Origin of the sequence: Burkholderia sp. COPS, assembly GCF_019425585.1 — a bacterium.
GTDB classification, from domain to species: domain Bacteria; phylum Pseudomonadota; class Gammaproteobacteria; order Burkholderiales; family Burkholderiaceae; genus Burkholderia; species Burkholderia cepacia.
This window is the reverse complement of record NZ_WIXR01000015.1, coordinates 57672-170611: the sequence shown is the minus strand read 5'-3', so window position 1 is coordinate 170611 and position 112940 is coordinate 57672. Positions and strand designations below refer to the sequence as shown.

Sequence of the window (112940 nt, the reverse complement as noted above, 5' to 3'; positions counted from 1 at the left end):
GCGGCAGCACCGGAAGCAGCGCGTCGACACGGTCGAGCACGCCGCCATGGCCAGGCAGCAGTCCGCTCGAATCCTTCACGCCCGCCTGCCGCTTCAGCAGCGACTCGAACAGGTCGCCGATCACGCTGTACGCGACCAGCAGCGTCAGTGCGGCCCACGCGCCGGGCATCCCGTAACGCACGGCGAACGCGGAAAACAGGGTCGGCTCGAACGCGTGCACGACCATCGCGACACCGGCGACGACCATCACGGCGAGCCAGCCCCCGATCGCGCCTTCCCAGCTCTTGCCGGGACTGATCGTGACGGCCAGTTTACGCTTTCCGAAGGCCTTGCCCGCGAAGTATGCGCCGATATCGGCCAGCCAGACGACCAGAAGCAGCGACAGCACGAACGGCACGCCCAGCGCGCGCGCCGCGACGAGCGCATGCCAGCAGGCCGCAAAGACCACGAGGCCGGCCGCCAGCAGGAACGGCCGCCAGACGCCGCCCGCGAGTTCGGGCTTGCGCCGCAACGCGAACGGGCCGACCAGCAGCCAGAACACGCCGGCTGCCATGAAAAGGGGACGGGACAAAGCCGCATCGACGCCGAGCGGCACCGTTGCCGCGAGCGCAAGCGCCGCGACGACGGCATAGACGACCGGGCCGGCGCCGCCGAGCTTGAGCAGGCGCGCCCATTCCCACGCGGCGAACACGAGCACGACGCCGATCAGCGCGCCGAACGCGGTGAGCGGCGCGAACAGCGTCACCGGCAGCAATACCGCCAGCATCACGATCGCCGTGATCACACGGGTTTTCAGCATGAAAGGGAGTCGGCGTTCTGCGATTGCGGTTCGAGCTGTGCGCTCGTGCGGCCGAAACGACGTTCGCGCTCCGTATACGACGCCATGGCGTCGGCCAGTGCCGCGCCGTCGAAATCCGGCCAGTATTTGTCGGTGAAATAGAATTCGGCGTACGCGAGCTGCCACAGCAGGAAGTTGCTGACGCGCTGCTCGCCACCGGTACGGATGAAGAGATCGGGCTCCGGCGCATAGGCCATCGCCAGGTGCGGCGCGAACGCGTCCTCGGTCACTTCGACCTCGCGCCCTTCGCGCACGGCCTGCTCGACGAGCTTCTTCGTCGCCTGCAGGATGTCCCACCGGCCGCCGTAGTTGGCCGCGATGGTGAGCGTAAGACGGGTATTGCGCGCCGTCTTGGTTTCGGCGCGGCGAATCAGTTCGCGGATGCGCGGCTCGAAACGGTCGAGATCGCCGACGACACGCAGGCGGATCCCGTTCGCATGGAGCTTGCCGACCTCGCGCTCGAGCGCGGTGATGAAGAGCCGCATCAGGAACGACACTTCGTCGTTCGGCCGGCGCCAGTTTTCCGAACTGAACGCGAACAGCGTCAGGTATTCGACGCCGGCGCGCGCGCAGCCTTCGACCACCGCCCGCACGGCATCGACGCCGCGGGTATGCCCCGCGACGCGCGGCAAGCGGCGTTCGGTCGCCCAACGGCCGTTGCCGTCCATGATGATCGCGATGTGACGCGGCACGACACCGACGTCAGGCACGCGAACGGTAGAGCTGGTATAGGTCATGGCCGTTGAGACAGTTGCGGGAAGAAGGCGGCGCGCGAGGACGGTCGTCAGACCGTCATGATCTCGGCTTCCTTGGTCTGCACGAGCTTGTCGATTTCGGCGACGTGCTTGTCGGTCAGCTTCTGCACGTCGTCGCTCGCACGGCGCTCGTCGTCTTCCGAGATTTCCTTGTCCTTCACGAGCTTCTTGAGCGCTTCGTTCGCGTCGCGGCGCAGGTTGCGGATCGCGACCTTGGCCGTTTCGCCTTCGCTCTTGACGACCTTGGTCAGTTCGCGGCGGCGCTCTTCCGTCAGCGCGGGCATCGGCACGCGGATCAGGTCGCCGGCCGTCGCCGGGTTCAGGCCCAGGTCGGCTTCGCGAATGGCCTTCTCGACCTTCGCGACCATGTTCTTTTCCCACGGCTGCACGCCGATCGTGCGCGCATCGACGAGCGTCAGGTTAGCGACCTGCGAGATCGGCACCATCGACCCGTAGTAGTCGACCTGCACGTGATCGAGCAGACCGGTGTGTGCACGGCCCGTACGGATCTTTGCCAGATCGTTCTTGAACGCCTCGATCGAGCGCTGCATCTTTTGCTCGACGCCCTTCTTGGTATCAGCGACACTCATTTCAACCTCCGAACCTTCTAACCTTCAAAGAACGCGGGCCCTGCCCGGCGCGTCCGGCGCGCCGCGGCCGATGGCCCGCATCCGCGGGAGTTTACACGTGGACGAGCGTACCTTCGTCCTCGCCCAGCACGATGCGCTTGAGCGCGCCCGGCTTGTTGATCGAAAACACGCGAATCGGCAGCTTCTGGTCGCGGCACAGCGCGAAGGCCGTCGCGTCCATCACCTGCAGGTTGCGGCTGATCGCCTCGTCGAACGTGATCGTCGTATAGCGCGTGGCCGACGGATCCTTCTTCGGATCGGCAGAATATACGCCATCGACCTTGGTCGCCTTCAGCACCACCTCGGCGCCCACTTCCGAACCGCGCAGCGCGGCGGCCGTGTCGGTCGTGAAGAACGGGTTGCCCGTACCGGCCGCGAAGATCACGACGCGGCCTTCCTCGAGCTGGCGAATCGCGCGGGGCCGGATGTACGGCTCGACGACCTGGTCCATGCGCAGCGCAGACTGCACGCGCGCCTCGATGCCGGCGTGGCGCATCGCGTCCTGCAGCGCCAGCGCGTTCATCATCGTCGCGAGCATCCCCATGTAGTCCGCCGTCGCGCGATCCATGCCGGCCGCGCCACCCGCGACACCGCGGAAAATATTACCGCCACCGATCACGACCGCGAGCTGCGTACCGAGACGCACGACTTCGGCGATATCGGCCACCATCCGTTCGATCGTCGCGCGATTGATGCCGAAGGCATCGTCGCCCATCAGCGCTTCGCCGGAGAGTTTGAGGAGGACGCGTTTATAGGCATTGGACATAGGGGCTTCCGAGCGACGAGAGGATGACAACCACGAACTGTAGGGGCGAAATACTGATTCGGGCAAGCGCCGACGGTCGAACCGGGTTTCCCGGCCGGCCGGCGGCGGCGCCGACCGCGGCGGAGCGGACGCCCGCCGCGGATACTGCCTGACTGCTTACGGCTTACTGCTGCTTTGCTGCTGCGACTTGCGCGGCCACTTCGGCGGCGAAGTCGTCCTGGCGCTTCTCGATGCCTTCGCCGACGACGAACAGCGCGAACTTCTGCACTGCCGCATTCGCTGCCTTCAGCATCTGCTCGATCGTCTGCTTGTCGTTCTTCACGAACGTCTGGTTCAGCAGCGACACTTCCTTCAGGTACTTCTGGACGCTGCCGTCGACCATCTTCGCGACGATCTCGGCCGGCTTGCCCGATTCCGCAGCCTTCTGCTCGGCCACGCGGCGTTCCGTCTCGATCAGTTCCGCCGGCACGTCAGCCGACGACAGCGCGACCGGCTTCATTGCCGCGATGTGCATCGCGACGTCCTTGCCGACCTGCTCTTCCGCGCCCGTGTACTCGACGATCACGCCGATACGCGCGCCGTGCAGGTACGTTGCGATCTTGTTCGCGGTTTCGAAACGGACGAAACGGCGGATCGACACGTTCTCGCCGATCTTGCCGATCAGGGCCAGACGCACTGCGTCGACCGTCGAGCCTTCGAGCGGCAGTGCCGACAGCGCTGCCACGTCGGCCGGGTTCTGCGTCGCGACGAGTTCTGCAACCGTCTTCGAGAATGCGAGGAAGTCGTCGTTCTTCGCGACGAAGTCGGTTTCGCAGTTCAGCTCGACCAGCGCGCCTGCGTTGCCGCCGACGAACGATGCGACGACGCCTTCTGCCGTCACGCGCGATGCCGCCTTGCTTGCCTTGTTGCCGAGCTTGACGCGCAGCAGCTCTTCAGCCTTGGCCAGATCGCCGTCGGCTTCCGTCAGCGCCTTCTTGCACTCCATCATCGGTGCGTCGGTCTTCGCGCGCAGTTCTGCCACCATGCTTGCGGTAATTGCCGCCATCATTCGCTCCTTGAGTCTGTATTCACAACGCCGCCCGCTTGGACGCGAACGGCCGAAAATCGTTTCCGGACCCGCGCCGATTCGGCGCGATCAGGTCCGGCGCACAAGCTTAAAAAAAGGGGGCCTGTTGAGAGCCCCCTTTTTGCGCCGGCTCGGGGCCAGTTACGCGTTTTCCTCGACGTACTCGTCGTCGCCGCGTGCGGCCTGGACCACTTCGTTGACCGCGTTCGCACGGCCTTCGAGGATCGCGTCGGCCACGCCTTCGGCGTACAGCGCGACTGCCTTGCTCGAGTCGTCGTTACCCGGGATCACGTAATCCACACCTTCCGGCGAGTGGTTCGTATCGACCACGGCGATGACCGGCACGCCCAGCTTGTTCGCCTCCGTGACGGCAATCTTGTGGTAGCCGACGTCGACGACGAAGATTGCGTCCGGAATGCCGCCCATGTCCTTCACGCCGCCGATCGACTTCTGCAGCTTCGCGATTTCGCGTTCGAACAGCAGCGCTTCCTTCTTGCTCATCTTCTCGAGCTCGCCTGCCTCGACTGCCGCTTCCATGTCCTTCAGGCGCTTGATCGATACCTTCAGCGTCTTGAAGTTGGTCATCATGCCGCCGAGCCAGCGTGCGTTGACGTACGGCATGCCTGCGCGCTGCGCTTCCTGGGCGATCGTGTCACGCGATTGACGCTTCGTGCCGACGAACAGGATCGTGCCGCGGTTCGCTGCCAGCTGGCGCACGTACTTCTGTGCGTCCGTGAACATCGGCAGCGTCTTTTCGAGGTTGATGATGTGAATCTTGTTGCGGTGACCGAAAATGAACGGAGCCATCTTCGGGTTCCAGAAGCGCGTCTGGTGACCGAAGTGGACACCCGCTTCCAGCATTTGGCGCATCGTAACTGCCATGTAAATTCTCCACGAGGGTTGGGTCTTAAGCCGGCCGCCGTACCGCCGCACGAACCTGCCCCGAAAGGCACGATTTCCGCGCGGCCGGCACCCTGGTTGCGCCGGCTTGCGATTCGGCACGTGCAAAACGCCCGTGCCGTAAGCCTTTCACCGCGATGCCGCCCCGCAATGGGGCACTACGGCATTTGGATGTCGACTTAGCCAAAGAGTATAGCACGCCGATTTGTCCGCTCTCAAGTCGCTCACCACTTTCGCTTGCCGCGCGGCAGCCGGCCGGACAATCCGCGAAAACCCGCATCCGCACCGCCGGCAGGGGCTGCGACGCCTGCCAGAAGGTGCGATAATCCGTCAATTCACCGCATTCCAGGCATACCTCGATGGCTATTACGCTCAAAAACGAACACGATATCGCCGAGATGCGCGTCGCCTGCCGTCTCGCGAGCGAAGTGCTCGACTTCATCACGCCGCACGTCGTCGCCGGCATCACGACCGCCGAACTCGACCGCCTCTGCCACGAGTTCATGCTCAACGAACAGGGCACGATCCCGGCACCGCTGAACTACCAGCCGCCCGGCTATCCGCCGTACCCGAAGGCCACCTGCATTTCGGTCAACGACGTGATCTGCCACGGCATTCCCGGCGAGAAGGTGATCAAGAACGGCGACGCGCTGAACATCGACATCACCGTGATCAAGAACGGCTACTTCGGCGACACCAGCCGGATGTTCATCGTCGGCGAGGGCTCGATCCTCGCGAAGCGCCTCGTGCAGACCACCTACGAATGCATGTGGCTCGGCATCGACCAGGTCAAGCCCGGCGCGCACCTCGGCGACATCGGCTACGCGATCCAGAAGCACGCGGAAGCGCAAGGCTACAGCGTCGTGCGCGAATACTGCGGCCACGGCATCGGCACGGTGTTCCACGAGGATCCGCAGGTCGTCCACTACGGCCGCCCGGGCACCGGCATCGAACTGAAGGCCGGGATGATCTTCACGATCGAGCCGATGATCAACGCCGGCAAGCGCGACATCCGCACGATGCCCGACCAGTGGACCGTCAAGACGCGCGACCGCAGCCTGTCGGCGCAGTGGGAGCACACGGTGCTCGTCACCGAAACCGGCTACGAGGTGCTGACCGTGTCGGCCGGCACGCCGGCGCGCCCCGTGTTCGCGCAACCGGCCGCCGCGGTCTGAGCGCCGTCGCGCCAGCCCGCACCACCCGCACCTGACCGGCTGCCCATGAGCGCTCACGCCGCCCCCTCGCCCGACGCGCTGTCGCGGCGCGCCGAATTCAAGGCCGCCAAGACGGAGATGCTCGAGCGCTTTCGCCGCGCGACGAACGTCGCGTCCCTGATGCACGCGCTGTCGAAACTCACCGACGATGCGCTCAAGCGCGTGTGGGACGATTGCGGGCTGCCCGCGACGCTCGCACTCGTCGCCGTCGGCGGCTACGGGCGCGGCGAGCTCGCGCCCTATTCCGACGTCGACATCCTCGTGCTGCTGCCCGATGCGCACGACCCGGCGCTCGACGCGCGCATCGAGCGCTTCATCGGGATGGCGTGGGATCTCGGCCTCGAGATCGGCAGCAGCGTGCGCACGGTCGCGCAGTGCATCGAGGAGGCGTCGCAGGACGTCACGGTGCAAACGTCCCTGCTGGAAGCGCGGCGCATCGTCGGCAGCACCGCGCTGTTCGAGCGCTTCACGGTGCGCTACCACGAGGCGCTCGACGCCCGCGCGTTCTTCACCGCGAAGGTGCTCGAGATGCGCCAGCGCCACGCGAAGTTCCAGGACACGCCGTACAGCCTCGAGCCGAACGTGAAGGAAAGCCCCGGCGGCCTGCGCGACCTGCAGACGATCCTGTGGATCGCGCGCGCGGCGGGCTTCGGCAGCAGCTGGCGCGAACTCGACACGCGCGGCCTCATCACCGATCGCGAAGCGCGCGAGCTGCGCCGCAACGAAGGTTTCCTGAAGACGCTGCGCGCGCGGCTGCACGTGATCGCCGGCCGCCGCCAGGACATGCTCGTGTTCGACCTGCAGACGCAGGCGGCCGAGAGCTTCGGCTACCAGCCGACGCAGACCAAGCGCGCGAGCGAGCAGCTGATGCGCCGCTATTACTGGGCCGCGAAAGCCGTCACGCAGCTCGCGACGATCCTGATCCAGAACATCGAGGCGCAGCTCTTTCCCGCGACGAGCGGCATCACGCGCGTGCTGTCGCCCGACCGCTTCGTCGAGAAACAGGGGATGCTCGAGATCGTCGACGACGGCGTGTTCGAGCGCCATCCCGACGCGATCCTCGAAGCGTTCCTGCTGTACGAGACGACCCGCGGCGTGAAGGGCCTGTCCGCCCGCACGCTGCGCGCGCTGTACAACTCGCGCGAGATCATGAACAACGCGTGGCGCCGCGATCCGCAGAACCGCGACACGTTCATGCGGATCCTGCAGCAGCCCGAAGGGATCACGCACGCGTTCCGGCTGATGAACCAGACGAGCGTGCTCGGCCGCTATCTGCTGAACTTCCGCCGCATCGTCGGCCAGATGCAGCACGACCTGTACCACGTGTACACGGTCGACCAGCACATCCTGATGGTGTTGCGCAACATCCGCCGCTTCGCGGTGGCCGAGCACGCGCACGAATATCCGTTCTGCAGCCAGTTGATCGGCAACTTCGAGCGTCCGTGGGTGCTGTATGTCGCCGCGCTGTTCCACGACATCGCGAAAGGCCGCGGCGGCGATCACTCGACGCTCGGGATGGCCGATGCGCGGCGCTTCTGCCGCGAGCACGGCATCGCCGGCGACGACGCGTCGTTGATCGTGTGGCTCGTCCAGCATCACCTGACGATGAGCCAGGTCGCGCAGAAGCAGGACACGAGCGACCCGGAGGTCATCAAGCGCTTTGCCGAAGTCGTCGGCAACGAACGCTACCTCACCGCGCTGTACCTGCTGACCGTCGCCGATATCCGCGGCACGAGCCCGAAGGTGTGGAACACGTGGAAAGGCAAGCTGCTCGAGGACCTGTACCGCATCACGCTCGCGGTGCTCGGCGGGGCCAACCCCGACGCGCATTCGGAGCTGAAGTCGCGGCAGGAGCAGGCGCTCGCGCTGCTGCGCCTCGAGACCGTGCCCGACGACGCCCATCGCGCACTGTGGGACCAGCTCGACGTCGGCTTCTTCCTGCGTCACGACGCAGCCGACATCGCGTGGCAGACACGCGTGCTGTACCGGCACGTGAACGCCGAAACCGCGATCGTCCGCGCGCGGCCGTCGCCGATCGGCGACGCGCTTCAGGTGCTCGTGTACGTGAAGGATCGGCCCGACCTGTTCGCGGGCATCTGCGCGTATTTCGACCGCAACGGGCTGTCGGTGCTCGACGCGCGCGTCAGCACGACGCGGCACGGCTACGCGCTCGACAACTTCATCGTCACGCAGACCGAACGCGACGTGCGCTACCGCGACATCGCGAATCTCGTCGAACAACAGCTCGCGTCGCGGCTCACCGAAACCGCATCGCTGCCGGAGCCGTCCAAGGGCCGCCTGTCGAGGCTGTCCCGGACGTTTCCGATCACGCCGCGCGTCGACCTGCGGGCCGACGAACGCGGCCAGTACTACATCCTGTCCGTGTCGGCCAACGACCGGCCGGGCCTTCTCTATTCGATCGCGCGCGTACTCGCCGAGCATCGGATCGGCGTCCATGCGGCGCGGATCAATACGCTCGGCGAACGCGTCGAGGACATCTTCCTGCTCGCGGGTGCCGGCCTGTCCGACAACCGCCTGCAGATCCAGCTTGAAACCGAGTTGCTGCGTGCGATCGCAGTCTGAATGAATTCCAGCGTTTATGCGCACCAAACTAACCGTCAAGAATCCGAAGCCGGCGTCGCCGACCCGCGCCCCTGTCCGCTCCGGCAGCCTCGTCGCCCGCAAGGCGGTGCGTCCCGCTGCGCCGCCCGCAGGGGACAAGCCGGCCCGCCCGAAGAAGGCGTCCCCGGCCGCCGCCGGCGAACGCTCGTTCAAGCCGCGCGGCGCGGCAGGCGCCGAGCGCCCGGGCGCGGATCGCGCACCGGCCAAGCGTGCGCCGCGTGACGGCGGTGCCGAACGCGGCACGCGCGCGCCGTATCGCGACAACGCGGCCGGCGAAGGGGCGAAGCGTAGCTTCGGCGACCGCCGCACGTCGTCCGATCGACCGCCGCGCCGTGATGACGACGCACGTCCGCGTCGCGCGGGTGGTGAAGGCGGCGCGCGCGCGCCGTACCGCGACAATGCATCCGGCGAAGGCGCAAAGCGCAGCTTCGGCGACCGTCGCACGTCGTCCGATCGACCGCCGCGCCGTGATGAAGATGCCCGTCCGCGCCGCGCAGGTGGCGACGACGACAAACGCTCGTCCTATCGCGACAAGGCAGCCGGTGAAGGCGCAAAGCGCAGCTTCGGCGACCGCCGCACGTCGTCCGACCGTCCGCCGCGCCGTGATGACGATGCCCGTCCGCGCCGCGCAGGTGGCGACGACGACAAACGCCCGTCCTATCGCGACAAGGCATCCGGCGAAGGCGCAAAGCGCAGCTTCGGCGACCGCCGCACGTCGTCCGATCGTCCGCCGCGTCGTGATGACGATGCCCGTCCGCGCCGCGCAGGTGCCGACGACGGCAAACGCCCGTCCTATCGCGACAAGGCGCCCGCCGAAGGCGCAAAGCGCAGCTTCGGCGACCGCCCGGCTCGCCCCGCACGCGACGGCGAACGCCGCTCGTTCGGTGCGGTCAAGACCGCGCAACCGGTCAAGCGCGCGGCGGCCGACGTCGACTACGGCGACGAAACGGGCCTGATGCGCCTGTCGAAGCGGATGTCCGAGCTCGGCATGTGCTCGCGCCGCGAAGCCGACGAATGGATCGAGAAGGGTTGGGTACTTGTCGACGGCGAACGCATCGACACGCTCGGCACCAAGGTCCGCGCCGACCAGAAGATCGAGATCGACGAGCGCGCGAGCGCCGCGCAGGCCGCGCAAGTGACGATCCTGCTGCACAAGCCCGTCGGTTATGTGTCGGGCCAGGCGGAAGACGGCTACGAGCCGGCAGCCGTGCTGATCACGCGCGCGAACCGCTGGAGCGGCGACCATTCGCCGGTCCGCTTCTCGCCGCAGCACCTGCACGCGCTCGCACCGGCCGGCCGCCTGGACATCGATTCGACCGGCCTGCTCGTGCTGACGCAGAACGGCGTGATCGCGAAGCAGCTGATCGGCGAGCAGTCGGATATCGACAAGGAGTACCTGGTGCGCGTGCGCTTCGGCGAACGGCTGATCGACATCGACCAGCACTTCCCGGCGGAATCGCTCGCGAAGCTGCGCCACGGCCTCGAGCTCGACGGCGTCGCGCTGAAGCCCGCGATGGTGAGCTGGCAGAACGGCGAGCAGTTGCGCTTCGTGCTGCGCGAAGGCAAGAAGCGCCAGATCCGCCGCATGTGCGAACTGGTGGGCCTCGACGTGATCGGCCTGAAACGCGTCCGGATGGGCCGCGTGATGCTCGGCGCACTGCCGCAGGGGCAATGGCGCTATCTGTCGGCCGACGAGACGTTCTGACCGCCGGCGCGCCACACGTGGCCATGCAATGAAAAAGCCCGCGCAAGCGGGCTTTTTCTTGTCTGCGAGAAACCGGGAAAGCAGAGGGATCAGTCGTCGGAAGCCGGATCGAGCCCCGGGAACAGCACCTCCGTGAAGCCGAAGCGCGTGAAATCGGTGATCCGCATCGGATACAGCTTGCCGATCAGGTGGTCGTATTCGTGCTGGACGACGCGTGCGTGGAATCCCTCGGCGACACGATCGATCTTCTCGCCGAACTGGTCGAAGCCGCTGTAGCGCACCTTCGCGTAGCGGCTGACGACGCCGCGCATGCCCGGCACCGACAGGCAGCCTTCCCAGCCCTCTTCCATGTCCGGCGGCAGGTACTCGACCTTCGGGTTGATCAGCACGGTCTCGGGCACCGGCGGCGCTTCCGGGTAGCGGTTGTTGTTGCCGAAGCCGAAGATGATGATCTGCAGCCCGATGCCGATCTGCGGCGCGGCCAGGCCGGCGCCGTTCGCATGGTGCATCGTCTCGAACATGTCCGCGACGATCTCGTGCAGCTCGGGTGTATCGAACCGCTCGACCGGCTTGGCGACTTCGAGCAGGCGCGGATCGCCCATCTTCAGGATCTCGCGAATCATGGCGTATTGCCCTCCAGGAGTTGGTGCAGGCCGTCTTCGTCCAGCACTGGGATGCCGAGTTCCTCGGCCTTCGCGAGCTTGCTGCCGGCTTCGGCGCCCGCGACCACGTAATCCGTCTTCTTCGATACCGAACCGGCCACTTTCGCGCCCGCCGCTTCGAGCATTTCCTTCGCGGCATCGCGCGTGAGCGTCGGCAGCGTGCCCGTCAGCACGACGGTCTTGCCGGCCAGCACGCCCTGCGGCGCCTTCGGCGCGGGCGGCCCTTCCGGCCACGTCACCTTGCCCGGCGCGCGCAACTGCTCGATCACGGTCCGGTTGTGCTCTTCCGCGAAAAACTGGTGGAGCGACTCGGCGACGATCGGCCCGACGTCGTTGACTTCGAGCAGCTCTTCGATCGACGCGTCCATGATCGGCGTGAGCGAGCCGAAATGCTTCGCGAGATCCTTCGCGGTCGATTCGCCCACGTGACGGATACCGAGCCCGTAGATGAAGCGCGCGAGCGTCGTGTGCTTCGCCTTCTCGAGCGAGTCGAGCAGGTTCTGTGCGGACTTCTCGGCAAACCGGTCGAGCTCGGCGAGCGTCGCAAAGCCGAGATTGAACAGATCGGCCGGCGTGCGCACGAGATTCAGCTCGACGAGCTGGTCGATGATCTTCTCGCCGAGACCGTCGATGTCGAGCGCGCGGCGCTGCGCGAAGTGCCACAGCGCCTGCTTGCGTTGCGCCGGGCAGAACAGGCCGCCCGTGCAGCGCGCGATCGCCTCGTCCGGCAGGCGCTCGATCTTCGAGCCACACACCGGGCATTCGGTCGGCATCACGAATTCGGCCGCATCGGCCGGGCGCCGGTCGAGCAGCGCACCGACCACTTCGGGGATCACGTCGCCGGCGCGGCGCACGATCACGGTATCGCCGATCCGGATGTCCTTGCGGCGCACCTCGTCCTCGTTGTGCAGCGTCGCGTTGGTCACCGTCGCACCGCCGACGAACACCGGCTCGAGGCGCGCGACCGGTGTGATCGCACCGGTGCGCCCGACCTGCACGTCGATCGCGACGAGCTTCGTCAGCGCTTCCTGCGCGGGGAACTTGTGAGCGAGCGCAAAGCGCGGCGCACGCGACACGAAGCCGAGGCGCTCCTGCTCGTCACGCCGGTTGACCTTGTAGACGACACCGTCGATGTCGTAGGGCAGCGACTCGCGCTTCTCGCCGATCTTGCGGAAGAAGTCGAGCAAACCCTGGGCGCCCTGCACGACCGCGCGCTCGCGGTTCACGGGCAGGCCGAGCGACTCGTACCAGTCGAGCAGCGCGCTGTGCGTATCGGGCATCGGCATCCCGTCGAGCACGCCGATCCCGTACGCGAAAAACGACAGCGGACGCTGCGCGGTGATCTTCGAGTCGAGCTGGCGCAGGCTGCCGGCCGCCGCGTTGCGCGGGTTCGCGAATTCGCGCTGCTCGGCCGCGCGCTGGCGTTCGTTCAGGCGTGCGAAATCGCGCTTGAACATCAGCACCTCGCCGCGCACGTCGAGCACGGCCGGCACGTTCTTGCCCTTCAGCTTCAGCGGAATCGAGCGGATCGTGCGCACGTTCTCGGTCACGTCCTCGCCGGTCGTGCCGTCGCCGCGCGTCGACGCCTGCACGAATACGCCCTGCTCGTAACGCAGCGAGATCGCGAGACCGTCGAACTTCAGTTCGCACGCGTAGTCGACCGGCTCCGTCACCGAACCGGCGAGATCGGTCGCCTTGTCGAGCGCATCGGCGACGCGCTTGTCGAACGCGACGATGTCCTCGTCGGTAAAACCGTTGTTCAGCGACAGCATCGGCGCGTCGTGAACGACCGGCGTGAAGCCGCCGGCCGCCTCGCCGCCTACGCGCTGCGTCGGCGAATCGGGCGTCACGAGTTCGGGATGATCGGTTTCGAGCTGCTGCAGTTCGCGAAACAGTCGGTCGTACTCGGCGTCGGGCAGATCCGGCTGATCGAGCACGTAGTAGGCGTAATTCGCCCGCTCGAGTTGGTCGCGCAGCCACGCGGCGCGCACGTCGGGCTGGCTGGCTGGCGGTTCGGCTTGGGTTCGGGCCATGCTGGCGGCAGATTCGTTCTGAGAAAATCGGATGCCCGATTATCTCAGTTTGCCGCCGTGGCGGGGCGCGCAAAACGCGCCCGGTGCGCGTGCTGCAGCGCAAACAGCGAGGTGTGCGCCGCAGCGACGAACGGCGGCGCCGAAGCCCGCCGCCCGTGCGTTCGCGTTACTGGCTGAAGAGGCGGCGCGTGACCGGCGAACCGGCCGGGATGCCGGCTTCCTCGAGCTTCGCGTACAGCTTCATCAGTTGCTGGTCGATCGCGACGAGCGTCGATTCCGGCAGCGGCCGGCGCGAATCGTCGACGACCCGCGCACCGATCCGTTCGGACAGCGACTTCGCGTAGTCGCACATCAGCCGGAACGGCAGGATGTCCTCTTCGGCGACCGGCACGTCGAGCACCAGCGTGATCATGTTGCCGCCCTTGTACGTGAGGTCGTCACGCAGGAAGTTCGTGTCGCCGAACTGCAGCATGAACACTGGGTTCTGCTTCGCGTCGAGCTTCACGAAACGCGTGCCGTCGCGCGACAGCAGCAGCCCGTCCTGCGACGCGACCGCCTGCACGTAGTTCGCCGACCAAGGCGCGCCGTCCGACATCACGTTGATCGACAGTTGCGCGTCGCACTGCGCGGCAAACGCGTCGAGCTCGCGCGCCATCGCGACCGTTTCCATCATGTCCGGGAATTCCGGCGCGCCGTCGATCGCGTCGGCGAACTGCTGGACGCCCGTCACGAATTCGGAGAACTCGAGCTCGTTCAGCGCGCCGCTGCGGTTCGCGAGCTGCGCGGCCGCGCGCAGTTCCTCGTAGCGCACGCCGTTCTGCAGCAGCTCCCACTGGCCGCCTTCGGGCTTGCCTTCGATATGCACGGGCTTGCTGCCCGCGCGGCGCAGCCGCTGCGCGGCCGGCAGGATCTTGTCGCCCGGCAGCAAACCGTTGAGCCGGATCGGCACGATGCAGTCGATCCGGCGGTCGACGATCGCCGGCGGTGCCGACGAGATCGTCGTCGCAGCCGGCAGCACGGGTTCGACCGGCTCGGCCGCTTCAGCGTGCGTGTCGTGCGCGGCGGCCGGCACGGTGTCTTCTCCGGCAACCGCGTCGACCGGCTCGGCCGGCTCTGCCGACGGCTCGACACCGGTCGCCTCGGCCTGCAGGTCGGCCGGCATGTCGGCAGGCGCCGCACCGCCGAAGGTCGGCTCGACGCGCGCGACTTCCGCCGACGTGGCGGCCGCAGCAGCAGTCGCAGCCGGCGCCGCAGGCTCGCGCCGCACCGGCTGACGCACCGGCTCGATGAACGGCAACTCTTCGTCGCGCTCGGGGCGGTTCATCGCCTCGGCCGCTTCCTCCGGCATCGGGCGCGGCATCCTGCGCCGCACCTTCGCGCCCTGCCATGCGTTGTAGACCACGACGCCGCCCACCACGACGGCGCCCGCGCCGATCAAACCGAGTGTCAACTCGTCCATGCACGCTCCATCAGCAATTCTTGTTCGTCGGAACCGCGAACGGGCGCCCATGCGCCGCGCGAACGCGGTCCGGTTTCGTCAAACGTCAATTCTGGGCAAAACCCGCGGCGGTTTCCATGTCCACCGCGACGATCCGCGACACGCCCTGCTCCTGCATCGTCACGCCGATCAGCTGCTGCGCCATCTCCATCGCGATCTTGTTGTGCGAGATGAACAGGAACTGCGTCTTGTCGGACATCGCGCGCACGAGATTCGCGAAACGCTCGGTGTTCGCGTCGTCGAGCGGCGCGTCGACCTCGTCGAGCAGACAGAACGGCGCCGGATTGAGCTGGAACATCGCGAACACCAGTGCGGTCGCGGTCAGCGCCTTCTCGCCGCCCGACAGCAGGTGAATCGTCGCGTTCTTCTTGCCCGGCGGCTGCGCCATCACCTGCACGCCGGCATCGAGGATCTCGTCGCCCGTCATGATCAGCTTCGCCTGGCCGCCGCCGAACAGGCGCGGGAACAGGTCGCTGAAGTGACGGTTGACCTCGTCGAAAGTACCTTGCAGCAGCGTGCGGGTTTCCTGGTCGATCTTGTGGATCGCGTCCTCGAGCGTCGTGATCGCGTCGATCAGGTCGGCCGACTGCGCATCGAGGAACACCTTGCGCTCGCTCGCGGCCTTCAGCTCGTCGAGCGCGGCCATGTTCACCGGGCCGAGCGCGTTGATCGCGTTGTTCAGGCGCGTGACCTCGCCTTGCAGGTACGACGGCTTCAGATCCGGCGTGAGCTTCGCGCTCAGCGCTTCCTCGTCGACCTCGGCCGCGGTCAGTTGCTCGGCGAACTGCTCGACCGCCAGGCGCGCGGCCTGCTCCTTCAACTGCAATTCGGTGATGCGGTCGCGCAGCGGCTGCAGCGAGCGCTCGGCGACGAGCCGCTGCTCGTCCGACGCGCGCAGCTTCGCGGTCAGGTCGTCGAGTTCGATCCGCGCGGCCTGCAGCGCCTCTTCCTTCACCGCACGCACTTCGAGCGCATCCTGCAGGCCCGTGTGCGCGGTCTGCTCGTTGATCGTCTCGAGTTCGGCGCGTGCGTCTTCCAGCGATCCGGCAACACGTTCGCTCTGCTCGTGCGCGACCTGGATGCTGCGCTTGAGTTCGTCGATCCGCGTGACCGCGTTGCGCGCGGCGAAGCGCGCGTCGTTCGCGCCGCGCTCCAGGTCGCGCGCTTCCTGACGCGCCTGCGTCAGCGATTCGTCGAGTGCTTCGAATGCGAGCTGGTTGTCCTCGAAGCGCGCCTGCAGCTCCGCGAGTTCGCCGTCGAAACGCTCGAAATTCGCTTCAGATTCAGCGCGCATCGCGCGCTGCTCTTCGATCTGCGCGCCGATTTCCTCGAGTTCCTCGCGGATCTGCGTGCTGCGCTGCGTGTAACGTTCGTGCGCCTGCGCGAGCTTCAGCACGTCCATCTGCAGCGCGTGCACGCGTTGCGTCGCACGCTCGGCCTGTGCGCGCACGTCGCCGAGCGCCTGCGTGGCCTGCGTGTGCGCGGCTTCCGCGCGCACCGCTGCCGTGCGCGCCTCGTCGGCGAGCAGCGCCTGCGCACGCACCTGGCGCGTCAGGTTTTCGATTTCCTGCTGGCGGGCCAGCATCCCGGCCTGCTCCGAATCGGCGGCATAGAGCTGCACGCCGACGCGCGTGACGACATGGCCGGCCTTGACGACGAACGCGCCGCCTGCCGGCAGCTGCGTGCGCGTCGCGAGCGCCTGTGCGACGTCGTCGGCGACATACACGTTGCCGAGCCAGTCGTTCAGCACCGCACGGATGCCCGCATCGTCGATGCGCACGAGCGACAGCACCGGGCGCAGGCCCGCCACGGCCGCGGGCGGTTCGCCGGCCGCGGGCGGCGCATAGAACGCGAGCTTCGCCGGCGGCGCATCGGTCGCGAATGCCTTCACCCAGTCGAGATTCGACACTTCGAGCGCGGCGAGACGCTCGCGCAGCACGGCCTCGAGTGCCGCTTCCCAGCCGGCTTCGACGTGCAGCTTCTTCCACAGGCGCGGCAGCGCGCCGAGCTCGTGCTTGTCGAGCCATGGCTGCACCTTGCCTTCGGTCTGCACGTTTTCCTGCAGTTGCTTCAACGCGGCGAGACGCGCCTCGAGCTGGTGGATCTGCGCGGCCTCGGCCTGCACGCGCTCCTGCGCGGCACGGCGTTCGCCATCGAGGCGCGGCACCGTTTCCTGCGCGTCGGCGAGGCGCGCCTGCGCTTCGGCAAGGATCTCTTCCTGCTCGGCCAGCTGCATGCGCAGCTCCTCGAGCTGGGCCTCGTCCGGCGCGTCGAGCCCGCCCGCTTCGCTCTTCAGGCGCTCATGGCGTTGCTGAAGCTGCTGAAGCTGCTGGTCGGCGTTGCGCTGGTGCGCGGCCTCGAGTTTCAGCGACTGTTCGGTCTGCGCGATCCGCGCGCGCTCGTCGTTGAGCTGCGCCTGCGCATCGCGCCATTTCGCTTCGAGCGCCGGCAGCGCGTCGTGCTTCGCGGCGGCGTTGTCTTCGGCGAGCGCGGCCTTCTCGTCGGCCATCGCGCGCGCTTCCTCGGCTTCCTCGAGCTCGTCCTGCGCCTTCTCGGCCTGCGCGCGCCATTGCTCACGCTGCGCATTCAGCGCGGCGATCTGCGCCTGCACGCGATTGCGCGATTCGACGATGAACTTGATCTCGGCTTCGAGGCGGCTCACCTCGGCATTCGCCTCGTAGAGCGAACCCTGCGCGCCCTGCATCGCGTCGCTCGCCGAGTAATGCGCGACACGCAGCGTCTCGAGCTGCGCCTCGACCTCGCGCAGCTTCGCCGTCTGCGCCTCGAGGTCGATCTGCGCCTGTTCGATCGCGCGCTGCTGCTTCTGCTGCTCGCCGGCGGCCTCGTTCTTGCGCAGCAGCCACAGCAGGCGCTGCTTCTCCTCGCCGTCGGCGACGAGTTCCTTGTACCTGGTCGCGACCACCGCCTGCGCCTCGAGCTTTTCGAGGTTCGCACCGAGTTCGCGGACGATGTCCTCGACGCGCGTCAGGTTCTCGCGCGTGTCGTGCAGGCGGTTCTCGGTTTCGCGGCGGCGCTCCTTGTACTTCGATACGCCCGCGGCTTCCTCGAGGAACACGCGCAGCTCTTCCGGCTTCGCCTCGATGATCCGCGCGATCATGCCCTGCCCGATGATCGCGTATGCACGCGGCCCGAGGCCCGTGCCGAGGAAGATGTCCTGGATGTCGCGGCGGCGCGCCGGCAGGTTGTTGATGTAGTAACTCGACGTGCCGTCGCGCGTGAGCACGCGCTTCACGGCGATCTCGCCGTACTGGCCCCACTGGCCGGCCGCGCGGCCGTCGGAGTTGTCGAAGATCAGTTCGACGCTGGCCCGGCTGCCGGGCTTGCGGGCGGTCGAGCCGTTGAAGATCACGTCCTGCATCGACTCGCCGCGCAGCTCGGAAGCGCGCGACTCGCCGAGCACCCAGCGCACGGCGTCGATGATGTTGGACTTGCCGCACCCGTTCGGGCCCACCACGCCGACAAGCTGGCCCGGAACCTGGAAATGCGTGGGATCGACAAAGGATTTGAAGCCAGCGAGTTTGATCGAGCTCAGACGCACGGCGGTATCGGATGTGAAGAAGGTGTGAAACGGACGGAGCCGCACTGCGCGAGGCCGGACGGCCCATGCGCGCGACGCGCCCCGGAATTCAAAAGCGGGGCCGCGCGCATCCAGCGTTGGGCCCCGCAAACGGCTTCCATCATACCATCGCGCGTGCACCGTCCCGACCGTCGCCGGGTTTGTCCGGTGCCGGCGCGGCACGATGCACCCGGCTCGACAGCAGCGTGGCCAGCACGATGCATGCGCCGCCCGCCCACTCGCGCGCGGTCGGCAGCTCGTTCGCGAACACCCACGCCGACAGCGCGGTGATCACGATCTCGAACAGCATGATGATCGACGCGCGGTTCGCCGGCACGCGCGCGAGGCCGTACTGGACGAGCAGGTTGTTCGACGCCATCGTCACGCCGATCGCCGCGATGATCAGCGCGGCCACGCCCAGCTGGCCGCCCGCCGGCGCGGCCGGCAGCCCTTCGAACAGCGACGCGATCGCGCCGAACACGGCCGCGCCGCCGAACAACGTCGCGGTGCGCATTTCGGCGCGCATCTCCGGCAGCTCGCGGCTCGCCTTGATCACCAGCACGTTGCTCATCGCGAAGCTCAGCCCGGCAGCGAGGCCGGCCCATTCGGCCGGGCTGGCCGGCAGCGGCAGGCCGAGCGCCGGCGACCACAGCATCAGCATCGCGCCGCCGATCGACAGCGCCGCGAGCCCCGCGCCGGCCCAGGTCAGCCGCTCGCGCAGCAGGAAGTGCGCGTAGATCGCGGTCCACGCGGGGGTCAGGTAGAACAGCAGCATCACACGCAGCACTTCGCCGTGGATCGTGCCCCACACGAACCCGAGGTTCGTCACGCCGGCCGTCACCGCGATGCCGGCCAGCACCCAGTGCCAGCGCAGCGTCGCGATCGTGCGGTGCCGCGCGACGATCACGAACAGGAACGCGACGAGGCTCGTCAGCGCGCTCGCGAGCGTGCCCGTCACGCCGAGCGACGCAAGGATCCGCAGCGGATACCAGATCAGGCCCCATACCGATGCGCCGATCAGGATGGCCAGCGTCGGCAGGCTGCCGCGTACCGCGTTATTCATTTGGTTCGATACCCTTTATTCGACCGGCCCGGCCGCCGTTCCGGCAGGCCGTGACCGCGTTCCGTCACGCTATAATCGTCCGTTGCGACCCGTGCGCCCGCGGCGCCCGTTCGCAGTCGCGCGGCGCGCCCGCCGCTTCTTTCGCTCCAACCGGCCGCGATGGCCGCTTCGCCCGTGAACCCTCGACTCGACTCGCTCCAGCCCTATCCCTTCGAAAAGCTGCGCGCCCTGTTCAAGGACGTGACGCCCTCCGGCGCCCTCAAACCGATCAGCTTCGGCATCGGCGAGCCCAAACATGCGACCCCGGCGCTGATCCGCGACGCCGTGGTGGCCGCGCTCGACGGTCTCGCGTCGTACCCGGCCACCGCCGGCTCGGACGCGCTGCGTACGTCGATCGCGCACTGGCTCGAGCGCCGCTACGGGCTGCCGGCCATCGATCCGGCCACGCAGGTGCTGCCCGTGTCGGGCTCGCGCGAGGCGCTGTTCTCGCTCGCCCAGACGGTGATCGACGCACGCCCGTCCGAAACGGGCGAGAAGGCGATCGTACTCTGTCCGAATCCTTTCTATCAAATTTACGAAGGCGCGGCGCTGCTGGCCGGTGCCGAACCCTATTTCGCGAACAGCGACCCGGCCCGCAACTTCGCGTGCGACTACGCGTCGGTGCCCGACGCGGTCTGGGCGCGCACGCAGCTGCTGTACGTGTGCTCGCCGGGCAACCCGACGGGCGCCGTGCTGACGCTCGACGACTGGCGCGAGCTGTTCGCGCTGTCCGACCGCCACGGTTTCGTGATCGCGTCCGACGAGTGCTATTCGGAAATCTATTTCGACGAAGCGGCACCGCCGCTCGGCGGCCTCGAGGCCGCGCACCGCCTCGGCCGCGGCTTCGAGCGGCTCGTGATGCTGTCCAGTCTGTCGAAGCGCTCGAACGTGCCGGGCATGCGCTCGGGTTTCGTCGCCGGCGACGCCGCGCTGCTGAAGCAATTCCTGCTGTACCGCACGTACCACGGCGCGGCGCTGTCGCCGGTCTGGCAGCACGCGAGCATCGCCGCGTGGAACGACGAGGCGCACGTGCGCGAGAACCGCGCGCTGTACCTGCAGAAGTTCAGCACGGTCACGCCGATGCTCGCCGACGTGATCGACGTGAAACTGCCCGACGCGGCGTTCTACCTGTGGGCCAACGTGTCGCGCACCGGCCTGTCGGACACCGAGTTCGCCCGTCGCCTGTACGCCGACTATAATGTGACGGTTCTGCCCGGCTCGTACCTGGCGCGCGATGCGCACGGCACGAATCCGGGCCGCGATTTCATCCGGATCGCGCTCGTCGCGGGCACCCCCGAATGCGTCGAGGGCGCGCAACGCATCGTCGATTTCTGCCGGTCTCTCGCGCGGTAATCGTCCATCCGATCAATTCCATCCAATCTCCTGCGAAAACGAACATGTCGCAACAACTTCAGCAAATCATCGATACCGCCTGGGACAACCGCGCCGAGCTGTCGCCGAAGGCCGCACCGGCCGACGTCCGCGAAGCCGTCGCGCACGCGATCGAGCAGCTCGACAAAGGCGCGCTGCGCGTTGCCGAGAAGATCGACGGCAACTGGACCGTGCACCAGTGGCTGAAGAAGGCCGTGCTGCTGTCGTTCCGCCTGGAGGACAACGCGCCGATGCCCGCCGGCGGCTACTCGCAGTTCTACGACAAGGTGCCGTCGAAGTTCGCGAACTACACGGCCGAAGATTTCGCCGCAGGCGGCTTCCGCGTCGTCCCGCCGGCCATCGCGCGCCGCGGCTCGTTCATCGCGAAGAACGTCGTGCTGATGCCGTCGTACACCAACATCGGCGCGTACGTCGACGAAGGCACGATGGTCGACACGTGGGCAACGGTCGGTTCGTGCGCGCAGATCGGCAAGAACGTGCACCTGTCGGGCGGCGTCGGCATCGGCGGCGTGCTCGAGCCGCTGCAGGCGAACCCGGTCATCATCGAAGACAACTGCTTCATCGGCGCCCGCTCGGAAGTCGTCGAAGGCGTGATCGTCGAGGAAAACTCGGTGATCTCGATGGGCGTGTACCTCGGCCAGAGCACGAAGATCTACGATCGCGAGACGGGCGAAGTCAGCTACGGCCGCATCCCGGCCGGTTCGGTCGTCGTCGCCGGCAACCTGCCGTCGAAGGATGGCTCGCACAGCCTGTATTGCGCGGTGATCGTCAAGAAGGTCGACGCGAAGACGCGCGCGAAGGTCGGCCTGAACGAGCTGCTGCGAGGCGACTGATGGCGAAGCCGCACACCGTGGTCGTCTACGGCATTCCGAACTGCGACACCGTGAAGAAGGCCCGCGTGTGGCTCGACGATCACGGCGTCGAATTCGAGTTCCACGACTTCAAGAAGCTCGGCGTCAGCGCGCCGCTGATCGAAGACTGGCTGAAGGACGTGTCGCTCGACGCACTCGTCAACAAGCGCGGCACCACGTGGCGCGGCCTCGACGACGCAATGAAGGCGGCCGCCGAAACGAAGACCGGCGCGGTCGCGCTGATGATCCACAAGCCGTCGGTCATCAAGCGCCCCGTGCTGGTGGTCAACGGTCGCGTGAAATCGCTCGGCTTCGTGGCCGATCAATACGCGGCGCTGTTTGCCGCATAGGGCTGCCCGTGCTGCGCCTGTCGGCGCAGCCCGACGTCTTGTCGCTGCCGGCCACCGCGCCGGCATTTTTTATCGAAAGTGGTCCGAACCATGTCCGCCACCCTAGCCCTTACCGAACAGCTGATCGCCCGTGCGTCCGTGACGCCCGACGACCAGCACTGCCAGCAGATCATGACCGAGCGCCTCGCCGCACTCGGCTTCGAATGCGAGACCATCGCGTCGCACGGCGTGACCAACCTGTGGGCCGTCAAGCGCGGCGCCGACGGCCGCGACGGCAAGCTGCTCGCCTTCGCGGGCCACACGGACGTCGTACCGACCGGCCCGCTCGAGCAATGGAGCTCGCCGCCGTTCATCCCCGCGCATCGGGACGGCAAGCTGTACGGCCGCGGCGCAGCCGACATGAAGACGTCGCTCGCGGCGTTCGTCGTCGCGTCCGAGGAATTCGTCGCGGCACACCCCGGCCACCGCGGCGCGATCGCATTCCTGATCACGAGCGACGAGGAAGGCCCCGCCACCGATGGCACCGTGAAGGTCGTCGAGCTGCTCGAAGCGCGCGGCGAACGCATGGACTACTGCATCGTCGGCGAACCGACGTCGACCCACGAACTCGGCGACGTCGTCAAGAACGGCCGCCGCGGCTCGATGTCGGGCGAACTGGTCGTCAAGGGCGTGCAGGGCCACATCGCCTATCCGCACCTCGCGAAGAACCCGATCCACCTGCTCGCGCCGGCGCTCGCCGAGCTCGCCGCCGAGCAATGGGACGAAGGCAACGAATACTTCCCGCCGACCACCTGGCAGGTATCGAACCTGCACGCCGGCACCGGCGCGACCAACGTGATCCCCGGCCACGCCGACCTGCTGTTCAACTTCCGCTTCTCGACCGCGAGCACCGTCGAGGGCCTGCAGGCGCGCGTGCACGCGATCCTCGACAAGCACGGCCTCGAATACACGCTGAAATGGTCGGTGAGCGGCCTGCCGTTCCTCACGCCGCGCGGCGAGCTGTCGGGCGCGCTGGAAAACGCGATCCGCACCGAGACCGGCATCACGACCGAGCTGTCGACCACGGGCGGCACGTCGGACGGCCGTTTCATCGCGCGCATCTGCCCGCAGGTGATCGAGTTCGGCCCGCCGAACGGCAGCATCCACAAGATCGACGAGCACATCGAAGTGCGCTTCATCGATCCGCTGAAGAACGTGTACCGCCGCGTGCTCGAACAACTGATCGCCTGATGGAGCCTCGCATGACGACACCTTTTGCCACAGTCCGCGACCTGCTGCGCTACGCGGTCACGCGCTTCTCGAAGGCGAAGCTCGCGTTCGGCCACGGCTCCGACAATGCGTACGACGAAGCGGCCTACCTGGTGCTGCGCACGCTCGACCTGCCGCTCGACACGCTCGAGCCGTTCCTCGACGCACGGCTCCTGCCCGACGAAATCGCGGCCGTGCTCGCCGTGATCGAACGGCGCGCGACCGACCGCGTGCCGGCCGCGTACCTCACGCATGAAGCCTGGATGCATGGCCACCGCTTCTACGTCGACGAACGCGTGATCGTGCCGCGCTCGTTCATCGGCGAACTGCTCGACGACGGGCTGCAGCCGTACGTCGCCGATCCCGAACAGGTCGGCGCCGTGCTCGAGCTGTGCACGGGCTCGGGCTGCCTCGCGATCCTCGCGGCGAGCGCGTTCCCGAATGCCGAGATCGACGCGGTCGACCTGTCCGACAAGGCCCTCGAAGTCGCCGAGATCAACGTGCGCGACTACGGCCTCGAAGACCGCATCGGGCTGCACCGCGGCGACCTCTACGCGCCGCTGCCCGCATTCCGCACGGACCCGGACTCGCGCTACGACGTGATCCTGACGAACCCGCCGTACGTGAATGCGTCGTCGATGGCCGCACTGCCGCCCGAGTACCGGCACGAGCCGGAGATGGCGCTCGCGGGTGGCGACGACGGGATGGACATCGTGCGACGCATCGTCGCCGAAGCCCATCGCTGGCTGCACGACGACGGCGTGCTCGTCGTCGAGATCGGCAATGAGCGCGAGAACGTCGAAGCCGCGTTCGGCGGCCTCGAACTCACGTGGCTGCCGACCAGCGCGGGCGACGACGCCGTGTTCCTGATCCAGGCGTCGGACCTGCCGCGCAAGGCCTGAGCCTTTTCGGCTCGCCCACCGTGCGGTGCACCGTTGCGCCGCACGGTTGGGTAAGATGCGCGTAGGCGGCCGCCCGGCCGCGCGACCTCAGGAGTCCGTCACGCGCCCATGACCCTCGACTGGCTACATCTCGGCACCCTGATCCTGACCATCCATGTGCTCGGGATCGTCGCTGCGTGCCACGCGATCATGAACACGCGCACGTCGCAAGGTGCGATCGCATGGGCCGTCTCGCTTGCGGCCATGCCGTACCTGACGCTCGTTCCGTACCTGTTCCTCGGTCGCAGCAAGTTCTCCGGCTACGTCGACGCCCGGCGCCACGAGCTGGAAATGTTGCGCATGCACACACCCCGCTCGCCCTGGCTCAGCACCGACGCGACCGACGGGCCGGCCGCCGACGCGATCGGCCAGGCCGCGGTGCTCGCGCTTACGCGTCTCGGCGGCATGCCGTTCCTCGGCGGCAATTCGGTGCGCACGCTCGTGAACGGCGATGCGACGTTCTCGGCGATCCTCGCCGCAATCGACGCCGCGCGCGATTACGTGGTGGTGCAGTTCTTCATCGTGCGCGACGATGCGCTCGGCCGGATGCTGCGCGACTCGCTGCTCGCGCGTGCGGCAGCCGGCGTGCGCTGCTGCCTCCTGTACGACAGCATCGGCAGCTTCGACTTGCCGCACAGCTACGTCGACACATTGCGCCGGGGCGGCGTCGAGGTGCATCCGTTCGCGACCAACCGGAAGTTCGTCAACCGTTTCCAGCTCAACTTCCGCAACCACCGCAAGATCGTCGTGGTCGACGGCAATCGCGCGTTCGTCGGCGGCCACAACGTCGGCGTCGAATATCTCGGCGCGAAGCCGCGCCTGTCGCCGTGGCGCGACACGCACATCGAGATACGCGGCCCCGTGGTCGCGAGCATCCAGTACGTGTTCGCCGAAGACTGGCACTGGGCGACGCAGAAGCTGCCGCCGCTCGCGATGCCGCCACCCGCGCAGCCGGGCGACAACATGCATTGCCTCGCCGTGCCGATGGGGCCGGCCGACAAGCAGGAGACGGGCTCGCTGTTCTTCGTCGAGGCGATCAACGCCGCGCGCGAACGGGTCTGGATCACCACGCCGTACCTCGTCCCCGACGAAGCCGTGATCTCCGCGCTGAAGCTCGCCGTCATGCGCGGCGTCGACGTGCGCATCCTGATTCCGAGCCGGCGCGATCACTACGTGGTATTCGAGGCGTCGAAGCTGTACGCGCGCGACCTGGTCGATGCGGGCGTGAAGGTATTCCGCTACCGGCCCGGCTTCCTGCACCAGAAGGTCGTGCTGATCGACCGCATCGCGGCGGCGATCGGCAGCGCGAATCTCGACAACCGTTCGTTCCGCCTCAATTTCGAGATCATGGTGCTGACCGTCGACCGCGCATTCGCCGACGAGGTCGAGACGATGCTCGCTGCCGACTTCGCACAGGCGTACGAGGTCGACGCGAACGAATACCGCCGATCGCCTGCCTGGCGACGCATCGCGATGCACGTCGCGCGGCTGTTCGCACCGATCCTCTGACGGCCGGGACCGCGGCGGGCAGGCGACCCGCACCGGCGCCGCGAATGCCGCCGGCAGCCGTCACAGCAGCTTGTCGATATCCGCGGCGATTTCGTCCGGCTTGGTGGACGGCGCATAGCGCTTGACGATGCGCCCTTCGCGATCGATCAGGAATTTCGTGAAGTTCCACTTGATCGCCTTGAGGCCGAGAATGCCGGGCGCCTCGTCGGTCAGGTAGCGGTACAGCGGATGCGCATGGTCGCCCTTCACGTCGATCTTCGCGAACATCGGGAACGTGACGCCGTAATTGCGCTCGCAGAACGCGCCGATCTGCGCGGCGTCGCCGGGCTCCTGCTTGCCGAACTGGTTGCACGGGAAGCCGAGCACATAGAAGCCGCGCGCCGCGTACTGGTCGTACAGCTTCTGCAGGCCGGCGTACTGCGGCGTGAAACCACACTCGCTCGCGGTGTTGACGATCAGCAGCACCTTGCCGCGATACGCGTCGAGCGAGGCCGGCGCGCCGGCAAGCGTCTCTGCACTGAACGAATACAGGGTGGACATCGGGCACTCCTTTTACGAAACCGGATCGACGTGGAGTCTAGGCGAAATTGCACCATTGCGGCATCCGCCGAACGGCCAATGCCCGGCGCAAGCGGCGCGCAGTCTAGAATAGCGGTTTTGGCCAGTCATTTCCGCCGTGATCCGTTTCAATCAGTTCAGCCTTGCGCGCGGCACCAAGCCGCTGTTCGAGTCGACCTCCTTCGTGCTCAATCCCGGCGAGAAAGCCGGCCTGATCGGCGCGAACGGCGCCGGCAAGTCGACGCTGTTCTCGGTCCTGCGCGGCGAGCTGCACTCCGACGGCGGCGATTTCTCGATGCCGCCGTCGTGGCGGATCGCCCACGTGTCGCAGGAAACGCCCGCCGTCGACCGCTCGGCACTCGACTACACGCTCGACGGCGACGCCGCGCTGCGCGAGATCGAGGCGCGCATCGCCGCCGCGTCCGCCGCGCATGACGGCGCCGCCGAAGCCGACGCGCACGCGGCATTCGCCGACGCCGACGGCTACACCGCGCCGGCCCGTGCCGAGGCGCTGCTGCTCGGTCTCGGCTTCACGCTCGCGCAGACGCGCGAATCCGTCGCCAGCTTCTCCGGCGGCTGGCGCATGCGCCTGAATCTCGCGCAGGCGCTGATGTGCCGCTCCGACCTGCTGCTGCTCGACGAACCGACGAACCACCTCGACCTCGACGCGATCGTCTGGCTCGAAGACTGGCTGCACCGCTACCCCGGCACGCTCGTCGTGATTTCGCACGACCGCGAATTCCTCGATTCGATCTGCAATGTCACGCTGCACCTGGAAAACCGCCAGGTGAAGCGCTACGGCGGCAACTACTCGCAGTTCGAAGTGCTGCGCGCGCAGCAACTGGCGCTGCAGCAAAGCGCCTACGAAAAGCAGCAGAAGACGATCGAGCACCTGCAGAGCTTCGTCGACCGCTTCAAGGCCAAGGCGACCAAGGCCAAGCAGGCGCAGAGCCGGATGAAGGCGCTCGAGAAGATGGAGCTGATCGCGCCCGCGCACATCGCATCGCCGTTCACGTTCGAATTCCGCACGCCCGACGCCGCGCCGAACCCGATGATGGTGATGGAAGACGTCCGCTGCGGCTACCACGCCGACGGCGGAGCGGAGATCCCGATCGTCGAGCGCGTCGCGCTGTCGATCCAGAACGGCCAGCGCATCGGCCTGCTCGGCGCGAACGGCCAGGGCAAGTCGACGCTGATCAAGACGCTGGCCGGCACGCTCGCGCCGCTGTCGGGGCACGTCCGCGACGGCAAGGGGCTGACGATCGGCTATTTCGCGCAGCACCAGCTCGAAACGCTGCGTGAGGACGATTCACCGCTGGCGCATCTGGCGCGGCTCGCGCCCGACACGCGCGAGCAGGAACTGCGCGACTTCCTCGGCGGCTTCAACTTCTCGGGCGACATGGCAACCAGCCCGGTCGGGCCGTTTTCGGGCGGCGAAAAGGCACGCCTCGCGCTCGCGCTGATCATCTGGCAAAAGCCGAACCTGCTGCTGCTCGACGAACCGACCAACCACCTCGACCTCGAAACGCGCCATGCGCTGACGATGGCGCTCGCGCAGTTCGAGGGCACGCTGATCCTCGTCTCGCACGACCGCCACCTGCTGCGCGCGACGACCGACCAGTTCATGCTGGTCGCGAAGCACCGGCTGCAGCCGTTCGACGGCGACCTCGACGACTACCGCGACTGGCTGCTGCAGCACGCGGCCGAGCAGCGCGCCGCCGCGAAGGCGGACAGCGCAGCTTCGTCGGGCGCGGGTGCCGCGGCCAACCGCAAGGACCAGAAACGTCAGGCCGCCGAGGAACGGCAGCGCCTGTCGGTGCTGAAGAAGCCGCTGCAGACGCGCATCACCAAGCTCGAAAAGGAAATGGAGACGCTGCACGCGGAGAAGGCCCGCCTCGACGCATTCGTCGCCGATCCGGCGAGCTACGAAGCCGAGCGCAAGACGGAGCTGACCGATGCGATCCGCAAGCTCGGGGACGTCAACACGCGTCTCGAGACGGTCGAGGCCGACTGGCTTGCCGCGCAGGAAGAGCTCGAGCAGATCGGCTGACCGCTGTCGCGGCGCACCCGGCCGGTATGCCAGCCCGGCGTGCCGGCTGCCTCGGCACCTTGATATCGCGGCATCTCTACAGGCACATCCGTCCTTCTTCGGGCCCGGATACGACAAGGCCGGGCGCACGGTCCCGGCCTGTTCATTCACTACCGTCGTCACCCGGTGGTTCGCCGGCCATCCGCCAGGCTGCCGGCTCAGCGGCGCGGCAGCGTATCGCGCGGCATCTGCTCGTCGTCGCCCATCAGGTACCGGCGCCCTTCGGTCGGCCGCCGGATCGCGGCAGCGACTTCCGCTTCCGTCACGTCCTCGGACACGACCTTGCGCGCGAGTCGCCCCTCTTCGTCGATCCACTCGACGATCCGGCATCCCCCACCCCAGGGCTGGCGAATCGGCTCCGACACGCGGCAGCCGCGCAGGTTGTAAAGGCGTCCGCCCGGCGCTTCCCCATAGGATTTCAACATAGGTTCCCTTCGCATTGCGCGGTTCGACAATCCGGCCAAGGATAGGGAAAAGCGATGTCCGGCGGGTTACAGAAGCCTACATATTCTTTACAACGAATTACGCGCCAGATCGCCGACAGGCCCGGCCCGCGTGCCGGTGCAGCCGGTCACTCGAGATCGCGCACGCGGTCGATCGCCTGCTCGAGCCGATCGACGGCCATCACGTTCAGCCCTTCGATCGGCTGCTTCGGCGCGTTCGCCTTCGGGATCAGCGCGGACGTGAAACCGAGCTTCGCGGCCTCGCGCAGCCGCTCCTGCCCGCGCGGCGACGGCCGGATCTCGCCCGCCAGCCCCACTTCGCCGAACACGATCAGCCCCTTCGGGAGCGCCTTGTTGCGCATCGACGAATGGATCGCGAGCAGCACCGCGAGGTCGGCGGCCGGCTCGGTGATCTTCACACCGCCCACCGCATTGAGGAACACGTCCTGGTCGAAGCACGCGATGCCCGCATGACGGTGCAGCACCGCGAGCAGCATCGCGAGCCGGTTCTGTTCGAGGCCGACCGCGAGCCGGCGCGGGTTCGGCACGTGCGCGGTGTCGACGAGCGCCTGGACTTCGACGAGCAGCGGGCGCGTGCCCTCCTGTGTAACGAGCACGCACGAGCCGGGCACGACCTGCTCGTGCTGCGACAGGAACAGTGCGGACGGATTCGCGACGCCGCGCAGCCCGCGCTCAGTCATCGCGAACACGCCGAGTTCGTTGACCGCGCCGAAGCGGTTCTTGAACGCGCGCACGAGCCGGAACGACGAGTGCGTGTCGCCTTCGAAGTACAGCACCGTGTCGACGATGTGCTCGAGCACGCGCGGGCCGGCCAGGTTGCCTTCCTTCGTCACGTGCCCGACCATGATGATCGCGGTGCCCGACTGCTTCGCGATGCGCGTGAGCTGCGCCGCGCATTCGCGCACCTGCGCGACGGAGCCGGGGGCCGACGTGAGCGCTTCCGAATAGACGGTCTGGATCGAGTCGATCACGGCCACGTCCGGCCGTTCCGTGTCGATCGCGGCCTGGATCTTCTCGAGCTGGATCTCGGCGAGCAGCTTCAGTTCGTCCGCCGGCGCACCGCCGTCGAGCAGCGCAAGCCGTTGCGCGCGCAACGCGATCTGCGCGGCCGATTCCTCGCCGCTGATATAGAGCGCGCGCCGCTCGCTCGCGATGTCCGCAAGCGACTGCAGCAGCAGCGTCGATTTGCCGATACCCGGGTCGCCGCCGATCAGTACGACGCCGCCCGGCACGAGCCCGCCGCCGAGCACGCGGTCGAATTCGCCGATGCCGGTGGAGAAGCGCGGCACGTCGGCTGCTTCGATGTCGACGAGACGCTGCACGGGCGCACGCTTGGCGAGCGACTGGAAACGATGGGCCGACGGCGCCTCAGGAACCGATTCGACGAGCGTATTCCAGGCCTGGCACGACGGGCATTGCCCTTGCCACTTCGGGGTCTGTCCGCCGCACTCGCTGCAGACGTATACGGTTTTCTGTTTGGCCACGCGCGACGCCCTTATTCTGCGCGCACGGGCACGCGGCCGGCGACTGCACACATCAGCTCGTAACCGATCGTGCCGCAATGGCGGGCGACGTCGTCGATCGGCAATGCATTGCCCCACAGCTCGACCCGCGCGCCGACGCCGGCTTGCGGGCACGGGGTCAGGTCGACGGTAATCATGTCCATCGACACGCGGCCGACGATCCGCGTGCGGATGCCGTCGACGATCACGGGCGTGCCTTCGGGCGCGACCCGCGGATAACCGTCCGCATAACCGCATGCGACCACGCCGATCCGCATCGGCGCCTGCGCGGAAAACGTCGAGCCGTAGCCGATCGCCTGGCCCTTCGCGATCGTCTGCACCGCGATCAGTTCGGACGCGAGCGTCATCGCCGGCTTCAGCCCCGTGTCGGCGATGTCGGACGACAGGCCCGACGGCGACGCGCCGTACAGCACGATCCCCGGGCGCACCCAGTCGAAATGCGTGTCCGGATGCCACAGCACGGCGGCCGAGTTCGCGAGACTGCGCGCGCCGGCGATGTTTTCCGCGCCGCGCTCGAACGTCGCGAGCTGCTCGGCGACGCCGCGCTCGTTGTCCGCATCCGAAAAATGGGTCATCAACGTGATCTGGCCGATGCCGGGGCACGCGCGGGCGCGCTCCCACGCGGCGCGGTATTTCTCCGGCAGGTAGCCGAGCCGGTTCATCCCGCTGTTCATCTTCAGCTGCACGTTGACGGGTTTCGACAGCCGCGCCGTTTCCAGCATCCGCATCTGCTCGTCGTTGTGGACGGTCGTCGTCAGGCTGTAGCGGTCGATCACGTCGATGTCGGTCGAGCGGAAGAACCCCTCCAGCAGCAGGATCGGGCCGGCCCAGCCGAGCTCGCGCAGCTTGACTGCCTCGTCGAGGTCGAGCAGGCCGAAGCCGTCGGTGCCGCGCAGGCCCGGAAACGCGCGGGCGAGACCGTGCCCGTACGCGTTCGCCTTGACGACCGCCCAGACCTTGGACGGGCCGGCAAAGCGGCGGACGACGGAGAGATTGTTCGCGAGAGCGGCGGTGTGGATGGTGGCGGAGATCGGGCGCGGCATGGGAAATTTACGTAAAGACGCTTGCGAATCATCAGCTTACCGCGCCTTTTGAGCACTGAAGCCGACAACTTGCGGAACGATCGGGGAATCTTGCTAGTCCGAACTGGCGTATTTTCATGTTATAAAGCCGTGCGCACAACCCATTTCGAACGGAATAAGCCGATCGCATACCAGGCGGCCTACGCGGCCCTGCCGCAGCGACGAAAGCATCGCATCAGATGAAAAAAGGTTTTTACACCATCATGGCCGCGCAGTTTTTCTCGTCGCTGGCCGACAATGCGCTCCTCATCGCCGCCATCGCCCTGCTGAAAGACCTCCATGCCCCCAACTGGATGACACCGCTGCTGAAGCTGTTCTTCGTGTTGTCCTATGTGGTGCTGGCGGCGTATGTCGGTGCGTTCGCGGATTCGCGACCGAAGGGCCGCGTGATGTTCATCACCAACTCGATCAAGGTGATCGGCTGCATGATCATGCTGCTCGGCGCCCACCCGCTGATCGCGTACGGGATCGTCGGCTTCGGCGCGGCAGCCTACTCGCCCGCGAAATACGGCATTCTCACCGAGCTGCTGCCGGCCGACCGGCTGGTTGCCGCCAACGGCTGGATCGAAGGCACGACCGTCAGCTCGATCATCCTCGGCACCGTGCTCGGCGGTGCGCTGATCAGCCCGCACATCGCGTCGCACGTGATCGCGCATACCCCCGCCTGGATCGGCACGCCCGCCGAAGCGGCGATGGCGATCATCATGGCGATCTACGTGGTCGCCGCGCTGTTCAACCTGCGCATTCCCGATACCGGCGCCCGCTACCCGAAGCAGGAACGCGGCCCGGTCAAGCTCCTCACCGATTTCGCCGACTGTTTCATGGTGCTGTGGCGCGACAAGCTCGGCCAGATCTCGCTGGCGGTCACGACGCTGTTCTGGGGTGCGGGCGCGACGCTGCAGTTCATCGTGCTGAAGTGGGCTGAAGTCTCGCTCGGCATGTCGCTGTCGGAAGGCGCAATCCTCCAGGCCGTGGTCGCGGTCGGCGTCGCGGCCGGCGCAATCGCCGCCGCGGCCCGGATCCCGTTGAAGAAGTCGCTGACCGTGCTGCCCGTCGGCATCGTCATGGGCATCGCGGTGATGCTGATGGCGTTCTACACGCGCGACCTGTTCCCGCCGCACTGGGCCGTGCATTTCGGCCACCTGCGCATGCCCGTGTACCTGATCATCGCGTACATCTTCCTGATGTGCGTGGGCGCGCTGTCCGGTTACTTCGTCGTTCCGATGAATGCGCTGCTGCAGCATCGCGGCCACGTGCTCCTGTCGGCCGGCCACTCGATCGCGGTGCAGAACTTCAACGAGAACCTGTCGGTGCTCGTGATGCTGTGCCTGTATGCGGTGCTCGTGTGGCTCGACGTGCCGGTCGGCGTCGTGATCGTCCTGTTCGGCACGTTCGTCTGCCTGACGATGTGGCTCGTGATGCGCCGCCACCAGGCGAACCAGCGCCAGTTCGACTCGGTCGCGCTGATCGGCGAATCGCGGCACTGACGCTACACTCCTCGTTTCCGTCCGCCGGCGCCGGTCTTTGAACCGGCGCATTGCCCCGATGACGCACCCGATACCCAACATTCTGACGATCGCCGGCTCCGATTCGGGCGGCGGCGCAGGCATCCAGGCCGACCTGAAGACGTTCTCCGCACTCGGCGCCTACGGCGCCAGCGCGATCACCGCGTTGACCGCCCAGAACACCCGCGGCGTAACGGGCGTGCATGCGCCGGACGCGGCGTTCGTGACCGCACAGCTCGACGCGGTGTTCAGCGACATCCGTATCGATGCGGTCAAGATCGGGATGCTCGCGAATGCGGCGATCGTGCACGCGGTCGCCGACGCGCTGCGGCGTTATGCGCCACGCTTCGTCGTACTCGACACGGTGATGATCTCGAAGAGCTCGCACGCGCTGCTGGCGCCCGATGCCGTCGACGCGTTGCGCGATGCGCTGCTGCCGCTCGCGACGGTCGTGACGCCGAACCTGCCCGAAGCGGCCGCGCTGCTGAACGACGTGCCCGCCACCACGGAAGACGACATGGTCCGGCAAGGCCGGGCCCTGCTACGGACGGGCGCGCGTGCCGTGCTGATGAAAGGCGGTCACCTGCCGGACGCGTCTGCGAGCCCCGACTGGCTCGTCGAAGCGGCGCGCACCGTGCGGCTCGACGGTGCACGCGTGCCGGTCAGCAACACGCACGGCACCGGCTGCACGCTGTCGTCGGCGATCGCCGCGCTGCTGCCGCAACAGCCCGACCTCGAAAGCGCGGTGCGCGAAGCCAAGACCTACCTGACCGGCGCGATCGCCGCGAGCGGCCACCTCGACGTCGGCCACGGCGTCGGCCCCGTCCATCACTTCCATCGCTGGTGGTGAGCGCCGGCTGACGCGGCGTCAGTGATCCTGCGCCGCGAACGCCTGCGCGCGCACCGGCCAGTCGTCCGGCACGACGAACCCACGCGCCCGTTCGCGCCAGGTGCCGTCACCGTCCTGTTCATGTATGCCGATCAGCGCGGGGGCCTCGCGCGTCGTCAACACGGGCGGCAGCTCCAGAGCGGCCGCCAGCGGTTCCGGCTCGAATCCGGTATCGGCGGCGGCACGTCGCGGCGCGAGCCACGCGAGCCTCGGCAACACACTCCATGCGGCGCCGGCGGGCTGCGCGGCCGCCCACGCCGGCCACTGGGCGTGCGTCAGCCAGAATCCGCGCGGGTGATCCGGCGCGATTTCGGCGGACACCGGCGGCAACGGCGCGCCGTGCGGATAGAACAACCAGCCCTTGATGAACATCTGTGCGTCGGACGGTGCGCCATAGCCGAGCCGCGCGAACCCGTCGTGTTCGCCGAGGCGCAACTGGTGCTCGAGCAGCCGGCTGCGCTTGCGGTCGAACCGGTCGACGAGATTGGGGCCGACGAAGTCGGCAAGCGATGCACCGTCGCGTACCGGCGCGCACAAATAGCACTTCACCGCGAGCTCCCAATGCAGGCGCTGACCGCCCGGCGCGTCGACGAGAAAATCGACTTCGCCGAGCGTCTTGCCGTTGCTGCGCAGCGGCAGATTGGCCGCGACGAGCCGCAGCGACGGGCCGTGCGTCAGGAAATACTCGAGCAGGCATTCCGCGTAGCGGCCGAGCCGGGTGGGCCGGAACCCGTCGAGCGCGCGATGCAGCGGCCCGGGCTGCGCATCGAGCGCGGCGAGCCATGCGTGGACGGCCGACTGCCCGGCCGCATCCGGCCACGGGCGCGCAAGCGGCGCTCCCGGTACCGCGGTGAGGAGGCTCGGGCTGGCAAGCAACCAGCCCAGATCGCGAACCGCGGCGTCATGCAGCGTGTCGACGAGTGCGCACGCCGCGCCCGTCGTCATTGCCCGGCCGGCCCGTTCACGTCGGCGCCTTCCGCGCGCCGGAACGTGTCGCGTGCGAGGCACAGGTCGGCCCATGCCTTCGACTTGTCCTGCAGGCTGCGCAACAGGTATGCCGGGTGGTAGGTCACGATCACCGGCACGCCCTCGTACGCATGCACGCGGCCGCGCAGCGACGCGATGCTCGCATCCGTCTTCAGCAGGGTTTGCGCGGCGAAACGGCCGAGCGCGACGATCAGCTTCGGCTTCACGAGCGCGACCTGACGCTGCAGATAAGGCTCGCAGCGCGCGACCTCGTCCGGCTCCGGGTTGCGGTTGCCGGGCGGCCGGCACTTGATCACGTTCGCGATGTACACGTTGTCGCCGCGCTGGAGCGACAGCGACTGCAGCATGTTGTCGAGCAGCTTGCCGGCCTGGCCGACGAACGGCTCGCCCTGCTTGTCCTCGTTCTCACCCGGCGCTTCGCCGATCAGCATCCAGTCCGCTTCGCGGTCGCCGACACCGAACACGGTGTTGGTCCGCTTCTCGCACAACCGGCAGAGCGTGCAGTCGGCCACGCGCGCGGCCAGCGCGTCCCAGTCGAGTGTCGCAACCGGGGTTTCGGCGCGTCGCAATGGGGCCGTCGGCGCGGGATCGCCCGGCGGCGCCGCATCGAACCACGCAAAATCGTCGGCTCCGGCAGGCGGCGCATCATCCATCGGCAGCATCGTGTCGGTCGATGCGACCGGCGCGGCGCGTGCGGGCACGCGATCGTCGTCGACGCGGTGCGCCGGGGCGGCAGGCTCGCGAACCGGCGGAACATCGACGCTCCGCGCCACTGCCGGCGTCGCCTCGTCTTGCGCCGGCGTGCGCGCGGTGCGCGCAGGTCGCTCGGCCGCAACGACGGCAGGTGCGGCGTTCGCCGCCCCCGTTTGCGCCGCGGCGGGCGCTTCGACTGCCGCGCCCGCGTCCGCGCCTTCATTCGCGCCCTGCCCGCGCCGCACCCAGATCTGCGCGAGACCCATTTCCTCGAGCGCCGCTTCAGCCCATGCCATGCGCGTCCCCCTCATCCTTGTTCAGCGTCAGACGCATCACGATCGCGTCTTCCCGGCTGTGGTGCTTCGCCGGGTAGTAATTCTTGCGCCGGCCGATCGTTACGAAGCCGAAGCGCTCGTACAGATGGATCGCGCGCGGATTGGACGGCCGCACCTCGAGCAGCACGCCGTCGAGCCGCTCCGCACGCGAAATGCGCACGGCCTCGCGCAGCAGCGCAAGGCCCGCACCCGCGCGCTGCGCGGCCGGCGCGACGCACAGGTTCAGCAGGTGCATCTCGTCGACCACCGGCATCAGCACGCAATAGCCGACGAGCGAACCCGTCACGTGCCGCAGGCACACGCCCAGGTAGCCGTTGCGCAACGAATCCTCGAAGTTGCCGCGGCTCCACGGGAACTCGTACGCGACGTGCTCGATCGCGACGACCTCGTCGAGATCGGCATCCGTCATCGGCGCCAGGTAGCGGTCGCTCAGCAGTACGCCCGTCATCCCTTCGCTCCGCCTGCCTGAGCGGCGCGTGCCGCGACGCGCTCGGCGGTCGTCTGTGCCACCTTGTCGCGCACGTACTCCGGTGCAGCCTGGTCGGCCGGCACCGCACGGCCGGCACGGAACGCGCGCAGCGCGGCATGGGCGACCGCCAGCGCGTGCGGCATCGCGTCGCCGTCGATCACGGCCGCGTGCGCCGCGGCCGGCAACTGCGCGCCGAATGCGGCGGCCGCGTTGCCCGCGAGCGTGAAGGGCGTATCGGGCACGCCGACCGCACCCGGCGCATCGAGCGAAGCCGGATGCAGCGTGAGCCAGTCGCCGGCGCTTTCGTCCCACGCGAAGTCCGCCCAGTAGGCTTCGTCCATCCGCGCATCCAGCGCGGCGAGGACGCGGGTCGTACCGGGGGCGCGCAGCCGCGCGTGCTCGGCACACGCGAGCAGTGTGCCGATCGGCACGACCGGCAGCCCGCGCCCGAACGCGAGCCCCTGGGTGATGCCCGTCGCGGTGCGCAGGCCCGTGAACGACCCGGGGCCCGCGCCGAACGCGATCGCGTCGCAATCGGCGAGCGTCAGCCCCGATTCGGCGAAGAGTTCCTGGATTGCCGGCAGCACGCGCGTGCTCGACACGGCGCCCGTCAGTTCGTGGCGGACCCAGGTTTGCGGGATGGAAACGGCGTCATCGGCGTGGGCCGAGCGCAGCAGCGCGACCGAGCAGTATTCGGTCGACGTATCGATGGCGAGGAGCACTGTTTGCGTCATGGGCGACATTGTAATGCGGCACCCCGCTCCCACGGGCGATCGGGCCCGATCCGTGCGCACGCGCACGCCCGGCGGCGGTTTGGAAGGATCGCTCGACCCCGCGCGGCGGTCCGCTTGTTAAGATCGCCCGACCTGAAACCCTTACGGAGACACCCGATGAGCGAACTCACCGCCCAATTCGACCAGGCCCAGATCGACGTCAAGCAACTGACCGAACGGCCGGGCAACCTGACCCTGCTGCGCCTGTACGCGCTCTTCAAGCAGGCGACCGACGGCGACGCCCATGGCGACAAGCCCGGCTTCACCGACATCGTCGGCAAATACAAGTACGACGCATGGGATGCGCTGAAGGGCACGTCGCAGGATGCGGCAAAGCAGCAGTACATCGAACTCGTCGAATCGCTGAAGAACGGCACGGCATCCTGACCGAATAGCCTCCGGCCGTCCCCGGCCGCCCCCCGGTTGCAATAGGCAATCAAATCAGTGGCGCAGCGCAGCAAATCTCTTTATAATGCTGGCTGCGTCATCTCCGCGCTCGGCTCGCAAGCCGTTCCGGCCCGACGCCTCGTAGCGTTAAGCTCCAATCCGGTTTAGAACCTGTCCCCTCCTGCTTCGACCTTCGCGGTCGTCACTTATCAGGCTGGCGGCCCCGCTCCTGAAGCGCGCCGCACCCAAAACAGCTTCTAATGCCTCATCCGCCGACGGTTCGGCGGATTGCACCCGTTTCCCGATTTGCTCGCTGAATCCGACGACTTGGGTATGCGCGATTGGCGCCGACGTTTCACCCACTGTGTTTCAAGGATTGTTATGACTTCGAGCATCAACTCCAGCCCGCTCAACGCGATCGCCGACCAGGCGCTCGGTCTCGACGACGCCGCCGCACCGGCCGCGGTCGAACCGGCGTCGGACGAGCCGAGCTTCGCGTCGCTCGGGTTGTCGCCGGAGATCGTCTCCGCGCTGCAGGCCGCCGGCTATGTGAAGCCGACGCCGGTCCAGCAGCGCGCGATTCCGGCCGGCATCGCCGGCCGTGACCTGCTGGTCTCGAGCCCGACCGGTTCGGGCAAGACCGCTGCATTCATGCTGCCCGCGATCGAACGTTTCGCGCAGCTCCAGAAGGCACAGGCGCAGCAACCGCGCGCGCCGCGTGAACCGAACCAGGGCGACCGCCGTGCGCGCCGCCCGCAACCCGTCGCGCGCCCGGGCCTGCTCGTGCTGACGCCGACCCGCGAACTCGCGATGCAGGTCACCACCGCCGCGTCGACCTACGGCAAGCACCTGAAGCGCCTGCGCACGGTCAGCATCCTCGGCGGCGTCGCCTACGGCCAGCAGCTGATGCTGCTCGCGAAGAACCCCGAAATCCTGGTCGCCACGCCGGGCCGTCTGCTCGATCACCTCGAACGCGGCCGTATCGACCTGTCCGAGCTGAAGATGCTCGTGCTCGACGAAGCCGACCGCATGCTCGACATGGGCTTCATCGACGACATCGAAACGATCGTCGCCGCGACGCCCGCGACGCGCCAGACGATGCTGTTCTCGGCCACGCTCGACGGCAAGATCGGTTCGCTGACGAGCCGCCTGCTGAAGGATCCCGAGCGTATCGAGATCCAGCAGCGCCTCGAGTCGCGCGCAAACATCGCGCAGACCGTGCATTACGTCGACGACCGCGACCACAAGGATCGCCTGCTCGATCACCTGCTGCGCGACGACGCGCTCGACCAGGCGATCATCTTCACGGCGACCAAGATCGATGCCGACCAGCTCGCCGGCCGTCTCGCCGACGCAGGCTTCGAATCGGCCGCGCTGCACGGCGACCTGCCGCAGGGCGCGCGTAACCGCACGATCCGTGCGCTGCGCGAGCGCCGTGTGCGCGTGCTGGTCGCGACCGACGTCGCGGCGCGCGGCATCGACATCCCGGGCATCACGCACGTGTTCAACTACGACCTGCCGAAGTTCGCGGAAGACTACGTGCACCGTATCGGCCGTACGGGCCGTGCGGGCCGTTCGGGCACCGCGGTGAGCCTCGTGCACCACGCCGAACAGGGCGCGCTCAAGCGCATCGAACGCTTCGTGCGCTCGCCGCTGCCGGTCAACGTGATCGAAGGTTTCGAGCCGCGCAAGGCACCCCCGCGCAACGGCGGCACCGGCGGCCGCGGCCGTCCGGGCGGCGGTAACGGCGGCGGTCGGCGTTTCGGCGGCAAGCCGGGCGGCGGTCATGGCGGCAACGGCCGCAGCTACGGCGGCGGCAATGGCGGCGGCTGGAGCGGCAAGCCGGGCGGCAGCCGTGACGGCGGCCCGCGCCGCGACGGTCAACGCAGCGGCGGCCCGCGTCGCAGCAACTCCGCGTCGTAAGCACGCACGGGCGGCCACTGGCCGCCCAACGGATGGCACTGCCCATTCAGCCAACCGGCGCATCTGCGCCGGTTTTTTTTCGCCCCGCCCCACATTTCACGATGCGGAAAATTTTTTTGTGTCGTAAAAAATCATGCTGCGTGGCACAACCCGAGCGATTGCAGGATGGGAAAGAGCGTTTCTTATCTCGAAATCACAACTTCAAGCCATTGATTAAAAACAACTAAAAAATTGACTGCCGCCCCACAAAGCCCCCTGTCCCGCCCCGGTCGATTTGCCTAGACTCTTATACAAGACCTCACGAACCGGAACACAACGCTCCCGGCTTCGAGAACAGCCTCACCATCGTCAGATTCAACCCATCAGGCATCGCACCGCATCAAGGAGCTCATCATGTCGCGTCAGCAACAGGCACAGGAACTGCAAAAGCAATGGGAAACCGATCCGCGCTGGAAAGGCATCAAGCGCAGCTATTCGGCTGAGGACGTGGTCCGCCTGCGCGGTTCGGTGCCGATCGAGCACACGCTCGCCAGGCGCGGCGCGGAAAAGCTGTGGAGCCTCGTCAACAACGAGCCGTTCGTCAACGCACTCGGCGCGCTGACCGGCAACCAGGCGATGCAGCAGGTGAAGGCCGGCCTGAAGGCCATCTACCTGTCCGGCTGGCAAGTGGCCGGCGACGCGAACGTCGCGGGCGAAATGTACCCGGACCAGTCGCTGTACCCGGCGAACTCGGTGCCGCTCGTCGTGAAGCGCATCAACAACACGCTGACGCGCGCCGACCAGATCCAGTGGTCGGAAGGCAAGAATCCGGGCGACGAAGGTTATGTCGACTTCTTCGCACCGATCGTCGCCGACGCGGAAGCCGGTTTCGGCGGCGTGCTGAACGCGTTCGAGCTGATGAAGGCGATGATCGAAGCCGGCGCCTCGGGCGTCCACTTCGAGGATCAGCTCGCGTCGGTGAAGAAGTGCGGCCACATGGGCGGCAAGGTGCTCGTGCCGACCCGCGAAGCCGTCGCGAAGCTGTCGGCAGCGCGCCTCGCGGCCGACGTGATGGGCACGCCGACCGTGCTGGTCGCCCGCACCGACGCGGAAGCCGCCGACCTGATCACGTCCGACGTCGACGACAACGACAAGCCGTTCCTCACGGGCGAGCGCACGGTGGAAGGCTTCTTCCGCACGAAGCCGGGCATCGGGCAGGCGATCTCGCGCGGTCTTGCCTACGCACCGTACGCCGACCTGGTCTGGTGCGAAACCGGCAAGCCGGATCTCGAGTACGCGAAGAAGTTCGCGGAAGCGATCCACAAGCAGTTCCCGGGCAAGCTGCTGTCGTACAACTGCTCGCCGTCGTTCAACTGGAAGAAGAACCTCGACGACGCGACGATCGCGAAGTTCCAGAAGGAGCTCGGCGCGATGGGCTACAAGTTCCAGTTCATCACGCTGGCCGGCTTCCATGCGCTGAACTACTCGATGTTCAACCTCGCGCACGGCTATGCCCGCACGCAGATGAGCGCCTTCGTCGAACTGCAGCAGGCCGAGTTCGCGGCCGCGGACAAGGGCTTCACGGCCGTCAAGCACCAGCGCGAAGTCGGCACCGGCTACTTCGACGCCGTGACGCAGACGGTCGAACGCGAAGCGTCGACGACCGCACTGCACGGCTCGACCGAGGACGAGCAGTTCTTCGACGGCAAGAAGGTCGCGTAACACGCGCCAGGCGTGTCATGCCGATGCCCGCCTCCGTCTCGCGACGGCGCGGCATCGGCCACCGAACAAAAATCAGGGAGGAGACGGCAGGCGCGCGATACCGATCGCGCGACCGGCCGCGCGGCCTGCGTGCCGCCAGCAACGACGCGCGCCGGCTTCGTCCGGCGCGCCCTTTTTCCAGGGCACGGCCCTACCGATAGACGATCACCGGAATTTTCGTATGGGTCAGCACGCGCTGCGTCTCGCTGCCGATCAGCAAGCTGCCGAGCCCGCGGCGTCCGTGGGACGCCATGAAGATCACGTCGCAGCCGCCGCGTTCGGCCGCCTCGATGATGCCGAGATACGGCGACGGATGGACGCTCGTCCAGGTGTCGCAGTCGACGCCGGCCGCCTTCGCGGCCGATTCGACCTCGTCGAGATGCGCGCGCGCCTCGCGCTCGCTGCGAGCCCGGAAATCGGCGGGCGGCTCGATGATCACTTCGGAAAACGGCGAGTACGGATACTGCGGCAGGCACGCGTACGCCGTGACGCGCGCACCGACCGCCCGGGCCAGGTCGATCGCGCCGTCGATCGCCTTCTGCGACAGTTCGGAACCGTCGGTTGGAACGAGGATGTGCCGGAACATCGCGCCCTCCTTCGTCAAGTACACGCCGCAAGCCGCGATCCCATCCGTGCCGGCCGTGGCGCGTCGGACATGCCTCTTACGAGTGTAGTGCGCGAAACCGCCCAACCGGCCCCGGCAACGGGTTCGCCCTCATATCGGAAACACGCGGGCGAACGCGACCGGCTCCCGCTGCTACTCGCCCCAATATCCGGGCCGCTCGTAAGTGTGCTTCAGGTAGTCGAGAAACAGCCGCACGCGCAGCGGCAGGTGCCGGCGTTGCGGGAACACCGCGTGGATGCCGATCGGCGGGGCGGCAAATGCGTCGAGCACGCTGACGAGCCGGCCGGCCGCGATGTCCTCGCCGACCTCCCACCACGAGCGCCACGCCAGGCCATGTCCGGCGAGGCACCATTCGTGCAGCACCGCGCCGTCCGAGCATTCCATCGTGCCGTTCACGCGGATCGACACGACCTTGCCGTCCTCCTGGAACGCCCAGCCGCGCTGCTGGTTCGCGTTTGCCGCAAGCGCGAGGCAGTTGTGCCGCGCCAGTTCCGCGAGCGTCGCGGGCGTGCCGCGCCGTACGAGGTACGCGGGAGCCGCGACGCACACGCGGCGGTTCTCGCCGAGCTTCAGCGACACGAGCGACGAATCGGGCAGCTCGCCGAGCCGCACCGCGCAATCGAACCCCTCGTTGACGAGGTCGACCATGCGGTCGGACAGGTCGAGCGTGACCGAGACGTCGGGATGCCCGACGCTGAATTCGGGCACGAGCGGCGCGACGTGCCGCCGGCCGAAGCCGGCCGGCGCGGAAATACGCAGGTGGCCGCTCGCCTTGACGCCGCCGGCGGACACGCTCGCCTCGGCGTTCTGCATGTCGTTGATGATCCGCTGGCAATCCTCGAGAAACGCCGAGCCCTCGAACGTCAGCGTGAGCTTGCGCGTCGTGCGCACCAGCAGCTTGACGCCGAGCCGCTCCTCGAGCGCGTCGAGGCGTCGGCCGATGATCGCCGGGGCGACGCCTTCCGCATGCGCAGCCGCCGACAGGCTGCCCTTCGCCGCGACCGCAGCGAACGTTTCGATCTGCTTGAACCGGTCCATGACTCGCCGGGGCGGTGCCGCCGCCCTTCAAATAGCTTAAACGGCTCAAGATTAGGTATATGAAAGTAAAAGATCAAGTGATGAATAGCGTCTTTTTTAGCGCATACGATCACGAATAGAATTCACTCGACCTCTGAAACCGGAGCGCAAGGCTATGTCGGCCACAACGACACTCTCCTCTCCCGACGCAATCCTCTTCGACGCATTCGGCACGTTGTTCGACGTGCGCGCGGTGCTGGCCGCGGCAGAGCAGATGTTTCCGGGTCACGGGGAACGGTTGTCGCAGCTGTGGCGACGCAAGCAAATCGAATACTCGCAACTGCGCACGCTCGCCGATCCGGCCGGCGCCCGCTATCGCCCGTTCCGGGACATCACGCTCGATGCGCTGCGGTTCGCCGCGCGCCGGCTCGGGCTCGCGCTGAACAGCGCGGCCGAGAAGCGACTGATGGACGAATACGCGTGCCTGTCCACCTATCCCGATACGGTGCCCGCGCTGCGCAAGCTGCGCGCGCTCGACCCGCGCCCGCCGCTCGCGATCCTGTCGAACGGCACGCCGCAGATGCTCGACATCGCGATCAAGAGCGCCGGCATGTCCGGGCTGTTCGATCGCGTGCTGTCGGCCGACACCGTGCGCGCGTACAAGCCGAGTCCGGCGGCCTATGCGCTCGGCACCGCCGCGTTCGGACCGAACCGGCGCGGCATCGTGTTCGTGTCGTCGAACGCGTGGGACGTCGCCGGCGCCGTCTGGTTCGGCTACACCACGTTCTGGCTCAACCGCACGGGCGCGCCCGCCGAGGAACTCGGCGCGCCACCGGACGGTACGGGCACCGGCATGGCCGACCTGCTCGCATTCCTCGCCACCCCGGCTCCGTCCGGCAGACCCGCAAACCGCACGCGCCCCGGCCCGGGTGCATGACGATTGCAGCTGCCGCCTCCCCCCTTTACCGAAACCGCAACTGACCGACCAAGGAGATGAGACTCATGAGCACCCCGATCACGCTGCCGCAAGGCATGGCGATCACCGGCGAAATCAAGCCGGGTTACGAAGCAATCCTGACGCCCGACGCGCTCGCACTCGTCGCGGCGCTGCACCGCACGTTCGAACCGCGCCGCCAGGCGCTGCTGCAGGCGCGCGTGGAGCGCACGAAACGCCTCGACGCGGGCGAGCGCCCCGACTTCCTGGCCGAGACGAAGGCGATCCGCGAAGGCGACTGGAAGGTCGCGCCGCTGCCGGCCGACCTGCAATGCCGCCGCGTCGAGATCACGGGCCCCGTCGAGCGCAAGATGATCATCAACGCGCTGAACTCGGGCGCCGACTCGTACATGACGGACTTCGAGGATTCGAACGCACCGAGCTGGACGAACCAGATCGACGGCCAGATCAACCTGAAGGACGCAGTGCGCCGGACGATCTCGCTCGAGCAGAACGGCAAGTCCTACCAGTTGAACGACAAGGTCGCGACGCTGATCGTGCGTCCGCGCGGCTGGCACCTCGACGAGAAGCACGTGACCGTCGACGGCCAGCGCGTGTCCGGCGGCATCTTCGATTTCGCGCTGTTCCTGTTCCACAACGCGAAGGAACTGCTTGCGCGCGGCTCGGGCCCGTACTTCTACCTGCCGAAGATGGAAAGCCATCTCGAGGCACGGCTGTGGAACGACATCTTCGTCGCGGCGCAGGAAGCCGTCGGCGTGCCGCGCGGCACGATCCGCGCGACGGTGCTGATCGAGACGATCCTCGCCGCGTTCGAGATGGACGAGATCCTGTACGAACTGCGCGAACACAGCTCGGGCCTGAACGCGGGCCGCTGGGACTACATCTTCTCGGCGATCAAGAAGTTCAAGAACGACCGCGACTTCTGCCTGGCCGAGCGTTCGAAGATCACGATGACGGTGCCGTTCATGCGCGCGTACGCGCTGCTGCTGCTGAAGACCTGTCACAAGCGCAACGCGCCGGCGATCGGCGGGATGAGCGCGCTGATCCCGATCAAGAACGATCCGGAAGCGAACGACAAGGCGATGGGCGGCGTGCGTTCGGACAAGCAGCGCGACGCGACCGACGGCTACGACGGCGGCTGGGTCGCGCACCCGGGCCTCGTGCCGATCGCGATGGAAGAGTTCGTCAAGGTGCTCGGCGACAAGCCGAACCAGATCGCGAAGCAGCGCGACGACGTGCAGGTCGAAGGCAGGAACCTGCTCGACTTCCAGCCTGAAACGCCGATCACCGAAGCCGGCCTGCGCAACAATATCAACGTCGGCATCCATTACCTCGGCGCCTGGCTCGACGGCAACGGCTGCGTACCGATCCACAACCTGATGGAAGATGCGGCCACGGCCGAGATTTCCCGTTCGCAGGTGTGGCAATGGATCCGCTCGCCGAAGGGCGTGCTCGACGACGGCCGCAAGGTCACGGCCGAACTCGTGCGGGAATTCTCGAAGGCCGAGCTCGACAACGTGAAGCGCTCGGTCGGCGGCAACACGCAGCCGTACGAGCGCGCCGCCGCGATCTTCGAGCAGATGTCGACGTCGGAAGGCTTCACCGAATTCCTGACGCTGCCGCTGTACGAGGAAATCTGACGAAGCCGCCCGTCCCGATCGGGGCCGCCCCTGCGTCGGCGCCGGTCGCACGCGAATGACGGCACGAACGAAAGCGCCCCTCGGGGCGCTTTTTCCTTTGCGGTCGAAGCGGCTGCCGCGCGGCCGGTCAGACGGCTTCCCGCTCGCGCCGGTGCTGAACCCAGTCGCCCGACGCAATGCGCGGACGCCCGGCGGTCGCGTGCGCGGCGACCGGATAGTAAAGGCACGCGTACTGCCGACCGCCGAGTTCGACGGTCACGTCGTCCGGCTTGAACAGCGAGTCGACACCCGGATAGACGCGCTCGATCTCGTCGAGCACGGGAACGAGCCGGTCGTCGACTTCGTAGACGTCGCCCCAGACCAGCGACTTGCCGGCCGACCCGGCAACCATCCCCGGATACGTGCCGAAATCGTACAGTTCTCCCGGCAGCGCGGCGGCACCGAGCAGCGTCGGCGCGGCGATTCCGTGCCTGGCGGCCGCGTGGCCGATGTCGTTGGCCTCCCCGTTTCTCAAGGTGCCGTAGACGAAGACGTAACGCATCGTGGTTCTCCTCTTTGATTCGTGTGTTGCCCTGTTCACGGGCGATTCATGCGCGATCCGTGCGCAATTCTTGCGCAATCCCCCGCGCATCGATAGACCACGATACCGGCCCGATGGTTCGAACGCGCAAGCGCCTCTCGTCGCGGGCGGCCCTGAAATCGCCGGGCCACACACAACATTCATTTGAGCGCGGCATGATCGCCCGACAAACCGTCACATGCGCTTTCGCGGCGCCTTCTACAATAACGGCATCGCCGCAGCGTTGCCCGAATCGTTCATGAATCCGCCCGCCCAAGCCGACGTACCGAACCTGTACGTCATCGACATTCCGCCCGAATTCGCGCCGACCGCCGTCCATCCGATGCGCGTGCGCGCACGGCAGCTCGACGCCGGACGCCGCATCCCGCTGCATACGCATGCATGGGCACAGCTCGCGTACGCATCGCGCGGCGTGCTGCGCGTCGCGACGACCGGCACGACATGGATGGTGCCGCCGTCCCGTGCGATCTGGGTACCGCCGCACGTGACGCACGAGGTCGTGATCGTCGAAGAGGCGTTCTTGCGCACGCTGTACATCGACGAGTCGATCGTGCCGGAAGGGCTTGACGCGTGCCGTGTCGTCGAAGTGACGGGGCTCCTGCGCGAACTGATCGTCGCGCTCGACGCGCGCGACCTGAGCACCGCGCGCGAGCGCCTGCTGTGCGGGCTCGTGCTCGACGAGCTGAGTCGCGCCGAACCGCTGCCGCTCGCGGTACCGATGCCCGACGAAAAACGGCTGCGCATGCTGTGCGAGTCGGTACTCGCGCATCCGGCGCATGCGGAATCGCTCGAGCACTGGGCAAGCGAGGTCGGCGCGAGCACGCGCACGATTTCCCGGCTCTTCAAGCAGGAACTGGGCGTGAGTTTTTCGCAGTGGCGTCAGCAGGCACTGCTGGCACGGGCCATTCCGCTGCTGAACCAGGGGCGCCCGCTGTCGCATATCGCGCGCGAGCTCGGCTACCAGAGCCAGAGCGCCTTTTCGGCGATGTTCCGGCGCGCATTCGGCGAAAGCCCGCGCGCATTCATGCTGCGCGGCTACGAACACCGCGGCCCGGAAGGCAGCCTCGCGGACGACGAAACCCCGGACGACGACGCTGTCGGCGCTGTCCGCTGAACGCGTCGTTCGGGGCCATCAGCGCGTCAGACCGGCCGCACCATGTGACGGATCGAGCCAAGTTGCGCGAGCCGCGACCCGGCAACCCGATAGCCCATGCGCAAATAAAGACGCGCGGCAGGATTGTCGACGAACACGCGCAATTGCAGTTCGTGCAGCCCGCGCGCACGCGCCCAGCGGTGCGACATGTCGAGCATGTAGGTGCCGGCGCCCTGCCCGCGATGACCGGCCGCGATCTGTACGTCGCGGATGTGCAGCGAATCGCCCTCCTCGGTCACGCGCAGCACGCCGATGCGCTCGCCGTCGGCCTCGAGGATGAAGTTCTCGGATTCGCGCCAGCTCGCGTAGAACAGGTCGCTGCGCCAGACGAGCCCATGGCGCTTGTAATAGCCGCCCATGTTGCCGTGCGTCAGCGCTTCGGCAAACGGAAAATCGCCGGCCTCCGCGGGCCGGAGCTGATACAGGAGTCGCAGGTCGGTCGGATCGAGCATCGCGCAGGGGTCAAGAACGCATCCCGCCACGATAGCGCAGTCGCGTGCGGATGCAATCGCGGATTTCTCGTAGCGGCTCGACGCGTGATGACCGGTGGTTACGTGCCGCCTGCGGACGCAACGGGAAACGCGAAATGAAAAAGCCCGCACGAGGCGGGCTTCTTCATTTTTTGGCGGAGCGGACGGGACTCGCCTACATCCTGCAGGCCGCGGATGCGCGTGCACGCGCATCCCTTCGAGTCCCGCCGGAAGCCGCGCAGGCGGCTTCCTCCGCTCCGTGGTCACGCACCCGCCAGCGGGCGCAATCGACGATACAAATGAAAAAGCCCGCACGAGGCGGGCTTCTTCATTTTTTGGCGGAGCGGACGGGACTCGAACCCGCGACCCCCGGCGTGACAGGCCGGTATTCTAACCGACTGAACTACCGCTCCAGTCTTGCTGCTTGCCTAGCAGGCGTCGGTTGCTTCCTGCCGGCGCATCGTTTGTTCGAACGACGCCGAAATCTGGCGTCCCCTAGGGGATTCGAACCCCTGTACTCACCGTGAAAGGGTGATGTCCTAGGCCTCTAGACGAAGGGGACAACGTACTGCTTACATCCTTAATGCAAAAGCCCGTTCAAAAACGTTCTTTGAACGGGCTTCGTTCTGGCGGAGCGGACGGGGCTCGAACCCGCGACCCCCGGCGTGACAGGCCGGTATTCTAACCAACTGAACTACCGCTCCAGCTTTTCTTACCCTCGCCTGCAGGATCTTGTCACGCTCCTGCAAGCGATGCGGCACTTCTACGAAACGCCGCTGAATCCTGGCGTCCCCTAGGGGATTCGAACCCCTGTACTCACCGTGAAAGGGTGATGTCCTAGGCCTCTAGACGAAGGGGACAACGTACTGCTTACATCTTTAATACAAAAGCCCGCTCAAAAACGTCTTGAACGGGCTTCGTTCTGGCGGAGCGGACGGGACTCGAACCCGCGACCCCCGGCGTGACAGGCCGGTATTCTAACCGACTGAACTACCGCTCCAGCTTTCTTACCCAACCCGCAGGACGTCGGTTACGTTCCTGCGAGCCTTGCGACACTTCTACGAAACGCCGCTGAATCCTGGCGTCCCCTAGGGGATTCGAACCCCTGTACTCACCGTGAAAGGGTGATGTCCTAGGCCTCTAGACGAAGGGGACAAAATCTTTTCAGATCTGTCTGACTTTCGCTATTCACTTTTCAATCAACAGCGAAGGCCGAAATTCTAACTGCTTTGAATCATTTTGTGAAGCATTTATTACTACCCTACTTGCTTCGCAAATCAATTCAGCTTGTTCTGATGGTGGAGGTAAGCGGGATCGAACCGCTGACCTCTTGCATGCCATGCAAGCGCTCTCCCAGCTGAGCTATACCCCCTTGCAGAACAGAAATGAGATTATATGGAGCTACTTTGAACTTGTAAATACCCTTTTTGCGATTGGAGCGAAATTTTTTGCGAAGCCGCCGCGATGTCACGCACGGGCGGCTTCGCTCGCCCCCGAATCTCAGGCCAGCGCGGCCTCGATGCGCGACACCACGACATCGCGACCGAACAGGACGAGCACCGCGTCGATCGACGGCGTGTGCGTCGTCCCCGCCACCAGCAGGCGCACCGGCATCGCGAGTTGCGGCATCTTCAGCTTGTGCGTGCCGAGCGTCGCCTTCAGCGCGGCGGATACGGCCTCCTTCGTCCAGTCGGCCGCTTTCAGCGCAGCGACGAGATCGGCCAGCGCCGGACGCACCGCATCGGTCACGTGCTGCGCAAGCGCATCGGCCTCCGGTGCCGGCACGCGGTAGAACATCGCAGCGCCTTCCGCGATCTCCTTGACCGTCGTCGCGCGATCCTTCATCAGCCCGACCACGGCATCGAGCGCCGGGCCCGTGGCGATCGCCGCATCGTCGACGCCGAGTGCGGCGAGGAACGGCTTGGCCAGCTCGGCGAGGCGCGCGTTGTCGGCTTCCTTGATGTAATGCGCGTTCAGCCAGCTCAGCTTGCTGTGGTCGTATTGCGCGGGCGACTTGCCGAGATGCTCGAGATCGAACCATTCGACGAACTGCTCACGCGAGAAGATCTCGGCATCGCCGTGCGACCAGCCGAGGCGCGCGAGATAGTTGACGACCGCTTCGGGCAGGAAGCCCGCGTCGCGATACGCCATTACGCTCATCGCGCCATGCCGCTTGCTCATCTTCTCGCCCTGCTCGTTCAGCACGGTCGGCAGGTGCGCGTAGACCGGCGCCTCGCCGCCGAGCGCATTCAGGATGTTGATCTGGCGCGGCGTGTTGTTCACGTGGTCGTCGCCACGGATCACGTGCGTGATGCCCATGTCCATGTCGTCCACCACCACGCAGAAGTTGTAGATCGGCGTGCCGTCCGGGCGCGCGATCACGAGGTCGTCGAGCTCCTCGTTCGAAATCTCGACACGCCCCTTCACCGCGTCATCCCACACGACCGTGCCCGTCAGCGGATTGCGGAAACGCAGCACCGGCTTCACGCCGGCCGGCGGCTCCGGCAGCACCTTGCCGGGCTCCGGACGCCACGTGCCGTCGTAGCGCGGCTTCAGGCCTGCCTCGCGCTGGCGTTCGCGCAGCGCGTCGAGCTCCTCGGCCGACATGTAGCACGGGTAGGCAAGCCCCTTCTCCAGCATCTGCGCGAGCACCTCGCGATAGCGGTCCATCCGCTGCATCTGGTAGATCGGGCCTTCGTCGAAATCCAGGCCGAGCCATTGCATCCCTTCGAGGATCGCGTCGACCGCTTCCTGCGACGAGCGCTCGACGTCGGTGTCCTCGATGCGCAGCACGAACGTGCCCTTCATCTTGCGGGCGAACGCCCACGGATAGAGCGCGGAGCGGATGTTGCCGAGGTGGATGAAGCCGGTGGGACTCGGCGCGAAGCGGGTACGGACAGGACGGGTCATAAACGGTAACTCGAACGCCTGGGGCGCATGAATGATTCGACGCGGGATCGACGGCGGCAGCCCGGACAGCAACGGGGCCGGCCGCGCCCGGAACGGGAAAGAAGCCGGAATTATACTCGCGCCGGACATCGCGCCAAGCGCGCCGCTTGCTTTATGATGTGCGCGCCGCGGCCGCCAGCCGGCGCGGCGCCGGCCGCACGGAACCTGCCGCGCGGCCGCTCGGAACCTATCGCCGCCGCGGGCCGTGTGACCCGCCGCCAAGCCGCCGGAGAACCATTCGATGTCGTCCCCTCGCCTGTCGCGCCGCCACTTCACGATCGCCGCCGCGTCCGCCAGCCTCGCCGCCTGCACGTCGTTCGGCGACAAATCCCGTTCGGACAATACTTCCGGCGCCACGCAGCCGCGCGAGAAGCCGGTGAAGATCGGCATCGCGCTCGGCGGCGGCGCCGCGCGCGGCTTCTCGCACATCGGCGTGCTGAAGGCGCTCGAGGCGCGCGGCATCCCGGTCGAAATCGTCGCGGGCACGAGCGCGGGCTCGGTGGTCGGCGCACTGTATGCGTCGGGCATGAGCGCACTGCAGATCAACAAGATCGCGCTCGACATGGATCAGGCGGCGATCAGCGACTGGGCGCTGCCGTTCCGTTCGCGCGGGCTGCTGCAGGGCGTGGCGCTGCAGAACTTCCTGAACAAGACGCTCAACAACCGGCCGATCGAGAAGATGGCGAAGCCGCTCGGTATTGTCGCGACCGATCTGCAGAGCGGTCAGCCGATCCTGTTCCAGCAGGGCAACACGGGGCTCGCGGTGCGTGCGTCGTGCAGCGTGCCGTCGGTGTTCGAACCGGTGAAGATCGGCAACCGCGAATATGTCGACGGCGGCCTCGTGAGCCCCGTGCCGGCGTCGTACGCGCGCAAGATGGGCGCGAGCTTCGTGATCGCGGTCGACATCTCGGCCCGGCCGGACGGCGCGGCAACCAACAACCCGATCGAGATGCTGCTGCAGACCTTCACGATCATGGGCCAGACGATCAAGACCTACGAGCTCGAAAAGTACGCCGACGTCGTGATCCGCCCGAACCTCGCGGCCATGGGCGGCAGCGACTTCAACCAGCGCAACGCGGCCATTCTTGCAGGCGAGGAAGCCGTCGCGCGCATCATGCCGGAACTGCAGCGCAAGCTCGCGGCAGCGCGCGGCGTGGCCGCCGCGTAAGCACACGACGCGCAGGCCGGCGCGCGCCGCCGGCCCGCAAACGACGGCGCGACCGTCATTCACCGTTTGCATCGCCCCAAAACAAAAAACCCTGCCGCCTTTCGGTGACAGGGTTTTTTCGATCCGGCCGGACCGGCCGTCGAACGTCAGTTGTTGCCGTTCGCCGAATCGTCGCCAATCGTCGCGCGCACGCGCTGACGCAGATCTTCCGGCTTCATCGGGAACTCCGACTCAAGCCGGCGCGCGCCGGTGAAACGCTTTTCCCAGTAGCCGCTATCGAGATCGTCGACGCGGATGGTGCTGCCCGTCGACGGCGAGTGCACGAACTTGTTGTCGCCGATGTAGATGCCGACGTGCGAGAACGTGCGGCGCATCGTGTTGAAGAACACGAGATCGCCCGGCTTGAGGTTGCTCATGCTCACCTTCTCGCCGACGCGGCTCATCTCTTCCGCTCGACGCGGCAGCGACATGCCGAGGGTGTCCTGGAACACGTAGCGCACGAAGCCGCTGCAGTCGAGGCCCGAATCCGGCGAGTTGCCGCCCCAGCGATAACGCACGCCGATCATGTTCAGCGCGCCGACGACCACGTCGCCCGCCTTGCCGGCCATGCCGGCGAGGAACGACTTCGCGCCGCCGCTCGACGGCTGCGCGCTGGTCTGCTGGAGGGAGGAATTCGACGCGTTCTGCGTCGAATTGGTGACATTCTGGTTAAAACTGCTGACTTCGTCGGCGAACGCGCCGGGTGCTGCTGCGAACAGGGCGCCGATGAACAGCCCGGCGATGGTGCGCGCGCATGCCTGGGTCAGGGATCGATGCTGCATTGGTCGATGGAATGTGCTTAAAAATCAGCTGATTGGCGGAAAATTTCGGTCGATACTAGCCAGCGCGTAATCGTTTGTCAAAACAAATTAATAAATACAATCGAGATGGTCAGACCATTGGCGGCCTATCACGCTTTCCAGACCGCTTTCAACAGCTTTTGTGTGTAAGGATGTGACGGTCTGCTGAAGATGTCGGCCACCTCTCCCGACTCGACGACGGCCCCGCCCTGCATCACCGCGACGCGGTGCGCCATCGCCCCGATCACCTCCAGGTCGTGGCTGATGAATACATAGCCAAGGTTGTATTTCTGTTGCAAATTCGCGAGCAGCTTGAGCACCTGCTGCTGGATCGACACGTCGAGCGCGGACGTCGGCTCGTCGAGGATCAGGATGCGCGGTTCCAGCACCAGCGCGCGCGCGATTGCGATCCGCTGGCGCTGCCCGCCCGAGAATTCGTGCGGATAACGGTGCAGCACCGTGCGGTCGAGGCCGACTTCGCGCAGCACCGCGAGCGACTTCGCGCGACGCGCATCGGGCGTCATGTCCGGGCGATGCAGTTCGAGCCCCTCGCCGACGATCCGCTCGATCGTGTGACGCGGAGAAAGCGAACTGAACGGGTCCTGAAAGACCACCTGCATGTTCGAGCGCAGGGCGGTCTGTTCGCGGCCGCGATAGGTCGACAGCGCGCGCCCCTGGAATTCGATCGTGCCGCCGGCCGTCTTTTGCAGGCCGAGCAGCGCCATCGCGAGCGTCGACTTCCCGGATCCCGATTCACCGACGATGCCGAGCGTCTCGCCCTGCCGCACCGACACCGACACATCCGCGACGGCCGTCACGGGTACCGAGCCGAACCAGCCCGCGATGCCCGGCCGCTTGCGCGCGAACTGCACGCTCACGTGGCGGGCATCGAGCACGACGGGCGCGATCGGCATCACCGGCGCGACCGCGCGTTGCGGCCGGCTGTTCAGCAGCCGCTGCGTATACGGATGCTCGGGTTCCGCGAAGATCCGCTCGACCGGCCCGCTCTCGACGAGCCGGCCGTGCTCCATCACCGCGACGCGATCCGCGAAGTGCCGCACGAGATTCAGGTCGTGCGTGATCAGCAGGATCGCCATCCCGCGCTTTTCCGCTTCCTCGCGCTGCAGCTCCAGCAGCAGGTCGACGATCTGCGCGCGGATCGTCACGTCGAGCGCGGTGGTCGGCTCGTCGGCCAGCAGCAGGCGCGGCCGGCAGGCGAGCGCCATCGCGATCATCGCGCGCTGCCGCTGGCCGCCCGACAACTGGTGCGGATAGCTGTCGACACGCTTCTCCGGCTCCGCGATGCCCGTGCGCGCAAGCAGAGCGATCGCACGCTTGCGCGCCTCGACCGCCGATACGCCGTCGTGCAGCACGATCGTCTCGCCGATCTGCACGCCGATCGTATACAGCGGGTTGAGCGCCGTCATCGGTTCCTGGAAGATCATCGCGATGTCCGAGCCGCGCAGCCCGCGCATCTCGCGCTCGCTCTTGTCAGCCAGGTCCTGCCCCGCGAAGCGGATCGCCCCGCTCACGTCGGCGTCGCGCAGCAGCCGCAGGATCGACAGCGCGGTCACGCTCTTGCCGGAACCCGATTCGCCGACCAGCGCGACGCGCTCGCCGCGACCGATCTCGAGCGTCACGTCATCCACCGCGACCGTGTCGCCGAAGCGCACATGCAGATGCTCGAGCGCCAGCAGCGGCTCATGCTGCGTCGATACGACCGCCTCGCTCATCGCTGGCCTCCCGCCGCGCGCACCGAATCGGCGATCCGCGTATCGAGTGCGTTGCGCAGCGCATCGCCCATGAAGGTCAGCAGCAGCAGCGTCGTGACCAGCACGCCGAAGGTCGACAACGAGATCCACCATGCGTCGAGGTTGCCCTTGCCCTGCGCGAGCAGTTCGCCGAGGCTCGGGGTCGGCGGCGGCACGCCGAGCCCGAGGAAATCGAGGCTCGTGAGCGCGAGGATCGAGCCGCTCATCCGGAACGGCAGGAACGTGATCACCGGCGTGAGGCTGTTCGGCAGCACATGGCGCCAGATGATCTGCCAGTTCGTGAGCCCCATCGCGCGCGCCGCGCGCACGTAGTCCTGCGTGCGGTTGCGCAGGAATTCGGCGCGCACGTAGTCGGCGAGCCCGATCCAGCCGAACAGCGACAGCAGCACGATCAGCAGCAGGAAACTCGGCTCGAAGATCGACGCGAAGATGATCAGCAGGTACAGCTCGGGCAGCGAACTCCAGATCTCGATCAGGCGCTGCCCGACGATGTCGATACGCCCGCCGAAGAAGCCCTGCACGGCGCCCGCGGCGATCCCGAGCAGCGTGCCGATCACGGTCAGGATCAGCCCGAACTCGACCGACACGCGGAACCCGTACACGAGCCGGGCGAGCAGGTCGCGGCCCTGCGCGTCGGTGCCGAGCCAGTTCGCGCGCGACGGCGGCGCGGGGTTCGGCACGTTCGAGAAGTAGTTCAGCGTGTCGTAGTAATAATGGTTCGGCGGGTAGACGACGAAGTTGCCGGGCGCCTCAAGCCGCTTGCGCACATACGGATCGAGATAGTCGGCCGGCGTCGGGAAATCGCCGCCGAAGGTCGTCTCCGGATACGCATGGAACATCGGGAAATAGGTCTGGCCGTCGTAACGCACGACGAGCGGCTTGTCGTTCGACCACAGCGGCGCCGCGAGGCTCGCGGCGAACGCGACGACGAAGATCACGAAGCTCCAGTAGCCGAGGCGCTGCTGCCTGAAGCGCTGCCATACGCGGCGCGCGGGAGACGGCGACACGCGGGCGCGCGCCGCGTCGATGCGGGACGACACGACGGCCCGGTTCATCGCACACCTCGCCCGGTGACGCCGGGCATGCAGACGGACGGTTTCATGTCAGCGCTCCAGGGTGTCGAATTGAATGCGCGGATCGACCCACACATAGCAGAGATCGGAGATCAGCTTGGTCGCAAGGCCGATCAGCGTGAACAGGTACAGCGTGCCGAGCACGACCGGATAGTCGCGCCGCACGACCGATTCGTACGACAGCAGCCCGAGGCCGTCGAGCGAGAACAGCGTCTCGATCAGCAGGCTGCCCGTGAAGAACGCACCGATGAACGCGGCCGGAAAACCGACGATCAGCGGCAGCATCGCGTTGCGGAACACGTGCTTCCACAGCACGCTGCGCTCGGAGAGCCCCTTCGCGCGCGCGGTCAGCACGTATTGCCGGCGGATCTGGTCGAGGAACGCATTCTTCGTGAGCATCGTGACGACCGCGAAGCTGCCGACGACCGACGCCGTGATCGGCAGCGCGATGTGCCACAGGTAGTCGAGCACCTTGCCGACGAGCGACAGCTGGGCGAAGTTGTCCGACGTGAGCCCGCGCAGCGGGAAAAGCTGCCAGAACGAGCCGCCGCCGAACAGCACGAGCAGCAGCACGCCGAGCACGAAGCCCGGAATCGCATAACCGACGAGCACGACGAGGCTCGTCGCGACGTCGAACGGCGAACCGTTGCGCACGGCCTTCGCGATGCCCAGCGGCACCGAGATCAGGTACGTGAGGAAGAACGTCCACAGCCCGATGCTGATCGACACGGGCAGCTTCTGCACGACCAGCGACCACACGCTCTGGTGGCGGAAGTAACTTTCGCCGAGATCGAAGCGCGCGAAGCGCTTCAGCATCAGCCAGTAGCGTTCGAGCGGCGGTTTGTCGAAACCGTACAGCGCCTTCAGCTGCGCGAGCTGCTGTGCGTCCACGCCGGTGTGCGCGCGCATCCCGAACGGCACCGCACCCTGCTCCGTCGCGCCCTTGCGCAATTCCTGCACGGCCTGTTCGACGGGGCCGCCCGGTACGAACTGGATCACCGCGAACGTGAGCGTCAGCACGCCGACGAGCGTCGGGATCATCAGCAGCAGGCGTTTGAGGATGTAGCTCCACATGGGCGTCGACTCGCGATCGGTAGGCAGGGTTGGACGTAGGGCGGCGTGGCTCAGTGATCGGGCTTCGCCCACCAGGTCGACACGACCCAGCCCTCGGCCGAATAGTACAGCGGCAGCGTCTGCGGGTAGCCGAGCGTGCGCTTGTACGCGATCCGGTGCGTCGTGCTGTACCACTGCGGGACCGCGTAGTAGCCATGCATCAGCACGCGGTCGAGCGCGTGTGTCGCATCGAGCAATTCGTCGCGCGACTGCGCGGTGCCGAGTGCGTGCAGCAGCGCGTCGACGGCCGGTGACTTCAGCCCGATGAAGTTGTCGGAGCCCGGCTCGTCGGCGAACTTGCTGGCGTAACGCGAGTATTGCTCGGCCCCCGGCACCTGCACGCCCGGCAGGCGGATCGTCGTCATGTCGTAGTCGAACGCGTCGAGGCGCTTTTGCAGCAGCGCGAAATCGGCCGTGCGAAAGCGTGCATCGATGCCGAGCTTCGCCAGATTGCGCTGATAGGCCGTCACGACACCTTCCATCGCGGCGCCCGAATCGTCGAGGATCTCGAACGTGAACGGCTCGCCTTTCGCATTGCGCAGCGCGCCGTCGCGATAGGTCCAGCCGGCCTGCGCGAGCAGCGTGCGCGCCTTCAGCAGGTTCGCGCGCAGCGAGCCCGGCGGATTCGTATCCGGCTGAGTGACCATCGGCCCGAACACGGCCGGGTCGAGCTGCGCGCGCAGCGGCTCCAGCAACTTCAGCTCGCCGGGGCCGGGCGTGCCGGTCGCCTGCAGGTCGGTGTCGGCGAAGTAGCTGTCCAGACGCGTGTAGGCGCTGTAGAACAGCTGGCGGTTCAGCCATTCGAAGTCGAACGCAAGGTCGAGCGCCTGGCGCACGCGCACGTCGCGAAACAGCGGCCGGCGCAGGTTCATGAAGAAGCCCTGCATGCCGGCGCCGTTGTGCTGGCGGAATTCGCGCTTGACGAGCTCGCCGCTGTCGAAACGCTTGCCGACATCGCGGCGTGTCCAGTTGCGCGCGATGTACTCGACGAGCACATCGTATTCGCCCGCCTTGAACGCTTCGAGCCGCGCAACGCCATCGCCGTACAGCTTGTAGACGATCCGTTCGAAGTTGTTGGTGCCCACCCGCACCGGCAGGTCGGTACCCCAGTACGCCGGGTTGCGCCGGTAAGTGATCGTCCGGCCGTTGTCGTAGCGCTCGATCAGGTACGGGCCGCTGCCGATCGGTTGCTCGAACGCGAGCTGGTCGAACGGGATGCGCGAGCCGTCCGCGCGCAATCCCCACTTGCGCGAAAACACCGGCACGCCGCCGGCGATCAGCGGCAGTTCACGATTCGCGCTGCGGAACTCGAAACGCACGGTGGCAGGATCAACCACCACGGCCTTCGTGATTTCCGCGAAATACGCGCCGAACTGCGGCGCGGCCAGCTTGCTCTTCAGTGTGTCGAACGAGAACTTGACGTCGTCGGCCGTGACCGGGTCGCCATTGGAAAAGCGCGCGCGCGGATTCAGGTGGAACGTGACCGAACGGCGATCCGGTGCGATGTCGATGTCGTCGGCGAGCAGCCCGTACGCCGACGCCGGCTCGTCCGAGCTGCCGGTCGCGAGGCTCTCGAACAGCATGTCGATGCCCGGCGCGGGATTGCCGCGCATCGTAAACGGGTTGAACTTGTCGAACGAGGTCAGCCGGTTGGGGTTCGCGAGCACGAGCGTGCCGCCCTTCGGCGCGTCGGGGTTGACGTAGTCGAAATGCCTGAAGCCCGGCGGATACTTCGGCTCGCCGTACTGCGCAATGGCGTAGGCCGCGTGCGCGGCGGTCGCGGCCAGCGCCGCCTGCAACACGAATACCGCGGCCGTGCGGCCGGCAACCCGTACGGCACGGCGGACACGCCCGGCGGCCCGGGGCGAACCCTTCGTCATAGAGGCCCTGTCGGTCGAATGAGGGTAGTAACGAGGGACGATTCTACCCATTCAATCCGTCGGGCCAAAAGAAAACCGCCATGCAGGCGGTTTCTTCATCGGCGGACGTTGCGCGCACATCACGCGTGCGCCCTGTCGATCAACGCCAGCCGTTGTGGCGACCGTTGTCCCAATGGCCGTGACCGCGATCCCAGCCGGGGCGGCCGCCATGACGGCGGTACCACTCGTCGCGGCCCCAGTAGCGACGGCCGTCCCAGTAGCGGTCGCCATGCCAGCCGATCACGATAGTCGGCGCCGGTGCATAGACGGGTGCCGGCGCATAGACCGGCGCAGGCTGATAGACGACCGGCGGCGGAGGCGGCGGCGCATACACAGGTGCGGGCGCGACGTAGACCGGTGCCGGAACGCCGAGATTGATCCCGACATTGACTCCCGCCATTGCTGCGCCCGACACGAGCAAGGCCGTCATACCGGTCAAGAGCGAGGCAATACGCAAGGTCTTCATGGATTCCTCTTTGGGGGTTGTTGGATGTGTGATTCGACTATAACGGCAAGCGTTGCCCCCGCATATTTCAAGTTTGTAAGAACTGATGCGCGGCATCGCAACGGCAAGCTTGCGCTAACGTCTTGTAACAATCGACGGCCCGACGGAGGCGTCCAGGCTCCCTTCCGCCTTCGCCGATCGGCGTTCGCACCGGCCATGCGCGCGCCGAATCACACAGTCGACGCCCCCCCGATACCGCCCTGGCGGGCCGCGGCGCCCTTCTCGCGGACGAAAAAAAAGCGGCACCTTCGTGCCGCTTCTCCGGTCGACGCATCGCGCCGCGATGCCGCTCAGCGCGACATCATGTTCATGCTGACGTTGTGCATCACCCACAGCGTGCCGACGATCAGGATCGCCGCGGTCAGCACCGTGTAGCTGAACGCCATCACGTTCCAGCGCTGGCCCGACGAGCCGTTCATGTGCAGGAAGTACACGAGGTGCACGACGATCTGCACGAACGCGAGCACGGCAAGCGCGATCAGCGACGCGTGCGGCGACAGCACGCCGCCCATCACGAGGCCGAACGACGCGGCCGTGAGCAGCACCGACAGGATGAAGCCGGCGACATAACCGCCGACACTGCCGTGCCCTTCTTCGAGTTGAGACGAATGCGAATGGGCCATTTAGATCACGCTCGCGAGATAGACAAAGGAAAACACGCAGATCCACACGATGTCGAGGAAGTGCCAGAAGAGGCTCAGGCACGTCAGGCGTCGCAGGTCGCGATCGGTCAGGTCGCCGCCGCGAAACACGATCTGCCCGGCGAGCACGATCATCCACAGCAGCCCGGCCGTCACGTGCAGCCCGTGCGTGCCGACCAGCGTGAAGAACGCCGACAGGAACGCGCTGCGTTGCGGGCCCGCGCCTTCCGCGATCAGGTGCGAGAACTCGCGCAGTTCCATCACGAGAAACGCCGCGCCGAGCACGAACGTCACCGCGAGCCACGCGAGCAGCGCGCCACGCCGCTGCTTGTACGCGGCGAGCATCGCGAAACCGTACGTGATGCTCGACAGCAGCAGCGCGGCGGTTTCCACCGCGACGCCCGGAATGTCGAACAGGTCTTTCGCGGTCGGGCCGCCCGCATACTGCTGGCCAAGCACCGCGAACGTCGCGAACAGCGCGGCAAAGATCACGCAGTCGGTCATCAGGTACAGCCAGAACCCGAACACTGAATGCGACGGCGGATGGTCGTCGTGCTCGAGCAGGGTCGCGCTCAAGGTTTTCTGCAACATCAGTTGGCCTCCAGTTCCACGTCGTCGACGCGCGCGGCCACGCGCTGCGTCGGCTGCTTGTCTTCGGTCTTGCGCACCGTCGACGCAGGGATGTAATAACCGTCGTTATCGCGCGAGCTGTAGATCACGAGTGTCGCGACGATCCCGACGAGCCCGCCGATCGCCATCCACCAGATGTGCCACACCAGCGCGAAGCCGAGCACAAGGCTGAAGATCGCGACCACGAGGCCCGCGCAGGTATTCGACGGCATGTGGATGTCGCGGAACGACGCCGGGTTCGGCCGACCTTCGCCGCGCGCCTTCATGTCCGCATACGCGTCGAGCGTGCGCACCTGCGGGATCACCGCGAAGTTGTAGTCGGCTGGCGGCGACGAAGTCGCCCACTCCAGCGTGCGGCCGCCCCACGGATCGCCCGTCGTGTCTCGGTATGCCGGCAGGTTGCGGTTGCGGATGCTGACCACCAGTTGCAGCAACTGGCACGCAATGCCGACCGCGATCAGCACGGCGCCGAATGCGGCGACCAGCAGCCACGGATGCCAGGCCGGGTTGTCGTAGTGGTTGAGCCGGCGCGTCATGCCCATGAAGCCGAGCACGTAGAGCGGCACGAACGCGACGTAGAAGCCGACCTGCCAGAACCAGAACGCAGCCTTGCCCAGCTTCTCGTTCAGCTTGAAGCCGAACGCCTTCGGGAACCAGTAGTTGAAGCCCGCGAGATAACCGAACAGCACGCCGCCGATGATCACGTTGTGGAAGTGCGCGATCAGGAACAGGCTGTTGTGCAGCACGAAGTCCGCACCCGGAATCGCCATCATCACGCCGGTCATGCCGCCGATCGTGAACGTGACCATGAAGCCGATCGTCCACAGCACAGGCGTCGTGAATTCGATCCGGCCGCGATACATCGTGAACAGCCAGTTGAACACCTTCACGCCGGTCGGAATCGCGATGATCATCGTCATGATGCCGAAGAACGCGTTCACGTTCGCACCCGAGCCCATCGTGAAGAAGTGGTGCAGCCACACGAGGAACGACAGCACCATGATCGCGCAGGTCGCGTACACCATCGTCTTGTAGCCGAACAGCGGCTTCTTCGCGAACGTCGCGATGACTTCCGAGAAGATCCCGAACGCCGGCAGGATCAGGATGTACACCTCCGGATGGCCCCACGCCCAGATCAGGTTCAGGTACAGCATCGCGTTGCCGCCGGCTTCGTTCGTGAAGAAGTGCATGCCGAGGTAACGGTCGAGGCCGAGCAGCGCGAGCGTCGCGGTCAGGATCGGGAACGACGCCATGATCAGCACGTTCGTGCAGAGCGCGGTCCACGTGAACACCGGCATCTTCATCAGCGTCATGCCCGGCGCGCGCATCTTGATGATCGTCACGAAGAAGTTCACGCCGGTCAGCAGCGTGCCGACGCCCGATATCTGCAGCGCCCACAGGTAGTAGTCGACCCCTACCCCCGGACTGAACTGCAGCTCCGACAGCGGCGGATACGCGAGCCAGCCCGTCTGCGCGAATTCGCCGATCACGAGCGACACGTTGATCAGGATCGCACTGACGGCCGTCATCCAGAAGGAGAGCGAGTTGATGAACGGGAATGCGACGTCGCGCGCGCCGATCTGCAGCGGCACGACCAGGTTCATCAGGCCGACCATGAACACCATCGCCATGAAGAAGATCATGATCACGCCGTGTGCCGTGAAGACCTGGTCATAGTGGTGCGGCGGCAGGTAGCCGGGCCCGTTGTACGAGAGCGCGAGCTGCATGCGCATCATGATCGCGTCGGCGAAACCGCGCAGCAGCATGATCAGCGCGACGATGATGTACATCACGCCGAGTCTCTTGTGGTCGACCGTGGTCAGCCATTCCGTCCACAGCCATTTCCACCGGCCGGTGATCGTCAGCGCGGCGAGAATGCCCAGCACGACCAGCCCCATGAAGGCGCCTGCCCCCATGATGATGGGCTGATCGAACGGGATCGCCGAGAGTGTGAGTTTGCCGAACATGCGTTACCCCTTCGTGCCGCAGGCGGCGTCCTTCAGGTCGAGGACGTGGCCATCGTTGTATTTCGCGATGATGTTGTGGAAGAGCCGCGGATCGACCGACGAGAAGTAGCGCACCGGCGCCTTCTCGCTCGGCTGGGCGACGGTACCGTAGACGGTCGCGTCGAGACGGTCGGGCGAGGCCTTCACCTTCTGCACCCATGCATCGAACTGTTCGCGCGGCTCGGCGAGCGTGCGGAACTTCATGTCGGAGAAGCCGCGGCCGCTGAAGTTGGCGGACGTGCCCGCGTAGTTGCCGGGCTCGTCGGCGATCAGGTGCAGGCGCGTCTGCATGCCGGCCATCGCATAGACCTGGCCGCCGAGCTGCGGGATAAAGAACGAGTTCATCACCGAATCCGACGTGATGCGGAAGTTCACCGGCGTGCCGACCGGAATCGCGAGCTGGTTCACCGACGCGATGCCGAGTTCCGGATAGATGAACAGCCACTTCCAGTCGAGCGCGACGACCTCGACGTCGATCGGCTTCACCGACGACTCGAGCGGCTTGTACGGGTCGAGCTCGTGCGTGGTCTTCCACGTGAGCACGCCGAGGAACAGGATGATCAGCGTCGGCACCGTCCAGATCACGACCTCGATCGCGGTCGAGTGCGACCAGTTCGGCGCGTAGGTGGCGCTGCGGTTCGATGCGCGGTAACGCCACGCGAACCACAGCGTGAGCAGGATCACCGGCACGACGACGACCAGCATCGCCCAGGTGGACGTCGCGATCAGCGCCTTTTCGGCAGCACCCACGCTTCCTTTCGGATTTAGTACATCTAAATTACATCCTGACAGGCTCAGGGCCGCGCCGATCGACATCAGCGCCACCCCGCCTTTTGAAGCTCTTCTTTTCATCACACCGCCCGAGGGTCATTGAATCCGTTTGCGTATGCCCGATGCGCATTCGATCCACGAAAGTGGCCGAATCATACGTCGCGCGAGTGCGATGAAGAACCAGCTAATGCGGAAAATCATCATTGCAGAATCTGTTGTGAGACACATTGTCGCGGGGCAATTTCACGCAGCCGCAAGCGGGCCCGGCGCTACCTGCGCCGGACCGAGATCGATGTGTACGCAACGGCTGTACCGCCGTGCGATGAGCCCCGCTCGCGCGACGTGCCGCGATCAGCCGCGCGTCGATGCCATGTACGACGGCTGCGGCTGCGCAGGGCTGTCCCCTGCCGGCAGCTTCGAATGGCTCGCGTCTTGGATCAGCCTTCCGACAGTCGGATCGATCGCGTCGGTGAACGGCTTCGGATCGACGCCGACCGCCAGCACGACCAGTGCGAGCGACGCGAACATCACGATCTCGCGACGGTTCAGGTCGGCGAGCTTCGCGATCCGCTGGCTCGCGACCTTGCCGAACACGACGCGCTTGAGCATCCACAGCGTGTACGACGCACTGAGGATCAGCGTCAGAGCCGCGATCGCGCCGATCCAGAAGTTGAAGCGGATCGCGCCCATGATGACCATGAACTCGCCGACGAAGCCCGACGTGCCCGGCAAGCCGACGTTGGCCATCGCGAACAGCACCGTGAAGGTCGCGAAACGCGGCATCACGCCCGCGACGCCGCCGTACGCGGCAATCTCGCGCTGCTTCGTGCGGTCGACGAGCACGTTCACGCACAACAACATCGCGCCCGCGACGAAGCCGTACGACACGAGCTGCACGATCGCGCCTTCGACGCCGATCCGGTTGAACAGGAACAGCCCGAGCGTGACGATCCCCATGTGCGCGACCGTCGAATACGCGAGCAGCTTGCCGAGATCGGTCTGGGCGAGCGCGATCAGGCTCGCATAGACGATCGCGAACAGCGACAGCGCGATCACGGCCGGCGCGAAGAAGTGGCTCGCGTCGGGTGTCACCGGCAGCGCGAAGCGCAGGAACCCGTAGCCGCCGAGCTTGAGCATCGCGAGCATCAGCGCCGCGCCGGTCGGGCCGTCGGTATAGACGTCGCTCAGCCACGTGTGGACCGGCCACATCGGCACCTTGACCGCGAAGGCGGCGAAGAAGCCGAGGAACACCAGCAACTGCGGCGCGAAGCCGAGCTGCAGCGTGCGCCACACGGCCATGTCGAACGTGTGCGACTGCGCGTACAGGTACAGCATCGCCATCAGCAGCAACAGCGAGCCGGCGAACGAGATGAAGAAGAACTTCACGGCCGCGTACACGCGGCGCTCGCGTCCCCATGTGCCGATCAGCAGGTAAAGCGGGATCAGCGTCGCCTCGAAGAAGATGAAGAACAGCAGGCCGTCCTGTGCGACGAACACGCCGACCATCAGCCCCGACAGGATCAGGAACGATGCGTAGTACTGCGCGACGCGCACCGTGACCGACTCCCACGACGCCACGACCACCACGAGCGTCGTGAACGCGGTCAGCACGACGAGCCACAGCGACGCGCCGTCGATGCCGACCCGCCATCCGGAATTGAATGCCGCCAGCCAGTTGCGGCTCTCGACGAACTGCATCGCGGCCGAGTGCGCATCGAAACCGGCGACCAGCGGAACGACGGCCGCAAGCCCCACCAGCGCGCCGACGAGCGCGATCAGCCTCGTTCGACGTGGATGATGGTCGGAACCGGCACGCAGCAGGCACGCGCCGAACAGGATCGGAGCCCAGATGGCCAGGCTCAGGAAGGGAAAATCATGCATGTCAACAGGGCCTTGATGAAGTCGCGCACTGCATCGGGGACAGGCGAGACGAAAGGAACGAAATCAAATCGACAGAAAGATTTCGTGAATCGCCAATGTTGGCAAAATGTAAAGCGGCATCACCGGAAAGCTTGATGCCGCTCAAACGCGATCGGGTTAACCAGCATAAGGTGATTGATTATTTTCTGCAGCGCAGCAGAGCATTGATTTCCACAACCCACTTTATCTTTATGATTTTTATGAGTAATTTTTTGTATTACTTGATCAGGAAGATTGCAGAAATCGACGCAGCGCCGCATTTTTGATATCCGCCTGCCATTTCGGAGGGTCGGAACGAGCTGATTGGCACCGGACAAGACGGGGAAAACGCAGCCCTGATTTCTTACAAGACGCCTTTCATTTTTATTTCACACCGTCTTGCTCGACGCGGATCGAGCGAAGGGTCGCGCCGCCCCCTCTCCACACTCTCGCGGCCATGCACGACATCCCGCAACGCGGGCGGGTCACGCGCTACGGAGAACGGATCGATCACGAGCAGCAATGCCGCCCTGCTTCATCGCGACGAGAGGCGCGACGATCGCGTGGACTCCTCCGCGGAGGATCTGCGGGCACTCGCAATACACGCGTATGCCGTCGGCCATCGCGTGCCGGTAGTCGCGTGCCGCCGTGCGGAACGCGCGCGGTCGCCGACAAAACGATGAATCGATGAGAGAAGACAGCCGGAACGGCACGCAGGCTCGCCAGGAGCATCACCTCGAGTCGCGCCGGACGATACGCGCCCTATCGCGCACGATCACCGCTCGACCCGAGCACTCATTGGACATTGAGCACCACGCCCACATCGGCCGGCGGACGAGATCCAGCCGCATCGCGCGTCGGGCGCCCGACGGACTGGAAAAGAAAAAGCCCCGCAAGTCCGAGAACTTGCGGGGCTTTGTCACCGCTTTTGGCGGAGACGGAGGGATTCGAACCCTCGATCCAGGTTTTGGCCCAGATGCTCCCTTAGCAGGGGAGTGCCTTCGACCTCTCGGCCACGTCTCCCAAACTTTCGCTCGCACCAGGGAGGCAGTGCGACGAGAACGAAATAATATAGGGTTTCGAACCGCTCGTCAATTTCCGTGATGCATTTTCTTCAATGCATCACGAAAAATTCACGATGCCTGGTCGAGTTCGAATGCCTTGTGCAGCGCGCGGACGGCCAGCTCCATGTATTTCTCGTCGATCAGCACCGAAATCTTGATTTCGGACGTCGAGATCATCTGGATGTTGATGCCCTCTTCCGACAGCGTGCGGAACATCTTGCTCGCGACGCCCACGTGCGAACGCATGCCGACGCCGACCACCGACACCTTCGACACCTTCGGATCGCCCTGCACCTGCTCGGCGTTCACGTGGCCCTTCACCTGGTTGGTGAGGATGTCCATCGCCTTCTGGTAGTCGCCGCGGCCGACCGTGAACGTGAAGTCGGTCTTGCCCTGGACGCTCTGGTTCTGGATGATCATGTCGACGTCGACGTTCGCATCCGCGACCGGGCCGAGGATCTGATACGCGATGCCCGGCTTGTCGGGCACGCCCATCACCGCAATGCGTGCTTCGTCGCGCTGGAACGCGATGCCGGAAATGACTGCCTTTTCCATGGTCTCGTCTTCTTCAAAAGTAATCAGGGTGCCCGAGCGCATTTCTTCGTCGAGCGCAATCAGCGGATCGGTCAGGCTCGACAGCACACGCGTCTTCACCTGGTATTTGCCGGCGAATTCGACCGAGCGGATCTGCAGGACCTTCGAGCCGAGGCTGGCCATTTCCAGCATTTCCTCGAACGTCACGCGATCGAGGCGTCGCGCCTCTTCGACGACGCGCGGGTCGGTCGTGTAGACGCCGTCGACGTCCGTGTAAATCAGGCACTCTTCGGCACCCAGCGCAGCCGCGACCGCCACCGCCGACGTATCCGAGCCGCCACGGCCCAGCGTCGTGATGTGGCCGTCCGGATCGACGCCCTGGAAGCCCGTGATGATCACGACCTTGCCTGCATTCAGGTCGGCCTTCACGCGCTCGTCATCGATCGAGTGAATGCGCGCTTTCGTGAACGCGCTGTCCGTCTTGATCGGCACTTGCCAACCCGCGTAGCTCACGGCCTCGACGCCGATTTCCTGCAGCGCGATCGACAGCAGGCCGACGCTGACCTGCTCGCCGGTCGACGCGATCATGTCGAGCTCGCGCGGGCTCGGCTGGCTCGAAATCTCTTTCGCAAGACCGAGCAGACGGTTGGTTTCGCCGGACATCGCCGAAGGCACGACCACCATCTGGTGCCCGGCCTGATGCCATTTTGCGACGCGTTTCGCGACGTTCTTGATGCGCTCGACCGAGCCCATCGAAGTGCCGCCGTATTTGTGTACGATGAGTGCCATTGTCGTTCTGAACTGGAGGAGAAACCGCACGGGCGCGCTGGGCAGGCCGCGTAGCCGTTCGGTCACGCGGCTTGTGGCTGTGGACGGACGACGAGGGGGACGGCTGGGACGCAACACGCAAGCGTGACGGATTTTGCCCGGAAGGCCGATCAGGCCGCGCAAACCGGGTACGTCACGCGGAAAACCTGCACAAATCGCTCAAAAATCGAGCCGAGCAAACGACCGAGCGTACCCGATAGAGGCCCGCTTGACAAGCCGCTCGCCGCGTCCGGAGCCGTTCCGGCGCTGTTTACCAAATGGTGAAAATGCGCGCGCCATCGCGCCGCCGGAAGCCTGCCCGCCGTTACGCGATCAGCAGGTCGGGACGCCATTCGATCCGGCGCCAGGCGCCGTCGCCGGCCGCCTCGCTGCCGGACGCGCCGACATCGCGATTGACGCCGAGCCGCGGCACGTAGATCAGTCGCTCGCCCACGAACAAGAGCGGCACGTCGCGCTGCCAGGCCGGCACGCCGCGCTCCTGGAACAGGTTCTTCAGCGTGCGGCCCGGCCCGCCCGGCGACGTGCGCATCCGCTCGCCGCCCGCTCGGGCGCGCGCCACGAGCCGCGCGCCGCGCAGCAGCGCCTCCGGCACCGCATCGGGGCTTGCCGCGTCGGCCGGCGCGAACACGAACGTGCCGCGCCATCCCGGCAGGTGCCAGACCTCCTGCCCGTCCCACGCGAGCGATGCGTCCGGATGGGGCGTGCCGGTGCCGTCGTCGGCCGGCTCGCTGCTGTCGCCCGCTTCCCAGTAGACGACATCGCGATAAAGCCGCAAGCATTGCCCCGCGTGATCGACGCGCAATGCATGGGCATCGTGTGCGGCACGCAACTGCCGCATCATGTTGGCGAGCCGCGCGGCCGACGCGCCCGGCAAACCGAGCCGGCGCATCCAGAAGCGCAGCAGGTTCGCGCCACGCGTATCGTCGAACGCAACCAGTGCATCGCGTGACAGCGCCTGCCCGTCATCGCGCGCGGCAACGGCGAAGTCGAGTTCAGCCAGATCGTCGAGCAACCGCTGGGCGGCGGCCGCGTGCTGGGCCGCGCGGCCCAGCGCGTCGCGAAAGCCCGGAAAATGCGCGGCCAGCGCCGGCAGCACGTCGATGCGCAGCGCATTGCGCGCGTAACGCGTGTCGTTGTTCGATTCGTCGTCGATCCATTCGAGCGCGCGCTGCGCCGCATAACGCTCGAGTTGCGCGCGCAGCAATCGCAGCAGCGGGCGCACGCGCTCGACGCTCACGCCGTCGGGGCGGTAACGCGGCGCCATCGCGGCAAGCCCCGCGATCCCCGCGCCGCGCAACAACTGCAGCAACACGGTCTCGGCCTGGTCGTCCGCATGCTGCGCGAGCCACAGCGCGGCCGCGCCGTGGCGTTCGCACATCTCGTCGAGCGCCGCATAGCGCCGCTCGCGCGCCGTCGCCTCGACACCGAGGCCGCTGTCGCGCGGCACGTCGACGCACATCGATTCGAACGCGACGCCGAGCCCGGCCGCGCTCGCCTCGGCATGCGCAACCCAGGCGTCGGCGTTCGCACTCAGCCCGTGATGCACGTGCAGCGCGACGCAGCGCGACGCGCCCGCGACGCGCACGGCCGCATCGAGCAACACCGTCGAGTCGAGGCCGCCGCTGTACGCGATCGCGATGCGCGCATCGGGCGGCATGCCGGAAAGCGCAACGCCGACCGCGTCGAGGACGACGCGGTCGGCGGAGAATTCGGTCGGTGGGATCACGAGAGGAACGCGCGCGCAGCGGCGCGCGTATTGAACACGCGGGCGGTCATGCGCCCGGCGTGGTTTCCTTGAACTTGCCGTAGGCCATCAGGCGCTCGAAGCGGCGCTCGCGCAGCGCATCGATGCTCATGCCCTGGAACTGGCGCAGCGAATCGGCGAGCGCGCGGCGCAGCAGCGCAGCCATGCCCTTCGGATCGCGATGCGCGCCGCCGAGCGGCTCGTTGATGATCTTGTCGATCAGGCCGAGCGCCTTCAGGCGGTGCGCGGTCAGGCCGAGCGCTTCCGCGGCTTCCGGCGCCTTCGCTGCGCTCTTCCACAGGATCGACGCGCAGCCTTCCGGCGAGATCACCGAGTAGGTCGAGAACTGCAGCATCATCACGGTGTCGGCCACGGCGATCGCGAGCGCGCCGCCCGAACCGCCCTCGCCGATCACGGTCGTGATGATCGGCGTCTTCAGCTCGGCCATCACGTACAGGTTGCGGCCGATTGCCTCCGACTGGCCGCGCTCTTCCGCGCCGATGCCCGGGTACGCGCCCGGCGTGTCGACGAACGTGAAGATCGGCAGCCCGAACTTCTCGGCGAGACGCATCAGGCGCTCGGCCTTGCGATAACCTTCCGGACGCGGCATCCCGAAGTTGCGCGCGGCGCGCTCCTTCGTGTCGCGGCCCTTCTGGTGACCGATCACCATGCACGGATGGCCGCCGAAGCGCGCGAGACCACCGACGATCGACAGGTCGTCCGCGAATGCGCGGTCGCCGTGCAGCTCGTGAAAATCGGTAAACAGTTCCGCAACGTAATCGAGCGTGTACGGGCGCTGCGGATGCCGCGCGATCTGCGAAACCTGCCACGGCGACAGGTTCGCGTAGAGGTCTTTCGTCAGTTGCTGGCTTTTCTTCGACAGCCGCTCGATTTCTTCCGAAATGTCGACAGCCGAGTCGTCCTGCACGAATCGCAGCTCTTCGATCTTGGCCTCGAGTTCGGCGATCGGCTGTTCGAAATCCAGAAACGTGGTCTTCATGTGTTCGAATCCTTGGGTCTTGCGGCAGCGCGTATTCTACCCGCGCGGGCGACGCTCAAAACCGGCTCTCAACTATTGATGTTTAAAACCCGATAGCCGCCGCTCAGGCGTCGGCGTCGGGCGCATCGAGGCTGCGCCACATGTACCAGGTCGCGACGGTGCGCCACGGTTCCCAGTTGGCCGCGACTTCACGCGCCTCGCTGCGCGTGACGGGTTCCCCGCTGAAGTAATTGACGCTGATCGCGCGGATCAGGCCCGGGTCGTCGAGCGGCAGGACATCCGGCCGCGACAGGTTGAAGATCAGGAACATCTCGGCCGTCCAGCGGCTGATGCCGCGGATCTGCGTGAGTTCCGCGATCACGTCCTCGTCGTCCATCGACGTCCATTTGTCGACGTGCAGCGCGCCCGACACGAAATGCTGCGCGAGATCGAGGATGTATTCCGTCTTGCGCTTCGACAGCCCGCACGCGATCAGCTTGTCCGCGCCGAGCCGGATCACCGGTTGCGGCGCGAGTTTCGGACAGGCGTCCCCGATGCGCGCCCACAGCGACTGCGCCGACGGCACCGAAATCTGCTGGCCGACGACCGAGCGCGCAAGCGTGACGAACGGATCGCCGCGCTTCACGAGATGCGCGGGACCGAACTTCGGAATCAGTTTCTTCAGGATCCGGTCGCGCTTGACGAGGTCGGCGCATGCCTTGTCCCAGTAAGCAGGACGCACGACGACCTCCTCGCCGTCCGCTTCGGACGCACGGGCCTTGCGGGCCGCGTCGGCGGCCGGCTGCGCGGCCGCGGGCTGCGCATGACCGTTGAGCGCACCGTTCGGCACGGCGCGCGTTGCGTCCGTCTTCACCGGCGGCACGCGCTTGGCTGCCGGACGCGCGGCGACCGGGGTCGCGCGCCTGACCGGCGCTTTTCTGGCCGTTGCCATCTTGCCTCCTACCTGACGGATCGGTCAGTGGAACGCACCGCGCTCATACGCGACGCCATTCGGTCGATCCGCCCGGTTTGTCTTCAAGTGCGATACCGGTCTCGAGCAGTTCCGCCCGGATCCGGTCCGCTTCGGCATAGTCCTTCGCTTGCTTCGCCGCGACGCGCGCGGCGATCTTCGCTTCGATCTCGTCGGCGGCGAGCCCGCCCGCCTGCGCGGCACCCGACGCCTGCTGCAGGAACGCGCGCGGTTCGCGGCCCAGCAGGCCGAGCAGCCCCGCCAGCTGTTTCAGTTGCCGCGCGAGCGATGCGTCGCGCGTGCGATTCACCTCGCCCGCCAGCTCGAACAACGTCGCCACCGCGACCGGCGTGTTGAAGTCGTCGTTCATCGCGGCCGCGAAACGCTGCGCGTGCGGCTCGTTCCAGTCGAGCGCGAGCGTGTCGGCATCGACGTCCTTCAGCGCGGTGTAGAGGCGCGTGAGCGACGCGCGCGCATCGTCGAGATGCACGTCGCTGTAATTGAGAGGCGAACGGTAGTGGGTCCGCACGATGAAGAAGCGCATGACTTCCGCGTCGTAGCGCTCGAGCACTTCGCGGATCGTGAAGAAGTTGCCGAGCGATTTCGACATCTTCTCGTTGTCGACCTGCACGAAGCCGTTGTGCATCCAGTAATTGACGAACGTCTGGCCGGTCGCGCCTTCGCTCTGCGCGATCTCGTTCTCGTGGTGCGGGAATTGCAGGTCCTGCCCGCCGCCATGGATGTCGAAATGTTCGCCGAGCAGCGTGCAACCCATCGCCGAGCACTCGATGTGCCAGCCCGGGCGGCCCATCCCGTACTTCGACGCCCACGACGCGCCTTCCGGATCTTCCGGCTTCGCCCGCTTCCACAGCACGAAGTCGAGCGGATCTTCCTTCGCGTCGTTCGCGGCGACGCGCTCGCCCGCGCGGAGATCGTCGAGCGACTTGCCCGACAGCTTTCCGTAGTTCGCGAACTTGCGCACAGAGTAATTGACGTCGCCGTCGGTCGCCTGATACGCGTAACCGTTCGTCTCGAGCGTCTCGATCATGCCGAGCATCTGCGGAATGAAAGCCGTCGCACGCGGCTCGATGTCGGGCCGCTGGATGCCGAGCGCGCTTTCGTCGTCGTGCATCGCGCCGATGAACCGGTCGGTCAGCGACTTGATCGTCTCGCCGTTCTCGACCGCGCGGCGGATGATCTTGTCGTCGATGTCGGTGATGTTGCGCACATACGTGACCCGGTAACCGATCGCACGCAACCAGCGCTGGACGAGGTCGAACACGACCAGCATGCGCGCGTGGCCCACGTGACAATAGTCGTATACGGTGATTCCGCATACGTACATCCGCACCTCGCCGGGCTGGCGCGGCACGAAAACTTGCTTGTCACGCGCGAGCGTGTTGTAGATGCGCAGTGATTCCATAGAGATGAACCGTGAGCCGAAGGAAACCGCCCTGGCGAAGCTCGCCCAGCGTGTGAAACGGACGGACCATCTGCTGCGGCACCGGGCCGAGCGTCCTCGTATCACACGGGGCGGTCAGGCTGCAAGCACAGCGGTGACGGCCACGAGAGGCTAAGAAAGACTGTCTGCCGCTCGCCGGAACGCGCAGACGTTTTGTTAGAATGGCTCGGAGTATAACATTCCGATTTACGCCTATGAAACCTCATCGCGGCCGCGCGCAGAGCGCTGCGACCCTCGTTGCGACCACCGTCATGGGCGTCGCGCTGACGCTTTTCGCGGCCCCGGCGGCGCATGCGCAGAAGGCCCCGGCCACCGCCGACGGCACGCCCGAAATCGACGCGTCGATCGCCGGCAAGCAGTGGAAGCAGGCGCTCGCGCAGCTCGACGCGCGCATCGCTTCGAACCCGCACGACCTGCAGGCACAGTTCAAGCGCGGCACCGTGCTGGCCCGCCTGAACCGCGACGACGACGCGATCCAGCAGTTCGTCGCGATCACGCAGGCGTACCCCGAACTGCCCGAGCCGTACAACAACCTTGCGGCGCTTTACGCGAAGCATGGCCGATACGACGAAGCGCGCACCGCGCTCGTCACGGCAACGCAAGCGAATCCGAGCTACTCGCTCGCATACGAAAACCTCGGCGATCTTTACCTGCGCCTCGCGGCCGAGTCGTACAAGCGCGCGCAATCGCTCGGCCGCACGAGCGGCGCGACCGCGCAGCGCCTCGCCGATCTCCAGAAGATCGTGTCGCCGCCGAAGGCCGCGCCGAACGCCCGCGCGGCCTCACCGAGCACGCGCGACTACTCCGACCGCGCCGCCGCGAACGTGAGCACCACCACGCTGCCGATGTCGCCGACGTTCCAGTTCAGCGGTCCGTCGGGCGCACTGGCGGCGCCGTACGTCGCGCCGTCGCAATAAGCGGCGCGGCCTTCTTTCCCTCCCAACCTGAGGATCGCAATGAAACGTCTGTTGCTGGCGCTTGGCGGCGCCGCCCTTCTCGCGACCGCGACCGCACCTGCGTTCGCGCAATCGGCTACCGCGCACCCCGTCGTGCAGCTGAAGACCTCGCAGGGCGACATCCGCGTCGAGCTCTACCCGGAGAAGGCGCCGAAATCGGTCGCCAACTTCCTCGATTACGTGAAGGCCGGCCAGTACAACGGCACGATCTTCCATCGCGTGATCAAGGGCTTCATGATCCAGGGCGGCGGCTACAAGACCAACTTCGAGGAGAAGCCGACCCGCGCGCCGATCCCGCTGGAAAGCCGCAATGGTCTGAAGAACCTGACGGGCACGATCGCGATGGCGCGCACGAGCGATCCGAACTCGGCCACCGCGCAGTTCTTCATCAACACGGTCGACAACAGCGGCCTCGACTACCCGAACCCGGACGGCAACGGTTATGCGGTGTTCGGCAAGGTCGTGTCGGGTCTCGACGTCGTGAAGAAGATCGAAGGCGTCGCGACGACCTCGCGCGGCCCGATGCAGGACGTGCCCGCACAACCGATCGTGATCGAATCGGCGAGCGTCGTCTCGAAGTAAGAACCTGCCGGCACGTCCGGCGCCTCACGCGGCCGCGTCGCACGACCGGCCGCGTGCCATTTAAACCGCCTCACCGAAGGAATTCATCATGGTTGAACTGCATACGAACCACGGCGTGATCAAGCTCGAGCTCGACGCCGCGAAGGCACCGAAGACGGTCGAAAACTTCCTGAACTACGTGAAGAAGGGCCACTACGACGGCACCGTGTTCCATCGCGTGATCAACGGCTTCATGATCCAGGGCGGCGGCTTCGAGCCGGGCCTGAAGCAGAAGCCGACCGATGCGCCGATCGACAACGAAGCGAACAACGGCCTGAAGAACGACAACTACACGATCGCGATGGCGCGCACGAACGATCCGCACTCGGCGACCGCCCAGTTCTTCATCAACGTGAACGACAACGACTTCCTGAACCACTCGTCGCCGACGCCGCAAGGCTGGGGCTACGCCGTGTTCGGCAAGGTTGTCGAAGGCCAGGACGTGGTCGACAAGATCAAGGGCGTCAAGACGGGCAACGCCGGTTTCCATCAGGACGTGCCGGCCGACGACGTCGTGATCGAAAAGGCCGTCGTGGTCTGACGCACAGCACGTAACGGAGGCACTTCGATGTTGCAGGAGAGTCCGCCACGAAGCGTCTCCGCGGGCGTGCCGGGCGAGCGCGAATACGCGCAAGCCGCACGCCCGTTCCTGTTTCTCTCCGATCTGCACCTGAGCGAAGCGATTCCGAAGACGGTCGCCGCGTTCGAGCATTTCGTGAAATACACCGCCGACAGTGCCGACTCGGTGTTCATCCTCGGTGATCTGTTCGAATACTGGATCGGCGACGACATCCTCGACGACGATCCGTTCGCGGCCCGCATGGCCGCGCTGATGCACACGTTCTCGGAACGCGGAATTGCGCTCTACGTGATGCACGGCAACCGCGATTTCCTGCTCGGACGTCGCTTCATGAAGGCAGCCGGTGCGATGCTGCTGCCCGACCCGTCGCTGATCATGGCGTTCGGCCAGCGCATCGTGCTCGCGCACGGCGACGCGCAATGCACGGCCGATCGCGGCTACCAGCTGTTCCGCCGCTTCGCACGCAACCGCGTCGCGCAATGGCTGTTTCTCGCGTGGCCGTTCCGCTGGCGCCGCGCGCTCGCGCAGCGCATGCGCTCGAACAGCGAAGCGGGCCGGATCCGCCCTGCTTCGGCGATTTACGATGTCACGCGTGAAGGGGTAGCCGCCCTGTTCCGGAAAAGCCGCGCGAGCGTGATCATTCACGGCCACACGCACCGCCCCGCGCGCCACAGTGAGCCGGGCGGCATTCGCTGGGTGTTGCCCGACTGGGATCTCGACCACGGCAAGCCGCGCGGCGGTTACCTGCGTGTCGACGCGGAAGGTATCCACGCGATGCCGCTCGACTGACGCGGCGGCCGCCGTCGAACCGACCCGCTGCGACCGGCAGCGACCCGCATCGATCACATTACGCCTGGCGCTCGACCGTCTTGCCTTCCAGCACCGCCGACAGCCGGCGCAGGTCGAGGCGCGCTGCGTCGGCGCCCTGCAGCGTTTCCAGATGCGTGCCGAGCCGCTCGAGCGCCGCGACGATCTCGTCGACACGGCGACTTTCCTTCGCAGCGTGATCGATCAGCCCGTGAATGGCGAGCGACATCGGATCGTCGGCATTCGGCGTGATCCCGTACGCGGAGAACGCCGCGCGTTCGGGCTGCGGCTTCGGCTGTGCCGGCATCACGACGCGCGCCGGATTGCCGACTGCCGTGCCGCCTGCCGGCACCGGCTTCACGACGACCGCGTTCGAACCGATCTTCGCGCCCGCACCGACCGTGAAACCGCCGAGCACCTTCGCACCCGCGCCGACGATCACGCCGGCCTCGAGCGTCGGGTGGCGCTTCGCGCCGCGCGTGAGCGACGTGCCGCCCAGCGTCACGCCCTGATAGATCGTGCAGTCGTCGCCGATGATCGCCGTCTCGCCGATCACGACACCCATGCCGTGATCGATGAACACGCGCCGGCCGATCGTCGCGCCTGGGTGGATTTCAATGCCGGTCAGGAACCGGCCGGCCTGTGACGCGAAACGCGCGAGCCAGTAGCGCTTCGCGCGCCAGCATGCGTGCGCGAAGCGATGCAGTACGAGCGCATGCAGCCCCGGATAACAGGTCAGCACTTCCCATGCACTGCGAGCGGCGGGATCCCGCTCGCGAATCGTTGCAACGTCTTCGCGCAGTCTCGTGAACATGATGTGGTCTGGGAAAAGGCCGGCGCGCATCGCCGGCAATGACCGGCCGTTATCGCGCCGGGTAATTTAGTTATGACGTTCGGCGATTGTAGGGCGAGTCGCGCACGGCCGCACGAGCCCGCGCGTTCACCCCGCCGACGGCGCGGGTATTCGGCCGGAACGCTTGCTGGCGTTGAGTTTGCGGGATGGCCGAACGGGCCGGACGATTCGGCCCGGCGCTTCCGGCGGCCGACGCAGCACCTGCCCGACAGGGAAACGGCCCCGCGCGCCGAGCCGTCCAGCGGCCCCTGCACTGCGCACCGGCCGCTTACGCGTCGCCGCCCGGTTTGCCCGATTTCAGCAGGACGTGCTTCGCGATACCGCGCAGGATATTGACCTCCTCACGCTCGAGGCCCGTGCGCGCGAACAGGCGCCGCAGCCGCGGCATCAGCTTCTTCGGGTTGCGCGGATCGAGGAAATCGAGTGCGATCAGCGCGTTCTCGAGGTGCACGTACATCCGCTCGATCTCGTCGCTCTGCGCGAGCGTGCCGGCTTCGGCCGGCGCTTGCGCCGACGGCTCGCTCGCCTGCTCGAGAAACGCGACGCGCAACTCGTACGCGAGCACCTGCACGGCCTGTGCGAGATTCAGCGAACTGTAGGCCGGGTTCGCCGGGATGTGCGCGAGCGCGCTGCACTGCTCGACGTGCTCGTTCGCGAGGCCCGTGCGCTCGTTGCCGAACACGAGCGCGATGTCGCCCGTACCGACCTGTGCGCACGCCTGCGTGGCGGCCGCGCGCGGCGCGAGACGCGGCGGCCCGTATTCGCGCGTACGCGCGGTGAGTGCGATCGACCAGTGCACGCCGGACAGCGCGTCGCCAAGCGTCGGCACGACATGCGCGGAGGCGAGGACGTCGTCCGCGCCGCTGGCCATCGCGATCGCCTCGGGATCGCTCTGCACGTGCGGCACACGCGGCGCGACCAGCACCAGACGCGAGAAACCCATCGTCTTCAGCGCGCGGGCGGCCGCCCCGACGTTGCCGGGATGGCTCGGCTCGACGAGCACGAAACGGGTGGACGTGAAGCCGCCGGACGGCGGCCGGGACGAGGCCGCGCCCGGCTCGGACGGCGCGGCGGTGATCTGCGGGGTTTCCACTACGATACGACTCGGTTCATCAGAATGGCAGTATGGTATCGCCATCGCCGCGGCAAACCCACTCGTCCGGACGGATAGTGGGGGTTTCCCCGTATTCCGGTCGCCTGAAACCGCCAAAAATCGGGTAAAATCATGCCTTTACGCGTCGCGCTCCGTGCGGCGCGGGTCGTACCCCGTTCTTTGTCAATTCGCGTCTCACCTCGCCTGCCACGCTTGCGCCGTGCCGGGCGGTTGTTCCACTTCGTGGCGGCCCGTGCCGCCGGCTACAGGATCCAGGCTCATGCATCCCATGCTCAACATTGCTGTCAAGGCTGCGCGCCGCGCCGGACAGATCATCAACCGCGCGTCCCTCGATCTCGACCTGATCGAGATCCGCAAGAAGCAGCAGAACGACTTCGTCACCGAAGTGGACAAGGCCGCCGAAGACGCGATCATCGAGACGCTGAAGACCGCCTATCCCGACCACGCGATCCTCGCCGAGGAATCGGGCGAATCGGAGAACGAATCCGAATTCAAGTGGATCATCGATCCGCTCGACGGCACGACCAACTTCATCCACGGCTTCCCGTACTACTGCGTGTCGATTGCGCTCGAGCACAAGGGCGTCGTCACGCAGGCCGTCGTCTACGACCCGAACAAGAACGACCTGTTCACGGCCACGCGCGGCCGCGGTGCGTACCTGAACGACCGCCGCATCCGCGTCGGCCGCCGCGACCGCCTGTCGGACGCACTGGTCGGCACGGGCTTCCCGTTCCGCGAAAAGGACGGCCTCGATGCATACGCACGCCTCTTCACCGAAATGACGCAAGCCTGTACCGGCCTGCGTCGTCCGGGCGCCGCAGCACTCGATCTCGCGAACGTCGCGGCCGGCCGCCTCGACGCGTTCTTCGAGCAAGGCATCAACGTGTGGGACATGGCAGCGGGCAGCCTGCTGATCACCGAGGCCGGCGGCCTCGTCGGCAACTACACGGGCGACGCCGATTTCCTGCATCGCCATGAAATCGTCGCGGCGAACCCGAAGATCTACGCGCAGATGATCCCGATCCTGAACCGTTACACGCGCGTGCATCCGGCGGCGGAGTAAGCCCCGGCCGCGCCCGCGCGGCGCGGCTTTCGCGCACACCGCTCGCGGGCATCGTCACGACGGCGCACCGTTCGCCTCCCGGTTGCCGGGAGGCGGGAACATCTTCCCGCACAAGGGTCGCTTCGTGCGCCTATCCTGAAGTTGCTTGAGTTTGTCGGGGCCGGTCAGCGTACTGCCGCCCACACCGCCGTTCCCGCAAGACAATAAATGGCTTGCGTGCGGGTTTGCATGCGGCACGCCCGCGCGGCGGACAACCCCGCCGGCCTGCCGGCCCCCGACCGTATCAACACCGCCACGACGCCGTGGCAATCGCATCCGAGTCCCCATGTTACGGCTAAGCGAAATTAAACTCCCCCTCGACCACCCCGAAAGCGCGCTCGAGACCGCGATTCGCGCGCGCCTCGCGGAGCTTGGCGTGGCAGCGGACGAGCTCCTCCGTTACACCGTGTTCCGTCGTGCGCACGATGCGCGCAAGCGCGCCGACATCAAGCTCACGTATATCGTCGATGTCGAAGTCGCGGACGAAGCGGCCGCGATCAAGCGCCTCGCCGGGAAACCGCATTGCGGCGTGACGCCCGACATGGCGTACCACTTCGTCACGAAGGCGCCCGAGCACGGCAATTTCCTGCGCCCGGTCGTGATCGGCATGGGGCCGTGCGGCCTGTTCGCTGGGCTGATCCTCGCGCAGATGGGTTTCCGTCCCATCATCCTCGAACGCGGCAAGGCAGTGCGCGAGCGCACCAAGGACACCTTCGGCCTGTGGCGCAAGAGCGTGCTCAACCCCGAATCCAACGTGCAGTTCGGCGAAGGCGGGGCCGGCACGTTTTCCGACGGCAAGCTGTACAGCCAGATCAAGGATCCCAACCACTATGGCCGCAAGGTGCTGGACGAATTCGTCAAGGCAGGCGCACCGGAAGACATCCTGTATCTGAGCCGGCCGCATATCGGCACGTTCCGCCTCGTCAGCATGGTGGAAAAAATGCGTGCGTCCATCCACGAACTGGGTGGTGAAGTGCGTTTCGAAACGCGGGTCGACGACATCGAGATCGATCAAGGCAAGGTGCGCTCGCTGAAGCTCTCGAACGGAGAAACGCTGCGGTGCGACCACGTGGTGCTGGCCGTGGGCCACAGCGCGCGCGACACCTTCCAGATGCTGCACGATCGCGGCGTCTACATCGAAGCCAAGCCGTTCTCGCTGGGTTTTCGCATCGAGCATCCGCAGGGGCTGATCGATCGCAGCCGCTTCGGCAAGTTCGCGGGCCACAAGCAGCTCGGCGCGGCCGACTACAAGGTGGTCCACCACTGCAGCAACGGCCGCGCCGTCTACAGCTTCTGCATGTGCCCTGGCGGCACCGTGGTCGCGGCGACCTCCGAGCCGGGCCGCGTGGTCACCAACGGCATGAGCCAGTATTCGCGAGCCGAGCGCAACGCGAATGCGGGCATCGTTGTCGGCATCACGCCGGACGATTATCCCGGCGGCCCGCTGGCGGGCATCGCGTTCCAGCGCAAATGGGAAGAGCGCGCGTTCGAACTCGGCGGCGGCGATTACCGCGCGCCGGGTCAACTGGTCGGCGATTTCATCGCTGGCCGGCCGTCGACGTCGCTGGGCTCCGTGGAGCCGTCGTACAAGCCGGGCGTGAACCCGACCGATCTCAGCACCGCGCTGCCGGACTATGTGATCGAAGCGATCCGTGAAGCCCTGCCCCAGATCGACAAGAAGATCGCCGGCTTTGCGATGCACGATGCCGTGCTCACCGGTGTAGAGACGCGCACGTCGTCACCGATCCGGATTCGACGCAAGGACGATTACCAGAGCATGAACGTCGAAGGCCTGTATCCGGCCGGCGAAGGCGCCGGGTATGCGGGCGGCATTTATTCGGCGGCGATCGACGGCATCGAAGTTGCGCAGGCGGTGGCCCTCAGCCTGACGTCGGGACACACGTCCTGACACGCAGGACAGAGTCGGCGTGCGAAGGTCCGTGACCCGAGTACGCCGACTTTTGCGCGTTCGCCGCGCCAATCTGTTTCACCGGCTCACCACCACGGCGCGCTTTGGGCACGCCCGTCAAAACACACCGGGAATCAGCCGGTACCGAACCTTCGTCTTGTACGCACGATAATCGGCGTCTTCCGACAACACCCGCTCTTCCAAACTGATTCGCCCGATCTGCAACAGCATCCAGATGCCGATCGCGAGCAGGTTTCGCGTACTGAAGTTTGCAAGCAGGAAACCGATTTCGGACAACAGATAACCGGCATAGATCGGGTGGCGCATGAACCGGTACGCTCCGGTCGAAACGACGCCGCGATTCGCCGGCAGCAAGCCGAACGAGCGCCCGAGCGACAGTTTCGCGAACAGTTGCCACGCAATCCCGCATATTTGCCAGGCGCCCCCTGCCCACTCCGGGATCAGTTGGGTACTGGCAGTCAGCTGATAGGTCAGGCAGTAGAACGAACCACCCAGGGACAAGCACACTGCAACGGGATGCCAGTCGCGCCGTTTCGGCAATTTGGCAAACGCCGACATGCCGACGGTCAGTACCGCGGATACCAGCAGCAGGATCAGCGTGATCCGGCTCGGGTCCAATCGCCACGGCATATAAATCAGATAGGCAAATACGCCCAGCACGGTCACTGACGACACGCGAGCACCAAGCTCGATCAGATTGATCCGCTCCGACTCGTCCGCGACCGTTGTAACGTGCGGCACCAGCGTACTTTGCGCGCACGCGCCCCCCGCATCCTGTATGGCCTGCTTCATGTTTGTGCCCCGAACTTACTGCGTTTTTATATATTGCCGTTTCAGACTAGCACGCTCCATTCATTGAAACTTGCCTAAGTTTCAGTTTTACGAGGTTGATTGGTGTAAGTCCCGAGAGCATGGGCAAATATAAAGACCGAGTAACTGGATTACGCGGTCTGCCAAACGTTTCACAGTTCGTAGCGTTGCCCGGACGGACGAAATCGTCTGCAGCCGATGGTAATGAGTGGCTAGTCTTCCAGGCGAAAAAGGGGCCGAATGAGAGCCGCGGATCGGGTCGCCATGCTCGAAACCGACCGGCGACGCCACGTAGCCGGGTTCGAAGCCGCCGCACGCCGCCTGACGTCCAACCACACGCTGATATGCGGGGCGGCGTCAGCACGCAAGGGTTCGCGCGATCGTCCGCACCTGGCCAAACGGCGAACTTCGCGCGTGCACATGGAAGCGACTGGTAAACTCGGGCAACCCAAGCAACAACTTCATGCCTGACCTATGACCACGCTGTCGCCCGAAGCCTTCGCCGGCCATACTCCAATGATGCAGCAGTACCTGCGCATCAAGGCCGACCATCCCGACACGCTTGTCTTCTACCGGATGGGCGACTTCTACGAGCTGTTCTTCGAAGACGCGGAAAAGGCCGCACGCCTGCTCGACCTGACCCTCACGCAACGCGGCGCATCCGCCGGCACGCCGATCAAGATGGCCGGCGTGCCGCATCATGCGGTCGAACAGTATCTCGCCAAGCTCGTGAAGATGGGCGAATCGGTCGCGATCTGCGAACAGATCGGCGATCCCGCCACGTCGAAGGGCCCCGTCGAGCGCAAGGTCGTGCGCGTCGTCACGCCCGGCACGCTGACCGATGCGGCACTGCTGTCCGACAAGAACGATGTCTACCTGCTCGCGATGTGCACGGGCCACAACAAGCGTGGCGTCGCGGTCAATGTCGGCCTCGCGTGGCTGAACCTCGCAAGCGGCGCGCTGCGGCTCGCAGAAATCGAACCCGAGCAGCTCGCTGCCGCGCTCGAACGCATCCGGCCGGCCGAGATCCTGACGCCGGACGGCGCAACCGACACCGTGCCGGCAGGCGCAGGCGCAAGCAAGCGCGTGCCGGCGTGGCATTTCGACATCGCGTCGGGCACGCAGCGCCTGTGCGACCAGCTCGATGTCGCGAGCCTCGACGGCTTCGGTGCACATTCGCTGACGAGCGCGTGCGGCGCGGCCGGCGCGCTGCTGCTCTACGCAGCGGCCACCCAGGGCCAGCAGTTGCGGCACGTGCGCAGCCTCAAGGTCGAAAACGAAACCGAGTACATCGGGCTCGATCCGGCCACGCGCCGCAACCTCGAACTGACCGAGACGCTGCGCGGCACCGAGTCGCCGACGCTGTATTCGCTGCTCGACACCTGCTGCACGACGATGGGCAGCCGCCTGCTGCGTCACTGGCTGCATCACCCGCCGCGCGCGTCGGTCGCCGCACAGTCGCGCCAGCAGGCGATCGGCGCGCTGCTCGATGCACCGCCAAACGCAAGCCTCGATGCGCTGCGCAGCGCGCTGCGCCAGATCGCCGACGTCGAACGGATCACCGGGCGCCTCGCACTGCTGTCCGCGCGCCCGCGTGATTTGTCGAGCCTGCGCGACACGTTCGCCGCCCTCCCGGCGCTGCGTGAGCGCATCAGCGCGATCGTCGCGAACGCGGACGCCCTCGCCCGCGTCGACGCAGCACTCGCACCGCCCGCCGAATGCCTCGACCTGCTGACGAGCGCGATCGCGCCCGAACCGGCCGCGATGGTGCGCGACGGCGGCGTGATCGCGCGCGGTTACGACGCCGAGCTCGACGAGCTGCGCGACATCTCGGAGAACTGCGGGCAGTTCCTGATCGATCTCGAAGCGCGCGAGCGCACGCGCACCGGCATCGCGAACCTGCGCGTCGAATACAACAAGGTGCACGGCTTCTACATCGAGGTCACGCGTGGCCAGACCGACAAGGTGCCCGACGACTATCGCCGGCGCCAGACGTTGAAGAATGCCGAGCGCTACATCACGCCCGAACTGAAGACTTTCGAGGACAAGGCGCTGTCCGCGCAGGAACGCGCCCTGGCGCGCGAGCGCGCGCTGTACGACGCAGTGCTGCAGGCACTGCTGCCGTTCATCCCCGAGTGCCAGCGCGTCGCATCGGCGCTCGCCGAACTCGACCTGCTCGCCGCATTCGCCGAACGCGCCCGTGCGCTCGACTGGGTCGCGCCGACCTTCACCGACGAGATCGGCATCGAAATCGAACAGGGCCGCCACCCGGTCGTCGAGGCGCAGGTCGAACAGTTCATCGCAAACGACTGCCGGTTCGGCACCGAGCGCAAGCTGCTGCTGATCACCGGCCCGAACATGGGCGGCAAGTCGACGTTCATGCGGCAGACCGCGTTGATCGCGCTGATGGCTTACGTCGGCAGCTACGTGCCGGCCAGGTCGGCATGCTTCGGCCCGATCGACCGGATCTTCACGCGCATCGGCGCGGCAGACGATCTCGCAGGCGGCCGCTCGACGTTCATGGTCGAGATGACCGAAGCCGCGGCGATCCTCAACGACGCGACACCGCAAAGCCTCGTGCTGATGGACGAGATCGGCCGCGGCACGTCGACGTTCGACGGCCTCGCGCTCGCGTGGGCCATCGCGCGCCACCTGCTGGCGCACAACGCGTGCTACACGCTGTTCGCGACGCACTACTTCGAGCTGACGCAACTGCCGGCGGAATTTCCGCAAGCGGCCAACGTCCACCTGTCGGCCGTCGAGCACGGCCACGGCATCGTGTTCCTGCACGCGGTCAACGAAGGGCCGGCCAACCAGAGCTACGGCCTGCAGGTCGCACAGCTCGCAGGCGTTCCGGCGCCCGTGATCCGCGCCGCGCGCAAGCACCTCGCGTACCTCGAACAGCAATCGGCTTCGCAGCACACGCCGCAGCTCGACCTGTTCAGCGCGCCGCCGGTGGCCGCCGACGATCTCGAATGCGCGGACGCGCCGGCGCTGCCCGACACAGCGCATCCGGCGCTCGAAAAGCTGCGCGACATCGATCCCGACGATCTCAAGCCGCGCGAGGCGCTCGACCTGCTGTACGAACTGCGCACGCTGGTCCGGTCGCACGATGCAGACGGACACGCGTAAGCGCGTCTCGCCGGGCCTGCCGGCCCGCGCGGCCGCCGCGCTCGTCGCGGCGTTGATCGCGTTCGCGCCGGCCGGTGCGCAGGCGGCACCGCCGAAGCGCAGCACCGCGCCTTACTCGTTCGCGGTCGTGTCGGGCGTGATCAACACCCCTGCGGACGAACCGGCCGCCCAGCGGCTGCTCGACGCGATCGCGCGCGAGCGCAATCTCGCGTTCGTGGTGTATGCGGGCGATCTCAAGGGTTCGAAGGAAGCGTGCCGCGATGCACTGTATTCGCAGCGCGGCGCGATCCTGGATGCGGCACGCGTGCCGCTCATATTCATTCCCGGTCACGACGACTGGGCAACGTGCAACACCGTGGCCGGCGGTAGCTACGATCCGGTCGAGCGGCTCGACTTCCTGCGGCAGACACTGCTCGCCGATTCGGCACTGCCCGACCCCGGCGCGCTGCCGATCACGCGGGAAAGCGAAGTCGCACGGTTCCGGCCGTATCGCGAGAATGCCCGCTGGATGCGCGACGACATCGTCTACGTCGCGCTCAACGCGCCGGCGCCGAACAACCATTACCTGACGGCCGGCGGCCGCAATGGCGAATTCGAGGACCGCATCATCGCGAACGGCTTCTGGATCGACCACGCGGCCGAATACGCGAAGCGGCGCGAGGCGCGTGCGATGGTGGTGATATTCGAAGGCGATCCGCAGTTCGAACGCTATGAACGCGCGGAACGCTTCGCATGGCTGCGTTTCAACCGGCCGCGCGTTCGCGACGGCTTCCGTGAGTTGAAACGAACGCTGGTGAAGGCGGCGGCGACGTTCCGCGGCCCGATCCTGGTGATGCACGCGAGCGGCGAACCGCTGGCGAACGGCTTCCTGATCGACCGGCCGCTGCGTGCCGACGATGGTGAGCTGATAGGAAACGTGACGCGCGTCGCGATCGGACCGCGCCATCCGGCGAATCAGTGGGTCAAGGTGAGCGTGTCGCCGTCACGGCAGACAATCTTCAACGTCAGCCTGCAGGAGGTGCCGAAGAACCTGCCGGTGCCGCCCGCGCTGCCGCTCGTGCCGCACGACGACGTGCCGCTGCCACAGATGCCGGAAATCCCCGCGTTGCCGGCGCTGCCCGACTCGTCGTCGGTCGCGCCGCCGCTGCAGGGTGACGGCGCCGCCCCGGGCGGCGCGTCGTGGCCTGCGCCGCCCCCTGCATCGGGGCCGGCGCCCGGCGTGCCTGCAAGCTCAGTGCAGAGTACGCCCTGACGGCGCTTCGCCGTCTTCGTCTTCGTCATCGTCCTCGTCGACGATCTCGAGCCCTTCCGCGCCATGTGCGTGCTCATGCTCGATTTCGTCTTCGGTGGCTTCGCGAACGTCCTTCACGGTCAGCGCGAAACGCAGCGCCATGCCTGCCAGCGGGTGATTGCCGTCGAGCACGACCTTGTCTTCGGCGACGTCGGTGACCGTGTAGATCAGCGAATCGACTTCCTCGTCGCCGTCTTCCGGCGTGCCCTCGAACTGCATGCCCACTTCGAGCGGCTCGGGAAAACGATCGCGCGGCTCGATCTTCACGAGTTCGGGATCGTAGTCGCCGAACGCGTCCTGCGGCTCGAGCTGGACCTGCGCCTCGTAGCCGGGCTCGTGGCCGTCGAGCTGTTCCTCGATCTTGGGGAACGTGCCATCATAGCCGCCGTGCAGATAAACCATCGGCTCGTCGCTTTCCTCGATCAGATTGCCCTGTGCATCCGACAGCTTGTAAGTGACCGACACGACGGTGTTTTTTGCGATTTTCATCCAATTCTCCCAAATACAAGTCTCATTATACGATGCGCAACCGGTCTCAAGCCGAACCGCGGGATGCCGCTGCCGCCCCGTTCGGCGCGCCGCCCTCCGATCTTCCCACACCGCTGCTCGGCGGTCTTACGCCGACGCAATTCATGCGCGGCTACTGGCAGAAGAAGCCGCTCCTGATCCGCCAGGCGATCCCCGGCGTCGCGTCGCCGGTCTCGCGCGACGCGCTGTTCGAGCTCGCCACCGACTATGACGCGGAATCGCGACTGATCACCCATTTTCGTAACAAGTGGCAACTGGCTCACGGCCCGTTCGAACCGGGCTCGCTGCCGGCCGTCACGCGCAAGGCCTGGACCCTGCTCGTACAAGGGCTCGACCTGCACGTCGACGCGGCGCGTGCGCTGCTCGACCGCTTCCGCTTCATCCCCGACGCGCGGCTGGACGACCTGATGATCTCGTACGCGACGGACGGCGGCGGCGTCGGCCCGCATTTCGATTCATACGACGTCTTCCTGCTGCAGGTCGAGGGCCGGCGCCGCTGGCGCGTCGGCGCGCAGAAGGACCTGTCGCTGCAGCCGGACGTGCCGCTGAAGATCCTCGAAAACTTCGAGCCCAGCGACGAATGGGTGCTGGAACCCGGCGACATGCTGTACCTGCCGCCGCACATCGCGCACGACGGCGTGGCCGAAGGCGAATGCATGACCTGCTCGATCGGCTTCCGGGCGCCGTCCGCAGGCGAACTGGGCGCCCAGTTCCTGTACTATCTCGCGGAGCGTGGCGGCCTGCGGGACGGGTGCGGCGACGACCTCTACCGCGACCCGAAGCAGCCGGCCGTCGACACGCCCGCGCAACTGCCTCCGGCGATGGTGGAGCGCGTCGCGGAGATCGTCGACGCGATTCGCTGGCGCAAGCGCGACGTCGCGGAGTTTCTCGGCTGCTACCTGAGCGAGCCCAAACCGAACGTCGTTTTCGACCCGCCCGCGCGCCCGCTGTCCGAGGCCGCGTTCGTCACGCAAGCGTCACGTCGTGGCGTGTGTCTCGACAGAAGGGCCGCATTGATGTATAACGCGCGCTCGTACTTCATTAATGGCGAGGAAGGACCGCTCGAGCAGGCCAGCGAATGGCTGCCCGAACTGGCCAATCAACGCCAGATGGAGGCGAAACGGTTTGTAACACTATCCCGGGCTCCCTCAATGACAGCTTTATTGCACGAGTGGTATCGTGCGGGCTGGATACGGGTCGGAAACCGGAATTAGTGTGAGTCGCCCCGTATGCCCGTACAGATCAAATTCTGTATGGGAAAGACAACGTATTGACCCCGCATTTGTCGACGGTCGATAGGAAAGTGCATATAATTTCCGCCCAAGCCGTAGGGAAGATTCACGCTCTAGAAGTGCATCTCCACCAGCGGCCCAGGTCGGTGTTGGAGCACATTACCGGTATTGTTTCGCGCTGTTGCTTACCTTTAACCATAAAAGGACGTGATCATGAAGAAATCCCTCCTCGTAGCTTCCCTGTTGGCTGCTGTTGCACTGGCTGCTTGCAACAAGAGCGCTGATCAAGCTGCTTCGTCGGCTGCAAGCGACGCGGCTGCTGCTGCTTCGTCGGCTGCTTCGGCAGTTGCTGGTGCTGCGAGCGACGCTTCGGCTGCTGCTTCGTCGGCAACGGCTGCTGCGAGCGACGCTGCTGCTGCAGTGGCGTCGGCTGCTTCGGCAGCGACGGCTGCTCCGGCTTCGGGCGCAAGCCAGTAAGCCTCAGCGTCAGCTGAAAAAAAAACCGGCCCGAGGGCCGGTTTTTTTACGTCTGCCGTTTTCGCGCCTGTCGCCCGGCAGTCATACGGGGCCGCCGCAGCGGCCCTGCCCCGCTCACCCGAGCGCCAGCCAGTCGAAGCCCGCGTCCTGCGTGGCCACGATCACGTCCTCCCCGTTCGTCCCCAGTACGCCGCCAAACGCCTGGCGGACCAGTTCCGGCAGGTTGTTCTGCTGGCTCAGGTGCGCCCCGACCAGGTGCCGAAGGCGGCTGCGCTCAAGCGATGCGAGGATGGCCGCCGCTGCGTCGTTGCTCAGGTGGCCGTGGTTGCCGCCGATACGCGCCTTCAGCGACTGCGGATAGCGGCTCGCGGCCAGCATTGCGGTGTCGTGGTTGGATTCGAGCACCAGCGCGTCACAGCCGCTCAGTACCGTCGTGATGTGCGGCGTGGCCATGCCGACGTCCGTCAGCACGCCGAGCCGGCTGCAGCCATCCATAAAGACGAACTGGAGCGGCTCGCGCGCGTCGTGAGGGACCGTATAGGGCATCACGGCCAGATCGCGTATCGCGGCCGTCTCGTCGCCCCACAGCACGTGGAGGTCGACATCGGCCTCGTCCGCGCCGACCGCGCGCGCGGTACCCCAGCTCATGTAGAGCGGCAGCGACGCCCGGCGAGCGAGCGTCAGCGCACTGCCGACGTGGTCGCTGTGTTCGTGGGTAATCAGGATCGCATCGAGATCGCCGATGCAGAGATTCAGACGGCCGAGCCGACGCTCGACCTCCTTGGCGGAAAAGCCGCAGTCGAGCAGCACGCGGGTGGTCGTCGTGCCGCTCGAGGCCTCGACGACCAGCGCGTTGCCTTCGCTGCCGCTTCCGAGGCTGGCGAATCGCACGCGCTCAGTTCAGCTGCGCGTGGAGCAGCGAAATGATCCGCTGCGCGTCCGACGAGTTGTCGACCTGGCCGTTTGCGCCGATCACTGCGACCTGCGTGCCGCCGTTGCCTTGCGCGCGTACGTTGACGAGGAATTCCTTGCCCGGCTTCGCGGCGGCCGGGCCGCCGTAGAACAGCTTGCCGAACAGGCCATCACGCTTCAGCTCTTCCATCGAATTCGCATAGCGCACGGTGTACACGCCCTTCTCGCGGTCGCGATTGTCGACCGTGAAGTTGGTCCGGTCGAGCGCCAGGCCCACTCGCAGCCATGCGCGGTCGAACGACTCGGCCAGCTGCAGCGTTGCCGCGCCGTTGCTCGTGTCGCTGACCTGCGCCGGCGCCGTCGCGGGGCGTGCATCGGTCAGCAGCTGCTTCGCCTGCGCATCGGTCAGGCCGAACTTCTGCATCAACTTCGACAGGAACACTGCTTCCAGCACCGGGTTGCGCGGACGCTCCTCCCAGCGCGACGACGTGCCGCCCTGCGGGCCGACCATCATTTCCTCCATCGCGCTGTGCGTGATCGAGATGTCGGTGTTGCCGTCCGACGTGCGGTTCACGAGCGTACGGAAGCGGTCGCGCGTACCGGACGAGTACGCGAAATCGATGACCTTGCCGATCGTGCGGCGGAACCAGTCGTCGGGAATGTTCGCGCGGTTTTCGGCCCAGTCGGTGGCCATGATGCCCGTCGACGGCGCGTCGGTCTTCAGCGAGAAACCGTTCTCCTGCCAGAACTCCTTCAGGATCGGCCACAGCTGCTCGGGCGTCCGGCCGTCGACGACGAGCCAGCGGCGGTCGCCGTCGCGCTCGATGTGCATGCCGAACGGATCCTGCGCGCTCGGGATGCCGTCGGTCGCGTTGCCGGCCTGGGTCGTGGCCCGCGGCGGCAGCGTGCCGAGGCCGGCGTTGCTCGGCGGCGCGACGAACTGCTGCGTCGTCGGTACCGGCTTCAGGTCGCTCGGCACCGCGAGCGGCGGCGCCGAACCGGTGTTCTTGTAGTTGACCCGGTCGGGGGCCAGATAGTCGTTCAGCGTATCGCAGCCGGCGAGCGCGCCCAGCGCCAGCGCCACCACCGACATCTGGATGGCGCGAGAGGAAAAGGCGAAACGTTTCATGAAATCCTTCGTCTTGCTAGAACGCTCGTCAGGAGCGGCGCCGGACGGAGCCGGCCGGTGCGGGTTGATCAGGGTACGAGCCGGCGGCCGCAGGACGCGGCCGCCTCGGCATCAGGCGAGGACGCCGGCCTCGACGAGGGCCGAACGCACGGCATCGTGGCAGCGCTCGTCGAGCGCCGTGAGCGGCAGCCGGATGCCGCCCTGCATCTTGCCCATCGCCTGCAGCGCCCACTTCACCGGAATCGGGTTCGCCTCGATGAACAGGTTCTTGTGCAGCGACAACAGCTTCATGTGCAGTTCGCGGGCCGTCTGGACGTCGCCGGCCAGCGCTGCACGGCACAGTTCGCTCATCGCGCGCGGTGCAACGTTCGCCGTGACCGAGATGTTGCCGTGGCCGCCAAGCAGCATCAGCGCGATAGCCGTCGGATCGTCGCCGCTATAGATCGCGAAATGCTTCGGTGCAGCCTTGATCAGGTGCGCGGCGCGATCGATGTTGCCGGTCGCTTCCTTCACGCCGATGATGCCCGGGACTTCCGCGAGGCGCAGCATCGTCTCGTTCGCCATGTCCGCGACCGTGCGACCCGGCACGTTGTACAGGATCACCGGCAGGTCGACCGCTTCGGCGATCGTCTTGAAGTGACGGTACATGCCTTCCTGCGTCGGCTTGTTGTAGTACGGCACGACCTGCAGCGTCGCGTCCGCGCCGACGGCTTTCGCGTGCTTCGTCAGCTCGATCGCCTCGGCGGTCGAGTTGCCGCCCGCGCCCGCGATGATCGGGATGCGTTTCGCCGCATGCTCGACCGCCGTGCGGATCATCAGGATGTGCTCTTCGACGTTGAGCGTTGCCGACTCGCCGCTCGTACCGACCACGACGAGCGCATCGGTGCCTTCCGCGATATGCCAGTCGATCAGTTTGCGAAACGCCGGCAGGTCGAGACTGCCGTCTTCGAGCATCGGGGTGACGATCGCGGGGATGCTGCCGCGGATTTGAATGCCGTCTTGGGTGCCGTTAGCCATGAAACGCGATTGAGATTATGTACCGGTAAACGTTGAGATTGTAGCGGATTAGCCGGGCAGTTCGTAACGTGGAATTCCCGCCCCCGCCTTCGGGGTCGCGCCCTCGCGCACTGCGCAGAGACGCTGGACGAACGCCTCGCGCGGCGCGGCAACGAACCCGTCCTCGTACGCAACCACCCGCAGGCGGCCGTGCACGGCGTCCAGCAGCTCGCCCGGGGCGAGCAGGAACGCGGGGTTGGACGGTTTACCGACCGATTCGTTTCCTTGCGCGAAGGTTTCGTAGATGAGCACTCCGCCCGGCGCCACCGCATCGAGCAGATGGGGCCAGAGCGGACGATGCAGATAATGGGTGACGATCACTGCCGAAAACTGCTCGCCGGCCGGCAATGGCCACGGCGCGCCTTCGAGATCGGCGTCACGGGCGTCGACGCCCGGAATCGCACGCAACGCGGCCAGCGCGACCGGGTCGCGGTCGAGTGCGACGACCGGATGCCCGCGCGACGCGAACCAGCGCGCATGGCGGCCGCCGCCGGCGGCGACATCCAGCACCGCGCCGCCTGCCGGCACGAGCCGCGACCATTGCGCGACCCAGCGCGACGGCTCGGCCTGGGCGACGTGGCCGCCCGCGGCGGCGATGACGGATGCGCTCATGCGGTCGATCAGTTGTACGACAGGCCCATCGCGTCGCGCACGTCGCGCATCGTTTCCGTCGCGTACTTGCGTGCCTTGTCGCAACCGTCCGCGACGATCGCGCGCAGCAGCGACGGATCGTCCATGTACTTCTGCGCACGCTCGAGCATCGGCTGCTGCTCGCGCAGGATGCCTTCGACGACCGGCTGCTTGCAATCGAGGCAGCCGATGCCCGCCGAACGACAGCCCTTCTGCACCCAGTCGTGCGTCGCTTCGTCCGTATAGACCTGGTGCAGTTGCCACACCGGGCACTTGTCGGGATCGCCCGGATCGGTGCGGCGCACGCGCGCGGGATCGGTCGGCATCGTGCGGACCTTCTTCGTGATCGTCTCGGCGTCTTCACGCAGCCCGATCGTGTTGCCGTACGACTTGGACATCTTCTGCCCGTCGAGACCCGGCATCCGCGATGCTTCGGTGAGGAGCGCCTGCGGCTCGACGAGGATGATCTTGCGCGCGCCTTCGAGATAGCCGAACAGGCGCTCGCGGTCGCTCATCGACAGACTCTGCGATTCCTGCAGCATCGCGCGCGCCTGTTCGAGCGCCTCGTCGTCGCCCTCCTGCTGGTATGCATTGCGCAGCTCGTGATAGAGCTTCGCGCGCTTGCCGCCGAGTTTCTTCGCGGCATCGAGCGCCTTCTCCTCGAAGCCCGGCTCGCGGCCGTACAGGTAGTTGAAGCGGCGCGCGATCTCGCGCGTCATCTCGACGTGCGGCACCTGGTCTTCACCGACCGGCACGAGCGAGCCGCGATACAGCAGGATGTCGGCTGCCATCAGCACCGGGTAGCCGAGGAAACCGTAGGTCGACAGGTCCTTGTCCTTCAGCTTCTCCATCTGCTCCTTGTAGGTCGGCACGCGTTCGAGCCAGCCGAGCGGCGTGCTCATGCCGAGCAGCAGCGCGAGTTCGGCATGTTCGGGCACCTTGCTCTGGATGAACAGCGTCGCCTGGGCCGGATCGATGCCGGACGCCAGCCAGTCGATCAGCACGTCCCACACGTTCTTCTCGATGACCTCGGGAGTCTCGTAGTGCGTCGTCAGCGCATGCCAGTCGACGACGCAGAAGAAGCACGGGTACTCGGACTGCAGCTTCACCCAGTTTTTCAGCACGCCGTGGTAATGACCGAGGTGCAGCGACCCGGTGGGTCGCATGCCGGAGAAAATACGTTCAGGGAACATGGTTGTCGTTAGAAAAGCGAGGCGAATGGAGACAGGATGGCGCTCAGGACGGCGTAGCCGACGTTGACGAGCGGGCGCAGCCAGAAGTTCGTCAGCACGCCCGTCGCGACCAGCACGAGGACGATGATGAAACCGTACGGCTCGATGCGCGACAGCGCGATCGATTGTTTCGTGGGCAGCAGCGCCGCCAGGATGCGGCCGCCGTCGAGCGGCGGCAGCGGAAACAGGTTCAGCACGCCCAGCACGAGGTTCGCGCTGACGCCGGCAAACGCCATCCGCGTGAAGAACGGCTCGTCGATGCCGACGGCCGGCAGCACGAGCGTCAGCACGCCCCAGATCAGCGCCTGCACGAAGTTGCAGGCCGGCCCCGCGAGCGATACCCACAGGCTGCCCCAGCGCGGATCGCGCAGGTTGCCGAACGATACCGGCACCGGCTTCGCATAGCCGAACAGGAACGCGCCGCCCGTCAGGAAATACATCGCGAGCGGGATCGCGATCGTGCCGAGCGGATCGATGTGGCGCATCGGGTTGAACGATACGCGCCCCATCATGTAGGCGGTGTTGTCGCCGAGCAGGCGGGCGGCGTAGCCGTGCGCGGCCTCGTGCAGCGTGATCGCGAAGATCACGGGCAGCGCGTAGACGGCGATGGTCTGTATCAGGGAAGCATCCATATCGCGTTATTGTAACAAGCGCACTCGCGCAAAAAATGGAACGGCGCGCTTACGGCGCCGAGAGGCCGAACGGCTCGAGCGCGCCGCGCCCCGCACGCACGAGCTCGGGCTCGTCGCCGGTGAGGTCGATCACCGTCGACGGCTCGCGCGGGCACGCGCCACCGTCGATCACGAGATCGACCTGTTTCTCGAGCCGCGCGCGAATGTCTTCGGGATCGTTGAGCGGCTCGTCGTCCGGCGGCAGGATCAGCGTCGTGCCGAGCAGCGGCTGGCCGAGCGACTCCAGCAACGCGAGCGTGATCGCGTGATCGGGCACGCGCAACCCGATCGTCTTGCGCGACGGATGCGACAGCCGGCGCGGCACTTCCTTGGTCGCCTGCAGGATGAACACGTACGGGCCGGGCGTCACCGACTTGATCTGGCGGTACTGGCGGTTGTCGACCATCGCGAAGTTGGCGAGCTCCGACAGGTCGCGCACGAGCAGCGACAGGTGCTGCTTCTCGTCGAGGCCGCGAATCCGGCGCACCCGCTCGACCGCGTCCTTGTCGTCGAGATGGCACGCGAGCGCATAGCTCGAATCGGTCGGCATCGCGATCACGCCGCCCTTGCTGACGATCTCCACGGCCTGCTTGATCAGGCGCGGCTGCGGATTATCCGGATGAATCCTGAAGAACTGGGACATGGGGGTACGTAAAGAGGGAAGAATCGGCAACGCATGATGGCGGCACGGGCGGCGGTCAGCCGCCCGGCGTCAGAGCCAGCGTTCCCAGACCGGCGTGAGATCGGACGGCAACGGCGGCAGGCTGCCGAGCTCGACGCGGCCCTCGCCCGGCGCGTGGAAATCCGAGCCACGCGACACTTCGAAGCCGAAGCGGCGCGCAACATCCGCGTATTCGCGGTACTGGTCGGGCGTATGACTGCCCGTGATGACTTCGATCGCACGGCCGCCCAGATCGATGAATTCACCGAAGAATGCGTCGAATTCGACCGGCGTGTAGCGGTAGCGGCCCGGGTGCGCGACCACGGCCTCGCCGCCCGCCGTACGGATCCAGCCGACCGCGTCGGACAGCGATGCCCAGCGATGCGGGACGAAACCGGGCTTGCCGTCGCCGAGCAGACGGTCGAACACGTCGGACGTCGATTCGGCGTGGCCGTTCTCGACGAGAAAGCGTGCGAAATGCGTGCGCGAGATCAGGTCCGGATTCGAGACGTACTTCAGCGCGCCTTCGTACGCGCCGGGAATGCCGAGCGTGGCGAGCTGCTCGCCGATCGCCACTGCGCGCGCCGCGCGGCCGTGGCGCGTGCGGTACAGGCCGTCGACCAGCGCCGGGTTCGCGGGATCGATGTTCAGGCCGACGATGTGCACGGTACGCGACGCCCACGTGACCGAAATCTCGACGCCACTCAGGTAGCGCATGCCGAGCGCTTCCGCCTCGCTGCGCGCCGCCGCCTGGCCGCCGATTTCATCGTGGTCGGTCAGCGCCCACAGGGTCACGCCGCCCGCATGGGCGCGGCGCGCGACGTCGGCAGGCGACAGCAACCCGTCGGAAACATTGGAATGGCAGTGGAGATCGGCGTTCATTGTCGGCATGGCAGGTAAGGCTTCATTCTACTGCAACGCGGCAATTGCGCCGCCCGCCTGCCCCGCCGCTGCCGCTGCACGGCTTACGCGCAGAACGCCTCGATCAGCGCCGCGATCTGCTCGGGCTGGTCGTGATGCACCATGTGGCCGGCATCCTCGACGAGCTTCTCGCGCCAGTCGGGAAACGCGTTGAAACGCGCCTTGAATTCCGGCAGCGGGATGTCGCCGGCGATGTGTGCGAGCGTCGGCGAGTTGACGGCCTCGACGTGCAGCACCTTCGCACGCACCTGCGCCCAGGTAGCCATCACTTCGTCGAGCCGGTACAGCAGCGGACCCGGCATCTTGTGAGCGGGGTCGGCCAGCAGGTGGTAGAGGCCGTCGTCGCCGCGCTTCGACCAGTGCTCGGCGACGAACGCGGCACGGCGCGGGGCGAGCCGCGGATTGGTCTTGATCAGGCGCGCCGCCACGTCGTCGAGTGATGCATAAGGGCGCAGCGCGGGCGGTTCGCGCAGCTCGTCGAGCCAGCCGCGCAGCCGGCGCGGCGCCTGCTCGGCCCGCGCGGGCGCGAGCCCGAAACCCTCGAGATCGACCACGCGCCGCACGCGCTCCGGCCGTGCGCCGGCATACAGGCACACGACGTTCGCGCCCATGCTGTGCCCGACCAGGTTGACTTCGCCGGCCGGCGCATAGTGGTCGACGAGCGCATCGAGGTCGCCCAGGTATTCGTGGAACCAGTAGTGGCCGCCACCCTGCCGCGCAACCGGCCAGTCTGACAGCCCGAAGCCGCGCGCATCGGGCGCGATCACCTGCCAGTCGCCCGCGAGCGCGTCGACGACGAACTGGAACGACGCCGCGACGTCCATCCAGCCATGCAGCATGAACAGCATCGGCGCATCGGGCCGGCCCCAGCGCCGGACATGCAGCTGGACGCCGCGCACCATGACGAAATCGGAAACAGAACTCGAGGCACTCATCGCAGCCGCTCAAAAAAAAAGAATGGTCGTTCGATTATAGCGGCGGCGCTTTCTTTCCGGCGTCCGGCAGTCGAGGCGCCGCTCTAGCGGTGCCGGCGTGCATGGGCCACCGGGGTGTGCCATCTGCCCGGTGTCCTGAACAGCCGGCGGTGGTCGAAACGCAGCCGAACCCGAGCGGGTCAGCGCGGCGCGCTTCCGTCCGCCCCGTCCTGCGCGGCCAGTTCGTCGAGTTCGGCCTGCTCGAATCCGGCATCGCGGCGTGCGTCGAAATTGAACGGGCCACGCAGCCGCGGGGCATGGTATTGCTCGGCGAGCTGCCGGTAGGTCGGCACGGGATCGCGGCCGGCTTCGTCGCACAGATGCCGGAACCAGCGGTTGCCGATCGCGACGTGGCCGATTTCGTCGCGCAGGATCACGTCGAGGATTGCGGCCGACGCCTCGTCGCCCGCCTGTACGAGCCGCGCGCGAATCGGCGGCGATGCGTCGAGCCCGCGGGCCTCGAGCGTACGCGGCACGAGCGCCATGCGCGCCAGCACGTCGCCCTTGGTTCGCTCGCACATCTCCCACAGGCCGTTGTGCGCGGGAAAATCGCCGTACGCATGCCCGAATGCCGCCAGGCGCTCGGACAGCAGCGTGAAGTGGTACGCCTCCTCGGCCGCCACCTTCAGCCAGTCCGAGTAGAACGCGTTCGGCAGGCCCGCGAAGCGCCAGACGGCGTCGAGCGCCAGGTTGATCGCGTTGAACTCGATATGGGCCAGCGCGTGCAGCAGCACGGCGCGCCCTTCGGGCGAACGCATGCTGCGTCGCTCGAGCTGGCGCGGCTCGACGAGCGGCGGGCGCGCCGGGCGCCCCGGCAGGTCGGCCGGCTCGGGCAATTCGAGCGATGGCGCGATCGTCGCCCGCCCGGCCAGCAGCGCATCGTGGAGCGAGCGCACCTGTGCGGCCTTGGCCGCGGGTTCTGCGTCACGCAGTGCGGCAAACGCGGCGCGGCGCACGCAGGCACGCGCCTCGCCGAAAGAAGAAGACTCCATGCTCATAAACGGGGACACCCTGCGCGCGCATCGCGGGAGCGCACGCACGCGACGGTTTACAATAGGCGATTGTTCCGCGGCGCAATGCGAACGCGCCGGGCAAACCGGACGCGCCATTCTACCGGCGCCCATCATCGAAGAGACAAGGAGACTCCGTGACGATCTACAAGCTGGGCGATACGGCCCCGACGATCCACGAAAGCGTATTCGTCGCCGATACGTCGGCCATCATCGGCAAGGTCGTGCTCGAGGAGAACGCGAGCGTCTGGTTCGGTGCGACGATTCGCGGCGACAACGAGACGATTACCGTCGGCGCGGGCAGCAACGTCCAGGAAGGCGCGGTACTGCATACGGACCCGGGCTTTCCGCTGACGATTGCCGAAAACGTGACGATCGGGCACCAGGCCATGCTGCACGGCTGCACGATCGGCGAAGGGTCGCTGGTCGGGATTCAGGCGGTGGTCTTGAATGGAGCGGTGATCGGCCGCAACTGTCTGGTTGGTGCCGGCGCGGTCGTGACGGAAGGCAAGACGTTCCCGGACAATTCGCTGATTCTCGGCGCACCGGCGAAAGTCGTGCGCGAGCTGACGGCGGAAGACATCGCGCGGCTGCGCACGAACGCGAAGACGTACGTCGAGCGGCGTGCGCATTTCAAGGAGCAACTCGTGCGAATCGGATGATTCGCACGGATTTCAAGGAAGAAGAGTGAGCGACCAGTTACAGAAATTCATGTTCAATGCGGCGCCCGTGCGCGGCGAGATCGTTTCGCTGCGCAATACGTGGCAGGAAGTGCTCTCCCGCCGCGACTACCCGGCCCCCGTGCGCACGGTGCTCGGCGAGATGATGGCCGCATGCGCGCTGCTGTCCGCGAACCTGAAATTCAACGGCACCCTGATCATGCAGATCTTCGGCGACGGGCCGGTCCAGATGCTGGTCGTCCAGTGCAGTTCGGATCTGTCGATGCGGGCCACCGCGAAGTTCGCCGGCGACGCCGCCCAGACGATCGGCGACGACACGAGCTTCGCATCGCTCGTCAATGCGAGCGGTCACGGCCGTTGCGTGATCACGCTCGACCCGGCCGACAAGCTGCCGGGCCAGCAGCCGTACCAGGGCATCGTGCCGCTGAACGGCGTCGACGGCCCGCTCGAATCCGTCTCGCAGGTGCTCGAGCACTACATGCATCACTCGGAGCAGCTCGACACGCGGATGTGGCTCGCGGCCGATCGCGACCGCGCGGTCGGCATGCTGCTGCAAAAGCTGCCGGGCGACGGCGGCATCGTGCCGCGCAACGCCGAAACCGATACCGATACGTGGGAACGCGTCTGCACGCTCGGCGGCACGCTGTCCGCCAAGGAACTGCTCGAGGTCGAACCGGAAGTCGTGTTCCGCCGGCTGTTCTGGCAGGAAAACGTGCAGCACTTCGAGCCGGCCGGCACGCGCTTCCAGTGCTCGTGCTCGCGCGAGAAGGTCGGTGCGATGCTGCGCATGCTCGGCCGCGAAGAAGTCGACAGCGTGATCGTCGAGCGTGGCCACGTCGAGATCCATTGCGAGTTCTGCAATCAGCGCTATGAATTCGATCCGGTCGACGTCGCGCAGCTGTTCGCGGCACCCGGCGTCGAGACGGGCATCGCACCCGCGACCGAACAGCGTCACTGAGCGGCGCCCCGATGCCCGCCGTCCGGGCACGGGCGCATAATGACGCACGAGCGTCGCACGCAAGGCTCGCGCGCCGAAGTCGCGCACTTCGGCGCAAGCCGCTTCCCGTCGTCGGCGCGCTGCAGGAGAAACACATGAATCGCCCGCTTCCTCTCCCGTTTCGTCTCCCGTTTCGTACCGTCGTCCTGACGAGCGTTGCCGCCTGCACGCTCGCGCTTGCCGGCTGCGCGATGCCGCCGCCGACCTCCACGATCCTGAGCCGCCTGCCCGAACCCGGCGCGTCGGGCGGCCAGCCGCCCGCGCTGTCGAGCGCCGAACGCAAGCGTTATGACGAGATCGACCAGCAGGTGCTGCGCGAACAGAACAGCGCGATGGCAGCCGAGGCAGCCGCGCGCGCGTGGGCCTATTACTCGCCGCCGCCCGTGACGGTCTACGGCGGGTATTACGGCGGATGGGGCAATCGCTGGGGTACGGGTGTCAGCTACGGCTACCCGGGATGGTGGTGGTGAGCATCCGTCGCCCAGCCGATTGACTACCGGCAGGAAATAAAAAAGCGCGGCATTTCCCGCGCTTTTCCAATGGGTTCGAACGATCGTGGTCAGTGATGCGCGGCCTTGCCCTTGTCGCCGCCATGATGCCGCGACGGCTTCGCGATCGACTGCGGATTCGGCACGACGCGCACCGGCGCCGCGGACACGGCGCCGCGGGTCGACGTATTCGACGGCGTGTTGTTCAGCGGCGCGGCCGGTGCATTCGGCGACACGAACTGCACGAAAACCTCGCCGTCCTTCACCATGCCCATCTCGTAGCGCGCGCGCTCCTCGATGGCCGCGGTGCCGCTCTGCAGATCCTGCACTTCGCCGGCAGTGCGCTCGTTGCGCAGCTTCTCGTCCGCATTCTTCTGGAGCTGGTCGTCGAGCTGCTGACGCAATTCATGCACCCGCAGCCAGCCGCCGTGTCCCCACCATAGGGGGTACTGAATGAGCGCCAGCAAGGCAATCAGGACGACAGTGACAAGCCGCATGTAAGAGACGCAGATATAAGAAGCGCCGCTCCGCGCACAGGCACAGAGCGGCGTCGAGATGACGAACCCGATAGTAGCGCGTTAGCGCAGGTTATAGAAAGCCGATTTACCCGGGTAGCTCGCGATGTCGCCGAGATCTTCCTCGATGCGCAGCAGCTGGTTGTACTTCGAGATACGGTCGCTGCGCGACAGCGAACCCGTCTTGATCTGACCGGCGTTCAGGCCGACCGCGATATCCGCGATCGTCGAATCTTCCGTTTCGCCCGAGCGGTGCGAGATCACGGCCGTGTAGCCTGCGCGCTTCGCCATTTCGATGGCCGCGAACGTTTCGGTCAGCGTACCGATCTGGTTGATCTTGATGAGGATCGAGTTCGCGATGCCCTTCTCGATGCCTTCCTTCAGGATGCGCGTGTTCGTGACGAACAGGTCGTCGCCGACCAGCTGCACCTTCTTGCCGAGGCGGTCGGTCAGCAGCTTCCAGCCTTCCCAGTCGCTTTCGTGCATGCCGTCCTCGATCGACACGATCGGGAACTTGTCGGCGAGCGTCGCGAGGTAGTCGGTGAATTCGGCCGACGACAGTTGCAGGCCTTCGCCCGCGAGCTGGTACTTGCCGTCGTGATAGAACTCGGATGCCGCGCAGTCGAGCGCGAGCAGCACGTCTTCGCCCGCGCGGTAGCCGGCCTTCTCGATCGCCTGCAGGATCGTCGACAGGCACTCGTCGTTGCTGCCGAAGTTCGGCGCGAAGCCGCCTTCGTCGCCGACTGCCGTGCTCATGCCGCGGTCGCTCAGGATCTTCTTCAGTGCGTGGAACACTTCCGCGCCGCAACGCAGGGCTTCACGGAACGTCGGCTGGCTCACCGGGACGATCATGAATTCCTGGATGTCGAGGCTGTTGTTCGCATGCGCGCCGCCGTTGACGATGTTCATCATCGGCACCGGCAGCTGCATCGCGCCCGAACCGCCGAAATAGCGGTACAGCGGCAGGCCGGCCTCTTCAGCCGCTGCCTTCGCGACGGCCATCGACACGGCCAGCATCGCGTTCGCGCCGAGGCGCGACTTGTTGTCGGTGCCGTCCAGCTCGAGCAGCGTCTTGTCGAGGAACGCCTGTTCCGACGCGTCGAGGCCCATGATGGCTTCGGAGATTTCGGTGTTGATGTGCTCGACCGCCTTCAGCACGCCCTTGCCGTTGTAGCGGCCGGCTTCGCCGTCGCGCAGTTCGATCGCTTCACGCGAGCCGGTGGACGCGCCCGACGGCACGGCCGCGCGGCCCATCGTGCCCGATTCGAGCAGCACGTCGCATTCGACGGTGGGGTTGCCGCGCGAATCCAGAATCTCGCGGCCGATGATATCTACGATTGCACTCATGGGTTTCCTCTGAGAATGACGATGGATTCTTCAAACTGCGACGGCGCACGCGCCTGAACCGCTTTCGCTACTGACGCGCGAAACCGTCGCAAGGTTCATTCGATCTTTAATTGAAATCGTTTTCCAGAAACGGATGGCGCTTCACCGCCTGGTCGAGCGTGACGAGGGTCTCCAGCAGCGCGCTCATCCGGTTCAGCGGTACCGCGTTCGGGCCGTCCGATTTTGCCTCGGCCGGATTCGGGTGCGTTTCCATGAAGAGGCCCGCGACGCCCGTCGCGACTGCCGCACGGGCAAGCACCGGCACGAATTCGCGCTGGCCGCCCGAGCTCGTGCCCTGCCCGCCCGGCAACTGCACCGAGTGGGTCGCGTCGAACACGACCGGGGCGCTCGTCTCGCGCATGATCGCGAGCGAACGCATGTCCGACACGAGATTGTTGTAGCCGAACGAGACACCGCGCTCGCACGCCATGAAGCGGTCTTCCGACAGCCCCGCTTCACGTGCGGCGTCGCGCGCCTTGTCGATCACGTTCTTCATGTCGTGCGGCGCGAGGAACTGGCCCTTCTTGATGTTGACGGGCTTGCCCGAGCGCGCGCACGCCTGGATGAAATCGGTCTGGCGGCACAGGAACGCGGGCGTCTGCAGCACGTCGACGACCGACGCGACCTGCTCGATCTCGTCGATCGAATGCACGTCGGTCAGCACCGGCAGGCCGAGCTGGCGCTTCACCTCGGACAGGATCCGCAGGCCCTCGTCCATTCCGAGGCCACGAAACGACTTGCCCGAGCTGCGGTTCGCCTTGTCGTAGGACGACTTGTAGATGAACGGAACGTTCAGCTTCGCGCAGATTTCCTTCAGGCGGCCTGCCGTGTCGATCGTCATTTGCTCCGATTCAACGACGCAGGTACCCGCGATCAGGAAGAAAGGCTTGTCGAGACCGACCTCGAAATCGCACAGCTTCATGCTTGCACTCCGCGCGCTTGCTTGTTGGCGAGCGCGGCTTCGACGAACGACTTGAAGAGGGGGTGACCGTCACGCGGCGTGGACGTGAATTCCGGGTGGAACTGGACGCCGACGAACCACGGGTGCATCGAACGCGGCAGCTCCATCATTTCCGGCAGATCCTCGCTCGGGGTACGGGCGCTGATGATAAGGCCGCCGGCTTCGAGCTGGGGCACGAAGCGGTTATTGACTTCATAACGGTGGCGATGGCGTTCGTTCACGTCCTTGCCATAGATTTCTTCGGCCATCGTGCCCGGCTTGATCGGGCAGCGCTGCGAACCGAGGCGCATCGTGCCGCCGAGGTCGGATTCCTCGGTGCGCGTCTCGACCTTGCCGTCGCGGTCATACCACTCGGTGATCAGCGCGACCACGCGCTCCGGCGTGTCCGGCTCGAATTCCGTGCTGTTCGCCTGCTTCAGGCCGACGACGTCGCGTGCGAATTCGATCACCGCGAGCTGCATGCCGAGGCAGATGCCGAGATACGGCACCTTGGCTTCACGCGCATAGCGGATCGCCGCGATCTTGCCTTCCGTGCCGCGACGGCCGAAACCGCCCGGCACCAGCACGGCGTCGAGGTGCTTCAGGCTGTCGACACCGTTCGACTCGATCTCTTCCGAGTCGATGTATTCGATGTTGACCTTGGTCGACGTATGCAGCGATGCGTGGCGCAGCGCCTCGATCAGCGACTTGTACGACTCGGTCAGGTCGACGTACTTGCCGACCATGCCGATCGTCACTTCGTGCTTCGGGTTCTCGAGCTTCTCGACGAGCTCCGACCACATGCTCAGGTCGGCGTCCTTCGGCGACAGCTTCAGTTCCTCGCAGATGATCCGGTCGAGGCCCTGGTCGTGCAGCATCTGCGGAATCTTGTAGATGCTGTCGGCGTCCCACACCGAGATCACGGCGTCTTCCGGCACGTTCGAGAACATCGAGATCTTCTTCGATTCGTCGTCCGGAATGCGGCGGTCCGCACGGCACAGCAGCACGTGCGGCAGGATGCCGATCTCACGCAGCTTCTGCACGCTGTGCTGGGTCGGCTTCGTCTTCAGCTCGCCGGCGGTCGCGACGTACGGCACCAGCGTCAGGTGCACGAAGCACGCGCTGTTGCGGCCGAGGCGCAGGCTCATCTGGCGCGCGGCTTCAAGGAACGGCAGCGATTCGATATCGCCGACCGTGCCGCCGATCTCGACGATCGCGACATCCGGCTCGCCGCAGGTGGCCGATGCCGCCCCGCGCTCGATGAACGCCTGGATTTCGTTCGTGATGTGCGGAATCACCTGCACGGTCTTGCCGAGATAGTCGCCGCGGCGCTCCTTGCGGATCACCGATTCGTAGATCTGGCCGGTCGTGAAGTTGTTGGCCTTGCGCATCTTCGTGCTGATGAAGCGCTCATAGTGGCCGAGGTCGAGGTCGGTCTCCGCTCCGTCTTCCGTCACGAACACTTCGCCGTGCTGGAACGGGCTCATCGTGCCGGGGTCGACGTTGATGTAGGGATCGAGTTTGAGGAGGGTGACTTTCAGACCGCGCGATTCTAGGATCGCGGCGAGGGAGGCGGCGGCAATACCCTTGCCGAGGGAAGAAACTACGCCGCCGGTGACGAAAACATATTTGGTCATCGCTGAATGCTCGCGGGAAAAACGGATTATACCGTAAAGCCCGCCCTTCTCTCAGCAATTGACTCGATGATCGCGCCCTTTCGCGCCGCCCCGCACCAGCCGTGGGCGCCGGGGCGAAGCCCCCACCGCCGGCCGGCGCAGCCGCACGCACTGGCGGCGCGGCCCGGTCACCCTGCCCGGGGTCAGGCGCGCTTCGCGAGCGGGGCGCCGCCCTGCGACATGTCGCCCTCGGCCGCCTTCAGCGAATTCAGCATCCGCTGCAATGCGCGGGCCGTCTCGAGCGGCCGCTCCATCGGGAACAGGTGGCTGCCTTCCAGCCATTCGACGCGGCCGCGCGCCGCGCGGCGCGTCGCATCGAGCCCGACCTGGCGCACCTCGCGCGAACGCGTGCCGGCGAGAAAACCGAGCGGCACCGGCGCGCCGTGCGCGAGCCTCGGGCCGAGCGTGTGCGGCAGCGTCCGGTAGATCAGGTATTCGACCTGCCGGTCGAACGCGAGCGCCCGCTCGCCGTCGGCCCCGGCCTGCGGGATCCCGTAGTCGATATAGTCGGCGAGCATCCGCTCGTCCCAGCGCGCGAACGCGGGCTTCTCGCGGAAGTGCCGCCACACTTCGTCGCGGCTCGTCCAGCGCGTGCGCCGGTTACGCGTCGCGGCGGCCGGCGACAGCCGCTCGTCGAGCCCCGCCCACTGGCTCGCACGCAATGCGCCGGCGCGCCAACCCGCGATGATCGGCGAATCGATCATCACGACGCCGCGCACCCATTGAGGCTTCTTCAGCGCAGCCATCAGCGACAGGTAGCCGCCGAGCGAATGGCCGACGAGCCAGACGGGACGCTCGTAGCGGCTGCCGATGTCGTCGAGCAGTTGCTCGACGAGATGCGGCCAGTCGCGCGTCACCGGGTAGCGTCGGTCGTGGCCGATCCGTTCGATGTAGCGCAGCTCGTAGTCGTCGGCCAGTTCGGCGAAGATCGTGCGGTACGTCGACGCCGGAAAGCCGTTCGCATGCGAGAAATGGAGGATGTCCTTCAAACGCCGATGTCTCCCTTGTCGACCGGAATTGACGCGGCCCTTGCCGCGATCACCGATCCATCCAGTATCGCCGCCGGACGTCGCGATGACGCTCGAAGGCAAACCCGCCGTCGGCCGGCGCGACGTCGAACCGCACGGCGCCGTCGCGATCGGTGCGCGGCAGCGGAATCCCGCGCGCCTCGTAACGTGCGAGAACCGCCCGGTGCGGATGCCCGAAACGATTGCGATAGCCTACAGGAAATACCGCGACGCGCGGCCCGACCGAATCGAGGAAAGGCTCGACCGACGACGTGCGGCTGCCGTGGTGCGGAACGACCAGGATCTGCGCGGCCAGCATGTCGCGCGCAGTGCCCACGAGTTGGCGTTCGACGGGCGCTTCGATGTCGCCCGTCAGCAGCGCGGACGTCCCGCCCGCGTCGATGCGCAGCACGCAGGACTGCCCGTTCGACGAACCCGCGCCCGGACCGCCCGATGGCCAGAGCATCGTGAACACCACGCCGTCCCAGGTCCAGCGCTGCCCGGCCGCGCACGGCAGCCGGTCGGCAACGCCGGCGGCCGTCGCATCGCGCCACAGCCCGCTCGTCGGCGGAATGCCCGCCAGCAGCTGGCGCACGTCGGCAGCCGCATAGACGGCCGGTGCGCCGCCCGCGTGATCGGCGTGCGCGTGACTGAGCACGAGCGAATCGACCACCGCGATGCCTCGCGAGCGCAATGCCGGCGCGACGATCCGCGCACCGGCATGCGTCGACTCCGCGCCCGGTCCCGCGTCGAACAGCAAGGTCCGTCGGGCGGTCTCCACCAGCACCGACGCGCCCTGCCCGACGTCGAGCACGGTCAGCCGGAAACCGCCCGGCGGCGGCGCATCGGCTGCCGGCGCGACGAGCGGCAGCCACGTGAGCGGCGCAGCCCAGCGCAGCGGCCAGCCGCGCGGCATCAGCGCCCATGCGACGCCCACGCAGGCCAGCGCCAGCACCGGCCAGTCGGGCATGCGCAACCAGAACACGCCGGCCGGCCAGTCGGCGAGGTATCCCAATAACGTCATCATCGGTTCGAGCGCCGCGTGCGCAAGCCGGAACGCATAGGCGTCGAACGGCGCCGGCAGCGCGATGCCGGCCAGCACGACCGGCGTCACGACCGAGCTGACCCAGGGAATCGCGAACGCATTGCCGAACGGGCCCGACAGCGATATCTGCGCAAACCAGGCGGCCGTCAGTGGCGCGAGGCCGATCGTCACCGCGTACTGCACGCGCGTGGCCTCGGCGATGCGACGCCCGGCGCGTGCACCCCACGCGCGCAACCGGCTGGACAAGCCGGCCGGGCCGTCGCCTTCGTCACCGTCATCGCCTTCCGCATCGGCCTCGCGCGCGGCGCGCCAGCCGGCAACCGCCAGCAGGATCACGGCAACCGCACCGAACGACAACCAGAACCCGGCCGACAGCACCGCCCACGGATCGGCGAGCAGGACACCGCCGAGCGCCGCGCACAGCACCGCCGACGTTGGGACGCTGCGTCCGGCCAGATACGCGATGCCGCCGCCCGCGATCATCCACCACGCGCGCTGCGCCGGCACGTTGAAGCCGGCGAGCGCCGCATAACCGGCCGCGGCCACCAAGGCGGCGAGCGCGGCCGCGTACGGCGCCGGCAACACGAGCGGCGCGGCCCGCGCGCGCCACCGCAGACGGCGCCAGACCATCGATACGAGCCCGCCCGCGATCGCGCCGACGAGCCCGACATGCAGGCCGGAGATCGCGACGAGGTGGCTGGTGCCCGTGTTGCGCAGCACGCGCCAGTCGTCGTCGCCGATGCCCGACTGGTCGCCGATCGCGAGCGCGGCGACGATGCCGCGATGGCCGGCGTCGCCGCCAAGCGTCTCGCCGATACGCGAGCGCAGCACGTCGCGCAGCCGATCGATCGATGCACGCCATCCCGACGCGCGCGCATCGAGTAATACCGCCCGCCGGGGCGCGCTGACGTAACCGACGGCGCGAATGCCCGCGGCAAGCCAGGCCGCCTCGCTGTCGCGCACGCCGGGATTGGATTCCGCATGCGGGCGCTTCAGGCGCACGACGAAACGCCAGCGCTGCGCGGCGCGCAGATCGGGCAGCGCGTCGCGCGTCGCGGCCGCGTCATACGCGCGCCACGACAGACGGATCAACGGCGGGAAACGGGCCAGCCCCGCATCGTTCGACTCGACCGCGAACAGCAGCCGCGCACCGGTGTCGTCGACTACGGGCAGCCCCCGGATCACACCGGTGACGACGATGTCGCGCCCTTCCCACTCGACGGGCAGGCTGTCGCCCAGCCGCCATTCGGCCCGTGCGGCCGCGTAGCCGAATCCGGCGACGCAGGCCGCGAGCACGCAAAGCATCCATCCGAGCGCGACGGTCATGCGCATACGCCGGCGGCGCAAGCACCATGCGCCCAGGATCACGCAGCCCGCGAGCACGGCCGCACCGATCGTCCATGCGAACGCACCCGGCAGCGTCGCCTGCCGCTGCAGTACGACCACGCCGAGCGCGAACGCGATCCACCACACGCGCATCGCCCCTCCTCGTCGATCCGGCGCCGCCATTGCGAATACGGCGCCTTCCGGCAACGATTATGCGGACGAAAGGGCGAGTCGCGGCAGCGCGGCGAGCGCGTTAGCCGAAGTGCATAGGGAGAGCGCGCCGGTGTCGATCCCGCGCAGTTCGGCGAGCACGTCGCCGATGCGCGGCACCTGGTCGGGCGTGTTGCGGGATTTGTATGCCCATTCGGGCGCGATGTCGGGCGCGTCCGTCTCGACGACGATCGCATCGAGCGGCAACTGCGCCGCGAGCCGGCGGATCTGCAGCGCCCGCGTGAACGTCACGTTGCCGCCGAAGCCGAGATGCAGCCCATGCGCGAGATACGCTTCGGCCTGCTGAAAACTGCCGTTGAACGCATGCGCGATGCCGCGCCGCACGCCGAAGCGGCGCAGCCCGGCCAGTACGCGGTCCTGCGATTTGCGCACGTGACACAGCACGGGCAGGTCGAATTCGCGCGCCAGCTTCAGCTGCCCCTGGTAGAAGAACTGCTGCCGCGCGTCGTCGAGCCCCGGCACGAAATAGTCGAGTCCGATCTCGCCGATCGCGACGAAGCGCGGATCGTCGAGGCTCGCCTCGATTTCCATGCGCAACAGGTCGAGATCCTCGTCGCGTGCGCGCGGCGTGTACATCGGATGGATGCCGAGCGCATAGACCGCGCCCGGCGTGCGTTGCGCAAGCTCGCGCACCGTCGTGAAGTTGTCGCGCCCGACGCTCGGGATCACGATGCGCGACACGCCGGCCGCGTGCGCCGCCTGTACGACCGCATCGCGGTCGGCGTCGAACTCGGCGGCATCGAGATGGCAGTGCGTATCGATCCACATGGCGATGTTCCAGCACGCTGGCGCCGCGCCGGGACGAACCCGGCACCGGCCAGCGGCGTTCACTTACACCGGCAACGCCGGCTCCTCGTGCAGCACGCCGTCGCGCAGCCGCATGATGCGGTCGCAGCGCGCGGCGAGATCGGGATCGTGCGTGACGATCACGAAGCTCGTTTCGAGCGTTTCCGACAATTCGAGCATCAGGTTGAACACCGTATCGGCCGTCGTGCCGTCGAGGTTGCCGGTCGGCTCGTCGGCAAGCACGCACGCGGGCTTCGTGACCAGCGCGCGCGCGATCGCGACGCGCTGCCGCTCACCACCCGACAGCTCGCCCGGCCGATGCTTCGCCCGCGGCCCGAGACCGACGCACTCGAGCATCGCCTGGGCCTCGGCACGCGCGGCCTCGGTCGTCATCCGGCGGATGCGCAGCGGCATCGCGACGTTGTCGAGCGCGGTGAACTCGGGCAGCAGGTGATGGAACTGGTAGACGAAACCGAGCGCACGGTTGCGCAATTCGTTGCGCTCGCGCTCGGCGAGTTGCGTGAACGGCTTGCCGAGCAGCGACACCTCGCCCGCGCTCGGCTCGTCGAGCCCGCCCAGCACGTGCAGCAGCGTGCTCTTGCCGGAGCCCGACGCGCCGACGACCGCAAGCTTCTCGCCGCGCCGCACCGTCAGCTCGGTATTGTCGAGCACCTGCACGTTGAAGCCGCCCTGCACGAACGCCTTCGTGATTCCGCGCGCCTGAAGCACGTATTCCTGCATACCTGCCGAATCCTGTCTGTTGTGTTGTCGTGAATCCGCGAATGCGGTCGCGCGATCATTCATAGCGAAGGGCCTCCGCCGGCTTCACCTTCGCGCCGCGCCAGCTCGGATAGAGCGTCGCGACAGCCGACAGCGCGAACGCGATCAGCCCGATCCGGATCACGTCGCTCGCGACGAGTTCGGACGGCAGCTCGCTGATGAAGTACACGGACGGCGGCAGGAACTGCACACCGAACAGGTGCTCGATCATCGGGATCAGCCACGGGATGCTCCATGCGATCAGGCAGCCGAGCGCGACGCCCGACGCCGTGCCGACGAAGCCGATCGTCACGCCCTGCACGACGAAGATCTTCATGATCGACCCCGGCTGCGCGCCGAGCGTGCGCAGGATCGCGATGTCGGCCTGCTTGTTGGTCACCGTCATCACGAGCGACGACACGAGGTTGAACGCGGCCACCGCGATGATCAGCGTGAGGATGATGAACATCATCCGCTTCTCGATCTGCACGGCCGAGAACCACGTCTTGTTCTGTTGGGTCCAGTCGCGGATGTACAGGCTGCCCGACAGCGTATGCGACAGCTCGACCGCCACGTCCGGCGCCTTCTGCATGTCCTTCAGCCGCAGCCGCACACCGGTCGGCGCGGCCATCCGGAACAGCGCCTCGGCATCGCGGATGTTGATCATCGCGAGCGTGCTGTCGTATTCGTAGTGCCCGGACTCGAACACGCCGACGACCGTGAACTGCTTCAGCCGCGGCATCATGCCGGCCGGCGTGATCGAACCCTCCGGCGCGACGAGCGTCACCTTGTCGCCGACCGTCACGCCGAGGTTGCCGGCAAGCGCATCGCCGAGCACGATGCCGAACTGGCCCGGCACGAGCGCGGCGAGCTGGCCGGCCTTCATGTCCTTGCCGATGTCCGACACCTGCGGCTCGAGCGTCGGCTCGACACCGCGCAGCATCACGCCGCTCACCGCGTCCTGGCGAGTGAGCAGCGCCTGCGCGTCGACGTATGGCGCCGCGCCGATCACCGACGGATTGCGGCGCGCTTCCTGCGCGGTCAGCTGCCAGTCGGGCATCGAGCCCGTCGGCGAGAACACCTCGACGTGCGCGAGCACCGACAGCATGCGGTCGCGCACTTCCTTCTGGAAGCCGTTCATCACCGACAGCACGACGATCAGCGCCGCGACACCGAGCGCGATCCCGAGCATCGACACGAGCGCGATGAAGGAAATGAAGCCGTTACCGGTCGTGCGTTTGCCGGCGCGCGTGTAGCGCCAGCCGATCTGCCATTCGTACGGAAGTTTCAAGCGAATCCTTTCTGCTGGTTACGGCGGGGAGGCGCCCCGCGGCCGGACCGCCGCCCGGTGGCGGACACCGGCCCGGGCACGGTCGAAAAACGGCCGCCGGACGCGAACGGGCCGTCAGCCGGCCCGATCACGCGCGCAGTTTGCCATACAATGCGCACCATCATGCACGACCGACGCCTCCATTTTCTCGTTCCGTTCGCGCTGCCGTCGGCGGCCGATGCGGCCTCGTCCCTGCACACGCTGGACAGCCCCGCGCTCGAAAAGTTGCTCGCCCGCGCGAGCCTCGTCGAGCGCGTGGCCGGCGAGGACTTCCAGCGCACGCTGCCGCACGAGCGCTGGCTGGCCCGCCAGTTCGGCGCGACCCAGGGCAACGCCGCCGACGAGGCACCGCTCGCGCCCTACATGCTGCTGGCGGACGGCGGCGATCCGGGCACCCGGGCCTGGGCCTGCGTCGAGCCCGTGCACGTCGAAATCGCGCACGATCACCTGGTGCTCGTCGATCCGGCGGCCCTTGCGCTCGACGACGGCGACGCGGCCGCGCTGCTCGCGGTCGCCCGGCCGCTGATCGAGGAGCTCGGCGTACGGCTCGAAGCGCCGAACCCGTCACGCTGGTACCTGTCGAGCGAGCAGCTCGCCCGGCTCGCCGGCGCCGCGCCGCTGCGCGCGAGCGGCCGCAACATCGAGATCTGGCTGCCGCACGAGGCGCATACGGGCGAACGCTCGCGGATGTGGATGAAGCTGCAGAACGAAGTGCAGATGGCCTGGTTCCAGCACCCGGTCAACGAAGCGCGCGAAGCGCGCGGGCTGCCGGCCGTCAACTCGATCTGGTTCCATGCGCAGGGCACGCTGAAACCGGTCGGCCAGCCGTTCGCGCGCGTGCTGTCCGCATCGCCCGCGGCGCTCGGCCTTGCGCGTGCCGCGCGGATCGACGCCTCGGGCGTGCCCGCCGCATTCGGCGCACTGCCCGCTGCCGACGGCGCGACGCTCGTCGAACTGCCGGCGCTGACCACCCCGTTCATCGAGCAGGACTGGGCGCGCTGGCACGACGGACTCGCCGCGCTCGAGCGCGACTGGTTCGCGCCGGCCCTCGCCGCGCTGCGGAACGGCGAACTGGCGGGCGTCGATTTCACGCTGTGCGGCGACACGAGTTCCGTGACGCTGCGTGCGACGCGCTCAGACCTGCGCAAGTTCTGGCGCCGCCGCGCGCTGGCCTCCCTGTTCGAATAACAACAAGCACACCCCGTATGACCCGGATCGTTACCCGCCCCGTCGCGCCCGCCGACGCCGAAGCGCTCGCGCGCCACGGCCTGCATCCCGTGCTCGCGCGCCTGTACGCGTCGCGCGGCGTGCAGTCCCCCGCCGACATCGAGACCGCGCTCGCGCGGCTCGTCCCGCCCACCGAGCTGAAAGGCTGCGCCGACGCGGCGTCGCTGCTCGCCGACGCGATCGCCGACAAGCGGCGCCTGCTCGTCGTCGCCGACTACGACTGCGACGGCGCGACCGCTTGCGCGGTCGCGGTGCGCGGCCTGCGGATGTTCGGCGCGCAGATCGACTACCTGGTGCCGAACCGCTTCGAATACGGCTACGGCCTCACGCCCGAGATCGTCGAACTCGCCGCCGCGCGCAAGCCCGACCTGCTGATCACCGTCGACAACGGGATCGCGAGCGTCGCGGGCGTCGAGGCCGCGAACGCACGCGGCATCGACGTGCTCGTGACCGATCACCACCTGCCCGGCGACGCACTGCCCGCCGCACGCGCGATCGTCAACCCGAACCAGCCGGGCTGCGCGTTCCCGAGCAAGCACCTCGCCGGCGTCGGCGTGATGTTCTACGTGCTGCTCGCGCTGCGCGCCGAGCTGCGCCGCCGCGGCGCCTTTGCAAGCAAGGAAGCCGAGCCGCGCCTCGACGGCCTGCTCGACCTCGTCGCGCTCGGCACCGTCGCCGACGTCGTGCGGCTCGACGGCAACAACCGCGTGCTCGTCGCGCAGGGGCTGCAGCGCATCCGCAACGGCCGCATGCAACCGGGCGTCGCCGCGCTGTTCCGCGCCGCCGCGCGCGAGGCGCGCACGGCATCGGGCTTCGACCTCGGTTTCGGCCTCGGCCCGCGCCTGAACGCCGCCGGGCGGCTCTCCGACATGTCGCTCGGCATCGAGTGCCTGATCACCGACGACATCGGCCGCGCCTGGGACCTGGCGCAGCAGCTCGACGTGATGAACCGCGAGCGTCGCGAGATCGAGGCCGGCATGCAGCAGCAGGCGCTCGCCGATCTCGCCGACGTCGACCCGGCCGACGCGTGCACGATCACCCTCTTCAACCCCGAGTGGCACCAGGGCGTGATCGGCATCGTCGCCGGCCGGCTCAAGGAAAAATTCCACCGCCCGTCGTTCACGTTTGCGCACGCGGACGACGAAGGCAAGCGGGTCAAGGGTTCGGGCCGGTCGATCCCGGGCTTCCACCTGCGCGACGCACTCGACCTCGTGTCGAAACGGGAACCGGACCTGATCGTCGCGTTCGGCGGCCACGCGATGGCGGCCGGCCTCACGCTCGACACCGAGAACGTGCCGCGCTTCGCCGCCGCGTTCGAGGCGGTCGCGCGCGAATGGCTGTCCGACGACGCGCTCGCCCGCGTGATCGAGACCGACGGCGAACTCGAGGACGCCTACTTCACGCCGCAGTTCGTCGGGCTGCTCGACGAGGCCGTCTGGGGACAAGGTTTTCCGGCCCCGCTTTTCTCGGGCGAATTCGACGTCGTGTCCCAGTCGCTCGTGAAGGAAAAGCACCTGAAACTGCAGCTTGCACGCGG

100 protein-coding genes and 9 tRNA genes (2 of these 109 cut by a window edge) are annotated in these 112940 nt (G+C 66.8%); 38 read left to right on the top strand and 71 right to left on the bottom strand.

Features of this window, described 5'->3' with window-relative positions:
* The 6 genes from FOZ70_RS13875 to rpsB form a co-directional block, all read right to left on the bottom strand.
* Window positions 1-799: the 5' portion of a phosphatidate cytidylyltransferase gene (locus tag FOZ70_RS13875; protein WP_219706088.1), read on the bottom strand. The gene continues 23 nt to the left of window position 1, outside the view; the window shows 799 of its 822 coding nt (coding positions 1-799); its start codon is at window positions 797-799; its stop codon lies beyond the left edge, outside the window.
* Entirely contained in the window at window positions 793-1575 is a 783-nt protein-coding gene (gene uppS / locus FOZ70_RS13870) for a polyprenyl diphosphate synthase (RefSeq protein WP_006478494.1), read from the bottom strand. The genes FOZ70_RS13875 and uppS overlap by 7 nt, the downstream gene beginning before the upstream one ends.
* 47 nt (window positions 1576-1622) lie before the next feature.
* Window positions 1623-2183: a ribosome recycling factor gene (gene frr / locus FOZ70_RS13865; protein ID WP_021159105.1), complete on the bottom strand. Its 561-nt coding sequence runs from the start codon at window positions 2181-2183 to the stop codon at window positions 1623-1625.
* Between the two features lie 91 nt (window positions 2184-2274).
* Entirely contained in the window at window positions 2275-2988 is a 714-nt protein-coding gene (pyrH, locus tag FOZ70_RS13860) for a UMP kinase (protein ID WP_011352459.1), read from the bottom strand.
* 163 nt (window positions 2989-3151) lie between these two features.
* Window positions 3152-4033, bottom strand: a complete 882-nt coding sequence (tsf, locus tag FOZ70_RS13855) for a translation elongation factor Ts (RefSeq protein ID WP_021159104.1) — start codon at window positions 4031-4033, stop codon at window positions 3152-3154.
* 162 nt (window positions 4034-4195) lie between these two features.
* Window positions 4196-4936 (bottom strand): 30S ribosomal protein S2, encoded by a 741-nt coding sequence (gene rpsB, locus FOZ70_RS13850; protein ID WP_006483818.1) that lies wholly within the window; start codon window positions 4934-4936, stop codon window positions 4196-4198.
* 377 nt (window positions 4937-5313) lie between these two features.
* Here rpsB and map point away from each other — a divergent pair, with 377 nt between their 5' ends.
* Genes map through FOZ70_RS13835 form a run of 3 tightly spaced genes read left to right on the top strand, consistent with a single transcriptional unit; the run spans window position 5314 to window position 10495 of the window.
* Window positions 5314-6129, top strand: a complete 816-nt coding sequence (gene map / locus FOZ70_RS13845) for a type I methionyl aminopeptidase (RefSeq protein WP_021159103.1) — start codon at window positions 5314-5316, stop codon at window positions 6127-6129.
* Between the two features lie 45 nt (window positions 6130-6174).
* Window positions 6175-8751: a [protein-PII] uridylyltransferase gene (locus tag FOZ70_RS13840; protein ID WP_021159102.1), complete on the top strand. Its 2577-nt coding sequence runs from the start codon at window positions 6175-6177 to the stop codon at window positions 8749-8751.
* 16 nt (window positions 8752-8767) lie between these two features.
* On the top strand, window positions 8768-10495 hold the full coding sequence (locus FOZ70_RS13835; RefSeq protein ID WP_219706086.1) for a pseudouridine synthase: 1728 nt from the start codon (window positions 8768-8770) through the stop codon (window positions 10493-10495).
* An 89-nt stretch (window positions 10496-10584) separates the two neighbouring features.
* On the opposite strand, the gene def is transcribed toward FOZ70_RS13835, so the two are convergent.
* From def to FOZ70_RS13810, 5 genes are all read right to left on the bottom strand, one after another.
* Window positions 10585-11118 carry a peptide deformylase gene (def, locus tag FOZ70_RS13830; protein ID WP_059490082.1) on the bottom strand — a complete coding sequence of 178 codons (534 nt, stop codon included), beginning with the start codon at window positions 11116-11118 and terminating at the stop codon, window positions 10585-10587.
* Window positions 11115-13190: an NAD-dependent DNA ligase LigA gene (gene ligA / locus FOZ70_RS13825; protein ID WP_059856795.1), complete on the bottom strand. Its 2076-nt coding sequence runs from the start codon at window positions 13188-13190 to the stop codon at window positions 11115-11117. The genes def and ligA overlap by 4 nt, the downstream gene beginning before the upstream one ends.
* Before the next feature lie 166 nt (window positions 13191-13356).
* Complete coding sequence (locus FOZ70_RS13820) at window positions 13357-14649, bottom strand: cell division protein ZipA C-terminal FtsZ-binding domain-containing protein (protein ID WP_059585834.1); 1293 nt, start codon at window positions 14647-14649, stop codon at window positions 13357-13359.
* A gap of 85 nt (window positions 14650-14734) precedes the next feature.
* Window positions 14735-18247: a chromosome segregation protein SMC gene (gene smc, locus FOZ70_RS13815; RefSeq protein ID WP_048020898.1), complete on the bottom strand. Its 3513-nt coding sequence runs from the start codon at window positions 18245-18247 to the stop codon at window positions 14735-14737.
* A 139-nt stretch (window positions 18248-18386) separates the two neighbouring features.
* Window positions 18387-19328, bottom strand: a complete 942-nt coding sequence (locus FOZ70_RS13810; protein WP_059856796.1) for a DMT family transporter — start codon at window positions 19326-19328, stop codon at window positions 18387-18389.
* 159 nt (window positions 19329-19487) lie between these two features.
* Here FOZ70_RS13810 and dapC point away from each other — a divergent pair, with 159 nt between their 5' ends.
* From dapC to cls, 6 genes are all read left to right on the top strand, one after another.
* Window positions 19488-20720, top strand: a complete 1233-nt coding sequence (dapC, locus tag FOZ70_RS13805) for a succinyldiaminopimelate transaminase (RefSeq protein ID WP_021159094.1) — start codon at window positions 19488-19490, stop codon at window positions 20718-20720.
* Between the two features lie 44 nt (window positions 20721-20764).
* Complete coding sequence (dapD, locus tag FOZ70_RS13800) at window positions 20765-21592, top strand: 2,3,4,5-tetrahydropyridine-2,6-dicarboxylate N-succinyltransferase (RefSeq protein WP_014896723.1); 828 nt, start codon at window positions 20765-20767, stop codon at window positions 21590-21592.
* Entirely contained in the window at window positions 21592-21960 is a 369-nt protein-coding gene (locus FOZ70_RS13795) for an ArsC family reductase (protein WP_006478478.1), read from the top strand. Before dapD ends, FOZ70_RS13795 begins: the two co-directional genes overlap by 1 nt.
* Before the next feature lie 90 nt (window positions 21961-22050).
* Window positions 22051-23190, top strand: a complete 1140-nt coding sequence (gene dapE / locus FOZ70_RS13790; RefSeq protein WP_042974803.1) for a succinyl-diaminopimelate desuccinylase — start codon at window positions 22051-22053, stop codon at window positions 23188-23190.
* A gap of 11 nt (window positions 23191-23201) precedes the next feature.
* A complete protein-coding gene (gene prmB, locus FOZ70_RS13785; RefSeq protein WP_021159092.1) occupies window positions 23202-24110 on the top strand; it encodes a 50S ribosomal protein L3 N(5)-glutamine methyltransferase in 909 nt (302 codons plus the stop codon).
* A 108-nt stretch (window positions 24111-24218) separates the two neighbouring features.
* Window positions 24219-25658, top strand: coding sequence for a cardiolipin synthase (cls, locus tag FOZ70_RS13780; RefSeq protein ID WP_021159091.1), 1440 nt, complete (start codon window positions 24219-24221; stop codon window positions 25656-25658).
* A 60-nt stretch (window positions 25659-25718) separates the two neighbouring features.
* Here cls and FOZ70_RS13775 read toward each other — a convergent pair whose 3' ends face one another.
* Window positions 25719-26198, bottom strand: coding sequence for a glutathione peroxidase (locus tag FOZ70_RS13775; RefSeq protein WP_027787077.1), 480 nt, complete (start codon window positions 26196-26198; stop codon window positions 25719-25721).
* Between the two features lie 136 nt (window positions 26199-26334).
* Between FOZ70_RS13775 and FOZ70_RS13770 the strand changes: the two genes are divergently transcribed.
* On the top strand, window positions 26335-28266 hold the full coding sequence (locus FOZ70_RS13770; RefSeq protein ID WP_042974800.1) for an ATP-binding cassette domain-containing protein: 1932 nt from the start codon (window positions 26335-26337) through the stop codon (window positions 28264-28266).
* 197 nt (window positions 28267-28463) lie between these two features.
* Here the strand turns inward: FOZ70_RS13770 and FOZ70_RS13765 are convergent, their stop codons facing one another.
* The 3 genes from FOZ70_RS13765 to alr all read right to left on the bottom strand — a co-directional run bounded on the left by FOZ70_RS13765 (window position 28464) and on the right by alr (window position 31335).
* The gene (locus tag FOZ70_RS13765; protein ID WP_021159088.1) at window positions 28464-28730 is read right to left on the bottom strand and encodes a DUF2866 domain-containing protein; all 267 of its coding nucleotides are present in this window, start codon (window positions 28728-28730) and stop codon (window positions 28464-28466) included.
* A gap of 146 nt (window positions 28731-28876) precedes the next feature.
* Window positions 28877-30253, bottom strand: a complete 1377-nt coding sequence (gene radA, locus FOZ70_RS13760; RefSeq protein WP_059490088.1) for a DNA repair protein RadA — start codon at window positions 30251-30253, stop codon at window positions 28877-28879.
* An 11-nt stretch (window positions 30254-30264) separates the two neighbouring features.
* On the bottom strand, window positions 30265-31335 hold the full coding sequence (gene alr, locus FOZ70_RS13755) for an alanine racemase (RefSeq protein WP_021159086.1): 1071 nt from the start codon (window positions 31333-31335) through the stop codon (window positions 30265-30267).
* Between the two features lie 218 nt (window positions 31336-31553).
* Here alr and lplT point away from each other — a divergent pair, with 218 nt between their 5' ends.
* Together lplT and thiD are read left to right on the top strand one after the other, a co-directional pair.
* Complete coding sequence (gene lplT / locus FOZ70_RS13750; protein WP_021159085.1) at window positions 31554-32861, top strand: lysophospholipid transporter LplT; 1308 nt, start codon at window positions 31554-31556, stop codon at window positions 32859-32861.
* 58 nt (window positions 32862-32919) lie between these two features.
* Entirely contained in the window at window positions 32920-33729 is an 810-nt protein-coding gene (gene thiD / locus FOZ70_RS13745) for a bifunctional hydroxymethylpyrimidine kinase/phosphomethylpyrimidine kinase (protein ID WP_048020887.1), read from the top strand.
* Between the two features lie 18 nt (window positions 33730-33747).
* Here the strand turns inward: thiD and FOZ70_RS13740 are convergent, their stop codons facing one another.
* The 4 genes from FOZ70_RS13740 to tsaB are packed head-to-tail and all read right to left on the bottom strand — an operon-like array spanning window position 33748 to window position 36995.
* Window positions 33748-34713, bottom strand: a complete 966-nt coding sequence (locus FOZ70_RS13740; protein ID WP_193094730.1) for a DUF1853 family protein — start codon at window positions 34711-34713, stop codon at window positions 33748-33750.
* Window positions 34710-35744: a uracil-DNA glycosylase gene (locus FOZ70_RS13735; RefSeq protein ID WP_219706084.1), complete on the bottom strand. Its 1035-nt coding sequence runs from the start codon at window positions 35742-35744 to the stop codon at window positions 34710-34712. The genes FOZ70_RS13740 and FOZ70_RS13735 overlap by 4 nt, the downstream gene beginning before the upstream one ends.
* Complete coding sequence (gene rimI, locus FOZ70_RS13730; protein WP_021159081.1) at window positions 35731-36231, bottom strand: ribosomal protein S18-alanine N-acetyltransferase; 501 nt, start codon at window positions 36229-36231, stop codon at window positions 35731-35733. The genes FOZ70_RS13735 and rimI overlap by 14 nt, the downstream gene beginning before the upstream one ends.
* Complete coding sequence (gene tsaB, locus FOZ70_RS13725; protein ID WP_048020879.1) at window positions 36228-36995, bottom strand: tRNA (adenosine(37)-N6)-threonylcarbamoyltransferase complex dimerization subunit type 1 TsaB; 768 nt, start codon at window positions 36993-36995, stop codon at window positions 36228-36230. The genes rimI and tsaB overlap by 4 nt, the downstream gene beginning before the upstream one ends.
* Before the next feature lie 147 nt (window positions 36996-37142).
* Between tsaB and FOZ70_RS13720 the strand changes: the two genes are divergently transcribed.
* The 3 genes from FOZ70_RS13720 to aceA all read left to right on the top strand — a co-directional run bounded on the left by FOZ70_RS13720 (window position 37143) and on the right by aceA (window position 41036).
* The gene (locus FOZ70_RS13720; protein WP_011352486.1) at window positions 37143-37412 is read left to right on the top strand and encodes an acyl-CoA-binding protein; all 270 of its coding nucleotides are present in this window, start codon (window positions 37143-37145) and stop codon (window positions 37410-37412) included.
* Between the two features lie 381 nt (window positions 37413-37793).
* Complete coding sequence (locus FOZ70_RS13715; protein WP_021159078.1) at window positions 37794-39335, top strand: DEAD/DEAH box helicase; 1542 nt, start codon at window positions 37794-37796, stop codon at window positions 39333-39335.
* Window positions 39336-39728: 393 nt separating this feature from the next.
* Complete coding sequence (gene aceA, locus FOZ70_RS13710; protein WP_048020876.1) at window positions 39729-41036, top strand: isocitrate lyase; 1308 nt, start codon at window positions 39729-39731, stop codon at window positions 41034-41036.
* Between the two features lie 190 nt (window positions 41037-41226).
* On the opposite strand, the gene FOZ70_RS13705 is transcribed toward aceA, so the two are convergent.
* Entirely contained in the window at window positions 41227-41661 is a 435-nt protein-coding gene (locus FOZ70_RS13705; protein WP_031399397.1) for a universal stress protein, read from the bottom strand.
* Between the two features lie 171 nt (window positions 41662-41832).
* On the bottom strand, window positions 41833-42738 hold the full coding sequence (locus FOZ70_RS13700) for a LysR family transcriptional regulator (RefSeq protein WP_021159074.1): 906 nt from the start codon (window positions 42736-42738) through the stop codon (window positions 41833-41835).
* A 154-nt stretch (window positions 42739-42892) separates the two neighbouring features.
* Here FOZ70_RS13700 and FOZ70_RS13695 point away from each other — a divergent pair, with 154 nt between their 5' ends.
* Window positions 42893-43654, top strand: a complete 762-nt coding sequence (locus tag FOZ70_RS13695) for a haloacid dehalogenase type II (protein WP_021159073.1) — start codon at window positions 42893-42895, stop codon at window positions 43652-43654.
* 65 nt (window positions 43655-43719) lie between these two features.
* On the top strand, window positions 43720-45312 hold the full coding sequence (gene aceB / locus FOZ70_RS13690) for a malate synthase A (RefSeq protein WP_021159072.1): 1593 nt from the start codon (window positions 43720-43722) through the stop codon (window positions 45310-45312).
* 127 nt (window positions 45313-45439) lie between these two features.
* On the opposite strand, the gene FOZ70_RS13685 is transcribed toward aceB, so the two are convergent.
* The gene (locus FOZ70_RS13685) at window positions 45440-45853 is read right to left on the bottom strand and encodes a gamma-glutamylcyclotransferase family protein (RefSeq protein WP_059651599.1); all 414 of its coding nucleotides are present in this window, start codon (window positions 45851-45853) and stop codon (window positions 45440-45442) included.
* A 277-nt stretch (window positions 45854-46130) separates the two neighbouring features.
* Between FOZ70_RS13685 and FOZ70_RS13680 the strand changes: the two genes are divergently transcribed.
* Window positions 46131-47006 carry a helix-turn-helix transcriptional regulator gene (locus FOZ70_RS13680; protein WP_048021130.1) on the top strand — a complete coding sequence of 292 codons (876 nt, stop codon included), beginning with the start codon at window positions 46131-46133 and terminating at the stop codon, window positions 47004-47006.
* Window positions 47007-47032: 26 nt separating this feature from the next.
* On the opposite strand, the gene FOZ70_RS13675 is transcribed toward FOZ70_RS13680, so the two are convergent.
* The 9 genes from FOZ70_RS13675 to gltX all read right to left on the bottom strand — a co-directional run bounded on the left by FOZ70_RS13675 (window position 47033) and on the right by gltX (window position 50425).
* Window positions 47033-47497 (bottom strand): GNAT family N-acetyltransferase, encoded by a 465-nt coding sequence (locus FOZ70_RS13675; protein WP_021159069.1) that lies wholly within the window; start codon window positions 47495-47497, stop codon window positions 47033-47035.
* 354 nt (window positions 47498-47851) lie between these two features.
* A tRNA-Asp gene (locus FOZ70_RS13670) sits at window positions 47852-47928 on the bottom strand.
* Between the two features lie 73 nt (window positions 47929-48001).
* Window positions 48002-48077, bottom strand: a tRNA-Glu gene (locus tag FOZ70_RS13665).
* Between the two features lie 65 nt (window positions 48078-48142).
* Window positions 48143-48219: transfer RNA gene (locus FOZ70_RS13660), tRNA-Asp, on the bottom strand.
* An 80-nt stretch (window positions 48220-48299) separates the two neighbouring features.
* Window positions 48300-48375: transfer RNA gene (locus FOZ70_RS13655), tRNA-Glu, on the bottom strand.
* Between the two features lie 63 nt (window positions 48376-48438).
* Window positions 48439-48515: transfer RNA gene (locus tag FOZ70_RS13650), tRNA-Asp, on the bottom strand.
* Window positions 48516-48594: 79 nt separating this feature from the next.
* Window positions 48595-48670 (bottom strand) — tRNA-Glu (locus FOZ70_RS13645).
* A 141-nt stretch (window positions 48671-48811) separates the two neighbouring features.
* Window positions 48812-48887, bottom strand: a tRNA-Ala gene (locus FOZ70_RS13640).
* A 128-nt stretch (window positions 48888-49015) separates the two neighbouring features.
* The gene (gene gltX, locus FOZ70_RS13635) at window positions 49016-50425 is read right to left on the bottom strand and encodes a glutamate--tRNA ligase (RefSeq protein ID WP_042977076.1); all 1410 of its coding nucleotides are present in this window, start codon (window positions 50423-50425) and stop codon (window positions 49016-49018) included.
* A gap of 280 nt (window positions 50426-50705) precedes the next feature.
* Between gltX and FOZ70_RS13630 the strand changes: the two genes are divergently transcribed.
* Window positions 50706-51632: a patatin-like phospholipase family protein gene (locus FOZ70_RS13630; RefSeq protein WP_021162487.1), complete on the top strand. Its 927-nt coding sequence runs from the start codon at window positions 50706-50708 to the stop codon at window positions 51630-51632.
* 146 nt (window positions 51633-51778) lie between these two features.
* Here FOZ70_RS13630 and FOZ70_RS13625 read toward each other — a convergent pair whose 3' ends face one another.
* The 5 genes from FOZ70_RS13625 to FOZ70_RS13605 all read right to left on the bottom strand — a co-directional run bounded on the left by FOZ70_RS13625 (window position 51779) and on the right by FOZ70_RS13605 (window position 57124).
* Entirely contained in the window at window positions 51779-52453 is a 675-nt protein-coding gene (locus FOZ70_RS13625; protein ID WP_011352498.1) for a C40 family peptidase, read from the bottom strand.
* A gap of 128 nt (window positions 52454-52581) precedes the next feature.
* The gene (locus tag FOZ70_RS13620; protein ID WP_219706082.1) at window positions 52582-54204 is read right to left on the bottom strand and encodes a dipeptide ABC transporter ATP-binding protein; all 1623 of its coding nucleotides are present in this window, start codon (window positions 54202-54204) and stop codon (window positions 52582-52584) included.
* Window positions 54201-55298: an ABC transporter permease gene (locus FOZ70_RS13615; protein ID WP_048020867.1), complete on the bottom strand. Its 1098-nt coding sequence runs from the start codon at window positions 55296-55298 to the stop codon at window positions 54201-54203. The genes FOZ70_RS13620 and FOZ70_RS13615 overlap by 4 nt, the downstream gene beginning before the upstream one ends.
* A gap of 48 nt (window positions 55299-55346) precedes the next feature.
* Window positions 55347-56390: an ABC transporter permease subunit gene (locus FOZ70_RS13610; protein ID WP_059489115.1), complete on the bottom strand. Its 1044-nt coding sequence runs from the start codon at window positions 56388-56390 to the stop codon at window positions 55347-55349.
* Between the two features lie 50 nt (window positions 56391-56440).
* Window positions 56441-57124: an ABC transporter substrate-binding protein gene (locus FOZ70_RS13605; protein WP_148712287.1), complete on the bottom strand. Its 684-nt coding sequence runs from the start codon at window positions 57122-57124 to the stop codon at window positions 56441-56443.
* A gap of 75 nt (window positions 57125-57199) precedes the next feature.
* Here FOZ70_RS13605 and FOZ70_RS13600 point away from each other — a divergent pair.
* Both FOZ70_RS13600 and FOZ70_RS13595 read left to right on the top strand, forming a co-directional pair.
* Window positions 57200-57326: transfer RNA gene (locus tag FOZ70_RS13600), tRNA-Arg, on the top strand.
* A gap of 318 nt (window positions 57327-57644) precedes the next feature.
* Window positions 57645-58133, top strand: coding sequence for a hypothetical protein (locus FOZ70_RS13595; RefSeq protein ID WP_155629119.1), 489 nt, complete (start codon window positions 57645-57647; stop codon window positions 58131-58133).
* Between the two features lie 315 nt (window positions 58134-58448).
* Here FOZ70_RS13595 and FOZ70_RS13590 read toward each other — a convergent pair whose 3' ends face one another.
* The 6 genes from FOZ70_RS13590 to FOZ70_RS13565 form a co-directional block, all read right to left on the bottom strand.
* Window positions 58449-58814 carry a hypothetical protein gene (locus FOZ70_RS13590; RefSeq protein ID WP_021162483.1) on the bottom strand — a complete coding sequence of 122 codons (366 nt, stop codon included), beginning with the start codon at window positions 58812-58814 and terminating at the stop codon, window positions 58449-58451.
* Between the two features lie 329 nt (window positions 58815-59143).
* Complete coding sequence (cyoD, locus tag FOZ70_RS13585) at window positions 59144-59476, bottom strand: cytochrome o ubiquinol oxidase subunit IV (protein WP_011352504.1); 333 nt, start codon at window positions 59474-59476, stop codon at window positions 59144-59146.
* The gene (cyoC, locus tag FOZ70_RS13580; protein WP_021162482.1) at window positions 59477-60085 is read right to left on the bottom strand and encodes a cytochrome o ubiquinol oxidase subunit III; all 609 of its coding nucleotides are present in this window, start codon (window positions 60083-60085) and stop codon (window positions 59477-59479) included. It abuts the gene before it with no gap.
* Window positions 60085-62091 carry a cytochrome o ubiquinol oxidase subunit I gene (cyoB, locus tag FOZ70_RS13575; RefSeq protein ID WP_021162481.1) on the bottom strand — a complete coding sequence of 669 codons (2007 nt, stop codon included), beginning with the start codon at window positions 62089-62091 and terminating at the stop codon, window positions 60085-60087. Before cyoB ends, cyoC begins: the two co-directional genes overlap by 1 nt.
* Before the next feature lie 3 nt (window positions 62092-62094).
* Window positions 62095-62982, bottom strand: coding sequence for a ubiquinol oxidase subunit II (gene cyoA / locus FOZ70_RS13570; protein ID WP_042977071.1), 888 nt, complete (start codon window positions 62980-62982; stop codon window positions 62095-62097).
* Window positions 62983-63252: 270 nt separating this feature from the next.
* Entirely contained in the window at window positions 63253-64782 is a 1530-nt protein-coding gene (locus FOZ70_RS13565; protein WP_060127499.1) for an NADH-quinone oxidoreductase subunit M, read from the bottom strand.
* A gap of 134 nt (window positions 64783-64916) precedes the next feature.
* Between FOZ70_RS13565 and FOZ70_RS13560 the strand changes: the two genes are divergently transcribed.
* Window positions 64917-65087 carry a hypothetical protein gene (locus FOZ70_RS13560; RefSeq protein WP_175850625.1) on the top strand — a complete coding sequence of 57 codons (171 nt, stop codon included), beginning with the start codon at window positions 64917-64919 and terminating at the stop codon, window positions 65085-65087.
* A gap of 642 nt (window positions 65088-65729) precedes the next feature.
* Here the strand turns inward: FOZ70_RS13560 and FOZ70_RS13555 are convergent.
* The 6 genes from FOZ70_RS13555 to cysS form a co-directional block, all read right to left on the bottom strand.
* Window positions 65730-65823 (bottom strand) — tRNA-Ser (locus FOZ70_RS13555).
* 110 nt (window positions 65824-65933) lie between these two features.
* Window positions 65934-67187: an aspartate kinase gene (locus FOZ70_RS13550; protein WP_027787050.1), complete on the bottom strand. Its 1254-nt coding sequence runs from the start codon at window positions 67185-67187 to the stop codon at window positions 65934-65936.
* Window positions 67188-67530: 343 nt separating this feature from the next.
* A complete protein-coding gene (gene tilS, locus FOZ70_RS13545) occupies window positions 67531-68952 on the bottom strand; it encodes a tRNA lysidine(34) synthetase TilS (RefSeq protein ID WP_219706080.1) in 1422 nt (473 codons plus the stop codon).
* Window positions 68953-68998: 46 nt separating this feature from the next.
* Window positions 68999-69970 (bottom strand): acetyl-CoA carboxylase carboxyltransferase subunit alpha, encoded by a 972-nt coding sequence (locus FOZ70_RS13540; RefSeq protein WP_006478433.1) that lies wholly within the window; start codon window positions 69968-69970, stop codon window positions 68999-69001.
* 103 nt (window positions 69971-70073) lie between these two features.
* Window positions 70074-70901, bottom strand: coding sequence for a DNA-3-methyladenine glycosylase (locus FOZ70_RS13535; protein WP_059493276.1), 828 nt, complete (start codon window positions 70899-70901; stop codon window positions 70074-70076).
* Between the two features lie 43 nt (window positions 70902-70944).
* A complete protein-coding gene (gene cysS, locus FOZ70_RS13530) occupies window positions 70945-72342 on the bottom strand; it encodes a cysteine--tRNA ligase (protein WP_021162658.1) in 1398 nt (465 codons plus the stop codon).
* Between the two features lie 233 nt (window positions 72343-72575).
* Between cysS and FOZ70_RS13525 the strand changes: the two genes are divergently transcribed.
* The 4 genes from FOZ70_RS13525 (at window position 72576) to FOZ70_RS13510 (ending at window position 75327) form a co-directional block, all read left to right on the top strand.
* Window positions 72576-73298, top strand: a complete 723-nt coding sequence (locus FOZ70_RS13525) for a tetratricopeptide repeat protein (RefSeq protein ID WP_021162659.1) — start codon at window positions 72576-72578, stop codon at window positions 73296-73298.
* A 39-nt stretch (window positions 73299-73337) separates the two neighbouring features.
* Window positions 73338-73919 (top strand): peptidylprolyl isomerase, encoded by a 582-nt coding sequence (locus FOZ70_RS13520; RefSeq protein WP_021162660.1) that lies wholly within the window; start codon window positions 73338-73340, stop codon window positions 73917-73919.
* Between the two features lie 88 nt (window positions 73920-74007).
* Window positions 74008-74499, top strand: coding sequence for a peptidylprolyl isomerase (locus FOZ70_RS13515; protein ID WP_006751616.1), 492 nt, complete (start codon window positions 74008-74010; stop codon window positions 74497-74499).
* 27 nt (window positions 74500-74526) lie between these two features.
* The gene (locus FOZ70_RS13510; RefSeq protein WP_021162661.1) at window positions 74527-75327 is read left to right on the top strand and encodes a UDP-2,3-diacylglucosamine diphosphatase; all 801 of its coding nucleotides are present in this window, start codon (window positions 74527-74529) and stop codon (window positions 75325-75327) included.
* 58 nt (window positions 75328-75385) lie between these two features.
* Here the strand turns inward: FOZ70_RS13510 and cysE are convergent, their stop codons facing one another.
* Together cysE and FOZ70_RS13500 are read right to left on the bottom strand one after the other, a co-directional pair.
* Window positions 75386-76159: a serine O-acetyltransferase gene (gene cysE, locus FOZ70_RS13505; protein WP_048020851.1), complete on the bottom strand. Its 774-nt coding sequence runs from the start codon at window positions 76157-76159 to the stop codon at window positions 75386-75388.
* Between the two features lie 307 nt (window positions 76160-76466).
* Complete coding sequence (locus FOZ70_RS13500; protein WP_059589643.1) at window positions 76467-77291, bottom strand: RNA methyltransferase; 825 nt, start codon at window positions 77289-77291, stop codon at window positions 76467-76469.
* Window positions 77292-77571: 280 nt separating this feature from the next.
* On the opposite strand from FOZ70_RS13500, the gene FOZ70_RS13495 reads away from it, so the two are divergent.
* Window positions 77572-78375 carry an inositol monophosphatase family protein gene (locus tag FOZ70_RS13495; RefSeq protein WP_021162664.1) on the top strand — a complete coding sequence of 268 codons (804 nt, stop codon included), beginning with the start codon at window positions 77572-77574 and terminating at the stop codon, window positions 78373-78375.
* Window positions 78376-78700: 325 nt separating this feature from the next.
* Window positions 78701-80323 (top strand): NAD(P)/FAD-dependent oxidoreductase, encoded by a 1623-nt coding sequence (locus FOZ70_RS13490; RefSeq protein ID WP_219706078.1) that lies wholly within the window; start codon window positions 78701-78703, stop codon window positions 80321-80323.
* 117 nt (window positions 80324-80440) lie between these two features.
* On the opposite strand, the gene FOZ70_RS13485 is transcribed toward FOZ70_RS13490, so the two are convergent.
* On the bottom strand, window positions 80441-81136 hold the full coding sequence (locus FOZ70_RS13485) for an isoprenylcysteine carboxylmethyltransferase family protein (RefSeq protein WP_059589647.1): 696 nt from the start codon (window positions 81134-81136) through the stop codon (window positions 80441-80443).
* 492 nt (window positions 81137-81628) lie between these two features.
* On the opposite strand from FOZ70_RS13485, the gene mutS reads away from it, so the two are divergent.
* On the top strand, window positions 81629-84286 hold the full coding sequence (gene mutS / locus FOZ70_RS13480) for a DNA mismatch repair protein MutS (protein ID WP_219706076.1): 2658 nt from the start codon (window positions 81629-81631) through the stop codon (window positions 84284-84286).
* Window positions 84267-85538 (top strand): hypothetical protein, encoded by a 1272-nt coding sequence (locus tag FOZ70_RS13475; protein WP_219706074.1) that lies wholly within the window; start codon window positions 84267-84269, stop codon window positions 85536-85538. Before mutS ends, FOZ70_RS13475 begins: the two co-directional genes overlap by 20 nt.
* Here the strand turns inward: FOZ70_RS13475 and FOZ70_RS13470 are convergent.
* The gene (locus FOZ70_RS13470) at window positions 85518-86066 is read right to left on the bottom strand and encodes a peptidylprolyl isomerase (RefSeq protein WP_042977234.1); all 549 of its coding nucleotides are present in this window, start codon (window positions 86064-86066) and stop codon (window positions 85518-85520) included. The two genes, FOZ70_RS13475 and FOZ70_RS13470, sit on opposite strands and share 21 nt — an antisense overlap.
* A 32-nt stretch (window positions 86067-86098) precedes the next feature.
* Between FOZ70_RS13470 and FOZ70_RS13465 the strand changes: the two genes are divergently transcribed.
* From FOZ70_RS13465 to FOZ70_RS13460, 3 genes are read left to right on the top strand one after another with little or no spacing between them, the layout of a single operon-like run.
* Window positions 86099-87319, top strand: coding sequence for a cupin domain-containing protein (locus tag FOZ70_RS13465; RefSeq protein ID WP_048020842.1), 1221 nt, complete (start codon window positions 86099-86101; stop codon window positions 87317-87319).
* A 56-nt stretch (window positions 87320-87375) separates the two neighbouring features.
* Window positions 87376-87621, top strand: coding sequence for a hypothetical protein (locus FOZ70_RS38530; RefSeq protein ID WP_075122947.1), 246 nt, complete (start codon window positions 87376-87378; stop codon window positions 87619-87621).
* Window positions 87551-87814 (top strand): hypothetical protein, encoded by a 264-nt coding sequence (locus FOZ70_RS13460; protein WP_021162672.1) that lies wholly within the window; start codon window positions 87551-87553, stop codon window positions 87812-87814. The genes FOZ70_RS38530 and FOZ70_RS13460 overlap by 71 nt, the downstream gene beginning before the upstream one ends.
* Window positions 87815-87928: 114 nt before the next feature.
* Here the strand turns inward: FOZ70_RS13460 and FOZ70_RS13455 are convergent, their stop codons facing one another.
* The 10 genes from FOZ70_RS13455 to FOZ70_RS13410 form a co-directional block, all read right to left on the bottom strand.
* Complete coding sequence (locus FOZ70_RS13455; RefSeq protein ID WP_027786988.1) at window positions 87929-88705, bottom strand: MBL fold metallo-hydrolase; 777 nt, start codon at window positions 88703-88705, stop codon at window positions 87929-87931.
* A gap of 4 nt (window positions 88706-88709) precedes the next feature.
* Window positions 88710-89855 carry an outer membrane protein assembly factor BamC gene (gene bamC / locus FOZ70_RS13450; RefSeq protein ID WP_021162673.1) on the bottom strand — a complete coding sequence of 382 codons (1146 nt, stop codon included), beginning with the start codon at window positions 89853-89855 and terminating at the stop codon, window positions 88710-88712.
* Between the two features lie 111 nt (window positions 89856-89966).
* Window positions 89967-90872 (bottom strand): 4-hydroxy-tetrahydrodipicolinate synthase, encoded by a 906-nt coding sequence (dapA, locus tag FOZ70_RS13445; protein ID WP_021162674.1) that lies wholly within the window; start codon window positions 90870-90872, stop codon window positions 89967-89969.
* Between the two features lie 48 nt (window positions 90873-90920).
* A complete protein-coding gene (locus FOZ70_RS13440) occupies window positions 90921-91523 on the bottom strand; it encodes a class I SAM-dependent methyltransferase (protein ID WP_059554211.1) in 603 nt (200 codons plus the stop codon).
* Between the two features lie 8 nt (window positions 91524-91531).
* The gene (locus FOZ70_RS13435) at window positions 91532-92734 is read right to left on the bottom strand and encodes a tryptophan--tRNA ligase (RefSeq protein WP_011352534.1); all 1203 of its coding nucleotides are present in this window, start codon (window positions 92732-92734) and stop codon (window positions 91532-91534) included.
* An 8-nt stretch (window positions 92735-92742) separates the two neighbouring features.
* Entirely contained in the window at window positions 92743-93405 is a 663-nt protein-coding gene (locus FOZ70_RS13430; RefSeq protein WP_021157698.1) for a site-2 protease family protein, read from the bottom strand.
* Between the two features lie 49 nt (window positions 93406-93454).
* Complete coding sequence (locus FOZ70_RS13425; protein ID WP_021157697.1) at window positions 93455-94087, bottom strand: L-threonylcarbamoyladenylate synthase; 633 nt, start codon at window positions 94085-94087, stop codon at window positions 93455-93457.
* 69 nt (window positions 94088-94156) lie between these two features.
* Window positions 94157-94987, bottom strand: a complete 831-nt coding sequence (locus FOZ70_RS13420; RefSeq protein WP_042973646.1) for a 3',5'-nucleoside bisphosphate phosphatase — start codon at window positions 94985-94987, stop codon at window positions 94157-94159.
* Between the two features lie 83 nt (window positions 94988-95070).
* The gene (locus tag FOZ70_RS13415; RefSeq protein WP_219706071.1) at window positions 95071-95961 is read right to left on the bottom strand and encodes an alpha/beta fold hydrolase; all 891 of its coding nucleotides are present in this window, start codon (window positions 95959-95961) and stop codon (window positions 95071-95073) included.
* Window positions 95962-96140: 179 nt separating this feature from the next.
* Window positions 96141-96998 (bottom strand): ferritin-like domain-containing protein, encoded by an 858-nt coding sequence (locus FOZ70_RS13410; protein ID WP_059857639.1) that lies wholly within the window; start codon window positions 96996-96998, stop codon window positions 96141-96143.
* 149 nt (window positions 96999-97147) lie between these two features.
* On the opposite strand from FOZ70_RS13410, the gene FOZ70_RS13405 reads away from it, so the two are divergent.
* The 3 genes from FOZ70_RS13405 (at window position 97148) to FOZ70_RS13395 (ending at window position 99157) form a co-directional block, all read left to right on the top strand.
* On the top strand, window positions 97148-97672 hold the full coding sequence (locus FOZ70_RS13405) for a gamma carbonic anhydrase family protein (protein ID WP_059675772.1): 525 nt from the start codon (window positions 97148-97150) through the stop codon (window positions 97670-97672).
* A 25-nt stretch (window positions 97673-97697) separates the two neighbouring features.
* On the top strand, window positions 97698-98648 hold the full coding sequence (hslO, locus tag FOZ70_RS13400; protein WP_048020835.1) for an Hsp33 family molecular chaperone HslO: 951 nt from the start codon (window positions 97698-97700) through the stop codon (window positions 98646-98648).
* 134 nt (window positions 98649-98782) lie between these two features.
* Entirely contained in the window at window positions 98783-99157 is a 375-nt protein-coding gene (locus FOZ70_RS13395; protein WP_111999054.1) for a hypothetical protein, read from the top strand.
* 89 nt (window positions 99158-99246) lie between these two features.
* Here the strand turns inward: FOZ70_RS13395 and ftsB are convergent, their stop codons facing one another.
* The 9 genes from ftsB to FOZ70_RS13350 all read right to left on the bottom strand — a co-directional run bounded on the left by ftsB (window position 99247) and on the right by FOZ70_RS13350 (window position 110137).
* Entirely contained in the window at window positions 99247-99672 is a 426-nt protein-coding gene (gene ftsB / locus FOZ70_RS13390; protein ID WP_043190303.1) for a cell division protein FtsB, read from the bottom strand.
* A gap of 81 nt (window positions 99673-99753) precedes the next feature.
* Entirely contained in the window at window positions 99754-101037 is a 1284-nt protein-coding gene (gene eno / locus FOZ70_RS13385) for a phosphopyruvate hydratase (protein WP_011352544.1), read from the bottom strand.
* Window positions 101038-101143: 106 nt separating this feature from the next.
* Window positions 101144-101998, bottom strand: a complete 855-nt coding sequence (gene kdsA / locus FOZ70_RS13380) for a 3-deoxy-8-phosphooctulonate synthase (protein WP_021157688.1) — start codon at window positions 101996-101998, stop codon at window positions 101144-101146.
* Window positions 101995-103653, bottom strand: coding sequence for a CTP synthase (locus FOZ70_RS13375; protein WP_021157687.1), 1659 nt, complete (start codon window positions 103651-103653; stop codon window positions 101995-101997). Before FOZ70_RS13375 ends, kdsA begins: the two co-directional genes overlap by 4 nt.
* Window positions 103654-103835: 182 nt before the next feature.
* A complete protein-coding gene (locus FOZ70_RS13370) occupies window positions 103836-104681 on the bottom strand; it encodes an alpha/beta hydrolase (protein ID WP_059489145.1) in 846 nt (281 codons plus the stop codon).
* A gap of 49 nt (window positions 104682-104730) precedes the next feature.
* Entirely contained in the window at window positions 104731-107223 is a 2493-nt protein-coding gene (locus tag FOZ70_RS13365) for a DNA internalization-related competence protein ComEC/Rec2 (protein ID WP_059621472.1), read from the bottom strand.
* Window positions 107224-107280: 57 nt separating this feature from the next.
* Window positions 107281-108069 (bottom strand): TatD family hydrolase, encoded by a 789-nt coding sequence (locus FOZ70_RS13360; protein WP_048024070.1) that lies wholly within the window; start codon window positions 108067-108069, stop codon window positions 107281-107283.
* Window positions 108070-108132: 63 nt separating this feature from the next.
* On the bottom strand, window positions 108133-108828 hold the full coding sequence (lolD, locus tag FOZ70_RS13355) for a lipoprotein-releasing ABC transporter ATP-binding protein LolD (RefSeq protein ID WP_219706070.1): 696 nt from the start codon (window positions 108826-108828) through the stop codon (window positions 108133-108135).
* Between the two features lie 55 nt (window positions 108829-108883).
* Entirely contained in the window at window positions 108884-110137 is a 1254-nt protein-coding gene (locus tag FOZ70_RS13350; protein WP_021157682.1) for a lipoprotein-releasing ABC transporter permease subunit, read from the bottom strand.
* Between the two features lie 162 nt (window positions 110138-110299).
* On the opposite strand from FOZ70_RS13350, the gene FOZ70_RS13345 reads away from it, so the two are divergent.
* Window positions 110300-111364 (top strand): regulator, encoded by a 1065-nt coding sequence (locus tag FOZ70_RS13345; protein WP_155630061.1) that lies wholly within the window; start codon window positions 110300-110302, stop codon window positions 111362-111364.
* Window positions 111365-111381: 17 nt separating this feature from the next.
* Window positions 111382-112940 carry the 5' portion of a single-stranded-DNA-specific exonuclease RecJ gene (recJ, locus tag FOZ70_RS13340; RefSeq protein WP_021157680.1) on the top strand. The gene runs 139 nt beyond the window's last position, so the window shows 1559 of its 1698 coding nt (coding positions 1-1559); it begins with the start codon at window positions 111382-111384; its stop codon lies off the right edge, out of view.

Excerpts from the sequence above, each read along its gene's own strand:
- mutS (WP_219706076.1), top strand. The coding sequence starts at position 81,629 with ATGACCACGCTGTCGCCCGAAGCCTTCGCCGGCCATACTCCAATGATG.
- kdsA (WP_021157688.1), bottom strand. The coding sequence starts at position 101,998 with ATGAAGCTGTGCGATTTCGAGGTCGGTCTCGACAAGCCTTTCTTCCTG.
- FOZ70_RS13410 (WP_059857639.1), bottom strand. The coding sequence starts at position 96,998 with ATGAGCATGGAGTCTTCTTCTTTCGGCGAGGCGCGTGCCTGCGTGCGC.
- FOZ70_RS13685 (WP_059651599.1), bottom strand. The coding sequence starts at position 45,853 with ATGCGTTACGTCTTCGTCTACGGCACCTTGAGAAACGGGGAGGCCAAC.
- map (WP_021159103.1), top strand. The coding sequence starts at position 5,314 with ATGGCTATTACGCTCAAAAACGAACACGATATCGCCGAGATGCGCGTC.
- cyoA (WP_042977071.1), bottom strand. The coding sequence starts at position 62,982 with ATGAAAAGAAGAGCTTCAAAAGGCGGGGTGGCGCTGATGTCGATCGGC.
- FOZ70_RS13475 (WP_219706074.1), top strand. The coding sequence starts at position 84,267 with ATGCAGACGGACACGCGTAAGCGCGTCTCGCCGGGCCTGCCGGCCCGC.
- FOZ70_RS13520 (WP_021162660.1), top strand. The coding sequence starts at position 73,338 with ATGAAACGTCTGTTGCTGGCGCTTGGCGGCGCCGCCCTTCTCGCGACC.
- cyoB (WP_021162481.1), bottom strand. The coding sequence starts at position 62,091 with ATGTTCGGCAAACTCACACTCTCGGCGATCCCGTTCGATCAGCCCATC.
- FOZ70_RS13735 (WP_219706084.1), bottom strand. The coding sequence starts at position 35,744 with ATGGCATGGGCTGAAGCGGCGCTCGAGGAAATGGGTCTCGCGCAGATC.
- FOZ70_RS13700 (WP_021159074.1), bottom strand. The coding sequence starts at position 42,738 with ATGGACCGGTTCAAGCAGATCGAAACGTTCGCTGCGGTCGCGGCGAAG.
- rimI (WP_021159081.1), bottom strand. The coding sequence starts at position 36,231 with ATGACGGGCGTACTGCTGAGCGACCGCTACCTGGCGCCGATGACGGAT.
- FOZ70_RS13715 (WP_021159078.1), top strand. The coding sequence starts at position 37,794 with ATGACTTCGAGCATCAACTCCAGCCCGCTCAACGCGATCGCCGACCAG.
- FOZ70_RS13485 (WP_059589647.1), bottom strand. The coding sequence starts at position 81,136 with ATGAAGCAGGCCATACAGGATGCGGGGGGCGCGTGCGCGCAAAGTACG.
- dapA (WP_021162674.1), bottom strand. The coding sequence starts at position 90,872 with ATGGCTAACGGCACCCAAGACGGCATTCAAATCCGCGGCAGCATCCCC.
- lplT (WP_021159085.1), top strand. The coding sequence starts at position 31,554 with ATGAAAAAAGGTTTTTACACCATCATGGCCGCGCAGTTTTTCTCGTCG.
- FOZ70_RS13425 (WP_021157697.1), bottom strand. The coding sequence starts at position 94,087 with ATGTCCCAGTTCTTCAGGATTCATCCGGATAATCCGCAGCCGCGCCTG.
- FOZ70_RS13610 (WP_059489115.1), bottom strand. The coding sequence starts at position 56,390 with ATGTGGAGCTACATCCTCAAACGCCTGCTGCTGATGATCCCGACGCTC.
- FOZ70_RS13680 (WP_048021130.1), top strand. The coding sequence starts at position 46,131 with ATGAATCCGCCCGCCCAAGCCGACGTACCGAACCTGTACGTCATCGAC.
- FOZ70_RS13615 (WP_048020867.1), bottom strand. The coding sequence starts at position 55,298 with ATGAACCGGGCCGTCGTGTCGTCCCGCATCGACGCGGCGCGCGCCCGC.
- def (WP_059490082.1), bottom strand. The coding sequence starts at position 11,118 with ATGATTCGCGAGATCCTGAAGATGGGCGATCCGCGCCTGCTCGAAGTC.
- FOZ70_RS13535 (WP_059493276.1), bottom strand. The coding sequence starts at position 70,901 with ATGGCAACGGCCAGAAAAGCGCCGGTCAGGCGCGCGACCCCGGTCGCC.
- uppS (WP_006478494.1), bottom strand. The coding sequence starts at position 1,575 with ATGACCTATACCAGCTCTACCGTTCGCGTGCCTGACGTCGGTGTCGTG.
- frr (WP_021159105.1), bottom strand. The coding sequence starts at position 2,183 with ATGAGTGTCGCTGATACCAAGAAGGGCGTCGAGCAAAAGATGCAGCGC.
- ligA (WP_059856795.1), bottom strand. The coding sequence starts at position 13,190 with ATGGCCCGAACCCAAGCCGAACCGCCAGCCAGCCAGCCCGACGTGCGC.
- FOZ70_RS13515 (WP_006751616.1), top strand. The coding sequence starts at position 74,008 with ATGGTTGAACTGCATACGAACCACGGCGTGATCAAGCTCGAGCTCGAC.
- thiD (WP_048020887.1), top strand. The coding sequence starts at position 32,920 with ATGACGCACCCGATACCCAACATTCTGACGATCGCCGGCTCCGATTCG.
- FOZ70_RS13360 (WP_048024070.1), bottom strand. The coding sequence starts at position 108,069 with ATGTGGATCGATACGCACTGCCATCTCGATGCCGCCGAGTTCGACGCC.
- FOZ70_RS13675 (WP_021159069.1), bottom strand. The coding sequence starts at position 47,497 with ATGCTCGATCCGACCGACCTGCGACTCCTGTATCAGCTCCGGCCCGCG.
- FOZ70_RS13440 (WP_059554211.1), bottom strand. The coding sequence starts at position 91,523 with ATGAGCGCATCCGTCATCGCCGCCGCGGGCGGCCACGTCGCCCAGGCC.
- FOZ70_RS13395 (WP_111999054.1), top strand. The coding sequence starts at position 98,783 with ATGAATCGCCCGCTTCCTCTCCCGTTTCGTCTCCCGTTTCGTACCGTC.
- FOZ70_RS13420 (WP_042973646.1), bottom strand. The coding sequence starts at position 94,987 with ATGAACGCCGATCTCCACTGCCATTCCAATGTTTCCGACGGGTTGCTG.
- dapE (WP_042974803.1), top strand. The coding sequence starts at position 22,051 with ATGTCCGCCACCCTAGCCCTTACCGAACAGCTGATCGCCCGTGCGTCC.
- bamC (WP_021162673.1), bottom strand. The coding sequence starts at position 89,855 with ATGAAACGTTTCGCCTTTTCCTCTCGCGCCATCCAGATGTCGGTGGTG.
- prmB (WP_021159092.1), top strand. The coding sequence starts at position 23,202 with ATGACGACACCTTTTGCCACAGTCCGCGACCTGCTGCGCTACGCGGTC.
- ftsB (WP_043190303.1), bottom strand. The coding sequence starts at position 99,672 with ATGCGGCTTGTCACTGTCGTCCTGATTGCCTTGCTGGCGCTCATTCAG.
- cysS (WP_021162658.1), bottom strand. The coding sequence starts at position 72,342 with ATGGAATCACTGCGCATCTACAACACGCTCGCGCGTGACAAGCAAGTT.
- FOZ70_RS13460 (WP_021162672.1), top strand. The coding sequence starts at position 87,551 with ATGAAGAAATCCCTCCTCGTAGCTTCCCTGTTGGCTGCTGTTGCACTG.
- tsf (WP_021159104.1), bottom strand. The coding sequence starts at position 4,033 with ATGGCGGCAATTACCGCAAGCATGGTGGCAGAACTGCGCGCGAAGACC.
- FOZ70_RS13625 (WP_011352498.1), bottom strand. The coding sequence starts at position 52,453 with ATGCAGCATCGATCCCTGACCCAGGCATGCGCGCGCACCATCGCCGGG.
- FOZ70_RS13835 (WP_219706086.1), top strand. The coding sequence starts at position 8,768 with ATGCGCACCAAACTAACCGTCAAGAATCCGAAGCCGGCGTCGCCGACC.
- pyrH (WP_011352459.1), bottom strand. The coding sequence starts at position 2,988 with ATGTCCAATGCCTATAAACGCGTCCTCCTCAAACTCTCCGGCGAAGCG.
- FOZ70_RS13540 (WP_006478433.1), bottom strand. The coding sequence starts at position 69,970 with ATGAAGACCACGTTTCTGGATTTCGAACAGCCGATCGCCGAACTCGAG.
- dapD (WP_014896723.1), top strand. The coding sequence starts at position 20,765 with ATGTCGCAACAACTTCAGCAAATCATCGATACCGCCTGGGACAACCGC.
- FOZ70_RS13840 (WP_021159102.1), top strand. The coding sequence starts at position 6,175 with ATGAGCGCTCACGCCGCCCCCTCGCCCGACGCGCTGTCGCGGCGCGCC.
- FOZ70_RS13415 (WP_219706071.1), bottom strand. The coding sequence starts at position 95,961 with ATGAGTGCCTCGAGTTCTGTTTCCGATTTCGTCATGGTGCGCGGCGTC.
- lolD (WP_219706070.1), bottom strand. The coding sequence starts at position 108,828 with ATGCAGGAATACGTGCTTCAGGCGCGCGGAATCACGAAGGCGTTCGTG.
- FOZ70_RS13550 (WP_027787050.1), bottom strand. The coding sequence starts at position 67,187 with ATGGCACTCATCGTACACAAATACGGCGGCACTTCGATGGGCTCGGTC.
- FOZ70_RS13565 (WP_060127499.1), bottom strand. The coding sequence starts at position 64,782 with ATGCATGATTTTCCCTTCCTGAGCCTGGCCATCTGGGCTCCGATCCTG.
- FOZ70_RS13375 (WP_021157687.1), bottom strand. The coding sequence starts at position 103,653 with ATGACCAAATATGTTTTCGTCACCGGCGGCGTAGTTTCTTCCCTCGGC.
- FOZ70_RS13705 (WP_031399397.1), bottom strand. The coding sequence starts at position 41,661 with ATGTTCCGGCACATCCTCGTTCCAACCGACGGTTCCGAACTGTCGCAG.
- cls (WP_021159091.1), top strand. The coding sequence starts at position 24,219 with ATGACCCTCGACTGGCTACATCTCGGCACCCTGATCCTGACCATCCAT.
- FOZ70_RS13495 (WP_021162664.1), top strand. The coding sequence starts at position 77,572 with ATGCATCCCATGCTCAACATTGCTGTCAAGGCTGCGCGCCGCGCCGGA.
- FOZ70_RS13720 (WP_011352486.1), top strand. The coding sequence starts at position 37,143 with ATGAGCGAACTCACCGCCCAATTCGACCAGGCCCAGATCGACGTCAAG.
- dapC (WP_021159094.1), top strand. The coding sequence starts at position 19,488 with ATGGCCGCTTCGCCCGTGAACCCTCGACTCGACTCGCTCCAGCCCTAT.
- cyoD (WP_011352504.1), bottom strand. The coding sequence starts at position 59,476 with ATGGCCCATTCGCATTCGTCTCAACTCGAAGAAGGGCACGGCAGTGTC.
- FOZ70_RS13470 (WP_042977234.1), bottom strand. The coding sequence starts at position 86,066 with ATGAAAATCGCAAAAAACACCGTCGTGTCGGTCACTTACAAGCTGTCG.
- rpsB (WP_006483818.1), bottom strand. The coding sequence starts at position 4,936 with ATGGCAGTTACGATGCGCCAAATGCTGGAAGCGGGTGTCCACTTCGGT.
- gltX (WP_042977076.1), bottom strand. The coding sequence starts at position 50,425 with ATGACCCGTCCTGTCCGTACCCGCTTCGCGCCGAGTCCCACCGGCTTC.
- FOZ70_RS13430 (WP_021157698.1), bottom strand. The coding sequence starts at position 93,405 with ATGGATGCTTCCCTGATACAGACCATCGCCGTCTACGCGCTGCCCGTG.
- FOZ70_RS13525 (WP_021162659.1), top strand. The coding sequence starts at position 72,576 with ATGAAACCTCATCGCGGCCGCGCGCAGAGCGCTGCGACCCTCGTTGCG.
- FOZ70_RS13630 (WP_021162487.1), top strand. The coding sequence starts at position 50,706 with ATGTCGTCCCCTCGCCTGTCGCGCCGCCACTTCACGATCGCCGCCGCG.
- FOZ70_RS13490 (WP_219706078.1), top strand. The coding sequence starts at position 78,701 with ATGTTACGGCTAAGCGAAATTAAACTCCCCCTCGACCACCCCGAAAGC.
- cysE (WP_048020851.1), bottom strand. The coding sequence starts at position 76,159 with ATGTTCACGAGACTGCGCGAAGACGTTGCAACGATTCGCGAGCGGGAT.
- FOZ70_RS13810 (WP_059856796.1), bottom strand. The coding sequence starts at position 19,328 with ATGAATAACGCGGTACGCGGCAGCCTGCCGACGCTGGCCATCCTGATC.
- FOZ70_RS13740 (WP_193094730.1), bottom strand. The coding sequence starts at position 34,713 with ATGACGACGGGCGCGGCGTGCGCACTCGTCGACACGCTGCATGACGCC.
- FOZ70_RS13620 (WP_219706082.1), bottom strand. The coding sequence starts at position 54,204 with ATGAGCGAGGCGGTCGTATCGACGCAGCATGAGCCGCTGCTGGCGCTC.
- FOZ70_RS13795 (WP_006478478.1), top strand. The coding sequence starts at position 21,592 with ATGGCGAAGCCGCACACCGTGGTCGTCTACGGCATTCCGAACTGCGAC.
- FOZ70_RS13435 (WP_011352534.1), bottom strand. The coding sequence starts at position 92,734 with ATGTTCCCTGAACGTATTTTCTCCGGCATGCGACCCACCGGGTCGCTG.
- alr (WP_021159086.1), bottom strand. The coding sequence starts at position 31,335 with ATGCCGCGCCCGATCTCCGCCACCATCCACACCGCCGCTCTCGCGAAC.
- FOZ70_RS13775 (WP_027787077.1), bottom strand. The coding sequence starts at position 26,198 with ATGTCCACCCTGTATTCGTTCAGTGCAGAGACGCTTGCCGGCGCGCCG.
- FOZ70_RS13695 (WP_021159073.1), top strand. The coding sequence starts at position 42,893 with ATGTCGGCCACAACGACACTCTCCTCTCCCGACGCAATCCTCTTCGAC.
- FOZ70_RS13560 (WP_175850625.1), top strand. The coding sequence starts at position 64,917 with ATGCCGCTCAAACGCGATCGGGTTAACCAGCATAAGGTGATTGATTAT.
- FOZ70_RS13765 (WP_021159088.1), bottom strand. The coding sequence starts at position 28,730 with ATGTTGAAATCCTATGGGGAAGCGCCGGGCGGACGCCTTTACAACCTG.
- aceB (WP_021159072.1), top strand. The coding sequence starts at position 43,720 with ATGAGCACCCCGATCACGCTGCCGCAAGGCATGGCGATCACCGGCGAA.
- cyoC (WP_021162482.1), bottom strand. The coding sequence starts at position 60,085 with ATGTTGCAGAAAACCTTGAGCGCGACCCTGCTCGAGCACGACGACCAT.
- FOZ70_RS13595 (WP_155629119.1), top strand. The coding sequence starts at position 57,645 with ATGCGCGAGCCGTCCGCGCGCAATCCCCACTTGCGCGAAAACACCGGC.
- aceA (WP_048020876.1), top strand. The coding sequence starts at position 39,729 with ATGTCGCGTCAGCAACAGGCACAGGAACTGCAAAAGCAATGGGAAACC.
- FOZ70_RS13510 (WP_021162661.1), top strand. The coding sequence starts at position 74,527 with ATGTTGCAGGAGAGTCCGCCACGAAGCGTCTCCGCGGGCGTGCCGGGC.
- FOZ70_RS13820 (WP_059585834.1), bottom strand. The coding sequence starts at position 14,649 with ATGGACGAGTTGACACTCGGTTTGATCGGCGCGGGCGCCGTCGTGGTG.
- FOZ70_RS13365 (WP_059621472.1), bottom strand. The coding sequence starts at position 107,223 with ATGCGCGTGTGGTGGATCGCGTTCGCGCTCGGCGTGGTCGTACTGCAG.
- tsaB (WP_048020879.1), bottom strand. The coding sequence starts at position 36,995 with ATGTCGCCCATGACGCAAACAGTGCTCCTCGCCATCGATACGTCGACC.
- FOZ70_RS13465 (WP_048020842.1), top strand. The coding sequence starts at position 86,099 with ATGCGCAACCGGTCTCAAGCCGAACCGCGGGATGCCGCTGCCGCCCCG.
- eno (WP_011352544.1), bottom strand. The coding sequence starts at position 101,037 with ATGAGTGCAATCGTAGATATCATCGGCCGCGAGATTCTGGATTCGCGC.
- FOZ70_RS13590 (WP_021162483.1), bottom strand. The coding sequence starts at position 58,814 with ATGAAGACCTTGCGTATTGCCTCGCTCTTGACCGGTATGACGGCCTTG.
- FOZ70_RS13345 (WP_155630061.1), top strand. The coding sequence starts at position 110,300 with ATGCACGACCGACGCCTCCATTTTCTCGTTCCGTTCGCGCTGCCGTCG.